Origin of the sequence: Campylobacter concisus (genome assembly GCF_001891085.1) — a bacterium.
In the GTDB taxonomy this organism is placed as follows: Bacteria; Campylobacterota; Campylobacteria; order Campylobacterales; family Campylobacteraceae; genus Campylobacter_A; species Campylobacter_A concisus_O.
The window spans coordinates 1-115,343 of record NZ_JXUP01000006.1 but is presented as its reverse complement, the minus strand read 5'-3'; the positions used below and the strand labels follow the sequence as shown (position 1 = coordinate 115,343).

The window sequence follows — 115,343 nt, the reverse complement described above, 5'->3', positions numbered from 1 at the left end:
TTATTAAGAGTTGAGACTAAGATACCGCTTGGATCAAATTTCATTACCGCACTCTTTTGGCTTTGATTTAGCTTATCGCTTTTTGTATATAAATTTAAAATTTTCTGGTCAGCTCTTAAAAAGCTTTTTAGGTAAGAATCCACGTTCACGTCGATGTCTAGGTCAAAATGCCTAGCGTCAATTAGATGTATAAAAAGTCTAATGTCGCTTCTAAATTTCAAAAACTCATCTAAATTTTTACGCCATTCATCATGCTTTGACTTTGCCACTTTTGCATAGCCAAAGCCTGGCAAATCAACCAAAATGAGCTTAAATTTATCTTTTTCTTCCTGTTCATCTTTTTGCTCACAAAACTCAGCCTCAAAAAAATTTATAAGCTGAGTTTTGCCAGGAGTCGATGAGCTTTTGGCTAGATTTTTTTGATTTACAAGTGTATTTATGAGGCTGCTTTTACCAACATTTGATCTACCCAAAAAGACAACTTCGCTTGTTACGAAGCTTGGAGCCTCTTTTATACTTGGACTTGATGTGATAAATTTAGCACCTAGTGGCCTTATCACTTATCTTTTTCCTCTACCTGAAAGATAAACTTAACAGGCTTTTTTTCATCACTATTTACACTATATGTGCCATCTTTTTGATTAACAACTATCTTTTCGCCATAAACATTCTTATCAGTTTCTACCTCGTGCAAATAGCCATTTCCACTAACAGTATAGATCTGTTTTGCTGGCTCGTATGTAAGAGTATTGCCTTTGCCATCATAGTGCTTATCTTTTATAAAAATTTTTGCTCTAGCATTGCCAGTGGCCACATATTTTATAGGCTGGCGTTTTTTGTCAAAATAGACGACCACTTTATCTGCCTTAAGCTCATCAAATGAACCCTTTTTGATATTTACATTACCTATAAATTCACTAGTTTGTTTATTCTCATCTGCAAAAAAATCATTTGATGTGATTTCAACTTGCTCTGCATTTAAAAATGTAAAACCCAATATCACCGCTAAAATCGCTGATTTTCTTCTACCCATGCCCTTAACCCTTTTACCTGTGTTTGTTTTTTGCCAAGATCATAGCTTCCACTCTCACCCAGCGCCTTATCATTATTTCTTATGAGTGTGAAATTTGCTTCAGATCTTACTATTTTTGTTTTTGTTCCATATATCACTTCGTCACTTATAAATCTCAAACTATCGTTGTTTTCATAGTTCGCATTCTTTTGAAAGATGATTTCGTCATTTTGTGAGATTACTTTGTCTGAGCTTAAAAAATGTTTTAAATTTCCTCTTAAAATTTTTGCCTTAAAACTCAAAAACTCATCTTTATCATTGTATCTATTTAGCTCGTCAGCCTCGTATACTCCGCTTATTTTCGTGGAATTTATCTCATAATCTATCACATCATTTATCTGCATATTTGATATCTTTGTGTCGATCTTTAAAACATTTGCAAGGTATGGATCTTGAGCTGCCAAAAATATCATCACGACACTAAAAATGGCCACGACGAAGTAGAAAATTTTTACAACCAACGCTTCGACCACTCGTCATATAAATTTTCTGATTTTATAATAAGCTCGATCATCTCTCTAACCGCGCCATTGCCACCTTTGTGCTTTAGTTTTGTCTTTACATCAAGCTCTTTTATCGCGTCTTTTGGCTTAAAGCTCCAAGCAACTGCATTTAAAATTTTATAGTCATTGTAGTCATCGCCGATAGCTGCTGCGTTTTTAAAGCTAAGCCCTTCAAATTTTAATATCTCACTCGCCACTTCAAATTTATCACCAACACCTTGATAGACGTGATTTATCTTTAGATCCTCAGCCCTTCGCTCAATGATGGCTGACTTTCTGCCAGTTATGATAGCTACTTTTTTGCCAAGCTTTAGCCAGCTTTCTATCGCGTAGCCGTCTTTTACATCAAAAAATTTAAGCTCTTCGCCGTTTGCATTGTAGATGATCTTGCCATCAGTCAGGCAACCATCAACATCTAAAAATATAATCTCTATCATAAAACACCCTTTGTGCTTGGCGTGCCTATCCTTGCGTTTTTAGCAAGTGCTCTACGAAGTGCTACGGCAAATGATTTAAACGTTGCTTCGATGATGTGGTGAGTGTTTTTACCGCGAATTTGATTTAAATGAAGCGTGATACCAGAATTTATAGCAACTGCCCTAAAAAACTCCTCCACAAGCTCAGTGTCAAACTCCCCTACTTTGGCGTTTTCATTAAAATTTTCATAGACAAGATAGGCTCTATTGCTAAGATCTAGTGCACAAAAAACAGCCGCCTCATCCATAACAACGCTTGCCTCGCCAAATCTCTCAACGCCGCTTAGTGGATACAAGGCCTCTTTTAAAAGCTGACCCAAAACTATGCCGACATCCTCAACGCTATGATGAAAATCAACATGGGTATCGCCCTTGCATGAAATTTCAAGATCAAGCAAAGAATGCTTTGTAAAAGCTTCAAGCATATGGTCAAAAAAACCAATGCCAGTATCTATCTTTGCAACACCAGAGCCATAAATTTTAAGTTTCATTGAGATTTGTGTCTCTTTTGTATTTCTAGTTAGTTCTAAAATTTCTTCTTTCACGCCCTAACCTCTTACTATAAATGCACCTTGGAATTTACCGCTTCTTGCATAATCCCTAGCCTCGTCCTCACTTCTAAAGCCATTTAAAAATACTCTATAAATGGTAGATCCATCTATAGTAAATGTCCTAACTACCGACTTATAGCCATCTATGCTTTGATGCTCTCTTTGATATCTATTTGCGCCCTCAAGGTTTTTAAATGAGCCAATTTGCACCATAAAATCTCCACCCACGACTCGTTGCTCTGACGAAATAATAATGCCTCCAGTTGGAGCTGTCGGAGAGACTGGATTTGGCACTTTTATACCAGTACTTGTTGGTTTTGTTTGAGTGTTAATGCTAGCAACAGCATTAATATCTTCATTAAAGCCTATGACTTCCATACTGACTGGAGCCGTACCTGTACCGATAATATCAAGTTTAGTTGCAGCCGCCTTTGAAAGGTCTAAAACCCTATCAGCCACAAAAGGTCCACGATCATTTACGCGAACAATGACGCTTTTTTGATTTCTTAAATTTGTTACTTTAAGGATCGTATTCATCGGCAAAGTTTTGTGTGCTGCAGTCATGTTGTACATATTATAAATTTCGCCGTTTGAGGTTGTTTTACCATGAAAATTTGGACCATACCAGCTTGCTGTGCCACTTGCCTTATCGCCCACGCTTACAACGGTTGGGTAGTATGTTTTGCCATTTATTGTGTAAGGTCTCATTGTTGCTTTTTGGATAGAAGCTGAATTATTGCCCTTTACATTAGTTGGGCCACTTGGTGTAAATGGTGCCCCGCTCCAAGAGCAACCAGTAACTAAAAGAGTAAAACTTAGCCCTATATAAAATTTTAGGCTCTTACGGTATGACAATATTTGCTCCAACATTTAAATTTGAACTAGCAAAAGAATTTGCATCTTTTAAATCTTTTTCGCTCACATTAAATTTCTTAGATAAAGAAGCTATCGTATCACCAGTTTGGACTATATAGTTTTGAGATTTATTTTGTGCGGAAAATGGAATAATTAGTTTTTGATTATAGCTTACGGCATTTGTGCTAAGCTCGTTGTAGTCTTTGATCGCTCTATGACTAACACCTGTTTTTTTAGAGATAGAAAGTAATGTTTCGCCCTTTTTTACAACGTAGGCATAAAAATTATTTTTACCATTAAATGGCTTGAAATTTTCTGCAAAAAGCTGTTTTTTGTTTTCAGGGATATAAACATAATAATCTTTTAGAGTTGGTGGAGTAAATACAAATTTTAAGTGCGGATTGTTGTTTTTCATTTTTTTTGTACTAAGGCCGATACTATCGCCTATTTGAGCTAAATTTGTACCGCCAGGTACTTTTACTTTTACAAGTTTTAGTCCTCCGTTTATGTTTAACAAAGATGAATCTTTAGACATCAAGAAGTCCGCGTCTTTTGCGGTATATTCTGCTCTTAAAATTTTGATAACAAAATTTCTAGTTTCTGCTGGAAGGTATTTTTTCTCCGCATCAAGAAGTGTTACAAGATCATCTGTGCCAGCTTTTTGTATGGCTCTTTTTAAGGCTCCATCGCCGCAGTTATAGGCCATAGCTGCTAGATACCATTTGCCGAATTGATTTTTAAGCGACTTTAGATAATTTGTTGCTGCAATAGTAGACTCTACTGGATCTTTTCTCTCATCTACATATTGACCCACTTTTAAACCATGAAGTCTAGCCGTTTGCTCCATAAACTGCCACATGCCAGTAGCTTTTGCGTTTGAGACTGTATGATTTGAAAAGCCTGATTCTATCATAGCTAGATAAAAGAATGACTCAGGTACACCGGATTTTTTGATCTGCTCTTTTACCATCGGTATATACATATAACCATTTTTTAGAGCTTCTGTAAATGTTTCAAGTTGTGATTGTTTGATACCTTGCCTCATCTTTGCATAGTGAGAAGTCTTCATAAAGCTAGCGTCAATATCCAGCTCTTTTAAAATTTTTACCTGAGTATCGTATGAGCTCTTTTCAGGTGTATTTGCCAGTAGCAAAGTACTACATGCAAACATTAAAAATATTTTAAGCATTGCTTTCATTTCTATCCTTTTTCGTGTCAAAACTTAAGATGCTAGCATCTTAAACAAGTGCAACGCTCAAAATTTAAGCAAAGCACTTAAACAACCTTTTGGCATTATTTGAAGTTTTTTCACAAACAACTTCAGATTCAAGGTTTAAAATTTCAGCTATCTTTTTAGCAACAAATGTCGTAAACGCCGGCTCATTTCTCTTGCCACGATTTGGTTCTGGCGTGAGATAAGGAGCGTCAGTTTCAATAACTATCCTATCAAATGGGATTTTTGGCAAAATCTCGACTAAATTTTTAGCATTTTTAAATGTTAAAACACCGCCTATGCCAAAGTAAAAATTCCCAAATTTACAAAGCTCTAAAAGAAGTGGTGAAGCATTATAACAGTGCAAAATCGCTCCAGCTTCAAGCTTTGGTGAATACTCTTTTAAGATATTAAAAGAGTCCTCATTAGCCTCCCTAATATGAAGAATAACGGGTTTTTTTAACTCAACAGCTAAATCAAGTTGAGCTAAAAAAATACGTTTTTGATCCTCTTTTTCTTTTATCTTTTCATTTTCATCTTTTGGCAAGCGAAAGTAGTCCAAACCACATTCACCAATCGCCACACACTTTTCATCTTTAGCAAAATTTCTTAAAATTTCAATACTAAAACTCTCTTTATCATATGGATGAACTCCAGCGGCAAAGAAAATGTCAGAATTTTCATGCGCTATTTTAGCCGCTTTTGGTAAATCATTGATATCAGCTCCCGGGATAATAAAGCCCTTTAGCCCTAAATTTCTAGCTTCATCTAAAATTTTATCAAGGTCAGGATCATAAACTTTACTATCCAAATGACAATGCGTATCTATAATCATAAAGCTATTTCTACTCTGTTTCTACCATTTTCTTTTGCGGTGTAAAGCGCTGAATCGCAAGCCTCAAGCATATCGTCTATCTCGCAATGCCCATTGCCAAAAGATACGCCTATTGATATAGTAACTTTTACTTTTTCCTTTTTTATAGTTACTTTATTTTCAGCTACTTTGGCTCGCAAATTTACAAAAAATTTAACAGCTTCTTCTTTATTTATCTTTTTAAGGACAACGCAAAATTCTTCGCCACCAAATCTAGCAACGATATCGCTTCCTTTTGTATTGTCATTTAAAATTTTTGCGATTGATTTTAGTACCTTATCTCCGCCATCATGGCCATATTTATCATTTATTTTCTTAAAATAATCAACATCAATCATTGCAAAAGCGTAAGGCTCATTAGTCTCTTCAGCTACTTGAACATACTCTTCTACGTCAGAATAAAAAAATCTTCTATTATAAACTCCTGTTAAGAAGTCGCGATTTGCAAAATTTGCTATCTTGTTTATATTTTCCATCGCTTCGATCGTATTATTAACACGGCATATTAGCTCTTCTTTTGAAAATGGTTTTGCTATAAAATCGCTCGCACCATTTTTTAAAAATATTGATGCGTCAGTCTTTTCGCTAGGAGATGTCATAACGATTACGCCAAGACTATTTTTATCTTTTTCTTTTCTAACCTCCTTTAAAACTTCAAGGCCATCTTTTACTGGCATTCTATAATCAGTTATTATAAGATTTATATCAGGATTATCTGCAAAATAGTTCATTGCCTCTTCGCCATGAGCCGCAGCCAAAACTTTAAACTGAAGGCTAGTTAATATCTTTTTTATCATATTTCTAAAAGGGAGCGAGTCTTCGACAACCAAAACCTTGTATTGTCTATTTTTGCTCAGTCTATTTATCATTTGAAAGATATAGTTGATATCGTCCATATTCCCTTTATAAACATAATCAACAATATCTTTATTTATAAAATTTTGCCTTGTTTCATCATCAATGCTACCTGTTAAAACAATAGCTGAAAGTCCTTTGGAAAGTGCATAATCAACGATCTCTCCATTTGGAGCATCTGGCAAATTTAAATCCAAAATAGTCATAAAATAATCTTTGTCATGCTCATTAATTAGCATTTGAGCCTCGGCAAAACTATATGCGACATCAATTGCCATCTCATCAATAGTCTTTTCCATTTGCATAACAATCAGCTTTGCTAACGCCTTATTATCATCAACTACAAGGATTCTTTCCATATTATTCCTACAAAAATTTTTATCAAATTAGTGGCGATTTTATCAAATAAATTTATTTATAAAGCTTAAATTAATAATTTAAATTAAGCTACTTTAAAAGCCCTTTCGCAAAATTTATTGCCTCTTCACTTATGTGCTCACCACTTATCATACGTGCTAATTCGCTCACTCGTTCATCTTTATCAAGCTCTCTTACGACCGAGTTTTCTCCATGACGCTCTACCAAAAAGTGAGAATTTGCCTTTGAGCTAAGCTGCGGCTGATGTGAAATGGCAAAAATTTGATAAAAATTTGCAAGCTTAAGCAAAACATTTGCGATACTCATCGCCTCTTTTCCGCTTAAATTTGCATCTATTTCATCAAGTATGATGACATCACCGCCCGTTTTTGTGATCTCACTAGAGGCAGCTATAAAGGCCAGTCTTAGACGGTTTAGCTCACCTGAACTTAAATTTTTAAGCGAAGTCTCATTTAAATTTAGACAAATTTCATCAACTCCCAAGATATCAAGCTTTTTGCCCTCGATCCTTAGCGTGATATCTGGCATATAAAGCTCTTTTAGGTATAAATTTATCATCGCCTCAAGCTCTTTTAAATTTACGCCCCTTGCCTTGCTTAAAGTGCTGGCTAGCGCATTTGCCTTTTTGCTTAAAATTTCAAATTTCTTCTCAAGCTCGCTCTTTTCAAAGCTTAAATTTTCATATCTAGCAAGCTCTTTTTCCTTTTTATCAAGCGCTTCTAATGCCTCTTCTTCGCTGCCATAGCGCCTGATGATGGCATTAAGAGATTCTATCCTATCAAGCACGCTCTCCACGTCGATATCGTCAAGCTCCTCCATATTTAGGCTATCTCTTGCGACCCTTAGCTCGTTCATCGCATCTTCAAAAAAGCCGTTGTCAAGGTCACTGATGCTTAGCGCCTCATTTACGCTGTGCTCTAGCTCAAATATCCGCTCGGCCCTAGCCCACGCCTCATTTATCTTATCTTTTTTACTAAGCCTTTTTTTAGTCTCCATAAGCTCTTCAAACTCGCCTTTTTTAGGCCCGACGCTTCTTATCTTCTCGATCTCAAAGCTAGCAAGCTCCTTTAGCTCCTCGACCTTTTTCTCTTCCTCTTTTATAGTGGCTAGCTCTTTTGAAATTTTAGAAAATTCTAAAAATGCTTCTTCAAATTCCTGCTTTATCTCTTTAAATTTCTCATTTTTTGAAATTTCAAGCCTGTCAAGCAAATTTAGAAATTTCTCATTTTCAAATTCATTTGCCTCTTTTGCCGAGAGATATTTGATGTGCTCGCGCGCCACTTGAGCTAAATTTTTCTTTGAGATAGCTTGTTGATTTATAAAATACCTCGTGCTCTTATCTTTTAAAAGCTTGAAAATATTGACCTCTTCGTTTTCTATGCCAAACTCATCAAGCTCAAATTTATGCTCCACGTCAGCTTCTATCAGCCTTGCTTCGCTATCTTTTAGCCCAAAAACAGCCATTATGGCACTCATCAGCACCGACTTACCAGCACCGCTAACGCCCGTAAATACGCTAAGACCCTCTTTGAAATTTAGCTCGACATTTTTAAAATTTAGATAATCTTTAATCAAAATTCGATCAATCATTATAACCCCAGTGAAGTTTCTCTTTTAAAATTTGAAAATAATCCCTACCAATATGGCGTATCAGCCTCGCTTTTTTGTTGCTAAGGCTCATGCTGACGGCTGAAATTTTGCTCATATCAAACCTATCTTGACCGTCTATTACTAAAATGGCGTCACTATTTGTCCTAAATTTAACCGTGTGATTTTTCGTAAGCACGACCGGACGCTGTGTAAGTGAGTGCGAGCAGATAGGAGTTACTGTAAAAACTTCGCTTAATGGATAGATAATAGGACCATTTGCGCTCATATTATAAGCCGTTGTTCCAACAGGTGTTGCCACTATAACGCCGTCACCAAAATATGAGTTAAAATACTTTTCATTTAAAAGTGCCTCGATATGCGTCATCGAGCCGCCATTTTTACTAACGATGACTGCATCATTAAATGCTATCTTTTGCTCAGTTTTGCCATCATTTTTATGAAGCGTCACATCAAGCATAAAAGGCGTTTCTATCTCAAATTCACCATCAAAAAAGTCTTTAAAAAATTTCTCACTCTCATTAATCATTATGTCGGTTAGAAATCCGAGTCTACCAGCGTGTATACCAAGGACAAGCGGTGAGATGTGAGCTAGTTTTCTACAAGTTGAAATGATCGTACCATCTCCACCAAGAGTGATCAAAAATTCGCACTCTTTAGCTAATTTTATAAGCTCAAAACCATTTTTTTCTATACGCTTAGCACAATTTCTTTCAAGCAAAATTTCTGCGTTATACTTTTTTAAAATTTTTTCTAATTTTTCTAAATCTTGCCTAAATAATGGATAATCTTTAGCAATAAGTCCTACTTTTTTTGTGCAAAAAGTATTAAATTTTTGTTCATTTTTCATGTAAATGATTGTAACATATTTTATTTTAACAAAGCTTTTCAAAAGAAAAAAGCGATTATAATTGCCTAAAAAACATTGCAAAGGAGCATTTTATGCGAAGTCATTATTGCACCGATCTTAGCAAAGCTGATATCGGTAAAGAAGTAATACTTTGTGGCTGGGCAAACACATATAGAGACCACGGCGGCGTTGTTTTCATCGACTTAAGAGACGTTAGTGGGCTTATACAATTAGTTTGTGATCCAGCTGATAGCAAAGAAGCACATGACGTGGCTGCAAAAGTAAGAGATGAATATGTCTTAAAGGCAAAAGGAAAAGTAAGAGCTAGAGGCGAAGGACTAACCAATCCAAAGCTAAAAACTGGCGAGATAGAAGTAATAGTAAGCGAGCTAATCATCGAAAATCCAAGCGAACCGCTACCATTTATGATAGGCGATGAGAGCGTAAATGAAGATATCAGGCTAAAATACCGCTTTTTAGACCTTAGAAGCGAGCGTTTGCAAAATATATTTAAAATGCGTTCTCGCGCGGCGATCGCAGCTAGAAATAGCCTAGATAAAATGGGCTTTATCGAATTTGAAACTCCAGTTTTAACGCGCGCAACTCCAGAAGGTGCGAGAGACTACCTAGTGCCAAGCCGTGTATATCCGGGTCAATTTTATGCGCTCCCACAAAGCCCACAGCTATTTAAGCAGCTTTTGATGTGTTCTGGCTTTGATAAATATTTCCAAATCGCAAAATGCTTCCGCGACGAGGACCTAAGGCTGATCGCCAACCAGAATTTACTCAAATAGATATCGAAATGAGCTTTGTCGAGCAAGAAGATATCATAAATATGGCTGAGACGATGCTAAAAGATATTTTTAAAGCCTGCGGATACGATATCAAAACGCCATTTAGACGCATGAGCTACAAAGAGGCCACTGAGACTTACGGCTCAGACAAGCCTGATCTTAGATACGATCTAAAAATGATCGATGTGATCGATATTTTCGAGCGCTCAAGCAATGAAATTTTTAGCTCTATTGCAAAAGATAAGAAGAAAAACCGCATCAAAGCGCTAAAAGTGCCAAATGGTGACAACATCTTTAGTAAGCGCGAGATGAATAGATTTGAAGAATTTGTACGTAAATTTGGAGCACAAGGGCTTGGCTACTTCCAAATGAAAGAAGAAGGACTAAAAGGCCCACTTTGCAAATTTTTCGAGCAAAGCGATCTTGACGAGATCGTCTCAAGATGTGAACTAAAAGTTGGCGACGTTGTATTCTTTGGTGCTGGCAAGAAAAAAGTCGTGCTTGATTATATGGGAAGATTTAGAATTTTCCTAGCTGAGCAAATGAATATCATCGATCAAGACAAACTTGAGTTTTTATGGGTGCTTGACTTCCCAATGTTTGAGCAAAATGATGATGGCAGCTACTCTGCGATGCACCATCCATTCACAATGCCCAAAAATATAGATGAGCCTGATCTTGAGGACATTCTCTCTATCGCTCACGACGTCGTACTAAACGGCTTTGAGCTTGGTGGCGGAAGTATAAGAATTCACAAAAACGATATCCAACAAAAGGTCTTTAAACTTCTTGGCATAGACGAAGAGGAGCAGCGTGAGAAATTTGGCTTCTTGCTTGATGCCTTGACGTTTGGTGCGCCTCCACATGGTGGTATCGCGATCGGGTTTGACAGACTAAATATGCTTGTAAATAAAGCAGGCTCGATCCGTGATGTTATAGCCTTTCCTAAAACGCAGCGCGCTCAGTGCCCACTCACAAAGGCACCAAGCCACGCTAGCAACGAGCAGCTTAGAGAGCTGGGACTTAGGATAAGAGAAAAAGAGCAAAAGGCTTAAAAATTTTTGCAATAAATTTAGACTTTTTGGATGTCTAAATTTGAGTTATTTTATTTAAAGATTAGATTTTTGAGGTGAATTTGGATGTTGTGCAGAAAATTTCATCCCAAAGCTAGACATATAGTCTGCTACAGGGTGAAATTTTCAAACTCATTCAAAGGTGCTCAAAAAATATAAAAAGGGAAAGAATGAAAAATTTATTTTTAATCATCGGCGCTCCAGGCAGCGGCAAAACAACAGACGCATCGATCATCGCACAGCATGATGAGAAATTTGCGCACTTTTCAACTGGCGATCTTTTAAGAGCTGAAGTCGCAAGTGGTAGCGAGCTTGGCAAACTAATAGACGGCTTTATCTCAAAAGGAAATTTGGTCCCGCTTGACGTCGTCGTAAATGCGATCGTCTCAGCCATCAAAAGCTCGAATAAATCAAACATCATAATCGACGGCTATCCAAGAAGCATTGAGCAAATGACTGAGCTTGACAAAGTCTTAAGCGAGCAAGATGAAATTTCTCTAAAAGGCGTCATCGAAGTGGATGTTAGCGAAGATGTAGCAAGAGCTAGAGTGCTTGGCCGTGCAAGAGGCGCTGATGATAATAACGAAGTCTTTAACAACCGCATGAAAGTATATCTTGATCCGATAGTGCCTATCCGCAAATTTTACAGCGAAAAAGAGCTACTTCACGTAGTAAATGGCGAGCGTGGCATAGACGAGATCGTAGCTGATATCAAAAATTTACTAGCTAAACTTTTATAAATTTACAGACCTTGCATAAAAATGTGCAAGGTCCTAAATAAATATCATTCAAATATGTTTATTTTTAATTTTATTTTAAATGTAACTTCCCTACAATTCTAAATTTATTTTTAACAGACCTAAACAAAGATGAAATTATGCATAAATTTAAATTTATAATACTACTTGCGATCATAGCCATTTTTGCCTTTACAGGATGTGCTAAAAAGTATATAGAAATGGTTGAAAAGGATACCACATATAAGTACAGCAGTGCTAAAGCGGTTTGTGGCGAAACTGAACTTGATAAAAAGCTGGAAGGACACATAAATACATTTTTAAAAAAGAAAAACCAATACGGTGACGACCTAATCATAAAATGCGATATACAAAGAACAAAAAATGGAGTTAGGATCCTTAGACACTTAACCCTAGGCATAGGTGGTGCTGGCAAATCCGAGACATTCGCAGTCATAAATTTAGTCGATCAAAGTGGCAAAGAGGTGGCCAAATTTAACGTTACTGTCGAGATTAGATATGGCTTTCTTGGTGGTAGCGCAGATAGAGCGCTACCGATTACCGCTAAAAACATCTATAAAATTGTTACAAAAGATTTTATGTAAAAACTTACCTTTTATTAATATCATAAATGTACCATCCCTTAAAATTTCACAACCAATTTTAAAGGATAAAAATGAAAAAGATCATAATCGCTGCAATATCTGCTAGCATTGCGATGGCTGGAGGTTTTGCCTCAAAACACCAAAGCGAAAATGTTATAAGCGTAAAAGAGGCATTAAAGCTAAATGACGACGCAAAGGTCGTGATTGAGGGCAAGATAAAGTCACACATAAAATCAGACAAATATGAATTTGTTGATAAAAATGGAGATGTCATCGTTGCTGAGATAGACGATAAAAAATGGGGCAACATAACAGCCAACGAAGATACACCTTTAAGGATAAAAGACGAAGTGGATAAAGACTTCACTAAAACAGAGATCGACGTAGATAGCGTAGAGGTTGTAAAGTAGTTAAATTTACGAGTATTTAATGCAAAAAATACTAAAATCACGAAAATTTCTAACACAAAGGACGAATATATGGACGTTTCAAAAATTAAAGCTGGCTCAAACCCAGATAAAATCAATGCCGTAATCGAAATACCTTATGGCTCAAATATCAAATACGAGATCGACAAAGATAGCGGTGCAGTCGTGGTTGATCGCGTGCTTTACTCAGCGATGTTCTACCCAGCAAACTACGGCTTTGTGCCAAACACACTTGCAGCTGACGGCGATCCAGCTGATATTTTGGTGCTAAATGAGTATCCGCTTCAAGCTGGTAGCGTCATCCCTTGCCGCTTGATAGGCGTTTTGGTGATGGAGGATGAGGCAGGTATGGACGAGAAGCTTTTGGCTGTGCCAGTTACAAAGATCGATCCAAGATATGAAGCGATAAAAAGCTACGAAGACTTACCAGTTGCAACGCTAAATAAAATTAAAAATTTCTTTGAAACTTATAAAATTCTTGAGCCAAATAAATGGGTAAAGGTAAAAGAATTTAAAGACGCAAACGCTGCAAAAGAGATTTTAGACGCTGCTATTAAAAATTATAAATAATTTAAAGCCCTATTTTAGGGCTTTTCTTTTTAAATTTGTTCGTTTTATACTCCACGTAAAAAAGGCTATTTTTTATATTTAGATAAGCTTTTTCTTGTATAATACAATTTTCTTTCAACTGCGGGTTCATAGCTCAGTTGGTTAGAGCATCCGGCTCATAACCGGATGGTCCCAGGTTCGAGTCCTGGTGAACCCACCACCTACTTTATCAACACTAAAAAATTAAAAATTTTTTATCACTTTTCCTTAGGTTTTAAAATATTTTTAAAATACAAAAAATGTTTAATAGTCCAAAATTTAAGCCAAATTTTCTAAACTATTTCTAAAATTTCCTTGCGTTTTTGCCAATCAGGCATATAAAGCGTTAGATAGTCATAAAATTTCTTTGAGTGATTTGGATACAGCAGGTGAGCAAGCTCGTGAAATATGACGTACTCGATGCACGATTTTGGCTTTTTGATAAGCTCTATGTTTAAATTTATATATGATTTATAGGGGTTGCAACTCCCCCATCTCGTCTTCATCTGCCTTATCTTTACGCTTTTGATATCTTGTTTTACCATCTTGTTAAACTCTTGCAAGATATTAAAAAAATATAACATCGCCTTTTCATAGTACCACTCATAGACCAAATTTCTTTTTCGCTCTAGGTCGCTTTTATCTTTCACAAAGAGCCCCAGATAGCCTCTTTGCAACCTTACACGCTCCTCTTTAGACTGTACCACTTTAAGCCTATAGCTTCGTCCAAGATATTTAAAGTCCTCACCGCTTACGTACTCTTTTTGGCTCGTCTTAAACGAGGTAAAAAACGCACGCTTTTGTACTATCCATTTAGCTCTTTTTTTTATGATAAATTTTATATGCTCATTGCTTGCGGTTTTTGGCGCGGTTAGGATCGCTTCGCCATTTGGTCTAACTTTTAAGGTGATATTTTTCACCTCTTTTTTGATGATTTTTACCTCATTTAACATAAAAGCTTATCTCTATTCCACGGATAGTTTGGTAAATTTTCTCTTTCTCATCGATAGAAACGCCGTATTCGTCCTCTACCTCCCAAAGAGCGTCCTCCATAGCGCTTGTTATCTCATTTTCTACGTCTTTATTTTTGTGCCATTCTGGTTTTTTTGAAGCCTCTTCGTAAATTTCATAAAATTTCATGCTCAAATTTTTAGCGACCGTCTCTATATCCGCAAGCTCCACATCGCCCAAAATATCAAACAAATTATCATAAATAGCAAACAAAATTTTCTTACCATTAAATTCTTTTGGATATCTATCTTCATTTGGCTTTAAAGCACCTGTTATAAGGTCTTTTAGTAGTTTTGCTTTGGCAAGCTTTTCCTCTTCGCTTAGCCTTTTTGCTTTATACTCGTCGATGATATCTTGTATCTGCTGCGCTATTGATTTATAAAATGCTGGATTTGAGTCCATTTTCTCTTTTACTACCGCGCTTACGGCGCTGATGATCATATCAGCCTTTGCGTTTTTACCCTCAACCCTTTGCACCTCATCGTCAAATTCTGTCTCAAAGATATTTACGAGCTTCGTAAGCTTATTGACCCCTTGTGCATTTACGTAAGTATCGAGCAGCTTTTGCATCTGTGCTTCGTATTTGCCAAAGTCGCAAGCCTCGTGATACCTTAGTTGTACCGCCTTTCTTAGCTCGTTATAAAATTTAACTCTTTGCTTATAAGTTTTGATCTCCTCTTCACTTAAGATATCAGAAATTTTCTCACTTGAAAGCGCTAGTTTAAATGCCCTAGCAAACTGCGATAGCCACTCTTTAAAGTCATCTCGTTTTTGCGCGTCTTCTAAAACCGCCACGTAGCTTTCCAGATCGTCTTTAAATTTCACGCTGCTAAAAAGATCATCCAGATGAGTATAGTAAGTCTTAGCCTTTATTATCTCGCTTCTTACGTCTATCACGGCTCCAGTTATATCTTCTGGGTCAAAGCCACTTAGCGAAGCATAGCTAGTAAGCGCCTGATCAAGCTCACCTAAAAGCCCTCTATAGTCAATAATGTAGCCGTAGTCTTTCCCGTCATAAAGCCTATTTACTCTAGCTATGGCTTGGAGCAAATTATGCTCTTTTAGCTGTTTATCTATATAAAGCGTGCTTGCTCTTGGCGCGTCAAAGCCAGTTAAAAGCTTATCCACGACGATGAGCAAGTCTATCTCGTCGCCGTAAATAAATTCATCCTTCACATGCTTTAGATACGCTTCTTCGCTGCCGTAGCCCCTTATAGTCTCTTGCCACGCCTTTGCGACATACTCTTTATGACCGCCCTCAAGTTCCTCGTGCTCATTGCTTGATATCACATAAGCACTTTTTATCTCTCCAAATTCTTCAAATATCTGATGATATTTTATGGCGTCATATTTTCTTTGCGTTGCCAGCATCGCCTTAAAGCCACTTTTTTTCAAAGTCTTTTTGATGTGCTCATTTATATCCACAGCTATTAGCTCCAGCCTTTGCTCACTTGATGCCACACGCTCAAACCTCGCCCACTTTTGCTGCAAGTCCCTTTTAGCCTCATCGCCAAGCTCTCTTGATATGAGGTCAAATTTCCTAGTTAGCCCCTCAGGGTCTAGCACCTCTTGACCCACGTATCGCCCCTCGTAAAGTAGCGGCAACACAGCTCCGTCTTTTACCGCATCATCTATCGTATATCTATGAATTTCTCCGCCAAATTTGGCAAAGCTGTTTTTCTCGCGTTTTAAAAGTGGCGTGCCGGTAAATCCTATATAACAAGCAAGAGGCAACGCCTTTTTCATAGCCTTATGCAGGTCTCCACCTTGCGTGCGGTGGCTCTCATCCACTAGCACAAATATATCGCCATCTCTTATCACTACCTTTTGATTTTTCACCTTTTCAAATTTATGCACAAGCGTAGTTATCACGCTAACACCGCTTTGTAGCTTCTCTATCAGATCGCTTCCGCTACTTGCTCGCCCTGCTTTCACGTCCGTATTTTCAAAAGTCTCGTGTATCTGTCCGTCTAGATCTATCCTATCAGTTACGACGATGATCTTTGAGTTTATGTAAATTTGCTTTAAAAGCTTTGTTAGCATCACCATCGTGAGCGATTTGCCGCTTCCTTGCGTGTGCCAGATGAGTCCGCCCGCTCTTGCTCCGTCTTTTTTCGCCGATACCCTCTTTAGCGTCTCTTCGATAGCGAAAAACTGCTGATATCTGCAAACTTTTTTCATCCTTTTATCAAACACTATATAGTGCCTAACTAGCCTTAGCAGCCTATCTTTCGATAGTAGCGCAAAGAGTGTCATATCAAGCGCACTCACCTCTCTACCATTTATCACGCTCTTTAGGCTCTCTTTTGCTTTTACCTCGTCTTGTTCTTTCCACACGCTATAAAATTTAAACGGCGTTCCAGTTGTGCCGTATCTTGCCCCACTTCCATTTGCCGCGATGGTTAGCTGGATGTATTTAAAAAGGTGCGCTATCTCATCTTTGCCCTGCTCTTTTTCAAGCTGCTTTATGCCGTTTTCAAAGCTTACGCTTGATTTTTTAAGCTCGATCACGACTATTGGTATGCCGTTTATAAAAAGCACAAGATCAGGTCTTCTGTGTTTTTGTGCGTCGCTCTGGCTTACTCTGCTTACTTCAAATTCTTCCGTTACGCAAAAGTCGTTATTTTGCAAATTTTCAAAGTCTATAAATTTAAAAGAAAAGCTCCTCCTCGTCCCATCTTCTAAATTTTCTTCTAAACTGGTTCCAAGCAAGAGTAAATTTGTGATCCTTTCGTTTGCGACCATTAGCCCTTCGTTTAAAGATACCCCAGCTAGCTCATCAACCGCTTTCAAAACATTACTTTGGCTAAATTTATACCTCTTGCCCTTATACTCATAGCCATTTATCTCACCAAGCTTTTTGGTTAAAATTTCTCTAAACAAAATCTCGCTTGATTTACCGCCACGAAGCTTTAAATTTTCCTCTCTGCTTATAAATTTATAGCCCAAGCTTTGAAGTAAATTTATGCTGTTTTGCTGGATCTTATTTTCTGAAGTATCTGGGGTCATTTGGTATCCTTATTTGGCTAACTTCTCTTTAAAGATTTTTTTACAATTTCATTATTATCGTATTTATTAGTATTACTAATATCATTCAATAAAAACCTCAATGCCTCTTTAGTATCTTCATCTATCTCATCTTTTTTAAAGCGTATAACAGAGAAAAAATCATCATCTAACTTATCAAAATTCTTCTCCAGTAAATCCGCAGTATGCTCATTTTTATTTTGATTTAGTTTCGCTATTTTAGCCGTTCCAATATAATTTCCATTATTCCATATATAAAACGAGGTTTGATATCCGTGGTCATCCCATGAATATTTTTTTAAATATATTTTATTTGCCTTGTTAGTATCTTCTAATTTAAATCCTTCCGTTTTAAGAACACTTAAATAATATTGTTTATCCCTTGCTTGATTATTGGATTTTTGTATGTTTATTTCTGTAGTATTTTGCTTATTATATATTTGCAATTTTCCATTTGTTAAGTTTAAACTAATTCTATCTATCGTAGATTTTATAATAGCATCTATCTCCGATCCGTCAGTATAGTCAGCTTTAGCAATATAATTAACTCTATTTTGCTCCAAAAGAGTTTTGGCAGTTTCTTTATTTTCATCATAAACAGCAATTGAAGTTCCACCATTAGTTTTTAGTAACTTCATAGCTGGAACATCGGTTTCTCCATCACCTATATATATCATATTCTCAAATAAAATACGTCTTTCATTCTCTGGTATATATTTATTAATTAGTTTATTGTCCCAAGCGTTAAGAATTCCTTTGCTTATCCTGTATAAATATTGAGTTTTTGTCGTATAGTTAATTGCCAAAGCTGGCCAAGTCGGTTTGCCGTATTCATCATACATAAATGATGACGCATAAATATTTTTAAATTTATTCGCTATAGTCGTTCCATCGATCATTTCTTTGGTACCTGATGATACTATATAATGCTCAATCGATATCCCCTTTTGTGCAGCATAATCATTAATCCTTTCAAAAAACTCTTCCACACCGTTAAAGTATTTAACAGTTTTACCGTGTTTACTAAGCTCCTCTCTTGTAATTTTTGCACCAGCACCATCTGCTTTTTTCACAATCAAATACATATATGACAATATCTCATCCATATTGTTTTCTTCAGATAGTTCCTTTACTTTATTCCAAAAATCTTCTTTTTTTATACCTAGTGTTGTTGGTATAAAAGAATTTTCTTGTATATTTCCTCTTGCTAGTGTTCCGTCAAAATCATATGCGATTGCCATTATTACATTGCTTTTTTCACATAACATGTTCTTATTTCTCCTTTTAGTAGTTTTTGCATCAAGCCTTGTTTTTGTTTTTTCAAATTTTCAAGCTTTAAATTTAGTAAATTTATCTCATCATCGCAAGCCGTTAAAGCCTTTGCGACTTTTTGTTGCTCGTCTAAATTTGGAATTTTAATATTTAAATTTAATACCTCAGTTTTTGATATATTAAATCTTGTGCTACCTTGTGCTAATTTAAATATCTGTTTTCTAAAACAATCGCTTCTAAAATAGAATACGGCAAAACACGGGGATAAAATTTCAAAATTGTTTAACCTAAACCCGAAACAAAAACTATTTAAATACAAAATACCACATTTACTTAATAAAACAGAGCTTATCCCGACTTCGTTTGGGGTTTCTGATGAGGTCGTAAAAAATATATCTCCGAATTTAACCAAATTTTGCTCTTCATCTTCCATAATTTTTACTTTTTCAAAAATATTGATATCTATTTTAGGGTTATCAAAGATATTTTTGTACGTTATAAAATTTGAATTTCCATTTTGAAAATCTTCTGCAACTTTACCAATTAAGCCGTTATATGATTTTCCTATATTACCAAGCCTTATTTCTCGCCACTCGCCTTTGAACTCGGGAAAGCGGATCTTGGCTGTGAGTAAATTTTGCATAAGAGCTTTTTTAAACTGCTTTTTGCTTTCTATCAAATTTATAGTTAAATTTATAGCCTCATCCCAAGTAGATAAAATTTCCGCTATCTTTTTTTGCTCGTCTAACGGCGGGGTCAAAATTTTCAAAGAAAAAAAAGCATTATCTGTTATATTTATCCTATCATGCCTAGCGCCGTAGTTTGCTACACTTTTGACTTGATTTTGCCATACAATAGTTTTAAAAAAATATTCTAAAAATTTTGCCAATATCTCATCTTGAACAGTAAAAACCGTATACAACGGAGATACTATGCCCTTAGATAACATATTTCTATTAATTGGTCCAGTAGGGGCACTCTGTGAAATTCTTGGATTATAAACAAAATCGCCCAAATCAACAATGTAATAATCTTGTATATTTTCTTTATTTGCTATATCTTTATCAAAATATTCATTCTGTGCAACCAAACCATCAATGGCTGAATTTGACAAAACCAATTTAATTGAACTATTTCTATTTTTAAGAATAGATTTTTCAGCAACATCCCCAAGCCTCACGACCTTCCATCCGCTTGGTAAATTTTTAAATTCGCTCATAACCCAAGCTCCGCAAGATACTCGCTCATCTTGCTTTGAATGCTTTTTAGCTCGGCTTCTAGGCGTGAAATTTCTTTCTTTGTCGCCTCGATATCTACAATCTCTTCTTCTTCAAAGGTATCGACGTAGCGAGGGATGTTTAGGTTATAGTCGTTTTCTTTTATCTCGCTAAGGCTTGCTAGGTGGGAGTATTTTTCTATCTCGCTTCTGTTTTTATAGGTAGTGACTATCTTTTTTATATTTTGCTCACTTAGCGAGTTTTGGTTTTTGCTTTTTTCAAATTCCTTGCTAGCATCGATAAATAGCACATCTTCGTTTGAGCGGTTTTTCTTAAAAACAAGTATGCAAGCAGGGATGGTCGTGCCATAAAATAAATTTGCCGGTAGTCCGATGACGGCGTCAAGTAAATTTTCTTCGATTAGCTTTTGGCGGATCTTACCCTCATTTGCTCCGCGAAATAGCACTCCATGCGGAAGTACGACGCCCATTTTGCCGTTAGTACCCAAGCTTTTTATCATATGCACGACAAATGCGTAGTCACCCTTGCTCTTTGGCGGTAAAGCATAGCTAGCAAATCTCATAAAAGGATCGTTCACGGCAAAGTCGGCACCCCATTTATCAAGGCTAAAGGGGGGATTTGCCACGACTATGTCAAATGTCTTTATGAGGTTGTCTTGTAGGTGGAGTGGATTTCTGATCGTATCGCCCCACTCGATCACCGCATCGTTTATCTCGTGTAAGAACATATTCATCTTGCAAAGTGCGTGAGTTTGTCCGTTTTTCTCTTGTCCGTAAAGGCGGAAATTTTTGCTGCCGACCTCTTTTGAAGCCTTGATAAGAAGCGAGCCAGAGCCACAAGTAGGATCGTAGATCATATCGCCCTCTTTTGGCTCAACTAGTTTTGCAAGAAGCGTCGAAACCTCGCTTGGTGTGTAAAACTCTCCGCCTTTTTTGCCAGAGTCACTTGCAAAGTAAGCTATAAGATACTCATATGCGTCGCCTATTATGTCGTTGCCCTCAAGCATAGAAGGGCGAAGATCTAGCCTAGCGTCACTAAAATCATCGAGCAAATTTTTCAATATGGCGTTTCTCACTTTCGTGTCGCCGAGCTTGTTTTTGTTATTAAAGTCGATGCTTCTAAAGATGCCTTCAAGCTTGTCTTTATTGTCTTCTTCGATCTTTTCTAGCGTTTTGTTCATTATCTCGCCTAAATTTGCAGCCTCTTTGTGCGCCAAAAGATATTCAAAGGTGCAACTCTCATCAAGTTTAAATTTCTCTTTCTTTAGCTTTGCTTCGACCCTATCGCTCTTATCGCCGTATTCGGCTTTAAGCAATTCAAGCTTTTCTTTATAAAAATCAGATAGATACTTAACAAAAAGCATCGTTAAAACATAGTCTTTATAATCACTTCCGTCCATCGTGCCGCGAAATGTGTCGCAAGCCTTCCAAACGACGTTATTTATGATCTCTTGAGTGGTCTTTTGCATCTTAGTTCTCCTCTTTTATTAAATTTTCAAATATGCTTTTGTGGTATTTTTGCTTTTGAGCTGCTAAATTTTGCAAAATTTCGCTCTCCTCGCGAGCTAAATTTAGGTATTTTACTATCTTGTTTTGGGTTTGCAAATTTATGGCTGGTATTTTTATATTATTTATGCTTGCAATACCTATCATCGCTATTGTAGTGCCTGAAATATCTGGCGCAAGAGCTCTTTTAACGGCGCTACTGTTTAGATAATGCGCCACAAAACGCGGATCAAATATGTCGCTTTTAACCCTTATGCGAACCATCAAAGATGAGTAGATAAGATCGTCATAATCTTTGTCTATATAAACGGCGAAATTCGGCTCTCTAAGGCGCAGCAAGACATCGCCACGGCTTACTTTATACTCATCGCTTATTTTTTCGCTTGATATGAACTCATCGGCAAACGAGCCGTCAAAGAGTGCACTTTCGTTAAAGGACTTTAGCGAGACTACTTTATAGCGAAATTTCTCATCTACGTTTTTGTCTGCCTTTTTGCGGTTTAAAACTAGACCAGTTTTTATCTCAGACATATCGCCTATTTTTATCATTTTAAGATACTCCTTTCTGTATTATTTTAAAAATAATACTAATACTTTTATGAGCGAAGTATAACAAAAAAGATAAAAACTGACAATATATTTTTATATTATTTCTAAAATAATACATTAAATTGTCGGCTAAAATTTTAATCATTTTTTAGACATTAAATTTACAATATAAATTTTTATCTTATTAAAATTATCTCGCTTTTTAAACTTACTTTTGGTTATAATTACACCAAATTTGGTCGCAGTTGCGATTTACATTTGCATAAATTTATCTTCAACTACCATTTTTGCAAATTTCAAAAGTCAAATTTAACAAGTTTCGCGTGCCGAAAATATCAAATTTACATTTCTTAAATCCCAAAAGGAGATTTCATGGAATTAAAACAAACCGGTATATCACGCCGTGGCTTTTTAAAAGGTGCTTTAGCCACAGCTGCTGTTGCTACTCCGCAAACGATGCTAGCTGGCTTTACGCCCTTTAAGTCTGACTCGCTTCAGGTTTGGTCGTGTGGAGGCCTATCTGAAGCTTTTAACGAGCTAAATGCCATTTACGAGGCAAGAACAGGGCACAATATCCAATACACTGGTGCTTTTGCTGGTGCTCTTGGCAAGTCTCTTTTAGCACTTCAAAGTACGACAGAGCTCTTTGGAGCAAGGGTTTTAGAGCTTTCTAAAAAACTTCGCAAAGCTGGCCTTAGCCTCCACTTTAGGCCACTATGCTTTACCGACTACGTCCTAGTCGTGCCAAAAGGCAACCCTGCTGGCATTCGCGACTTAAAAGACCTTGCTGAGCCAGGAGTTAGAGTGATGCTGCCTCTTAGATCATCGCCTCCTGGCAGTGGCCCAGTCAAAGGGATCTTAAAAAACTCAAACCTAACTGATGCGGTGATGAAAAACATGGTCGCAAACGGATCATGCGTCATAAATATGATGTGCGAGCTAGTTGATGGCAAGGGCGACGCTTCGATCATCGAAAAACGCCTAACAACGCACGATAGATTCAAAGACAAGATCGAGTACATGCCCATCGATGAAAAGCTCATCCCGCCTGGACCGCTCACTTTTACACTAAATATAATGAAATATGTAAAAGATGAAAGGCTCGCAAATGACTTTGCAGACTTTGTTTGCGGCACCGAGGGGCAAGAAATTTTTGAAAAACATGGCTTTACCTCAATTTATTCAGCGCGTGGGCTAGAGCTTATAGAAAGGTTTGGTGTAAAAGATGTGTAGTAGCTGTAATAGCGCATGCTCTAATAGCAGTGCATGCGGCAATGTAAATTTAAAAAAGAGAAGCAAAAACTCTCCCACAACAAAGATAAGACGCCTAGTGCAGCTCATCTTTATAGCAGGCATCGGACAATGGGCGTATTATGGCATTTTTAGATGCCCTTTTGTAGTGCCATTTGTAAATTGCCAAAACTGCCCTATCATCACCTGTTGGGGGCGGATCACATCGCTGTTTTTTGGATTTTGGCTATTTATCCCAGCGCTTGTCATCCTCTTTGGTAGAGCATTTTGTGGCTGGGTCTGTCCAGCTGGCTTTGTCAATCAAATGCTTGGCAAATTTGCCTTTTTCAAGCTAAAAATTCGCAGCAAAAAGCTAATAATCGCTCAAATAGGCATGCTAGCTACCATAGCAATCAGCCTTTGGGTCTATTTCATCTGGGACAATCCACGCATGATGATACCTATAAGAACGAGCGATGAGTATTTAACTGCCGTCACTTTGTCACTTCGCTTTGGCGAATGGGAGTGGGTCACTCGCACAGTGATCATCATCTCAGTCATGCTAGCCTCGCTGATCGTAGCTAACCTTTGGTGTCGTTTCGTCTGTCCATCAGGCGGCGTGCTTGAAATTTTGCGTAGATTTTCAATATTTCGCATCTATAAAACAAGTGCCTGTGACGACTGCGACGCATGCTTGCGCAAGTGCGAGATGGGGACAAGACCTGATGAGATAAACTGCACAAACTGTGGAGACTGTCTAAATGTCTGCCATGCAAATGCCATTAAATTTGGAAGGAAAAAGAGCTAATGATTTTTCGCACTAAGGCTGATCTAGACAGCCACCCATGCTTTAACAAAAAGGCCTCCGCTAACTACGGACGCGTGCATCTACCAGTTGCCCCACACTGCAACATCCAGTGCAACTTCTGCAACCGCATATATGACTGCGCTAATGAAAACCGCCCTGGTGTAACAGCAAAGGTGCAAACTCCAGATGAATCAGTGAAATTTTTAGAAAAGCTCTTTAAATTTAGACAAGACATATCCGTCATCGGCATCGCTGGACCTGGCGATCCGATGTGTGACGCTGACAAGACGCTAGCGACCTTTGAAAAGTGTAAGTCCCACTTCCCAAATGTCCTGCTATGCCTCTCAACTAATGGCTTAGCACTGCCTGAGCACGTTGATGAGATCGTGCACCTTGGCGTGAGCCACGTGACAGTGACTGTTAATGCCGTGACGCCAGATGTTGGCTCGAAGGTCTATTCGTGGGTGAGGTATGAAAATAAAAACTACTACGGCGAGGAGGCTGCTAGGATACTGCTAGCGCGCCAAGACGAGGGTATCCGCAAGCTAAAAGAGGCTGGTATGCTAGTAAAGATAAACACCGTCGTCATCCCTGGGGTCAATATGGACCACATCCAAAGCATCTCGGCAAAGGCAAAGCAGTGGGGAGCTGACATAATGAACTGCATGGCGATGATACCGGTGCATGATACGCCTTTTGAAAATTTAAAATCCCCTTCAAGTGATGAGATCCACCGCATCCGCAGATCAATAGGTAGTGACATAAATCAAATGTCACATTGCAGTAGGTGTCGCGCTGATGCATGCGGAAAGCTTGGCGAAAGATAGCGATAAAAGGCACTGAATTTAGTGCCTTTTTTGGTTTTTGCTTGTAGCTCGTGGATTATGCGCCTTCGGCTCGTGGCTTTGTAAATTTTGTTAGATATCAAAGTTATAAAAAGGCATTGAGAAGTGCAGTTAATTCGCAGTTAGAGCAAGCTTTACTCAAAAACAAAATGGCGAAAATTTCTTTACGTTACTTTGCAAAACATCTTTTTACAAGCTCTTTTAAAAGCCATTTAAATGGGCTTTAAATCATACGTCTTAATGCTTTACCTACTATATAGACCTCAACCGCTACTATCTTCATCTATCTCGTAACTTTGATAGTCTTTGTTGATGCTTATGATATGAGTATGCCCTAAGAGCTCTTTTTGAAGCAACCTAACCATGAAATTTCTGTAAAAGTTTATGACTTTAACTTTGTTTTAAAATATAGACGCCGTTTTATGCGGCGTTTAAATTTATACTCGTATTTATTTGCTATTTCATAAATTTTGTCTTAGCAAACTGCCTAAATTTTCACTTGCTTTAAATTTACAAGCTCAAATTCTACCCAAAATTCGCTTCCAGCTCCAGCTTCACTTTTTACTCCAAGCTTTGCGCCGTGAATTTTAGCGATATTTGTAGCTATAGCAAGTCCTAGTCCGCTACCTGTGTTTAGGCTCTTGTTTCTTGAGCTATCAGCTTGATAAAATTTATTCCAGATTAGCTCGATATCTTTTTTAGAGATACCGACACCATCGTCTTTTACAGACAAAAGTGCATGCATTTTTGTGAGGGTTAAATTTAGCTCGATCTTAGCTTCTGCAAATTTTAGTGCGTTGCTTAAAAAGTTATCCACTAGCCTTGATATCATCGGCTCATTGCCAAGGATTTGGACATCTGGCGCTATATCACGGCTAAATTTTAGCCCCTTTGCGCTTGCTAGCTTTTCATAGTCGGTAGCTAAATTTTGCAAGATAGAGCTTAAATTTATATCTTTTAGCTCCAAATTTCTGCCAGCTTCGAGCCTTGAGAGCTCCAAAATTTGATCTATCAGCGAGGTTATCTTTCTTGACTGCCTAGAGATGACCTCCAGCGACTCCTTAGCCTCATCCAAATTTTGTGAGTAGTTTTTAGCGTAGTCGCTCTCAGCCATGATGACAGATAGCGGTGTTCGTAGCTCGTGCGAAACGTCTGAGGTGAGCTGTTTTTCGCTTTGATAGACCTTTTCGAGGGAGTCAAGCATCTGGTTAAAAACGCTTGCAAGTGCGTGCAGCTCGTCTTTGCCAGCAGGCAGATCTATGCGCTTTGAAAAGTCCCGGCTACTACCTATCTCAAGCGCGGTTTTAGACATTGTAGCGACTGGTTTCATCGCGTTTTTTATCGTTTTGTAGCCGCCGTAAAGCACAAAAATAAACAAAACCGGCACAAAAACGCCAAGCGCTAGTAAAAATAGCCCCTCTTTTTTAAAAAATTTCTCCGCATTTATCACGCCTCTGACCCAGACCCCTTTGCCTCTAGCTGCGATATCGTAGTAGTAAAAGCGGTTTTCGCCATTTTCAAAAAGGCGCACTGCACCGCTATTCATTTTAAGTGAAATTTGAAAGTGTTTTGGCGCTAGACCACCGATCACATCGCCTTTTGCATTATATTTTATAAAAAATATCCCATCATCGTATGGCTCAAACTCATCCATATCATTGGCTATTTTGGTGACTGATTTGGCTAGCTTTTTTTGGCTCACGTCCTCAAAAACCTCATCCGCCACGACCGCCGAGATGGCAATGAGAGCCGCCACGATAACGATGATAAAAAACGAGTACCAAAGCGTTACGCGCGCGGTTATCGGGATGTTTGCAAGCGCTTGCTTAACCCTTAACAACATAGCCAAGCCCTCTTTTAGTCTGGATCACCTCACACTCGCCAAGCTTTTTTCTTATGTTTTTTATAAGCACGTCGATGACGTTTGAGCCGCCCGTGTAGTCAAAGTCCCAGACGTGCTCTTTGATCTGGTCGCGAGTTAAAATTCTACCCTTGTTTAGCATCAAAAACTCTAAAATTTCATACTCTTTGCCAGTTAGCTCGACCTGCTCGCCACTAAATTCGACTGACTTTTTAGAAAGGTCGATCTTTAGCTCGCCTGCGCAAATTTCACTAGCCACGTTGCCGCTATTTCGGCGAATGAGCGTGCGCACTCTAGCTAGCAGCTCCTTAAAGTCAAATGGCTTGACCAAGTAGTCATCTGCACCCGCGTCAAGCCCCTTTACAACGTCATCCACATCGTCCTTTGCCGTTAGTATCAACACAGGGGTCACTAGCTTTGCGGCGCGCGATCTTTGCAAAAATGTAAGTCCGTCCATCACCGGCATCATAAGATCAAGCACGATGAGATCATAGTGCGCCACAGCGGTAAAGTCCATCGCCTCCTCGCCGTTAAACGCGCTATCGACGCTATATCCGTTTTTCTTTAGGTGCCTTGTGATGATGCTATTTAGGTCTATTTCGTCCTCTACGACTAAAATTTTCATCCCTGCCTTACCTGCCTCACTTGGTTTTGCCAGCTATTTTATCAAATTTGGCTTTTTATTTTTAGATTTAAAATTTCGCCATTTGCTGCGCCTATCTTGAAATCATATAAAAAGCCCTTATTTTTAGCCCTTGCATCATAAAAATACTCCGCTCCAAGCGTGCCAAAGCTTTGTTTTTAGACGGTCAATGATAAGCTCTTTAACTCTTTCTGGTGTGATGCAAGCCAGCCCTTCAAATTTGGCCTGCTCTTCATTTATCTTTGATAGTTCCGCTCTTTGCACCTCGTCTTTTAGGCAGTTTGTGGCGTTTGATAGCCACACTCCAGCCTTGCTAGCGCAGATGAGCGCATCTGACGTAATTTGAAGCGAAAGTTCAAGCGCTTTTTTAAAGAAATTTTTAGCTTTGTATTTTGAGGTAGCTTGACTTAAAATTTTTGTGCTATTGCTTGCTTCAATAGGATTTTTATCCAAATTTTCAGGGGTTTGCTCGCTTTTTCTTAAATTTTCGTAAATATTTTTATTAGCAGCATTTTTACTTAAATTTTCTCTCTCGTTTTCGCTTAAATTTTTATTCAAATTTCTCTCTAAACTCTGCTTACTAACTTTCTCGTTTAAATTTTGATCTAAATTTTCACTCATCTTTTTTACCTTTATAAAATTTAACGCCCAAAAAGGGCATTAGATCACTTTGTGTAATTATCGATTATTTCGCCAGTTTGAGCGTTTATGATCACTTTTTTCTCGCTCCTGTCGCGCTTAAGCTCTACTTTGTATATCCAAGCACCATTTTTATTATCAAGGTCTGCCTCATCAAGACTCCAGCCAGCTTCAAGCGCTTGAGCTTTGGCCACAGCCTCGTCGATGCTAAGAGCAAATTTCGAAAAATCTACCACTTCGATCGGCAAGATATGTTTTTTATTTTTATTCTCCATTTTAACGATCTGACCGCTATTGGCATCGATCTTGATATCTTGTTTGACACCATCTTTAAAAGACTCTATCTTATAAAATGTCACGCCATTTTTGACGTCTATCTCTATATCTTTGACGCTTGAGCCTGGGAAGTTTTTCTCAGCTATATTTAAAGCGTCTTTTGACGTGATGGCTGCTTGCAAACTTGTTGCTCCTAAAACTACCGCTAAAACTGCTGTACCTAATACATTTTTCATTTTTGATCCTTTTATTTTTAATTTCCAACTCTTGTTTGGATGAGCACATTATAAAAGCCTTAAATGAAGCTAGAATGAATAAAGGAAATTTATTTTGATCACAAATAAAACGATACACTTTGAAATAATAAATAAAACTGAGGGGAAATAAAAGAGAAAATTACAAAAATAAGAAAACTTAAAGTTCTTAAAACATCGTTAAAATCGGGGTTTTAAAGTAATTTTTGAAGATAAATGGCTCCGGATGCTGGGTTCAAAAATATATAATTCTTAAATACTCCAAAATACTCTATAAATCCCTAAAATACGCCATTTAATAGCTTAAGCATATTCTAAGTTACACTAAAATATCATACATTTTTACAAATTTCGGGAATAAATAGGGAACAAATTTAGGGGGTATTGTGGCAGGAAAGCTTAAAAATTACAACTCTGCTTTTGGAGTCAATAAATATCCCGGAATTTTCTTTAATAATCTAGCTAACGGCGACGTAGTTTTTTATATGAGAGTTACGATTGAAGGCAGAAAAGCCAACATAAAAATCGGATCAAAATCCGAAGGCGTAAATATAACCTACGCATATAATAAAAAGAAAGAATTCGACGCCAAACAAAGAAACGGCGAATTGCCGGATAGCATAACCAAGAAAATAATAGCCAAGAACAACAAAAACTCGCTTAAATTTGACGATATCGCAGATGCCTTTTTTAGTTTTAAACTAGAAAAAGAACCGGGTAACGCTACCAATATAAAAGAGCAAAGGCGAGATTATGAAATTTACCATAAGGATAAATTAGGAAGTCTAGCTACGATGCAGATAACTCCAGAGATGATAAACGAACATCATAAAGATATTTCTCAAATAATCTCGCCTAAAACCAAACGAAAGCTGTCGCAATCTAGAATAAACGCCATAATGGGTATAGTTAGGACGATTTTTAACCACGCTATAAAAAATGACCTTATTGATCATATTAACCCATATAAGATAGAGCTAAAAAAGCCGAACAACAAGCGAGAAAGATTTTTAGAGCTTATAGAGATAGAGCTTTTGCGAAATGAAGTAGCAAGTAAAGAAGACTTTGCATTAGAACTATTTGTGGAGCTAGCTTTATCCACGGGAGCTAGACTAGAGGGAATTTTAAATATCAAGAAAAAAGATTTGTCGCTATCTACTAAGTCTGTTACCATAAGCGATTTTAAGACAAAGAGCACGTACACGGGATTTTTAAGTAAAAGAGCACTAGAAAAGATAAATCAAATTTATACCACCCTATCCCCGAACGACTTTTTGGTAAATAAACCAAAAGCTACCGTTCAAAACGTCTTACAGCCGCTACTTAATAAGCTTTTTAATCAAAATTTAGATATAAGCGATGCTACTAATAGAGTAGTTATCCATACGCTTAGACATACATTCGCTTCGCATCTTGCTATAAAGGGCACTCCGATAATAACGATAAAAAAGCTAATGAACCATTCAGACATAAACCATACTCTAAGATACGCTAAACTAATGCCCGACAGCGGAAGAGAGATGGTGGAATCTTTGTATGAGTAGGTTTTTATACAAGTTACTTATTCGGCGACAAATGCGTAAAACAAACTGCATTTTATATCATGTATGGTATAATACGGCTTAGTTACACAGAAGGATTGCGATGTGGAGCGTAGAATTTGCAAGCGAAGCCATAAAAGACGAGTTCTTGGAGCTGCCGACCGGTCTCAGGCAAAGAGGTTATAAAATGTTCGAGCTCTTAGAGGCTAGGGGCAATACCTTAGGGGAGCCATACACCAAAAGCCTAAAGGACGGACTATTTGAGATACGTATAAAGTCGGATGAAGGAATAGCTAGAAGCATATATTGTTATGAAATCGGCAAAAAAATAATAATCCTACTAACTTTTGTTAAAAAAACGCAAAAAACGCCAAAAAGCATACTAAATTTGGCGGAACAAAGATTAAAGGAGTTTAAAGATGGAAACCGTTAATTTTAGAGAAGTTTTAAAAGAAGAGCTAAAAAATCCGGAATTTAAAGCGCAATACGATGCGCTGGAGGACGAATATAAAGCCATAGAAGCTTTAATAGACGCCAGAAGTGAGGCCGGGCTAACTCAAAGCGAGGTAGCTAAAAGGATGGGCATAACCCAATCAGCCGTAGCTAGGATAGAAAGCGGAGCGTATAATATCAAGTATAAAACATTCTTTAACTACATAAAAGCTTGCGGTAAAAGAGTGGCGATAGTTTGAGTGAGATTAATTATCTAATAAATGCCCAAACTAATACAGGATAAAAAATATTAAGCTTTGTCGGTTCTCAAGGCGGGGTTCTTGCGAATATGATAGCTAGGATTTGGAAAAATAAGGCTCTTATAACATGGACATATTTAAAACGCAACTAAATCGAGGTTTTAACACTACTACAAAAACAAATACGGCTATATTATAGCGATGCTTGTTTTATCAAATAATCTTAACCCCCCCCCGCACAAAATACTCTTCTTTTTGATTCTTATTTCTTGCTCAAAAAACAATCTCTACTTTAATCTTTATTTATGCTATAAAAAACTAACAACATCTTAATTTTGAAAATTTGTGCTAAAATATCAAATAAAAAATAAAAGTAAATTTCCATATAAATCAAAATTTACTTTAACTTAATAAAAAACAATCGCTTCTAATTCTATCATACAGTCTTAGAATTTGATATAATTTATCAGAATATCAAGAATAAACAACCCCTACATAGGACAATATGTTAATACTTACTTAGCAAACTCGAATGAGTTTGCTGTAAGGTCTTGGCAGACGGCCTATATTTTTCTTTGGCCGAGCAAAAGAAAAATATAAAAACTTAGACGAAACTTTATCGCTCGAAAATGATTTCTCGCCGATAAAATGTCTAAGTTTTCATATACTGTCGGTACGTTTGAGTTATGCAAGGGCTATATAACAGTAAAATACAACTTGACAAAAATTATTTTTTGATTCGACTCTATAACATAAATTTTCTTTTCTATCCTATATCAGGCTACAAATTATATTTATAATTTTTCAACATTTAACCTATATACAGCAAGTTATGTGCGATCCAATTCTAGCCTTATACTATATTTTACTATTCTTTTATTTCTTATACAAATGATAGATAATGATAAAATCGTAGCCAAAAAATATCTTAAGAAATATGCTAAATTTGCATATATAAATTATCATAAAATACCGATAAAAACGCGCTAAAATACGTTTAAGTTTTTGCTTGATTTAAGCAAGATTTCACTACAATCAAATCTCAAATTTAGATTTTCAAGCTATCATTTCGCAAAAATTAAGGAAAATCATGCAACCGATTTTTACGACGCAAATCACCAAATTTAAAGGCGCGCAAAAAAGCGTCGTTGATGATATTTTGGTGCGCGAGATCAAGCTTGAGATCTACATAAACGGCAATCGTTTCGGCGCACTCATGGCGACTCCGACCGATCAGGAGGCACTAGCTGCGGGCTATCTCATCAGCGAAAATTTGATCGCAAGCCCTGAGGATATCGAGAGTATAAAGCTTTCAGGCGACGCTTTAAGCGTGCGGGTAAAGGCTAAAATCAACGAAAAACGCCTCGAGCAGTTTGACGAGGAAAAAGTGATAATCAGCGGCTGCGGGCGCAGCTCGACGGCAAACATCGACCCTGAGGCTATTGCAGCGCGCTCCATAAAGGCCGACGTAAAATTTCACAAAGACGAAATTTTGCGCCAGATGGGGCAGTTTTACACGCAGTGCGAGCTTTACGAGATGACGGGCTGCGTGCACACGGCTAAGCTTTTCGTGAGCGGAGAGCAGTTTTACATCGGCGAGGATATTGCTCAGCACAACACCATAGACAAAGCCGTCGGCAAAGCTATACTAGCCGGTGCGCAGCTACAAAATTCGTTTTTGATGGTGAGCGGCAGGCTAAGCTCAGAAATGGTAGCAAAAGCGGTCATGCACGGCATCCCCGTGCTCGTCTCGCGCACGGCTCCCACTAGCCTTGGCGTCGTGATAGCGCGTAAATTTAACCTCACGCTGTGCGGCTTCGCGCGCGGCGAAAACATAAACGTATATAGCGGCGCGGAGAGAATCTATGAGTGAGCAAATCCGCGAACTGATCGAAAAACTATTAAATCCAAAGGGCAGGCTAGACTGCGGAGCGGCGTTTAAGATCGCCTCAAAGCTAGGCGTAGAGATCGGCGAGGTTAGCGACGAGGCCGAAAAAATGGGCGTAAAGATAGATAACTGCGAGCTGGGGCAGTTTGGCGGACTGGAAAACGGACGCGGCAAATACACCGTGATGACGCAGCTAAAACAGATGATCGACGAAAAGGGCAGAATACTGTGCAAAGACGCTAGAGACGCGGCTGCTGGCGTGGGGCTAAAGACGATCCGCTCGACGCTAAAAGACTATAAAATCGACGTAAAATACTGCCAGCTGAGGTGTTTTAAGGAGAAGAAAGGAAAAAAGATGAGAGTAAAAACCAAAACATGGATAGAAAACGACGAGGGCGAGCTGATCTTCGGTAAGGGCAAAACCGAAGTCCTAGACGTCATCGCCGAGGTCGGCTCGATCTCAAAGGCCGCCGAAATCCTAGGAATGAACTATAAAAAATGCTGGACTCATCTGCAAATTTTGCAAAAAAATCTAAAAGAGGAGCTTTTTACGACTAGGCAAGGCGGCGGCGAAAATGCCGGTACGACACTAAACGAACGCGCGCATGAGCTGATAAACGCCTATAGGCAGCTACAAAACGATATCGAGGATTTTGCGGATAAGCGCTTTAAGGAGCTATTTTTGAAAAAAGACGGCGAGAAAAAGGACTCGACCAAAGACGACGCAAAAGATAAAAAGAAATAAAACCACATCAAATTTAAGGGAGAAAAAATGTACGTAAAACTAAACGATAGGGTCTATCTAAACAAAGACAAGATCACTAGAGTAAAGGTAGATAGCGTCCAAGACGGTATCAGGATTCGCTTCTACGAGGGGCAAAATCAGGTCGCTAAAAGCGGACGCTTCGAAACAGAGGCAAAAGCCATCGAGTGGCTAGAGAAAAATTTTATAAACAAATAATAAAATGGTCGTGAGCCTCTGTGGCTCGCGCTTCTGTGCTTTATCAAGTTAAATTTGCCGCTTTGCGGTTAAATTTAGCTTGTTCAAATTTAACCTCCAAATTTACTAAATCATTTCCACAGCAAAAGCCCGAAATTTGCGAAAATTTACTATAATTACTGTATCAAATTTAAAGAGTAAAAAATGGCAAATTTAGACGAAATAAGAAAAAATATCATCCTAAAACCGGGCGTGCATTATTTTGATTTCGCGGCTTCCGGGCTTGCTTATGAGCCCGTAGAGCGCGAGATAGCAGATGTTCTCAAAACCTACGCCAACACACACTCCGACAGTAGCTCGAGCGCCATCATCACGCAGCGGCGCTACGAGGGTGCGCGCGAGAGCCTAAAAAAGCTGCTAGGCCTTGACGAGCGGTTTTATCTCATCGCCTGTGGGCAGGGTGCGACGGCAGCGATCAAGAAATTTCAGGAGCTGCTTGGCATCTACCTGCCGCCTGCAACCAGAAGCGCGATCGGCGAGGCAAATTTACGCGCCGCTCAGCCTCCGCTCGTGCTCGTTTCGCCGTACGAACACCACTCAAACGAGCTTAGCTTTCGCGAGGGGCTTTGCGACTACATGCGCGTGCCGCTTAGTGAATCAGGCGAGATCGATCTGCTAGCGCTTGAGCGCATCCTGAAGCTAAATGCCGGACGCCGCATTATTGGCTCGTTTAGCGCCGCCTCGAACGTCACGGGCGTCATTAGCGACTATAAAAAGATCAGCGAGCTAATCAGAGCTGCGGGCGGCATCGTGGCCTTTGACTGCGCGGCGCTGAGTTCGCACACAAATTTAGATTGTGACTATTTCGATGCGATTTTCCTCTCACCGCATAAGCTATTAGGAGGGCCTGCTAGCTGCGGGCTTTTGGCGATTAAAAAAGAGCTGCTCGGTAGCGACGTGCCGACGTTTGCCGCGGGCGGGACGGTCGCCTACGCTAGCCGCGAAGGGCACGTGTTTTTGAAAAATCCCGAGCAGCTAGAGGAAGGCGGTACGCCGCCTATTATCGGGCTTATGCGGGCAAATTTGGCATACGCGCTGCGAAACGAGGTGGGCTTCGAGCAAATAAAAAGCGCCGAGGATGAGCTCGCGCGACTTTTTGAGAGCGAGCTAGCAAGCATAGACGAGATCATAAACTACGCTCCAAAGTGCGCGCCGCGGCTGCCGATAATTTCCTTTAACGTGCGCGGCGTCTCGGCGTATGATTTCGCCGCGAGCCTTAGCAACGACTTCGGTATCCAGACGCGCGCGGGCGTGATGTGCGCGGGGCCGTACGCTCACGACCTGCTGGGTATCAAGGAGGGGCGCATGCCAGAAGCCAAGCCCGGCTTCGTGCGCGTGAGCCTGCACTACACGCACGCCGAGCAAGACGTGCTATATCTAGTTGGCGCGATAAAATCCTGCATCAAAAAGCACCGCGAGCTTTGGGGTGAGGAAAAGGCGATGTATGAGATGTTCGGCGGGAAAATTTTCTAAGCGTAAAAAAAGATAAAATTTAAGATTTATTGTAACTTAATGCAAACATAAAGAGTATTAAGTTACGATGAGAGCGATGAAAAATAAGCATATAGTCCGCTCCAGAATTTTGGAAAAGAAATTTAGAGAGATTTTATGGTATTTCTCGGCCGAGATAGAAGCTGTAAAAATAGAAGATTTTACCAAAATATCAGAAAAAACAATCAATTTTGCACTTGCACTCTCTTGGATAAAATAACCAACAACATCAGAATTTTAATGGCTAGCGAGTGTGAGATCTTAAAAAGTAACGAGCGTAGCGAAGTTAAAAGTATCTAAGTTTCATGCGAGATAGGAATAGACGAAAGCTACTTCGGGTCTAAAAGTGCAAGGGGTAAAAGAGGTAGAGGCACGTGGCAAATAAAACTCCGCTATTCGGAATGCTAAAGCGTAACGGTAAGATCTATATCCAAATAGTTAAAAACTGTTCTGCAAATGAACTGATACTGATATTATCGGAGTTTGACAAATTAGACGAGAGCACGATTTATTCTGATTGCTGGAAAGCTTATGACGGATTGGTAGATTATGGAGACAAAGCTCATTATAGAGTAAAACACTCAAAGAATGAATTTACTAATAGTAAAAACCATATCAATGGTATAGAAAACTTTTTAGTTGCGACTTCATCTTGCTACTACAAGCAGACGGGGATACGCCACAAGCATAGACTAGCTAAATTTAATAGGGATAAGAAAAGAGAATTTCTTGTTTGACTCGAAGAAATGCGAATTTTAGATATAATAATACCAAAAGTACAAAACAAGCAAAGTACTTACACAAGTGACGTTTCTATAAAAGAGTTTTTATCGCATTTTATTAAAATTTATAATAGAGAATCCATTTGACTTGTCTTAAGTCAAAAAATAATAGAGAAAATCTCCTCTCTGGTCGGTAACGTTATGTGGTAGATAAAAGTAAATGATATGGTGAAATTAATAAAAGGAGAATTGTTATGGTAAATATAATTATTGGGTCAACGCAAAAACCATTAGCCAGTGAAGAGTTAAAAAGATACTTTCAAAGAGATAGTGACTTAGAAGGATATCTATATATTGGATATCCAATAATAGGAACCGTAGAAGGGGCATATCCTATAGATGCATTATGGATTTCTAAAGAAAAGGGATTGGTTATTTTTAATTTAGTTGAAAATAAGAATATTGAAGGTTATGAAGAAATCCAGGATGACTGTGCTAATAAAGTTGAATCCAAATTAAAAGGATACAAACAATTGGTGAAAAAAAGGCAATTGTGTGTTGATATAAATGTGATAACTTTTGCTCCATTTATTGAATCGCTAACAGACTATAATAAGTACTATCCTTTATGTAATATTAACACCATGACAAAATGTATTTCAGAGGTAGAATGGAAAGACCAAGAGTATTATAATGATTTAGTTTCAGTTCTACAAGCAATTTCAACCATTAGAAAAGGGAAGAAGAGAAAAGAGGTTTTAAGTGCTAATTCCAAGGGTGCTAAGCTAAAGACACTGGAGGACTCTATTGCTAATTTAGATAACAGACAGAGCCAAGCGGTAATAGAAACTGTTGAGGGGGTGCAAAGGATACGCGGACTAGCTGGATCAGGAAAAACAATAGTACTTGCATTAAAAGCAGCTTATTTGCACGCTCAGCATCCTGACTGGAAAATAGCTATTACATTTAATACAAGATCATTAAAAGGGCAACTTAGACGATTAATTAATACATTTTATATAGAACAAACAAACGAAGAACCCGATTGGGATAATTTGCAAATTATGCATGCATGGGGTTCTTCTGGCGGCGGAGATAATAATGGGATATACTATACTTTTTGTGCTTTAAACAATGTGCAATATAGAGATTATAGAACAGCGAGAAATAGGTTTGGCTCATTAGATCCATTTGGAGAAACATGTGAAAAAGCATTAAATGAAGTAAAATCGAATGTTATGGAGATATTTGATGCTGTGTTGGTTGATGAAGCGCAAGATTTTTCGCCGAGCTTTTTGAGGATGTGTTATGAGATGTCAAAGAATCCTAAAAGATTGGTTTACGCATACGATGAGTTGCAAAATTTAAGAACACAGTCTCTACCGTCACCGGAAGAGATATTTGGTAATTTTGAAAACGGAACACCGAAAGTTAAATTTTATGCCCCTGAGGAAGGAAAACCACAACAGGATATTATTCTTGAAAAGTGCTATAGAAATTCAAGACCTGCATTGGTGACAGCCCATGCACTAGGCTTTGGCATATATAGAGAGAACGAGACAAATTCAAAAACAGGTTTGGTACAAATGTTTGAGCAGCATTCCTTATGGGGGGATGTTGGATACGAGGTAAAAGAAGGAACTTTAGAAGATGGAAAGCATGTTATTTTGGCAAGAACTGCATCAAGTAGTCCCGAATTCTTAGAAAAGCATTCTGATATTGATGATTTAATTATATTTAAGTCCTTTAAAAGTCAAGAAGAACAGAATAAATGGGTTGCCGAGCAAATAAAAATCAATTTAACAGAAGATGAATTAAGGACAGATGATATTATTGTAATTAACCCTGATCCGTTGACTACAAAAGTAAATGTAGCTCCTATTCGAGCTATGCTTTTTGAAAAAAATATCAATTCTCATACAGCTGGAGTAGATACTACACCAGATATATTTTTTGCAGAAAACAATGACTCAGTGGCATTTACTGGTATTTATAGAGCTAAAGGAAATGAGGCAGCTATGGTATATGTTATAAATGCTGAATCTTGTTATGATTCTTATTATGACTTAGCTAAGAAAAGGAATCAGTTATTTACAGCTATAACAAGAAGTAAAGCCTGGGTAAGAGTTTTAGGTGTTGGAGAAGATATGGATAAATTAATTGATGAATATAAAAAAATAAAGTCTCACAATTATACTTTGGATTTTATTTATCCAGATAAATCTCAAAGAGAAAAAATGAACATAGTTAATCGTGATATGAGTGCAGCAGAAAAGAATAAAGTTCAGAAAAGCAAAATAAATATAGAAAATTTAGTTACGGAGCTTGAAAACGGGGAAATTTTCTTGGAAGACTTGGGAGAAGAACAGATTGCTCGCCTAAAAAAATTGTTGAAAAGAGGTGAGCAGTTCTAATGCTGACTGCAAAAAAAATTTATACCCAGATAGAAAGGATAACAGCTGATATAATTAAAACCGGGCTTTGTGATGATCAAAATTTTCCATCTATAAGGAAATATTCAGAGGGAATTGAAGAGGTGAGTGTGAGTACTTATGACAATAATATCTTTTTAAAGAGCATTCCATATACAGATATGTATTTAGAGTTATATAGAAATAGAATGTTCAATATAAAAATGATAGATGGAGCCTTAATACAGATGCAATATCGATTTAGAAAAGATAAAATAGAGAGTCACCGATTGGCTTTTTTCCCTGCACCTGATTTAGAGATATTTCAAAACGAATCAGACCTTTATTTGGAAGATGAAATTTATAGTGATATTTTAGATAGAAGAGTAGTTTCTGTGCCTCTAAGGTTTGATTTTGATGATGGAAAGGATAGTTATGGGGAGAAGATAAGCCAACCCATTATTCATCCAGTTTCTCACCTAACTATAGGTCAATATAGAAATTGCAGAATACCAGTATCATCTGCATTGACTCCATATCAGTTTTTGAAGTTCGTTATTATGAATTTTTATAACACTGCTTATACTTCATATAGTTCTCACTTTACTGAACATAAGGATTGTTTTGATAAAACACTATACCTTGAAGAAACAGAGATAGTAAATATATGTACGCCTGTTTACAAAAAGTAAAGTACCTTTAACTTGACACAAGGTAGTGCAAAGTGGCTACTGATAATTAATCCTCAACGAGATATAGAATCTAGCAAAAAGGGGAAGCAATATATCAAGCGTATACTAAAGATAAAGTTGTTAGTAATGTGTGCTTTGAGGTATTTAAAAATGACGTCGGAGAGTTTAAATTTAAAGAGGAGCCAAAATAAATTCTGATTTATAAAAAGGGCGCAAAGCGCGCCCGAATCACGCAAATTTAAGCCATAAATTCGACTCAAATTTGCGCGTAAATAAAATTAGTTTTTGCGAGTATTCGCGTCAGGCGTGAAAAGCGGCTTATCTAGCAGCTTAAAGTCGCCGATAAATTTCTGACCCTCTTCGCCGGTCGCCCACTCTATAAATTTATTTGCGTTTTCGATGTCGGCCTTAGCGCAGTGCTTCGGATTTACCGCGATTAGCGAGTAGAAGTTCTTTAGGTCGTTGTCGCCCTCGTTGATGATGACCATCTCAGGCGCGCCTTTTTTGGTGTCCTCGTACTTGATGTAGGTGCCGCGGTCGGTGAACGTCACGCCCTTTTGCTCGGCTGCAGCGTTGATGGTAGCTAGCATGCCTTGGCCGGTTTGCATATACCAGCCGTCTTTTTCAGGCACTTCGCCGATGATTTTTTTCCAGATACCTTTTTCTTTGTTGTCAGTGCCTGATTTATCGCCGCGAGAGAAAAATTTGATATTCTCTTTTTTGATCAGCTCAAAGCTCTCTTTTATGTCTTTGCCTTTAAATTTATCGGCGATAGATTTATCGGCGATAACGACGAAATCATTGTACATTACGGCTTTTCTCTCGACGCCAAAGCCTTTTTCTACGAATTCTTTCTCAACTTTTGGCGAATGCACGAAAAGTATGTCCGCATCGCAGTTTTCGCCAAGTTTTAAAGCAGCGCCCGTGCCTACGGCGGTCCATTTGATATCGACGCCGGTTTTTGCCTTATACGTAGGGTAGATCGCGTCTAGTAGCCCCGTGTTATCAGTGCTGGTGGTGGTAGCCATGATGAGTTCGCTATCGCCCGCAAACGCCAAAACGCTCGCTATTAGCGAGCCTAATATTACTTTTTTCATTTTTCTCCTTTTTTAAAAGTATGCTATTATAGCATACTAAATTAACCATATAAACATACGGAGAAATAATATTTGGACTTTCTACTAAACGGATTCTTAGAGGCCTTTAGGCTGCTTTTTAGCGGCGATGAGGAAACGTATTCGGCGATCAGGGCGACGCTTTACACTTCGAGCTTTTCGATATTTTTTACGATTTTAGTCGGTTTTCCGCTAGGCTTTACGCTGGGATTTTACGATTTTAAAGGGCGCAGGATTTTGAGACTGCTCAGCGATACGGCGCTTGCGATGCCCACCGTTGCTATCGGGCTTATTTTGTATGCATTTATCACGCGAAACGGCCCGTTTGGCGAGTTTGGGCTGCTTTTTACGCTAAAGGCCGTGATGCTGGGGCAGTTTGTGCTAGCACTACCTATCATCATCTCGCTAAGCGCTAGCGTCGTGGAAAATATGGACAAAAAACACTATCTAACCATCCTAAATTTACGCCTGAGCGCGCCGCGGCTAGTGGGCTGCGTGCTTTACGAGCTAAGGTATGCTCTGATGGTGGTCGTAGCGACGGCGTACGGGCGTATCGTGGCCGAGGTCGGCGTGGCGATGATGATCGGCGGAAATATCAAATATTTTACCCGCACGATCACGACTGCAGTGTCGCTGGAGACGAACAAAGGCGAGTTTGCCATGGGTATCGCGCTGGCTTTGGTGCTCATCTTTATCGCGTTTGCCGTAAATTTGGCGATACACGCGCTAAAAAGGCTTGACCGATGAAATTTGACAAATTTGAAAAATTTACGCTCGCAAAAAGCGCGCTAGGCGCGTCAAACTTGAGTCTTTTCGTAAATTTAACGAGAAAGGCGCAAAGTGATAAACGTTAGAAATTTACGCCTAAACTACGGCGCGAACGAGATTTTAAACATCCCGCGCCTTGATATCGACGTCACCAAAATCACCGCGCTAACTGGCAGCAACGGTAGCGGCAAAAGCACGCTAATGCGAGTGATGTCGTTTTTACAAAAGCCCACTAGCGGCGAGGTGCGGCTGTGGGGAAGCAGCGCGCCGAGTCTAAATTTACTGCGCGACGTTAGCGTTTTGTTGCCAGAGCCCGCGCTTTTAAAACGCTCCGTGAGGGAAAATTTTAGAGCCGTTTTAAAAAGCCGCGGAGTACTGGGAGAATTTGACGAGCGAGCGAGCGAGGCGTTAAATTTGGTCGGTCTTGACGAGAGCTTTTTAAGCAAGCGCCACTTTGAGCTAAGCTCGGGGCAGACGCAGCGCGTTAGCTTTGCGTTAAATTTGGCGCTTAGATCGCGGCTTTATCTACTCGACGAGCCGACAAATAGCGTGGACGTGGGCACCTCAAAGCTGTTTGGCAAGGCGGTGCTTTATATGCGGCAAAGATACGGTTGCGGCTTTGTGATCGCTAGCCACGACGACAAATGGCTAAGCGCGGTCGCCGAAGAAAACGTCTTTTTGCACAAGGGTCGCGTGTGCGAATTTGAGTACAAAAACATATTTGACGCGCAGGGCGGAGTTTTAAAATTTGACGAAAACGCGAGCGTAAATTTGCCGCAAAATTTACGTAACGCCGTAAAAATTGCCGTAAATCCAAGTAAAATAACGCTAAGCAAAACGCCGATAGAAGGCTACTTAGGCGGCATCTTGCACTCGGTTTCGCTCTATCTTGGCAAAGATCTTTTGGTAAAAATCAAAATCGGCGACTTTCTGATAAAAACCCTGGCGCCTAATTCGCAAAATTTTAACGTCGGCGAAAATATTTATTTTAAATTTGACGAGGAAGCGTTTTTGGGGCTTGAGTGAGCCCTGAAATTTTGCAAATTTCGCTTCAAATTTTAAATTTAGACTCGTTTAACGCCCGTTAAAATAGCCGAGTTAAAAGTAAATATCAAAATGAAGCGTAAATGTAAGATATATGCGTAAATTTCATATTTCTTTTATCCCTTAAAATTCGCTACAAGTAATATGCAATTAAGGCACATTTAAGCGTATATTAATTTTTTTAATTTATTTTTTTTTAAGTATAAGAAATAAGCCAAAAAGTAGTATAGTTTCACAATCGAGAAAAATCTCAAAAAATAGACAAAAATGATAAAGGAAGGCGATGACTAGCAAGGGCGAATTTGCGGCGGGACGTGGGCTTTACTACTCGCTATTTTCGCGTTTTTTCGTTTTTAGCCAAGAAGCCGATAGATTTAGCGGCGTAAACGCGATGCTAGGCCTTGCCTCGGCGCACGCTCTAAACGAGGAATCGGCCGACGCGATAATGCGCATACAGGCAAAATTCGACGAGAAAAATTCGCAAAATTTAGCGGATGAATTCGATGAAATTTTCCACGCTCTGCCAAGTCCGCTTAGAAACTCGCTGTCCTACTACGACGAGGGCTACGAAGTCGGACACGCCTGCGCAAAAGTGCGTAAAATTTTAGCCCGCACAGACATTAGGCGCGACGAGGCTAAATTTAAAGAAAACGAAGACAACGTGGGCTTCGTGTTTGCGCTGATGAGCGAATTTATCGCGCGAGAGAGCGAGCAGGAGCTATACGGCGAGCTTGAGGAGCAGCTTTTTAAGGAGATCATAAACCCAAACATCGACGAGTTTATAAATGATCTTTTTAACCACGAAAGCAGCGAAATTTATAAAGACGTCGCAGTGCTTTTGCAAGGATTTATAGAGTTTGAGCGCGTAGTTTTAAGCGCGCCGCGTCCTATAAATCAAGGCAAAAACAAAAAGACTTTGGACGGAGTTTCAAGATCTGAGGCCATAAGAAGACAAAAAAACCGAGTGAGAAAGATAAAAGCTATGGAGGAAGAAAATGCAAAAAAATAGGCGAGAATTTTTAAAAAAGGCGGGGCTAGTCGGCGCGGCAGCGGCTACAACCGGAGTAGCAACGGCAGCGGCGTCAAACCTAAAATACGGTAAAAGCAAAAAGACCGAAGTGCTTTATAAAAGAAGCAAAAACTGGGATCTATACTACGAACAAGCGAAATAAATAAAATTTAAGAAAGGATGAATATGTCTGAGGCAAATTTACGTCTTATGCCCCACTCAAACGCAGTCGGGCGAAGATCGTTTTTAAAAATGGCCGCGCTAGCAGGCGTAGCGGGCGGCATGAGCGGGCTGGCTGCTAGCGGTGTAACTAGAAGCGCCACAAAAGAAGAAATGGCAAATCCGTTTCCAAACTCTAAAATCGTAAAAACCGTTTGTACGGTTTGCTCCGTTGGATGCGGAGTGCGCGCCGAGGTAGAAAACGGCGTTTGGGTACGCCAAGAAGTAGCCCAAGATCACCCGGTAAGCGCGGGCGGCCACTGCTGTAAGGGCAGCGACGTCATCGATATGGTGCGCTCTCACTGCCGCGTGAAATACCCGATGAAAAAAGTAGGCGGCAAATGGAAACGCATCAGCTACAAAGACGCGCTTGACGAGATCGGCGCCAAATTAAAAGCGTATCGCGAGAAAAACCCTGAACAAGTGATGTTTCTAGGCTCTGCAAAAGATTGCAACGAACAAAGCTACTACATCAGCAAATTTTCCGCGATGTTTGGGACAAACAACCTAGATCACCAAGCTAGAATTTGACATAGCGCAACAGTCGCCGGTGTGGCGAATACGTGGGGTTATGGAGCTATGACTAATCACCTTGGAGATATCCAAAACGCGAAGTCTATCTTTATAATCGGCGCAAATCCGGCTGTAAACCACCCGGTGGGATTTAGGCATTTTCTAAAAGCGAAGGAAAATAACGGCGCAAAGCTGATCGTTGTCGATCCAAGATACACGAGAACTGCTGCAAAGGCTGATTATTTTGCTCAAATTCGCCCGGGCACGGACATACCTTTCATGTATGGCATGATGAATCTCATCTTTGAAAACGGTTGGGAAGATAAGAAATTTATAGATGACCGCACGTACGGCATCGACGAGATCCGCAAAGAGGCTGCAAAGTGGACGCCAGAAGTGGTCGAAGACGTAACCGGAGTACCGGCTGCGACGCTAAAAGAGATAACGGAAGTTTACGCTAAAAACCGCCCTGGATCGGTCGTTTGGGCGATGGGTCTAACTCAGCACACCATAGGCAGCTCAAACACTCGTATCGCTCCGATCCTGCAACTAGTACTGGGAAATATGGGCGTATCAGGCGGCGGCTGCAACATCCTGCGCGGTCACGACAACGTCCAAGGCGCCAGCGATATGGCAAACGCGCCAGATAGCCTGCCTGGATACTACGCTAAAAACGAAGCCACGTGGAAATACTTCGCTAAAATGTGGAAAGTAGACTACGAGTGGTTGCAAGGTAACTTTATAAAACCTGAATGGATGTTTAAGCCGGGATTTACCCTAGCTCGCTGGTGGGCAGGCGTACTTGACGGCAAAAACGGCAATGACCCGGTTGAAAACGCAGGCGATAGCCTAAAAGCCCTAATCGTCATAGGCAACGGCATCACCTCTACCGCACAACAAGCAAAAGTACAAGAGGGCCTTGACGGCCTTGAGCTTTTGGTGTTGCTTGATCCTTTTGTAAACGACGCCGGCGTTATAACAGACAAAAAAGACGGCGTCTATCTACTGCCTGCAGCGACGCAGTTTGAAACCAGCGGCACGGTCGTAGCGACAAACCGTAGCGGTCAGTGGAGAAGCCAGGTCGTAGAGCCTCTGTTTGAGAGTATGCCAGATCACGAAATTTTATTTGAGCTTGCCAAAAGGCTAGGCTACTATGACGAGCTAACTCGCACGATCAGAGACTCCGAGGGCAAGATCGAGTGGCCTGAAGCAGCCACTCGCGAGATCGCTAGTATCGTAAAAAGCATCGGTCTAACCGGCTGGACTCCGGAGCGTCTAAAACGCCATCAGGCTAACTGGGATAAATTTGACGAAAAAACGCTAATGGGCAAAGAGGGCACCGAGGTAGCGGGCGAATACTACGGCTTGCCGTGGCCTTGCTGGACGGAAAAACACCCTGGCAGTCCAAATTTATACGATATAAGTAGACCGGTAATGCAAGGCGGTATGGGCTTTAGAAACCGCTTCGGCCTAGAGCATAACGGCGTAAATCAGCTAGCTGGCGACGGTAGCGCGCCTGTAGGCGGAGCGCAAAGCGGCGGATATCCGGAGATCAAAAAAGATAACATAGAAAAGATACTAGGCATCAAGCTAACGGATGAAGAGCGCGAAAAAATGGGCGCTACTTGGGCCACGGACGGTAGCGGTATAATCGCAGAAAAATGTATGGAAAAGGGTATTGCACCGTACGGCAACGCAAGAGCTAGAGCGGTAGTTTGGACCTTCGTCGATCAGATACCGCAGCACAGAGAGCCGCTACATACGCCTCGCCAAGACCTTGCGCAGAAGTATCCGAGCTTTGAGGATAAGCCGAATCACTACCGCGTATTTACGAAATACAAGAGCTTGCAGCTAAGTAAGGACTTCTCGAAAGAATTCCCGATAAATTTGACTACGGGACGCCTTGTAAACTTTAGCGGCGCGGGTATGGAGACACGCGCTAGTATGTATCTATCGCGTATCACGCCTGAGATGTTTGCGGATATCCATCCTGAGCTTGCGGCTAAACACGGCATTAAAAACTGGGATTTCGTATGGATTCATTCGCCTGAAGGCACGAAAATCAAGGTACGAGCTAGAGTCGTACCGTCGGTCAAACTAGATACTATATTCTTGCCGTTTCACTGGGCTGGATACATGCAAGGCATCGATATGACTGGTAATTTCCCAGAAGGCACCAAGCCTTATGCGGTAGGTGAGAGCGCAAATACCGTCGCTAACTACGGCTACGATATAGTCACTCAAATCCCCGAAACCAAAAGCGGTCTATGCCGCATAGAAAAGGCGTAAAATGAGCGAATTTAACGATAACAATAGACTTAAATTTTACTGCGACGACGATAGATGTATCGACTGTAACGGCTGTGCGGTAGCTTGCGACGAGGCTCACGAGCTGCCTCTTGGCATCCGCCGCCGCCGCGTCATCACGCTAAACGAAGGCGTACCAGGTAAGGAAATTTCAACCTCGATAGCCTGCATGCACTGCGAGGACGCGCCGTGCTCGCTGGTTTGCCCGGTTGATTGTTTTTACATCAGAGCCGACGGCGTCGTGTTACACGACAAAGATATCTGCATCGGCTGCGGATACTGTCTATACGCGTGTCCGTTCGGCGCGCCTCAGTTCCCTCGCGAGGGGGTATTTGGCGCCAAAGGTTCTATGGATAAGTGCACGATGTGCGCAGGCGGTCCGCTACCAACGAATAGCGAAGCCGAGCGCGAAGAGTACGGTCAGGATAGAATTTCCGAAGGAAAGGTGCCGGTTTGTGCGGCGATGTGCTCGACAAAGGCACTGCTAGTAGGAGAATCCGCAATGATAGAAAAAATCTACGGCGACAGAGTCAAGGCTCGCGGCTACGGCTTTAAAGACCTAAAACAAACTCTGACCTGGAAGCTCGCCTACTATGCTGGCGACAGGCTTAAGATAAAATCTTAAAATTTAGCTCGCTCTCGCCGAGATTGCGTGGGCGAGTAATCTCATCAAATTTGACACGGTTTGGCTGCGTCAAATTTGACTCACACTTCTTTGATTTCATTAAATTTTACATGGATAGTTCGTTAAATTTGACTCATACTTCTTTAGCTTCATTAAATTTTACATCGTTAGTTCGTCAAATTTGAATACTAGTAAATTTAAAATAAAAATGGATAAATTTTAGCAGAAAAAAGGGCGGTCTCCCGCCCTAAATTTACGCTCTAACAGGCGATAAATACGGATTTGCCGAGTGCATCGACATCTCGTTTTGCTCTCTAAATTTGATAAATTCCTCTTCGCTTAGACGCCTGATGTTTGCTATCGTCATCTTTAGCGGCGTGATGCCTGAGAGCGGATCGGGATCGCCGGCGTTGGCTAGCTCGTTACCGTCGGCCTCGCTATAGTGGAAGGTCGTAAATATCGTGCCTTCTTTTAGATCCGGATTTACGCGCAGTTTGGCGGCGATCTGGCCGCGTTTGTTTTGTACGAGCGCGTAGCAGCCCTCCTCTAGCTCCCTCTCGCGAGCGATATCGGGACTTACCTCGATGAGCGCGCCCTCGATGCCAGCACCGTATTCAAGAGCCGGACACTCTCTGGTCATCGTGCCCGTGTGGTAGTGATAGACCTTGCGTCCGGTCGTAAATAGGCACGGATATACCTCGTCGGGCACTTCGCTAAGCGCGCCGCTACCGACCGGATAGCCCTCCGGGATATTCATCTTGGCTCTAAATTCGGCCTCGGCTTTAGCGCGCTCCTCTTTATCGTCTACGTAAAGCACCGGCGCGAAGCGGAATTTACCGCCAGGTAGCATGGACTTATGATCTGCGTAAAGCACGGGCGTACCCGGATGCTCCTCGTCGGGGCACGGCCAGCTGATACCGCCTAGTTTGCCTAGTCTATAGTAGCTGATACCGCCGAAAAATTTAGGCATAAGCTCCCTTAGCTCGTTCCAAATTTGCTCAGGGCTCGCAAAATCAAACCCCTCTAGCCCCATGCGGTTTGCGATGTTGCAAACGACCTTCCAATCAGGCTCCACGCCGCTAACGGGCTCGCTAGCCTTTCGCGTGCGTTGGACGCGGCGAGAGGTGTTGATAAAGGTTCCGTCCTTTTCGCCCCAGCCAGCGGCAGGTAATACGACGTCGGCCTTGTGCGCGCTTTCTGTGAAAAACAAATCCTGTACTATAAAGCAGTCTAGATGATGCACGGCGTGGGCGAAGTGCTCGGTCCAAGGGTCGCTCATTACGGGGTTTTCGCCGTAGACGTAGAGGACTTTTAGCTCGCCGCTATCCATTTTATCGGGTGCTTGCGTTAGCTTAAAGCCCGGAACCGGATTTAGCTCAAAGTGCCATACTTTGCGCGCTTGCTCCTGTGCGTAAGGACTGTTTACCGCGCCGGCCGGGATGACGTTAGGCAGCGCGCCCATGTCGCATGCGCCTTGGACGTTGTTTTGACCGCGCAGAGGATTTACGCCCGCACCCTTTTTGCCTAAATTTCCCGTTAAAACGGCTAAATTTGATAGCGAAAAGACGTTTGACGTGCCGTCGCTAAACTGCGTGATGCCCATCGTGTAGCAAATCGCCGCCGCGCCTGCTTTAGCATACATTCTAGCTGCCTCTATGATGAGCTCTTTTTTTATGCCGGTTTCGCGCTCGAAACGCTCAGGCGTAAAGTCCTTAACCGCTTCTTTTAGATATTCAAATCCCTCGGAGTACTTCTCGATAAATTCGCTGTCTTGCAAATTTTCGGCTATGATTACGTGCATCATCGTATTTAGCGTTTTGATATTCGCTCCGATCGGGATTTGCAAGAAAATATCGGCTTTTTTAGCCATATCGGTGCGCTTTGGATCTACTACGATCATCTTGGCGCCTCGCTGAAGACCGCGCTGCATCTGCATAGCGATGATCGGGTGGCACTCGCTCGTGTTGGTACCGATGAGTAAAAATACGTCCGTGTCAGTCGCAAATTCGACCAAATCGTTCGTCATCGTTCCGTTTCCTAGCGTGCTGGCAAGACCTGCCACTGTAGGAGCGTGTCAAAGACGGGCGCAGTGATCGACGTTGTTGCTGCCCTGGGCGCGGAAAAATTTCTGGAAAACGTAGTTGTCTTCGTTATTTGAGCGCGCAGAGCTAAAGCCCATGATCGAGCTTGGGCCGTATTTTGCGACGGTGGATTTAAATTTATCCGCAAGGAAATCATAAACCTCCTCAAAACTCACTTCTTCAAGCTCTCCGTGCTTGTCGTAGACGCCGTTTAGCTTTCTCATCATCGGTCGGCTTAAGCGTTTAGGAGAGTTTACGAACTCCCATCCGAACATTCCTTTTAAGCAAAGCTCGCCGTCGTTTACGTGGTGGTCTTTGCTAGGTTTGGCATCTACGATTCTACCGTTTCGCACGATAAGATCGATGCCGCAGCCCGTACCGCAATATGGACAGGTGGTCTTTACGATCTCTTCCATTTTTGCTCCTTTCTGGTATTACTGAAATTCATGAGATTATTATACGACGGTAAATATAAATTTAGTTTTAAAATTAATATATTTTATTAAGAATCATTTAAGTAATATGCAAATTTAGCATATTACTCTTTTGGCTAAATTTGTCTTTAAAATCGTATTTTGAAAGTAAAATCACATATTAGTCATTTTGGTAAAATTTGTCCTACCGGTACCACTATATAACAATCTATTAAAGATTTCTCACTGCCGATAACTTGCTTATATCCCCATCTCATTCCTATCATACTTGCCTTTTATCTCATTTTTTATCTCCGTCGACTCATCATCCAGCAACCTACTAAAATTCGGTATTAGATTGCTTATTTTTGAGATAAAATTAATAACCTTCGTTTTAAAGCTTTCTAATATAGATAACTTATCCTGTAAATTTTCTATCGTTTCGTCTTTAGCTTTTACTTCTTCTTCCAGCTCGGATATTCTTTGATCTTTGCTATTTATAGAAGTTTGTAGTTTAGCGATCTCGTTTCGTTTGTTGTCATTGTCTTCTTTCAAAGCTTCTTCGTTTCTTTGCGATGCTTCTAGCCCCTCGTTTCTTTCTTTTAAGTATCGGTTTACTCCTTCTTTGTTTTTTAGCTCTTCGTTGGCTCTTTCAAGCTCGCTTTTTAGTATGTCGCTTTGACTTGCTTTTTGTTTTAATTCGTCTATTTTTTCTTTATCTGCTTCAAAGCTTTTTATTTGATTTTGCAGTTTAATGTTTTCGTTATATTTTTGGATTAGCTCGGCCGAGAGGTTGCTTATTTGTAAATTAATTTCGTCTTGGTTGTTTAGATTTGCGTTTAGCTCTTTTAGCTTTTTATTCTCTCGGACTAGCTCTTCATTAGATTGCTCTAGTTTATTATTTTTTGATATTATCTCGCCTTTATTTAAAAGTTGCTTGGTTAATTCCTCGACCGTTTGTTTTAGTTTGCCGTCGGTAATTATACTTATCTTATTTTGCATTTGCTCTAATACCAAATTTGCAAGATCTTCTACAAAAGCTTTGTCGTCCTCGGTTTCTATTCTAAAATATTCTTTACCGAATATAGGTTTTTCTTTTTTTATATACTTCTTTGCTTGCTTAATTACGAGTTGCTTTATTTTCTTTTTTAGCTTTTGCTCGTCGCTATATTCTTTTTCTGTTTTGTGCATTTGCTTTAAATTTTTATGTCTTGCCTTACTGCCGATTTCGCCACGCATTGCTACGCCTTCAAACGCCGCCCCTCCCATTTCCTGCATACTTCTACCAAAGTCTTTCGTTTCGCCCTTGCCGTTAAACCTAAGGTTTTTGTGATTTTCAAATTGATAATTCGTAAAAATAAGCTGATAATGCTTGGTCTTTTCGTCGTTATGCTCAGCGATTAGCAGGCATTTAACGCCATATTTAGCGCAATAATCGTTTGCGAATCTTCTAACTCTATCAAGCGAAACCTGGGCGTTGATAAAATTTGTCTCGATTTGGCTTAAACCTTCTTTGGGTTCTTTTGGTCTTTGAGTACCAAAGCTAATAACTACCTCTGAAAATCCTACCATGTTTTCTCGCCAACGATTCTTTACTACCTTGCCGTTTTTATAGGTTTTTGATTGGGCTTCGTAGTCGGCTTTCATCTTTTCGTAATATTTTCTCAAAAGCGCTTTTATATATTTCTTATCGCTAAATTCTTTATCTCCGGCTGCGATCTCTCGCATGTGGCCGTTGTCATTATACTCGCTAAGCACTATGTATCTATTATTTCGGCTGTTACCTCTAAGATATCCGATCTTAGAGGCGTGCTCGACCTCTCTAACATTGTGCTCGTATCGTACGATAGCCCTTCTTAAAGTTAAAAACTCGCTTCTAACGCAAAGAACCACATTGTGTCCATCGATTTGAAGGGCATTACTCATTTTTAGTCCTTTTCTTTATTATCTACTATAGGAATTAAGAGCATGTTTTAACCCTTTTTTGAAAAATATAAGCCGCAATATCAGTGATCGCAAAAGCTATACGAGAATTTTTCGCATCGCCCATTTTAATGTAGCGAGGAATATCCCTACCCTGCGATATACGAAGATCAAGAGTGGATATACCAATACCAAGAACCGCTGCGGTTTGCTTTCTGTCTAAAACCACCTTTCCTTTATATTGACTAGATATGTGCTCAAGAAGCGTTTTGTACTCTGCATCGTTATATAGTTCGTTAAGCATCCCATTTTATCCTTCTGCTTATTCTTATATAACTAATTATATGTACTTTTCATTTACTTTTATCATTTTAAGCGGTTTTTGGATAGTTTTTGAAAAAAATTAATACCCTATGGTTCCTTAGGGTATTTTAGAGCAGTTGAGAGTAAAAAATTATTTTCATGTTTTTAAAAACAAAAATAAGGTATCTTAGATTGACTTAGAAAACATAGTGAGAAATTGGAATATTAAAAAAATTTAGGAACAAATAGGGAACAAATTTAATAAAACCAGTAAAGCTTAAAGCTCTCAAAACATCGGTAAAATCGGGGTTTAAAAGGGATTTTTATAAGTAAATGGCTCCGGATGCTGGGTTCGAACCAGCGACCAAGTGATTAACAGTCACCTACTCTACCGCTGAGCTAATCCGGAACACTTGAAAAGAGCTCGTATTATAGACGAAAAGATATGTTTTGTCAATAAATTTTAGCTTAATTTATAAAAAATTGTACAGAGCCCAATAAATTTTTATAAAAGGCTACAACTAGCCTTTTATAAATCCACTTGCAATAACCTTATCGCCATCATACATAACACAAAGCTGGCCTTGTGCCACACCAAGTGCATTTTGATTTAGCGTTAGTTTTGCTGTTTTATTCTCTTTATCAACCTCAACAAAAGCATCAAGTTTAGGGCTTCTATATCTTATCTTGGTTTCGCAATCAAATTTATCTTTATCTATAAACAAATTTACGTTTTCAAGCTCGACTACTTTTTGAGCCAGGTCATCTTTTGTTCCCACAACGATCTCATTTTTATCGGCATTTATCTTTATAACAAAATGTGGCTCATGAGCACCAAAAACCTCAAAACCACGGCGTTTACCGATAGTATAGTGCATATAGCCTTGGTGGCGGCCGATTATTTTGCCATCTTTATCAACCACATTTCCTGGTAAATTTGTATTGTAATGCTTATTTAAAACTTCGATATAGGTATCTTCCACAAAGCAAATTTCGCTACTTTCTGCCTGCGTAGCAAATTCTTCAAGCACTTTTACACTTCTTGCAAGCTCTTTTATATCTTTTTTAAATTTATCCCCAAGCGGGAAAATAACATCTTTTAATATCTCTTTTGGCACTTGGGCTAAAAAGTAGCTTTGATCCTTGCTAGGATCTTTTGCACATGTGATAAATCCATCAATAACTTGCACATAATGCCCAGTAGCGAGCTTCTCACAGCCATTTGCCTTTGCAAAATCAAGCAACGCACCAAGCTTTATAAATTTATTGCACAAAGCACAAGGATTTGGCGTCTTGCCCTCTTTATAGAGCTTCACAAAAGGATCATAGACAAACTCGTTAAATTTATCCTGCAGATCCAAAATATGTACCTTTATGCCAAGATACTCGCCTACTTTTTTTACTTTTCTGATATTTTCTTCGTGATATCCTGGCTTTTGATGTAGCATCATATAGCAACCTTGCACTTCATGACCAGCTTCTTGCAGAAATTTAGCCGTCATAGTGCTATCTACACCACCGCTCATTGCGACCATTACTTTCATATTTTTTACCTCTTTGAAATTTAAAAGGGGATATTTTATATCTTATTTTTAAATAGCCAAAATTTCGTTTGCAATAAGCTCTAAATCATCGGTGATTTTGTATAAATTTATATCTTCTTTTTTTATTGTTTTTTGACTAACTAGCGTATTTTTTATAAATTCATCAAGCCCTTGCCAAAACTCACTCCCAAAAAGAAAAATTTTTACTTTTTTGCTACCAACTTGAGCAAGTACTAAAATTTCAAAAAGTTCATCAAGAGTACCAAAGCCGCCCGGAAAGACGACAAATGCGACTGAGCGATCGGTGAGTGCAAATTTTCTTGGGCTTAAATTTGAAAAGAGATATTTTGCCGTGACGTAAGGGTTTGTATTTTGTTCAAACGGAAGTCTCACATTTAGGGCTATGCTTGGCGATTTTGCACTGTCAAATGCGCCCTTGTTCGCAGCTCTCATTATGCCGTCCCCACCACCAGTTAAGATGGCATACCCTAGCGCGTTTAGCTTATAAGCTAGTTCATAAGCCTTTTTGCAGTAGAAATTTTCTTCATCAAATCTAGCCGAGCCAAAGAAGGTAACATTTTTATTTTTATATTTTAAGACGTTTGGAAAATTTAAAAGATCGCTAACTAATTCATTATTCATTATTTTAACTGTTGAAGCCTCTCGCGTTTTGAGCCTATCTGAGTGATCTGGATGCCAAAATTTCCATCGATTATGACAACTTCGCCAAGGGCTATTACCTTATCTCCGATCAAAATTTCAAGCGGATCGTTTGCTAATTGATTTAACTCGATAACTGAGCCAATATCCATGGTAAGCACATCTTTTAAAAGCATTCTTTTTGAGCCGATACGAACACGAATAGGCAGCCTAACGTCCATTATAAGCCCGATATTTCTCATCTCTTCAGCGCTAAAATCGCCCTTAGCTACGTGAGGAGTGCTTGCTGGTGCAGCTGGTGCTTCGGTCTTTGTTGGCTCAAAAAATTTCATTAGCGAATGATCGCAAGCAAAACCGATATGCTCGCTTAGATCTTCGATTTTTACATTAAATAAAAATAGCTTTTCATAAACACTAAAATCAAGCGAAGAATTTTCATCTAAAAAATTTACATTTATTACTTCAAAATTTATCTTTGGCATACCCTTTTGAGCACCCAAAGATGTACTAAAGGCACTAAAAAGATTTGAAAATATCTCTTTTGCAGCGTCAAGCTCATCACTGCCTAAATTTTCATTCTTTGAAATTTCCTCTTCGCCCATCATCCATTCGCTAATGGCACTTATTAAAACTGGAGTGCATACTATCTCTGTTTTAGCATTGATGTCGCCACTCAAAGAGATATTGGCCATCACTACCGGCGGCTTTATGCCATTTTGCGTTGGTGCATCAAATTCATTTCTTTCACCAACCTCTGGAGCTCTGCCCGTAAGTCCTTCGATAGTAGCTTTTAATTCATTAGAAAATATATTAAAAAAATCATTCATCATCTTCGTCGTCCTCTTCTTCTTCCATTTTGCGCTCATTAGCTTCATACGCCATTAGCTTCGCTTTTCGCTCTTCTTCGTATTTTTCTAAGATATTTTTGATCTCATCTTTATCAGAGCGTATTAATTGCTCAATCCTTATAGATTTTCTAAATCTATGAAGCCCAACTTCAGCTAAGAAAACTTCTTTTTTATCGATACAAACGATCGCCTTATCATCAGCTCCTCTATCAAGCCTTAAAATATCGCCTTCTTTTAAATTTAAAAACTCATTTACGCTGATGATCGATTTGCCAAGTATGGCTTCATATAAAATTTCTGCTCGTCCGATAAGTGTTTTTAGCTCTTTGTTTCTACTTTTTTTTGCACTCGTTTCACCAAGCATAATATCTCTGTTTGCAAGGCGTGAGAGTATCGGCTCAAGGTAGATGACTGGATAGCATAAATTTATCATACCGCTTGAGCCACCAACTATGATCTCCATAACGACCATGATGACGATCTCGTTTTGAGAGACGATCTGTACGACATTTGGACTGCTCTCTTTAGCTTCCACATTTGGATACATATCAGTTATCATCGACCAGCTCTCTTTTAGACGCTGCATGATCATTCTAAGCACCGCATCAAGCAAATTTACTTCGATGTCGGTTAGCTCTCTATTTGCTTCAAAATTTTCACCAGTTCCGCCAAGCAAACGATCTATCATCGGAAAAGCAATGCTTGGATTTATCTCCAAAACACAGTTTCCATCAAGTGGCTTTATAGAAAAGACGTTGAAACTAGTTGGACTTGGCAAACTCATCAAAAATTCGCCATAAGTCATCTGATCAACACTGTGAAGTCTGATCTCGACGATACTTCTCATAACACTAGAAATTTGACTAGCTAAATTTCTAGCAAGCTTATCATGGATGCCTTTTATCGCACGGAGTTGCTCTTTACTAACGCGGTTTGGACGCTTAAAATCATAAATAATAATCTGTTTTTGTTCGCCTTGCGATCTCTCTTCGACCTCGATATTACTCGTATCGCCGTCTTCATCAACAACTTCAAGTAGCGCGTCTATCTCTTCTTGACTTAAAATATCAGCCATTAAACCCCCAAGCTACGCCTGATACGATCAAGCAAACGTTTATGAATTTGTGAAATTCTACTCTCGCTGATATTCATGATCTGGCTTATCTCTTTTAAATTTAGCTCTTCATAATAATAAAGCTGAACCAACATCTGATCTCTTTCGTCAAAATCTTTTAAAGCTTCTTCTATTTTTAAAATGAGATCCTCTCTCTCAATGCTTTTCTCGACATCATTTTGACCAATTAGCTCCATTTGCTCATCTATTGGCAAAATAGTGATAATACCGCTAACGCCTCTTGCCTCTCTTATCTTCTCAATATCTTCATTAAGCTTTTCGGCCAAATACTCATCGCTTGGCTCTTCTTCGTACTCATTGAAATAATTATCTATCTCACTATTTATGCTCTTTACTAGCTTTCTATCGCTTCTGCTAACAACATCAAGCGTCCTTAGATAATCAAGCATAGAGCCATAAATTCTCTTTTTGCCATATCCCCAAAAAGAGTCATTTTGCTCCTTGTCATACTTCCTGCTAAGTTTTATCATCTCTTCAACGCCAATGCTTATTAGGTCATTTGTATCTATACTTGATGGTAGCCTCTCTTTAAGCCTAAACGCCATTGCACGCAGTGCTGGCATATATTTTAAGACGATTTCGTCTTGTTCCTTTTTTATAGTGTTTTTATAAGCGTTAAGCTGCTTTTGCTTTAACTCGTGCATTTCGTTTACCAGAATCAAAATTTTCAGCAGTCATTTTTACCATTATATTTTCCATACGCTTTTCTCTAGTATTTAGCTCAGAGATGAGATAGTCTGCGATCTCTTCGTGTTTTTGTTTGTCAAAAATTTTAGTTAAAGCCCTTTTTACATCGATGTAGTTCATGATAACAATGTGAATTATAAGATAAAAAAACAAAGTAATAACTAGTGTATAAACAAGCATTTCGATAGGCTCACTCACCTTTAGCAAGGTAAAAACTATACCTACAAAAAAACCACAAACCGTAAAAAATGCTATAAAATTTTCTGCACGCAAAGCTCAATCTCCATCAAAATTGTTCTATCAAACGCTTAAAGAAGCCCCCAAAGCTCCTGCTTTGCTCATCGTTAAGCACTTTTCGTTCCAACCTATAAAGTAAATTCGAAGCTATCTGTTTTATCTGAGCGCTAGGCTCAGCATAAGCAGCGTCGTCTGTAAAAAGCGTTCGTTGTTTTATACTTCTTGAAACATTCTTATCAGAAGCCACAAATCCTATAAGCTCTAAATTTAAGCTAGGCCCGATATTTGCATTAGCAACACGTTTGATATTTTCATAAATTCTAGTCGCTTCTGCTTCATTTTTTACCATATTTAAAAGCAAAAGCTCACTATTTTTAAACCTTGAAACGATCTTTATAACAGCGTACGCATCAGTTATCGCCGCAGGGTCAGGCACAGTCACCACGACAACCTCATCAGCCGCTTCTAAAAACAGCTGTGTACTACCGCCTATACCAGCTCCGGTGTCAATGATCAAAAAATCAAGCTCATCAAGCTCGCTCGCCTCGTCTAAAAACCTCTCAAATAAAAATTGATTGTTAAATTTCAAAATTTCATCACCGCTTTCGCCAGGAATGAGGATCAAATTTTTATTTATAGGTATCAAGATATCTTTTAGGCTGCACTCGCCTTTTAGCACGTGAAGTAAATTTTTACCCATTTTTACATTTAAGATGACATCAAGGTTTGCAAGGCCGATATCAGCGTCAAATAGCCCTACTTTGTAGCCATTTTTTGATAAAACATTTGCTAAATTTGCACTTATCGTACTCTTACCAACACCGCCTTTACCGCTAGTTATCGCAATAAAATGTGTATTTTTACTCTTGCTTTGAGACTGGACTAAATTTTGTAATTTTTGTGCTTGATTATTCATCGCTAGCCTTTTGCTTTGTAAAGCCGTCAAACACGCACTCTACTAAAAATTCGCTCTTTGCCTCTACAAGATCATCAGGCACCTCTTGGCCCACGCTAAAGTAGCTAACCGGCGTATTTGTCTCATATATCAGCGAAAAGACATTGCCAAAAATTTTTGTCTCATCAAATTTTGTGATTATCAGCGTGTCAATATCCAAAAATGAAAACCCATTATAAATTTCTATTAGATCTTCAACCTTTGAGCCAGCCGAAAGGACCAAATTTACATCGATCTTTGCGCCGCTATGCTTTAAAAATTTATCAAGCCTTTCAAGCTTTTCTTTGTCATACTGCGAATTTCCAGTCGTATCAATAAGTATCACATCACAATAATTAAGCTGTTTGATAGCATTTTGAAAGTCATCTATCTCGATAACATCGAGAATAGGCAACTTCATCATTTTAGCGTATTGAAATAGCTGCTCAACCGCTCCGATACGATATGTATCAAGCGTGATGATGCCTGTTTTATAGCGTTTTTCATTGCCGTAAGCAAAACGAGCAGCTAGCTTTGCAAGAGTCGTAGTCTTACCAACTCCAGTTGGGCCAACTAGCATCATAATACGTTGTTTTTTATCGTTTGGCTCTTTTCTGCATGGCAGCATATTTCGCAAAAGCGAGTAGAAATATCTCTTTACAGCAGTTGGATTGCTCTTCATCGAAACTGGTAAATTTTCAAGCGTCGTTTGCATAATAGCCTCTAAATGCTCATCTTTCATGCCGCTTTGTTTTGCAAGCTTATAGATACTTGCAAACTCAGGTGGGATCGAAAGATTATTGCGATTTGGTGCTTTCTCGTCCCAGATCATGTCAGTTATCAGCCCTATTTTCTCACTTAGCACGCTTACTTGCTTTGCCACATCGTCTATTTTTTTATTCATACCATTTGGTATGCTCGACTCTTTATCTTTGACGTCATCGATATTTACATTTGCGATCGTGCTTATCTCTTTTGCAGCAGCTGAGATATTTAAAAGCACGCTCTCATTTGGGTCATAAGGCTCAGGCGAGGTTGTCTTTGCCTCAAATTTAGCAGGCTCCTCTTTTATCTCAAATTTTGGCTTAGCAGGCTCATAGTTTTTATTAAATTTAGAGTAGGCATTTTCGTAATTTATGGCTTTTGTATTTGGTTTTGGAGGCTGCTTTACGTCGTCTTCTTCGACGCTTACTAAAATTTCATAAATCGGTTTTTTATTTATCGTTTTGGCTTGAATTTGTTTTGTAGTAACTAATATGGCCTTTTCGCCGCACGTTTCTTGAGCCTTTTTCAAAGCCTCAATGGTGCTCTCGCCTGTAAAAGTATGAAATTTTGTAGCCATTTATATCCTTTTAACCTCTCATAAGCCCTAGTGGTACGATCACGCTAAGCCTCTTATCAGCTCCTGGGTGCGGGACGATAAGGCGCGGCGTCTTGTAGACTTTTTTACTAAAATACAAAATATCCAAATCAAGCGTGCGTGGCGCATTTTTAAACGTCCTCACGCGCTTAAATTTACTCTCATAATGCCCTAAAATTTTTAGTAAATTTCTAGGGCTCATAGAGGTTTGTAAATTTATAACAGCGTTACTAAAATCATCCTGCGCTTCATAACCAAACGCCGCATTTATAAGGATCGGCGAGACTTCAACTACGTGAAAACGCCTATCTTCACTAACCGCTCTTATAAATTTATCAAACCTCTTTGCGCTATCGCCGATGTTGCCACCCATGCCAACTAACGCCTCATACTTAAACTCATCTCTTTTATGAAAAAAACTAGGGCAAAAACGGCTTTTTACGATCTTTCTTGCTCCAGCTAGCTTCATAAAATTTCGCATCCGCCTTCTCTTGCAACAACCACGTCCTCGATGCGCACGCCAAATTCATTTTCTAGATAAATTCCAGGCTCCACGCTAAAGACCATACCCTCTTTTATGAGTGTTTCGCTCCTTGCTGAGATGACTGGAAGCTCGTGTATATCGACACCTACGCCGTGCCCTGTCGAGTGAAAAAAGGCTTTTTCATATCCAGCCTTTGCTATCACGTTCCTTGCTGCAAGGTCTATCTCGCACGCCATAACGCCAGCTCTTGCGACCTTTATCGCAGCAGCCTGAGCCTCTTTTACGATCTCATAAATCTCTTGCATCTTTGCGTTTTTAAATTTTTGCTCCTTTGAGAAGTTAAAATTTTCATCAAAGCAAGCAGTTCTGGTGCGATCAGAGCAGTAACGCTTAAATTTAACTCCAGCATCAAGTAGCAATAAATCGCCCTTTTTTAAAATTTTATCACCAGGCAGCGCATGTGCCTTTGCGGCGTTTTCGTTTATCGCCACGATCGGATCAAAGCTAAGACCTAACTCGTTTTTTTGCCTAAAAATGAGCGAGGCGTTAAAATGAAGCTCTTTTTCACTCATTCCTTCGCCATTTTCACGCACAAATTTAGCAAATTCATCAAAACATTTCGCCCCAAATTCACTAGCTTTTTTTAAAATTTTTATCTCATCTTCACTCTTGCAAATTCTCTTTAGCCTAGAGAAATTTGCCTTTGGTTTGAAATTTATCTTAAAGCCTTTGCTAAGTGCGTTAAATTCACTTAAGCTTAGCTCATCAGGGTTAAAAACAAGGCTATTTGGCTTCATCTTTCTTAAAAATGCCCTAACCTCGCTTATTAAATTTCTCTGCGCTAAAAGAACGACTACGCCTGCATTTACGTAGCTTTTTGCCTCGAAATAATACCTCGCATCCGTGAAAAAGTATTTCACGCCATCAAGGCATAGCAAAAACTCATTGTCGCAGCTGTAGCCACACTCGTAAAATACGGCGTTTTCGTCCTTTAAGATGAAATTCATTGTGATTTTTGATTTGCTCTTACTGCTTTGATTTGCTCAAAAATTTGAAGCATGCCTATCATCGCCAAATGATAGCCAACTGGTCCAAAGCCCACGATCTGGCCTGCTGCAACTGGTGCAATTAGGCTTTTGTGGCGGAACTCTTCTCTTCTATAAACATTGCTGATATGCACCTCGATAACTGGCAGTGCAACCGCACTTAGCGCATCACGGATAGCGATAGATGTGTGAGTGTAAGCAGCTGGGTTTATGATGATGCCATCAGCATCGCCCAAGCACTCTTGGATCTTATCGACTAGCTCGCCCTCAAGGTTGCTTTGAAAAAACTCGATCTCAACGTCATTTTGATCGGCAACGATCTTCATTTGAGAGTGGATATCCTCCATCTTCATAACGCCGTAAATTCCTGGCTCTCTAGCGCCAAGCATGTTGATATTTGGGCCTTGGATAACCATTATTTTTAGCTTCTTATCCATGTCACTCCTTTTTGATTAAATAGCCCAAATTATACATTTTCGTTCCTAAATTTTCGCTACAATAACAAAAATTTAAGGCTCAAATGTGGAAATTTTAAAAGCAAAAAAGATCATCACTGGCGGAGAAAATCCAAAAATTTTAAGAAATTCTTGTGTCGTTATTGATGATGATAAAATTTTAGAAATTTTAAGCGAAAAAGCAGCGGTTGAAAAATTTAAAGAGGCTAAAATTTGCGACTTTAGTGATAGCGTGGTTGCCCCAGCCTTTGTAAATACACACGTTCATTTGGAATTTAGTTCAAACGTCAGTACCCTAAAATACGGCGACTTCATAAAATGGCTTGGCTCCATCATCGATAAAGGGAGCGAGCTAGCTAGGATGGATGCTAAAAAGGCGATGAATGAAGCTATAAATTCGATGCTAAAAAGCGGAATTTGCACCATTGGCGAGATCTCTAGCTTTGGCTCTGAGCTTGAAATTTTAGCCGCTAGCCCTCTAAAAGTCGTACTTTTTAGTGAAATTTTAGGCTCAAATGAGCAGATGGCTCAGCAAAATTTGCAAAATTTCTTAGCTAAATTTGAAAAAACAAAGGGCTATAAAAGCCAAAATTTCACCCCAGCCATCTCGCTGCACTCGCCCTACTCCGTGCATCCAAAGCTCGCCAAAGCCGCCCTTGAGATAGCTAAAAAAGATGATCTTCTTGTAAGCACGCACTTTTTAGAGAGCAAGGCTGAAAAGCAGTGGCTAGAGCACGGCAGCGGTGGCTTTAAAAAGCATCTTTTAAGATTTAGCCAAGATCCAAAGCCGATGTATGATGCGCAGGGCTACTTTGCGATGTTTCGTGAGATAAATACTCTATTTACGCACTGCGTTTATGTGAGTGATTTTGCTAAATTTAAGCCTCACCACAGCGTGACACACTGCGCCGTTTCAAATAGGCTACTTGGCAAAAAGGCGCTAAATTTAAAAGAAATTTTCAAAAACAACGTCAGTCTAAACATCGGCACAGACGGCCTTAGCTCAAATATCAGCCTAAATTTTTGGCATGAACTAAGAGCTGCCCTATTTACCCACGCTAGCCTTGATCTAAACGAGCTTGCCACTAGGCTTTTTGTCGCTGCAACGCACGGAGGTGCAAAGGCACTTAGGACAAATAACGGTGAGATAAAGGCAGGACGCGCGGCTGATCTTGCCGTCTATAGCGACCTAGAGTGCGATGACAGCGAGCTAATTTTGCAGCTCATACTTCACACAAATGAAGCCAAAAAACTATATATCGGAGGCAAAATTTGCAAATTTTAAGGCTTATTTTTAAAGGATTCTTGGGAATTTTTAAATTTATCAATAACTACTTTAAGGCGCTCATATTTTTGCTGTTCTTATTTTTTATTTTCGCGCCAGATAGCAAGATGAAAGAGCCAAATTTAGCCCGCATAGACATCACCGACACGATAATGGACACAAGCGAAATTTTAGAAGCGCTCGAAAAAGCAAGGCTTGATAGTAACATCAAAGGCGTGCTACTCTACATCGACAGCCCAGGCGGCGCGCTAAGTCCTAGCGTGGAGCTCGCCATGGCGGTCAAGCGACTAAAAGAGAGCAAAAAAGTACTCGTATACGCAGCTGGCAACATGGCAAGTGGCAGCTACTACGCTGGCGTAAATGCTGATACTATCATAGCAAACCCAGGTGCTTTCATCGGCTCGATAGGCGTCATCATGCAAGGGGCAAACATCGAAAATTTAGCCAAAACTTTAGGCGTGAGTGAGCAAGTAGTGAAGGCTGGCGAGTTTAAAGAGGCTGGTACCTTTATGAGAAGCTGGAGCAAGCAAGAGCGTGAGAGCTTACAAGGGCTCGTAAATGACGCTTATATGCTCTTTGTAAGTGACGTGGCGGAGGCTAGAAATTTAGATATCAAGAAAAAAGACGAGTGGGCAAACGCAAGGGTCTTTTTGGCGCACAATGCCCTAAAAATAGGGTTAATTGATAGCCTTGGTAGTTACATAGACGCTCAAAATGAGCTAGCAAAAATGAGCCTCGTAGATGAGCCAGTTTGGCAAGAAAAACCACAATTTGAAAAGATAATGGAGAAATTTACAAAGCAAGGCATAAACTCGCTTTTTAGTGCATTTTTTGAGACAAAGCTCAAATAATCAAAGCAAAATATTAAGGCGGGGATAAACTGCATATATAGTATAAATTTAGCTCATACTTTGCAAAAATTTTTTGGCTATATTTTTTAGCTTAAACTCGTAAAGTAGATTTTGGATTTTGTCTGCTGATTTTATATCTAAACCAAGATCATTTGCTAAAATTTTATAATAAATTTGCGGGCTATCTTTTAGATTAATTGGTGGTGATTTTGAGCTTTTTGAGAGCTTTTTGCCATCTTTTAAAAGTAGCTTATGATGAATAAAATTAGCATTATAAAAGTTAAAATTTAGCCTTTTTGCAAGGTATCTTTGAGCTAGCGTGCAAGGTATCAGGTCTTCCCCTCTAATAACCAAATTTATGCCCATATCTTCATCATCTATCATACTTGCAAAGTTGTAAGCCGGAGTAAAATCTTTTTTGTAAATCACAAAATCGCCCATTTGCTCTGCCACAAGCTTACCAAGAGGATCACCCTCATCAACGCTTAGTCTAATGGCGGTCTTGTCTTTTATAAATTTTAGATTTTTATTTTTACAAATTTTAGTGTAAATGCCATTTTCATAGGCATTCTTTGTAGTTCTAGAACATTCGCAGATATAAATTTCATCTAGTTTTTCAAGTACGTCTTCGTATCTTTTAGCTCTTACTTTAAAGCTAAAATTACGTTCAAAGTCACTTACATTAATTGGACCTTTGTCGTAATCAATTTCCAAAAAATCTAAAACATCAAAGATATTTTGAACAAATTCTTGCCGGTATCTACTAAGATCATAATCATCGATACGTAAGTGCAAAACGCCACTTGCCGAACGTATCAAAAGATAAGTTAGGATGAAGTTATAAGCATTGCCAGCATGCAAAAACCCACTAGGGGTAGGAGCTATGCGGGACGCTATGCCACCATTTGGTGGCAAATAGTCATTAATCTTTTGGTCTAGCCTCATTTACCCTTAAAGTACGTCCGCCTAGTTCTTTTTCATTTAGCGCGTCTATAGCCTTTTGTCCCTCATTTGCATCGTCCATTTCAACAAAGCCAAAGCCCTTTGAGCGATCAGTTTCTCTATCTTTTACTATTTTTGCTCGCCTTACTTCACCAAATTGTGCAAAGGCTTCCTTTAATTCTGCCTCTGTCGTCCTATACGACAAATTTCCTACATAAATATTCACAGGAGTGTTCCTTAAAAAAATTACCGATTTATTCGGTTAATGTGATAATAGCTAATTTTCGTCAAAAAGATGTAAAAAATCAAAAATTTATTATATTTTTTTGAAAAATATTCTTAAAAGCTACAAGCTCGTATATATAGAACTTTTATAACTATCACTAAACAAAATATAATCTTAAGTTTAAAAAGAATAATTAAATAAAAAATTATTTTATCTTTATAAGCTATTTATAAAGTAAATCATTCTTTACTTTAAGATACGCTTCATCGCCAAGTAAATTTTTAACTATAAAAAGTGCAAATTCCATTGATAAAGCTGGACCCTTTGCTGTGATGATGTTTTGATCTTTTAGCATGTTTTTATCGCTCACGTAGCCCCTTTTATCACTTCTTACATTTTCTTCAAATCCTGGATAACAAACAAAATGATCTTTTAGTACACCAGCGCTCTCAAGCACCATAGGAGCAGCACAAATGGCACAAATAAGCTTATTGCTTTTATCAAAATTTTGCAAAACTGCTTTGAGCCTTGTATCGTTTGCTAGATTGCTAGCTCCTGGAAGTCCCCCAGGAAGGACGATCGCATCGTAGTCTAGCTCCTTCATCTCGCGAAGTGTCACATCAGCCTTTACACTTATATTGTGACATCCTTTGATGTTTACGTCATTTAGCCCAACAATAGAAGCTATCGCTCCAGCTCTACGTAAAACATCAACAGAAGTTAGTGCTTCTATCTCCTCAAATCCATCAGCTAAAATCACAGCAACTTTTTTCATAAATTTATCCTTTACAATAATATGTTTTATTTGTTAAGTAAAATTTTATATAATATTGGCTTATTTCACAAGAAAGGACAGAGCATGCAAGTAAAAATTATTTACTGCAACTCTTGAAACTATCGTCCGGTAGCTTCTCGTGTAGAAGATGAAATAAAAGCGAACTTTAGTGATGCAAGAGTCGAAAAGGTTATAGGTGATGGTGGAAATTTCATCGTCGAGGTTAATGGAGATGTTATATTTTCTAAGAAAGATCGCATCGGAAATGATGAAGCGAGATTTCCTCACGGTGAAGAGATCACAACTCTTATAAACAAATATCTCAAAGAAAAGTCGGCTTAATGCTAGCTACCGAGACGGGAAACCGTCTCGTTTTTCCACTGTTTTTGACTTACGGTTCTACTATCCTAATATAAAAATTTTATAGTTAAAACATTTACTTATCTCGCTAAGAATTTTCATTTTTTTATATATTTTTTGATTTTTAAAGATTTTACGAGCCGATGTTTGACTATATTTGGATTTTTATAAAATATAAAAATTTTGTGTATTCTAAGCTAACACTGTTTGAAATTTTACAATGTAGAAATGAAGTTTTTTGCTAAAGCCAATACTTTTTAAATAGTGACTTTAGCTAAGCATTAGGATTACTAAACGTAAATTTAGTAAGAAAGATTAAGCTGCTTTATTTATTTGCACGCTCGATATACTCGCCGCGAACAGTATCCACACGGATAACCTCGCCCTCAAGTACGTGAAATGGTATCTGAACTACCGCACCACTCTCAAGAGTAGCTGGCTTTTTACCGCCTTGTGTGTCGCCCTTGAAATTTGGTGGAGTCTCAACTATCTTTAGCTCAACTACTTGTGGCACTTCAACGCCGATCGCATTGCCATTGTGAAATAAAATTTCAACCATCATGCCATCGATCATCCATTTTTTAACATCACCCACATCCTCATCGCTAATAGCAACTTGTTCATAAGTAACAGTATCCATAAACTGGCAATACTCACCATCATCATAAAGATACTGCATCTCTTTTTCTTCAAGATGTGGTTGCTCGCATTTATCGCCTGCGTGAAAAGTCTTTTCAAGCACTTTTCCGTCGATAAAAGATTTGATTTTCGCACGAACAAAAGCTGCACCTTTGCCCGGTTTAACGTGTTGATATTCTACGATTTTATAAGGAACGCCATCGATCTCGATCTTTAGTCCCTTTTTTAGATCGCCCATTGAATATGAAGCCATTTTTTATCCTTTCAAAATTTTATATAACTGCGTATTGAGCCCAAACGCAAGCTTCAAGTGCGTTTAGTCTCTCTAACGTTTCTGCTTTTATATGTTCATCAACCAAAATGACAGCAAGTGCCATATTGTGATCATCTCTGCCAAGACGGAAGTCTGCGATATTGATCTTTTCATCAGCTAAAATTTTACTAATCTGAGCAATAACGCCTGGCACATCATGGTTTTTAAAGATGATCATCTTACCTTTTGGCTTAAAGTCGGTCTTAAATCCATTTATCGTTACGATGCGTTGCTGATTTTCACCAAATACCGTTCCACCTACGGTTACAATGCCATTTTCGGTAGTTAAGCGAACGGTAATTTTATTTTTAAAAATACTATCTCCGCCAAGACTAGTTTCGGTCACTATACCTTTTTCATCGCATAAAAATTTAGCATTTACATAATTTATCGTTTCACCAAGACTCTCTTTTAAAGCACCTACGATTGCAAAAGTTAGCATTGAATTTGCATATTCGCTAATCTGACCGTGAGTCTCGATACGAATGGCCTTGATAACGCTTTTATTTATCTGTGCAGCAAGAAATGCCATCTTGCTTGTAAGATCGATATAAGGCTCAACAAATGGCGGTAGATCTTCTGTTTTTATAGGTAAATTTAACGCATTTGGATAGCTTATGCCGCGAGCTGCTAAAATAGCTTGCTCGACTGCCTCTACTGCGATATTTCGCTGTGACTCAAGCGTATTTGCTCCAAGGTGTGGGGTGACACTTACATTATTTAGATCAAGAAGTGGATGATCAGTTGCTGGCTCTTTTGTAAAAACATCAATACCGGCAAATGCTATCTTGCCACTTTTTAGTCCTTCATAAAGCGCTTCTTCGTTATAAAGACCGCCTCTGGCACAGTTTATAAGTCTTACGCCATCCTTCATTTTTGCGATCTCTTTGGCGCCGATCATATCAGTTGTCTCTTTAGTCTTTGGTGTATGTATCGTGATAAAATCACATGCTAAAATATCATCAAAATTTTTAGTATAAGTACCGCCCATGTCGATAACTTTAGATGGGTCAATATATGGATCATAAGCGATGATCTCCATACCAAAAGCTTTTGCACGAACAGCTACTCTCGAGCCAATATTGCCAAAGCCGATCACACCAAGCTTTTTCTTAAAAAGCTCAACCCCATACCATTTCTCACGCTTCCAGATTCTATCTAGCTTTAGATCATTATGAGCGTATTCAAGAGATCTAGCTGAAGCTAGCATATGCGCCATTGTTAGCTCAACTGCAGCAATAGTGTTTGCAGTTGGAACGTTCATAGCTATTATGCCACGCCTTGAGCACCCTTCTATATCAACATTATCTACACCAACACCAGCTCTAACAATAGCTTTTAGTTTTTTACCAGCGTTTAAAAAGGCCTCGTTTACTTCAGTTGAGCTTCTTGTTATAGCAACATCAGCCTCGCCTAAAATTTTTAAAAGTTCATCTTTGGGCGTATTAACTGCGTCTATTACATTTATATCTTGCTCTTTTTTTAAAAGTTCAAAACCTACTGAATGTATCGCATCGCAAACAATGATAGTTTTCATAATTTTACCTCTCTCACACTTGAGTGGATATCATAAACTCTTAGTTCTAAAATGATATTTTGTAGAAGTTTAGAGTCTTGAGTATTTAAAAATATCTGGCTTTTTGCACCATCTTTTACAACAGTAAAATCGACCTCGCTTTTTCTTAAAGTCTGCATCAAACAAAACATTGAATAGATATCATTTTTATCTATCAAAAGCTCATATGCAGTAATCTTTGGTTTTTCTATTTTGGGTCGGTTGTATTCTATAAAAATTTCATTTACAGGCAGCACATAATCTCTTTTTCTAATAGTTGCTAGCTCACTCATCCAGTTGGTATTGCTGGTCGTATTTTTGGTTAAAGTTTGCTCATTTGTGATATTTTCTTCATATATCTGGCTGAAATTTACACTTGCAAATTTAACAAGAGAAATTCCAACCAAACCCAATATTACAAATAGCAGGACAACTACTAATAAAAGTACGCGTCTGCCCATTTAAACTAAAGTAATTGTTCTTTTATAATATCGCCGAGTGTTACTTTATCATCATTATCATTGATCTCATTTAACACTTCACGCTCTTTTTGTTTTGCTAAACGGCGTATGCTTAGGCGAATTCTATTTTTCTTCTCATCGATAAATGCGATAGCTGCTTCGATCTCATCGCCGATCTTAAGTGTACTAACATCTACACTACCTAGATCTTCTTTGCGGATCAACGCATCAACGTTATCACCAAGCTCTACAAACACGCCAAAGTCTTTAATGTCGCGAATTGTTCCTTTTACGATATCGCCTACATTAAATTTATCAGCAAATGCTTGAACTGGACTTTGTTTTAGATCTTTTAGGCTGAGTGAAACTTTTTGTTCAGCGCTATCAATTTTGATGATTTTTACTTCAAGCTCGTCGCCAGCTTTAAACATGTCTTTGCATTTATCGTTTCTATCCCAAGATGCATCTTCATTGTGCAATAAGCCTTCAACGCAACCCACTCTAACAAATGCACCAAAATTTGTGATAGTTGTCACAACGCCTTTTACTACGTCACCCTCTTTAAATTTAGCTTTAAACTCATCAAATGGCTTTGGAAGTAAATTTTTAAGGCTTACTCTTAGGCGGTGTCCTTTTGCATCTATCTCGATAACCTCAACATCAATCTCTTGACCTTCATTGATGTGATCTTTTGGATTTTTGATATTTTTGTCCCATGAAATTTCAGATATATGCAAAAATCCTTCAATATCATTTCCAAGATCAACAAATGCGCCGTAAGGCTCGATATTGCTAACTGTAACTTTGATAGTATCACCAACCTCTAGTCCATCATTTATGATCTCTTCCCAAGGATCTGGAGTAGCTGCCTTGATAGATAAAGACAAGTGGCGTTTTTCGTTGTCATAGCTGATAACTTTAACTAAAACTTTATCGCCTTCTTTATATAGTGAGCTAGGGTTTACTGGGCCTTTATAGCTTATCTCGCTGTAGTGAACGAGTCCGTCTACACCGCCAACATCAACAAACATACCATAAGTTGTGATTTTCTTAACTGTACCCTCTATAACGCTATCATTTTCTACTATGCTTGATAGAGCTTCTTTACGTTTTTTGCGATCATCATCTAAAATTTTCTTTCTTGAGACAACAATGCTATTCTCTTCTTTATCAATTTTTACAACTCTTACTTTATATGTCTTACCAATTACTCCTTCAGCATTTTTAAAGCCACTGTGAGTTTTTGGTAAGAAAAATTCCACCCCATTTACATCTTGAGTTATAAAGCCACCTTTATTTTTTCCAACTACTTTTACTTCGATTTCGCCAGAATTTTCAGGATCGTAAGCTTCGATGAAAGCTTTAACTTTCTCTTTTCTAAGTGCTTTTTTGTGCGACACTATAGGTCTTCCATTTCTTGATCCAGTTATTACAACTTTGATCGTATCGCCAACTTTATGTGTCAGGTTGCCGTTTGCATCAGTGATCTCAGAAACATTTAAAATACCTTCTGATTTCTTGCCAACGTCTATTAAAACCTCATCACCATTGATACTGACGATCTTTGCGTCACTATCTTCTTCAGTCTTTTTAAAAGACTCCTCTAACATCGCAGCAAAATCGATATCTTCGATATCTTCGTCTTTTGCTTTTCCTAATTGAACACTTTTGTTCACAGCCATCTTGATCCTTTAAATTTTATTATGCCAGTAGAGGCAAATTGGCTTATTATAGTTAATTGTGGCTTTAGCTAGGATAAATTTTATACTTTTTTGATTCTATCAACTACTTTTTGTATGATCCAGTCAGGCGTGCTAGCACCCGCACTTATGCCACACAAATTTTTGCCATCAAACCATGATCTTTCAAGCTCTTCTTCGCTTTCAATGAGATAGCTATCTTCGCAGAAATTTTTAGATATTAGGTAGAGTTGTTTTGTGTTTGAGCTGTTTTTACCGCCGATTATTATCATCACGTCAGCTCTTTTTGCTAAATTTTTAGCAGCCTCTTGGTTTTCAAATGTCGCATTGCAGATCGTGTTAAAAACGCGCAGCTCTTTTACATGAAGCATGAGATAGTTTGCGATCTGCATAAATTTCTCAACTTTTCTAGTAGTTTGGCTAACGAGCGCGACCTTTTGCTTAAATTTAATGCCTTCTAGCTCGCTCTCTTCAAGCACGACATAGACGTTGCCCTTGGCATACGACTTCACCCCTTTTACCTCTGGGTGATGCATGTCGCCAAAGATCACCACATCATAGCCTTCTTCACTCATTTTTTCACAAATTTGTTGCGGCTTTGTCACAAATGGACAAGTTGCGTCGATCACTTTTATATCGGTCTTTTTTAGCTCTGCAAGGTCGTTTTTAGTGATGCCATGAGTGCGGATGATCGCCTTTTTCTCATCTTTTAGCTCATCTATGCCCTTAAGCGTCTTTACATTGTAGTTTTTCTCAAGCCTGTTTATCTCTTCGTTATTATGTATGAGCGGACCGATGGTTGCGGCATCTCCAGCGTTTTCAGCTATTTTTATAGCCCTTTTTACGCCGAAGCAAAATCCATAACTACTAGCAAGCTCGATCTTCAACTCTAGCTCCCATTTTCTTTAAAATTTCAGCAAAATTTGGAAACGAAGTAGCGATAAATTCGCTCTTTTCTATATGCATACCACATTTTAGTCCAAGTATGGCAAAGCTCATGGCGATCCTGTGATCTCCATGGCTATCTATCGTAGCAAATTTCGCCTCAGAGCCATTTATGATAAAGCCATCTTCAAGCTCGCTAGCATCGACACCGCACTGCTTTAGCGCATTTATCGTGACAGCTATCCTGTCGCTCTCTTTTACGCGAAGCTCTTTTGCATTTGTTAGCTTGCTTTGACCCTTAGCGCAGGCAAATGCGATGGCTAAGGCTGGGGCTTCGTCGATGAGCCACGAGATATTTTCGCTAACCTCTACACCTTTTAAATTTGGCGAGTATCTAACCTCAATATCGCCGATATCTTCGCATTTGCTTGAGGTTTTGTGAAATTTTATCTCAGCGCCCATTTTTTCTAAAACTTTGTAAGCTTCGATGCGAGTTTTATTTAGCAAGATTTTTTTTAAAATGATATGCGAATTTGGGATGATTAGAGCTGCGACTGCAAAGAAAAATGCCGAGCTTGGGTCATTTGGCACGTCTATATCAAGTGGCGCAAGCGGGCCTTTCATCGGCTCTAGCGTGATCTCTAAGCCGTCACGCTTTATATCAGCTCCCATGCCTGCAAGCATACGCTCAGTGTGGTCTCTGCTTAGCTCTGGCTCGCTAAATTTGCAGCCATTTGAGTAAAGAGCTGCTAGCAAAAGTGCGCTTTTTACCTGAGCTGAGGCGATCTTGCTATCAAAACTAAATCTTTCAAATTTAGTCCCTCTTATGCAAAGAGGGGCGTTGTTTGCGTTGTTTGCGCCATCTATCTTTGCACCCATTTCATTTAGAGGATTTGCTATCCTTGCCATCGGGCGAGAATTTAAATATTTATCGCCACTTAGCACAAAAAAGCCCTCCTGCGCGGCTAGTAGCCCCATAAAAAGCCTCATCGCTGTGCCTGAGTTGCCACACTCCAAAATTTCATTTGGCTCTTTTATCTTTTGTGGCGGAGTGATCGTTATCTCAGCTCCGTTATCTTCGATCTTTGCGCCAAGGAGCTCGACTATTTTTAAGGTATTTAGAGTGTCGCCTGCTCTTAGGTAGTTTCTAACGCGAGATGGCTTGTCACTTAAAAGCGAAAACATCGCGCATCTATGCGAGATGGACTTATCCGCTGCGATATCATCAATAGTTAAATTTAGACTTTTTTCTAATGGATAAATTCTCATCTTATTCCGATATTTAGTTTATCTTTTAGCTCACTTAAAATTTTATCCATAAGTGCGTTTATATCGTCATCTTCAAGCGTTTTTTCCATATCTTGGAATGTAAATTTAAGGCTAAGACTGATAGAGCCATTTAGCTTCGCATCTTTATAAATATCAACTGGTAAAAATTCTTTTAGCTCTTTTAGGTTTAGCCCTCTTATGCACTCATAAATTCGTCCAGCCTCAAAATTTTCAGGCACAATGAGGCTAAGATCCCTTGTTGTGCTTTGAAATTTTGAGTAAGGTACTGCCAAGATCGGTTCAAATTTGAGCTTAGTAAAATCTATCTCACAGACGTAAGCTCTTGGCAGATCTCTCTTTGCCTCTACTCTTGCATCAATCCTACCAATATATCCGATATCTTCGCCATTTTGATAGATGTGTGCTTGTTCGTATGGGCTAAGATATGAGATACCCTGGCAAGGCTTTAGCTCAAATTTACCTATGACATTTTGCACCATCGATGCAAATGCATAGAAATTTGTCTCCTCGCCCTTTGCGCCGTTTATCAGAGTCGGTTCTTTTAAAAGTCCAGACACAACAAAGCCTAGATTTAAGCCCTGGTTTGCATTTTCATCAAAAATTTCTCCAAGCTCAAATAGCCTAACTGAGCGTTTCGAGTTTTTGATATTTTTCTCACTTGAGCTTAAAAGGTGATTAACAAGTGTCGGTCTAAGCGTGTTTAACTCGTTATTTATAGGATTTAGTATCTTTATCTTGCAAGGTTTGAAATTTAGCTCACTTAGCTCATCAAGGCTGTCAAATACGTAGTGCACACTTTCAAAAAAGCCATTGTCAGCTGCTCTACACCTTAGATTTAGGGCGTTTTTATAATCAAAATATGTCTTATTTAGCCTATTTTTCTCAGAGAAATTTAGTGGTTTTGAGGCGATATTATCTATGCCTATTATCCTTACGATCTCCTCGCAAACATCGTGAGAATTTACTATATCATGGCGAAATAACGGCACTTTTACGTTAAAGCTTTCTTGCTCAACATTTACTGCGATCTCAAAGCCAAGTTTCTTTAAAATTTTAACGACGTCATTTCTAGCTATATCTTGACCGATCATATTTTTAAGCTCAAAAAGAGAGATACTTAGTGTTATAGGCTCGGTGTTTAAAAGCGACTGCTGTGAGCCAGCAAAGAGATTTAGAGCATCTTTAAAATTGGCAAGTCTTTTAAATAAATAATCCGCACCATAAGCTAAATTTGGCTCGCTACCACGACTTGAGCGATAAATTTGATCACCCTTTGGTAAATTTTTATTTTCAAAAATAGCTTTTGAAACTACATCTGGCTTTACGTAGCTAGCTTCTACTAGGATCACTTTTGACTTCTCATCTACCCTTGCTACGTCACTTTGGTAAATTCCAGCAATGCCTAAATTTTTATCCCCGCAATAAACGACACATTCGCCATTTTCGCCATTTTTTATATCAAAAACAGCTTTTTCGCCTTCACTTACTAATTTAGCGTGATCATAAGCCCTAAATAAAACACCCGTGCAAAACGTCGCATATTCAAGCAGTCTCTCAACTAAATTTGTCTTTTGGCACTCTATTAATGCTAGACGCATGCGAGTTATTAGATTTTCGTATAGTCCCTCTTTTAGCTCAAAAGCCTTATACAAAAATGACCCATTTACTTTATCCTCTGCTCGCACAGAAGCTATTCTGCCAATACCTAGTAAATTTTCGCTCTCATCGTCTTCGTGGCTATCTTTCATATTTAGATCAAGCGCTGCACAAATTTCTCTTGCGATGCCATGTAAATTTTGGCAATCGCCTCTGTTTGCCGTGATATCAACTTCGATTATCGTATCTTTAAATATCTCAAATTCGCTAAGACTTGTACCAAGTTTTAGCTTGCCGATGCTCTCATCAAGTGGTAAAATTCCATCGTTTACCTTTGGAAGTCCCAGCTCACTTGAAGAGCAGATCATGCCACTTGACTCGATACCTCTTAGCTTTGCTTTTTTTATCTCAAGACCATTTGGCATAGTCGTACCAATAAGTGCAACTGGCACAAACTGGCCAGCTTCAACGTTTTTAGCCCCACACACGATCTGAAGCGTCTCTCCACCAACATCCACTTGACAAACGCTTAGCTTATCGGCATCTGGGTGCTTTTCTCTACTTTTTATGTAGCCAACCACAATGCTCTTAGGTAAATTTATCTCTTTATAGCTATCAACCTCTAGCCCGATAGAATTTAATGTCTTTGAAAGTGTCTCGCCACTAACCTCGCTAAGGTCGATCCACTCGTTTAACCAATGCTTTGAAATTATCATTTAAACTGCTCCAACAATCTTAAATCTCCCTCAAAAAGCGACCTTAGATCAGGTACTCTATGAAGCAACATCGCAAATCTCTCAACGCCAAGACCAAAAGCGTATCCACTTACATTTTTATAGCCAACTGCCTTAAATACATTTGGATCAACGACTCCGCATCCAAGCACCTCAAGCCAAGTAGTATGCTTGCACACTCTGCAGCCCTTGCCGTGGCAGAATATACAACTAATATCAACCTCTGCGCTAGGCTCCGTAAATGGGAAAAAGCTAGGGCGAAAACGCACTTCAACATCGCCAAACATGTGCTTTAAAAAGCCCTCAAGCATTGATTTTAAATTTGCAAAACTAACTTTCTCAGCATCCTCCACCACAAGGCCCTCGACTTGGTGAAACATCGGTGTATGCGTTAAATCCATATCACGTCTAAAGACGGTGCCTGGCGCTATCATGCGAATAGGCGGCTTTTGATTTAACATAGTTCGCACCTGAACTGGGCTCGTATGCGTCCTTAAAAGTCTAAAATCATCTAGATAAAATGTATCTTGCATATCCCTTGCTGGGTGGTATTTTGGTAAATTTAGCGCCTCAAAGTTGTGAAAATCATCTTCTATAAGCGGCCCAGTCTCGAGCGAGAAATTTAGAGCTAAAAAATACTCAATTATCTTATCCATCGTAGCCATTACAGGATGAAGTGCCCCGCTAGCAACAGGCTCATTAAATAGCGTGATATCAGCGGCTTCTTTTTTCATTTTGTTATCTATCTCTTGCTCGCTAAGCTCAGCCTTTTTAGCTTCTATTAGCGCGCCAAGCTCATCTCTTTGCTTATTTAAATTTGCTGCAAATTCCTTTTTCTCATCTTCGCCAAGCTCTTTTAGCTTTGCAAAACCTTGCGCCAAGATGCCCTTTTTGCCAAAAATTTCTACCCTGACCTTCTCAAGATCGTCAAGCGTTGAAATTTCATTTTTGATTTTATTAACGAAATCTTGCAATTTTTTACCTTTATAAATTTTTGAGTCGATTTTATAGAAAAAGAGTTAAAATCAAGATAAAGAGCACGAAATTTAAGCACACTTTGATATAATTTTGCAAAATTTCAAAGGAGCTAAAATGACCATATTTGAAAAGATCGTAGCCGGTGAAATCCCTTGCAACAAAGTGCTTGAAAGCGAGAAATTTCTAGCTTTTAACGACATAAACCCAAAAGCACCAATCCACATCCTAATCATCCCAAAAAAACACTATAAAAATTTCCAAGAGATGGATCCGATTTTAATGGGAGAGATGACTAAATTTATCCAAGAAGTGGCGACCTTAATGGGCGTTGATAAGAGCGGATACCGCCTCATCACAAACTGCGGTGAAAACGGTGGTCAAGAAGTTATGCATCTGCATTTTCACCTGCTTGGCGGAGCTAAGCTTGGCTGGAGCGAAGGCGTAGCTGATCCACAAAGCACATTTTAATAACTTATAAATCTTAGACTCAAAGCATGAGTCTAAGATTTTATTTTCTTGCAGCCTTAATAGCTTCAAGCAACTCTTCAAAACCTACTTTACTTGAGTTTTCGACATCTTTTAATATTTCAACGCCAGGTAGATTTCCTTTGTCTTTATCAGCAAAAATAACCATCGCTTTTTCTAGTCCATGATGAACATTTTCATGATGAGCTGCGATACTTGAGAGAATTTTGGCATCTTTTACAAGAGTATTTTTCACATCTTTTTCATACCATTTGCCAAATCTACACTCATGAACATCTTGAATTTTATTAAATTCATTTAAAAGTATGCCTCTATATCCATTTAGCTTCATATTTATATGATCTATTTTTCCATTGCTTACATAGACTTCATTTGTAACATTTAGAGCCTGATTTAGGATATTTTGCGTATTTGAGTTTACGCTTGAGATGTTTCCTTCAAATCCACCTAAAATTTTCATAGCATTTGCAGAAATTTTTGAGAAATTCTCACTCATTTCGATCATAGTATTCGCACTTTGCTTAAGGCCATTTATATTTACTTCTACTTCAAGAGTTGCTTTTTGAGTGCGTTCAGCTAGCTTTCTAACCTCATCTGCCACGACAGCAAAACCTCGTCCATGCTCACCAGCACGGGCCGCCTCGATAGCAGCATTTAGGGCTAGTAAATTTGTCTGATCTGAGATGTCTTTAATTAGATTTATAATCTCAACAATCGAATTTACGCTTCCATCAAGTGAAGATGCGTCATTTGAAAGGTCATTACTCATCTGGCTTACTTGCTCGATCGAGTTTAAAATTTCAGCCGTTTGCGACTTGAGTTCGCCCGTCTCTTTGAAAGTCTTTTCATTTAGTCCATTTATACTTTCAAGCATTTTTAGGTTTTCTTCCATTGTTAATTGCAAGAAATTTATACCATCTTGATAACTTGAAAGCAATAAATTTACAGCCTCTTGCTTATCCTTAGCTTGCTCTTTTGGCTCGCAAGTTTTAACGTTTTTTAGCTCCTCTTTAAGCGCTAAAATCTCAGCCTTTAAAGCTTCATTTTCTCTCTCTAAAGCTTCATTTTTACTAGAAAGCTCTTTATTTTTGCCATCAAAAAACATTTTTCATCCTTTAAAATTTGTAGATTTTGCGTAATTATAGCTCTTTATTTCTTAAGCCAGTAGTCCAAAATTTCTATCTGCTCATCAACGCTTTTATTTGCCGTGCCGCCCTGCGAACAACGCGCCTCTTTTGAAGCGTGAAGATCTAAAAATTTAATAGCATTTGCATCTAAATTTTCATCCACACTTTTTAGCTGCTCTTCGTTTAATTCACTCAAATCAAGTCCCAAGCTTTCAGCCTTTGCGACAGCTTTGCCTGTGATAAAATGCGCCGTTCTAAATGGGATGTTTTTTTCACGCACTAGATAGTCTGCCAAATCAGTGGCACTTAGATGCCCAATTTTTGTTGCTTTTAGCATGTTTTTTTCGTTAAATTTAGCTGTTTTTATCATCTCGTTTAGGATAGTAGCCGAGCTTAAAATGGTTGAGACGCTGTCAAACACACCCTCTTTATCTTCTTGCATATCTTTATTGTAAGCAAGTGGCAGGCCTTTCATCGTGGTTAGTAACGCTACCAAATTTCCATTTACACGCCCAGTTTTACCGCGTATGAGCTCAGCAACGTCTGGATTTTTCTTTTGAGGCATTATGGAGCTACCCGTGCTATAAGCGTCACTGATGCTTACAAAGCCAAATTCTTGCGAGCTCCAAAGTATGAGCTCCTCGCAAAGCCTAGAAGCGTGCGTCATGAAAACGCTAATGTTAAATAAAATTTCCAGCGCAAAATCACGGTCACTCACGCTATCCATCGCATTTTGCGTGCAACCCGCAAAGCCAAGCTCACTTGCAACGATAGTTCTATCTATCTTATGAGGAGTGCCTGCAAGGGCTGCTGAACCAAGCGGACTTAGGTTGTTTCGCTCATATGAGCTAACAAAACGCTCGAAATCTCTTTTAAACATAAATGCATATGCTAGCAAGTGATAGCTAAGGCTTACTGGCTGAGCGTGTTGAAGATGTGTGTAGCCTGGCATTAGCGTATCTTTGTGATTTTTGGCTAAATTTGTAAGCGTGGCGATGAGCTCTTTAATGAGAGATGAAATTTCTAAATTTTTCTTCAAAACGTAAAATTTAAAATCAAGCGCAACTTGGTCATTTCTACTTCTAGCTGTGTGCAGTCTGCCACCAAGCTCGGCTCCGATGATCTGGCTAAGGCGCTTCTCAACTGCCATATGTATATCTTCATCTTCTAACTTAAACTCAAATTTACCTGCTCTTATCTCAGATAAAACCTCATCAAGCCCCTTTATGATCGCCTCTGACTCATCTTTTTTCAAAATTTCACAAATTCCAAGCATCTTTGCGTGAGCCTTACTTCCAGCAATATCTTCTTCAAAAAGATTTTTATCAAAATTTATAGAGGCATTAAATTCCTCAAGTAGCTTCGAGCTAGCCTCGCTAAATCTGCCTTCCCACATCTTTTTGTGTGCGTTTTCATCTTTTTTCATAGCTTTACCTTTAATTAGTTTTGCGTGATTTTAACAAAATAGCACTTAACTGGGCATTTTAACTATAAAGTTGCAAAAAAAGTTATAAATATAATTTATCTTTAAGGATATGGAAATATAATTCAAAATATAACTTTTTAAAAACTATTTTAATTTTCTATTGAGATAGTTTAAAATAAAAATAATCTATAAGAGGAAGGATGATATGCAAATAGACGCGAATATGAACTCAAATATTTTCTATCATGATGGCTATACATCTATCTCTTCAAATAGCTCAAAAACAAGCATGCTAGTATCTTCCGGCTATGACAAGAAAGATATTGTTAGAAGCAATGAAGTACATGTAGAACAAAGAGAAGATGCTAAAATTTCCTCTATAATTATTAATAAAGCAAGTGCCATACAGTTACAAAAAGACTTAGAAAAATTACAAGATCAAAAGCTAGATATTTCGCATCAAATTTCAAGCATCCAAAGCCTAAAAGATCGTAACTCTATGCAAATGCTTCATTACTTAAATTTAGAGCAGTCAGCCATTCAAAATAATATTTTAAGCATTAAAACTCAAATGATAGAAATGGCACAGGCTTAAAACTAAGCCTTGCCAATAATAGTTTCTAAAACTAGGCAAAAATCCTCTAAAAAATATCCCATTGATTTATAAAAATTGCTAGTTGCGTCTTTTTGGATATCTTTTGAAAGCTGTTTAGCATAAGGCAAGAAAAATGAGACACTAAAAGCTGCAAGAAGCTTCATAGACTCCTTAGATGCTTCACTTTTTAAGATATTTGCTAATAAAATTAGCTGATTTGAGATGCTATCAACCTCGCCCATTTTTGGCTGAAAATTTATAGCCTTATAAAATTGAGCTAGATCATCTTTTGCAGACGAAAAATAGTAACTTGCCTCAAATTTTGACTTTAAAATGACAAAATCGTCACATAAAGCAGCACTACTTTCATCTTTGATAAATTTGGTATAAAGCTCATTGCCTTTTTTATTTGCTTCGCTATTAGTCTGCGTTATCCACGCATTTGTCTTTTTGATACGCATAAAAGATGAAACATCCAAAATGCCACTAAAATTTGCAGCAATCGCAGCCGCTACAACGCTATAAAGTTCTCCAAGTTTCAAATTTTAATCCTTAAGTCGTAGATATCTAAGTCTAAGTGCGTTTAAAACGACAGTAACAGAGCTAAGACACATCGCCATTGAGCCATAAACTGGGCTTAAAAGTAGCCCAAAGACAGGGTAGAGCACGCCTGCAGCCACTGGAATACAAATCGCGTTATACATAAATGCCCAAAATAAATTTTCTTTTATGTTTGCCATAGTAGCATTTGCTAATCTAACTAGTCCAGTCACTCCACGCAAATCATTTTTAATAAGCACGATATCTCCAGCACCTTTTGCTATATCTGAGCCCGAGTTCATAGCGATACCAACACTTGCTTCTTTAAGTGATGGTGAGTCGTTTACGCCATCTCCAACAAAGATAACGCCACCATGATTTGTAAGCTCTTTTATCTCATTAAATTTATCTTCAGGCAGCATATTTGCGTGATATTTACTCACATTTAGCTTCTTAGCGATGCTTGCAACTACTTTCTCATCATCGCCTGAAAGGATCACACTTTGTAAATTTAGACTTGTAAGCTCGTTTATAACATCGCTTGCCTCGTCTTTTAGCTCATCACTAAGCGTTAAAAAACCAACAAATTTTTTATTTATAGTACAAAGTATGACGCCGCTTCCATCGTTTGTAGCCTCTTTTATAGCGTTACTTTCATCCGGATTTAAACTTACTTCATTTGCCAAAAGCAGCTTTTCGTTTCCGATTATTATCTGATTATTCTCATCCTCATAGATGATGCCTTGCCCGACAACATTTTGAAATTTTCCATTTAGCTTTTGTAAATCTATACATTTTTGCTTTGCATATCTAACGATAGCTTTTGAGATGAGATGCTCACTTAAATTTTCAGCAGAAGCGATAAGAGCTAAATCTTGCTCGCTTAAATTTAAGCTTTTGACGCTGATTTGTCCTTTACTAAGTGTGCCTGTTTTGTCAAATGCTACGAATTTAGCATCTTTTATTAGCTCTAAAACTTCTGGATTTTTTACTAAAATTCCAGCTTTTGCACCACGTGCAAGCGCGCTTACTATTGCTATTGGCGTGGCAAGTCCTAGTGCGCATGGGCATGAGATGATAAGCACGCAGATCGCGCTAGAGATCGCATAGGCGAAATTTCCACTAAAAATTATCCATATTAAAAATGTAAGAACTGAGATCGCCACGACACTTGGCACAAAGATGTTTGCTATCTTGTCAGCCAGCCGTCCGATAGGCATCTTTTTAGAGCTAGCGTCGCTTAGTAGGTTTAAAATTTGAGATAGCAAGCTCTCGTAAGAGCTCTTTGTCACCTTGACGCTTATGTAGCCATTTGTGTTTAGAGTGCCGGCAAATACGCCATCTCCCACCTCTTTATAAACTGGCAAGCTCTCGCCTGTTAGCATCGAAGCATCTATCTCAGCGCCACCTTGAACTATCACGCCATCACTTGGAATGTTGTAGCCATTTTTTACGATGACGATGTCGCCTACTTTTAGCTCATTTACATTTACCTCTTTACTATGTCCATCTGGCATGACCAAAAAGGCGGTCTTTGGCGAAATTTTAAGTAGCGTCTTTAGGTAGTCGCCTGCCTTTGCCTTTGAGCGCTCTTCAAGATACTTACCTAGCAAAACAAAGGCTATTATCATCGCTGCGCCCGAGACATAGACATTTTTTAGATCATCTGGGATGAAATCTGAAAAGATCACAACAAAAAGCGAGTATAAAAATGCACTGCCGCTTCCAAGAGCTACAAGCACGTTCATATCGTAGTTTTTGTTTTTAACAGCCTCTATGGCGTGAGCAAAGAAGTCTTTGCCACTAAAAGCTAGCACCAAAAATCCAAGCGCTAAAATGGCTAAATTTACAACCACGCTAGGCCTTACAAACATCTCAAGCGCCATGATGACCATGCTCGCTAGAAATGCAAATATAAATTTATTTCTGATCGCAGTTATATGCTCGTCTCTTTTGGCTTCAAATTCATCAATATTTGTCGCCACAAAATAGCCAAGCTTCTTTATCTTTTGCTCTAAAACTTCACGCACGCTAGCGTCTTTTAGGACAAATTCGCCGCTTGCATTTGCAAAATTTACATTTGCTTCAAGCACCCCATCTATCTTTTTAGAAACCTTCTCGATAGCGTTTGAGCAATTTACGCAGCTCATTCCAGCTATATTTAGTTTGACTTTTAAAGGCATATCAAAGCTCCTTTATAACGTCAAATCCAAGATCAGCCATTTCTGATTTAAATTTCTCTACATCGCCATCTTTTATATCGACGCTTACTTGTCTTGGCTCTTTGCTAAGATCGACTTTTATCTCGCCAAAGTCATCTTCAAGTGCGTTTTTTATAGTGTTTGCGCAGTTTTGGCAGTGGATATTGTTTACTTCAAATGTTTTCATATTATCTCCTTTATCATGTGGTCGTATTCGTGTAAATTTACAATTTTCTTGACATTAAATTTAAAGCCAAGGCTCTCGTAAAATTTACGAACTTTTGGCTTATTTGTATCTACTATTAATGAAACCTTTTTATGCCCTAATTCTTTTGCTACGACAAATGAATGCCTTATGAGCTCTTTTGCAAGCCCTTGGCCTCTAAAATTTTCATCAACAGCGATACTATCTATATAAAACTCATCGTCAAAACACTCTTTTTCTACCTTGTCATCTTTGCCAAGAGCCTTTAAATGTTGTGAAATTTCTCTATCAAGCTGCTCCGCGTCGCCACCAAAATATACACACATAGCAGCGATGATTTCCTCGTTATTTTTATAAACAAAGACATTTTTATAGCTTAGTCTATTTGTCTCACTTTTGAAAAAAATTTCTAAAATTTCATCACTTTTAATAGGATCATCGTAGCCACTTAGCTTGTAGGCGATATCCTCCATTGCTAGATTTAGTAGCTTTATGCAGCTTTTTGCATCTTGTTTTTGAGCATTTTGTATCATGTGTGTCATTATAAAACTCTAGCTTAAATTTTTACCAAATATCAACCTGCGATTTACAAATCAATAATCCCCAATAGGCAAAGTAAAAATGTTTTAAAAAAGTATAAAATTTTTTTAGTTATAATCCGTAAAAAATTTATTTAAGGATATTTATGGGACGAGCATTTGAGTACCGAAGAGCGGCAAAAGAAGCTAGATGGGATAAGATGAGCAAGGTATTTCCAAAACTTGCAAAAGCTATAACAGTAGCCGCAAAAGATGGTGGTTGTGATCCAGATATGAACCCTAAACTTCGTGCAGCTATCGCAGCAGCAAAAGCTGAAAATATGCCAAAAGACAACATCGATGCAGCTATAAAAAGAGCAAATGGCAAAGATAGCGCCGATATTAAGACTATTTTTTATGACGGCAAAGCAGCTCACGGCGTGCAAATCATCGTTGAGTGTGCGACTGACAATCCAACAAGAACAGTTGCAAATGTAAAAGCGATATTTAGCAAAAATGGCGGAGAAATTTTGCCAAGTGGCAGCCTTAGCTTTATGTTTACAAGAAAGAGCGTTTTTGAGCTTGAAAAACCAAGTGCAGATATCGAAGAGATCGAGCTTGAGCTGATTGATTATGGTCTAAGTGACATCGAAGAAGACGAAAACGCACTATTTGTTTATGGCGATTACGCAAATTTTGGCACACTTCATGAAGGCATAGAGAAGCTAAATTTAGTAGTTAAAAAAGCTTCACTTCAGTACTTACCAAATCAAACCGTGAGCCTAAATGAAGAGCAAATGCTTGAGGTCGAGAGGCTTCTTGACAAGCTAGAAGACGACGATGACGTCCAAGCAGTTTATACAAATATCGAATAAAAAGGAAATACATGCGTTTTGATGAATTAAAAGTTTATGACATAAATTTAGATGAGCTTAAAAAAGATAAATTTGCAGTTTTAGAGACAGACAAAGGCGAGATCAGACTTGAACTTTTTGCCGAGGAAGCTCCACAAGCTGTTACAAATTTTGTACATTTGATAAAATCGGGCTTTTATAATGGTCTAAATTTTCACAGAGTTATACCAAATTTTGTCATCCAAGGTGGCTGCCCAAATGGAACAGGCACAGGCGGTCTTGGCTGGAGAATAAAATGTGAATGCGATAAGCAAAAGGTAAAACACGAGCGCGGTAGCCTTAGCATGGCTCATGCGGGACGTGATACTGGCGGATCACAGTTTTTCATCTGTCATAGCAAGCAACCTCATCTTGATGGCGTGCATACAGTCTTTGGAAAATGTGTTGATGAAGAGAGCCTAAAGGTGCTTGACGCCATAAGACAAGGCGATAAGATCATCTCTGCTAAGATCAGAGAAAGCCTATAAAGGGGAAAATTTATGAATAATGCTAAAAAGCAAGGAAATCTTGCTGTAAGATTATTTACCAATCTTGCCTTTTGGGTTGTGATCGGTATTGTTGGTGGCGTTATCGTTGGCATGGTCGCGCCTGAGCTTGGTATAGCAAGCAAACCAGGCATTGATTATTTTATAAAAGCACTTAAAATTTTAATCGGTCCTATTATCTTTTTAACGATCGTTTCAGGTATCGTTGGACTTGAGAGCCTAAAAGATCTTGGATCTATTGGATTAAAGGCATTTATCTATTTTGAGATAGTTAGCACACTTGCGCTTGCTGTTGGTATCATCTTTGGCGAGACACTTCGTCCAGGACATGGTATGAATCTTGACTACACTCAGCTTGATGCCTCAAGCGTAGCTAAATTTACATCTCAGGCTGCAAATATGGACGCAAATAGCGGATTTGTAGCACATACGCTTCATCTTTTAAGAGGTGCTGTGCCAGTAGATGACATCTTCCCTTACGTGCATATACTTGATCCATTTATAAAATCAAACACACTTCAAGTACTTTTCATGGCCATTATTGTTGCCATCGTGCTTTCGCTACTAGCACATGATAAAAAACAAGCTTGCCTAAAGCCACTTGAATTTATTCAGCACTATGTCTTAAAACTTCTTAGCTGGCTTATGCTCTTTAGCCCAGTGGCTGCATTTTCAGCTATGGCTTATCTGATCGGCAAATTTGGTATCGGAACGCTTCTTGGCATGATGGAGCTTTTGGTTGTTATGGCACTTGCAAGCTGCTTTTTCATATTTGTCGTGCTTGGTGTTATCTGCTATTTTGCAAAAATCAATGTCTTTAAATTTATGCGTTTTATCTCAAAAGAGGTATTGGTAGTCTTTGCGACAAGCTCGAGCGAAACAGCTCTTGCACCACTTATGCAAAAGCTAGAATCAGCTGGTATAAATAGAGGCGCTGTTGGACTTATCATTCCAACTGGCTACTCATTTAACCTTGACTGCACCAACATCTATCTAAGTTTAAGCGTTATCTTCTTAGCTCAAGCTTTCAACATCCCGCTAAGCTTTGAGCATCTAATAAGCATTTTAATCGTACTAATGATCACAAGCAAAGGCGCTGTTGGCGTGACAGGATCAGGCTTTGTCGTCCTTGCTGGAACACTAAGCGCACTTCCAAGCACTGGCATACCAGTCGTCACCGTAGCCGTGCTACTTGGCGTTGATAAATTTATGTCAGAAATGCGTGCTGTTGGCAATCTCTGCGGTAATGCCGTTGGCTGCATGATAGTTTCTATCTGGGATAAAAAAGTCGATATGGATAAATTTAGATACGCACTAGATCATCCTGAGGAATTTCACTTTCACTCATAATATAACTTTATAACTATAAGGGCAGCTTTGCCCTTATTTTTTCTTTTTACCCTAAATTTATGCGATCTATCTCCTCCTCTCAAACCTATAAAAATTTTTAGAAAACAACACAATAAATGATATTTGATAACTGGTTCAAGCGCAAAAAGAAAAACTAGGGACTAAGTGTAATAGGAAAATTTTGTTAGTAACTCATATATTTGGCAATATCTAATATTTTGTTACTTACTAGAATAAATTTACAAATGTAATAACTTGAGCTTATAATTTAGAAGAGAAATACTTTAAATTTAGTCATATAAAAAATATTAACTAAAAATTCTTGTAAGATATTAGGAACAGCCTTGCAAACTCTTTGCAAGGCTATATATAAATTAAGCTCTTGGACCAGCTTTAGCGTATTCAACACCCTCTTTTACATCTTCATAGCGTTTGAAATTTTCAACAAACATTTTAGCTAGCTTATCGCGTGAAGCGTTATACTGAGCTGGATTTGCCCATGTGTTTATAGGATTTAGCAGTTTTGTCTCGACGCCATCAAGCTCTTTTGGGATAGCAAAGTTAAATTTATCAAAATTTTCAAACTCACATTTTGTGATGCTGCCATCAAGGATCGCATTTATGCAAGCACGAGTTGCTTTTATGCTCATACGCTTGCCAACGCCGTAAGCACCGCCGCTCCAGCCTGTATTTACAAGATAGACATTAACGCCGTGTTTATCGATCTTCTCACCTAGTAGTTTTGCATAAACAGTTGGGTGAAGTGGCATAAATGGCTCGCCAAAGCAAGCACTAAAAGTAGCGACAGGTTCAGTTATACCGCGCTCTGTGCCAGCAACTTTTGCTGTGTAGCCACTTAGGAAATAATACATCGCCTGCTCTTTTGTCAGCTTTGCAACTGGAGGGAGCACGCCAAAAGCATCAGCACTTAAAAAGATGATATTTTTTGGATGGCCAGCGCTTGAGCTTGGCTCATAGTTATCGATGTGATAGATTGGATAGCTCACGCGTGTATTTTCAGTTTTTGAGCCGTCTTTGTAATCAACCACGCCCTTTTCGTCAGCTACAACGTTTTCAAGTAACGCATCACGTCTGATCGCTGCATAAATTTCTGGCTCGCTACTTGGATCAAGGTTGATACATTTTGCGTAGCAGCCACCCTCAAAGTTAAACACCCCATCATCGTCCCAGCCGTGCTCGTCATCGCCTATTAGTTTGCGTTTTGGATCGGTTGAAAGTGTAGTTTTACCAGTGCCAGATAGGCCAAAAAATAGCGCTGTATCGCCCTTCTCGCCTACGTTTGCAGAGCAGTGCATACTTAGTTTGCCTTCAAGTGGCAACCAGTAGTTCATCATAGAAAAAATGCCCTTTTTCATCTCGCCGCCATACCATGTGCCGCCGATCACTGCGACATTTTCCTCGACATTAAAGATAACAAAAACCTCTGAATGTAGCCCATCAGCCTTGTAGTCCTCATTTTTTGTCTTGCAAGCGTTATATACTACAAAATCAGGCTCAAATTTAGCCAGCTCTGCTTCACTTGGACGGATAAACATATTTTTTACAAAGTGTGCTTGCCACGCTACTTCAGTGACAAAGCGTACTGATTTTTGACTCTTTTTGCTAGCTCCACAAAATGCGTCTTGGATGAAAATTTCCTTGCCACTAAGCTGATCTTTTGCTTTTTTAAGAAGCTTGTCAAAAAGCTCTTTTGTGATAGGCTGATTTATCTTGCCCCAAGCGATGTATTTTTGGCTTGGATCTTGCTTGACGAAATATTTATCTTTTGGGCTTCTTCCAGTAAAAATTCCCGTATCAACCATAAATGTGCCGTTGCTTGAAACCCTGCCCTCGTTGTTTGCCTTTTCAAGCTCAAAAAGCTCGTCGTAGCTTAGATTATGATTTATCTTTTTGATCTCCTTTAGACCTAGCTCGTCTAGTTTATTTATCATGTTGTTTCCTTTTAAAATTTTCATTTTTTATAAATTCTGACCTAAAAGTCATCAAAATGTTAATCAAATTTCGCTTAACACTATCTTTTTAAAAGTGGCAAATTTATTTAAATTTAGCTACCACTTGATTGTTCGCGACGCTTTGACCTTTGCTAACCTCAATAGAGCCTATCACACCATCTTTTGGGGCTTTGACCTCTATCTCCATCTTCATTGCTTCAAGCACGACTACAGCTTGCCCCTTTTTGACATGGTCTCCTGCGCTTACTAAAATTTTATGCACAGCGCCCGGCAAGCTTGCAACGATATCATTTTCAGTTGCACCTGCTGCTGCACTTTTGGCATTTTTTACGCTCTTGCCTTCAACTTCAGTGATTGATTTTACTTGGATGCTGTCGTTAAAGCCCTCGCTTACTTCGACATTGTAGCGGCTACCATTTACAACGACACTATATCTGCCGCTTTGAGTTTGTCTGCTCTCGTTTGCTTTAGCATTTGGATCGATTTTTCTTACATTTACTTTGGCTTCGCCTTTTAAAAATGCAATACCCTTTTCTTTACAAGCTGCTGCTATAAATATATTTTCTTCGGTAGTTTTTATATTGTTTTGCTTTAGAATTTCTTTTACATGAGCAAGCGACTTACTCTCATCTTTATCAGCTATATCAACTGCGTGTTTTGTAGTTGGTTTTAAGCCTAGTTGCTCGCTTGCAAGCTTGATGATCTCTTTATCAGGCGTAACTGGGGTCTTGCCAAAGTAGCCAAGCACCATTTTGCCGTATCCCTCGGCAATCTTCTTCCACTTGCCAAACATCACATTGTTAAATGCTTGTTGGAAGTAAAACTGGCTAACAGGGGTCACTGAAGTGCCGTATCCACCCTTTTGCACGACCTCGCGCATCGCAAGGATGACCTCTGGAAATTTATCTAAGATGTTGTTATCTCTCATCATCTGGGTATTTGCTGTAAGCGCGCCACCAGGCATCGGTGAAAATGGTATGAGTGGGCTTACTTGTACGGCCTCAGGTGGCAAGAAATACTCTTTTAAACAATCATTCAAAACGCTTTCGTATTTTAAAATTTTCTCCACGTCAAGTCCACCAAGATCGTAGTTTTTGCCTTTAACTGCGTGAAGCATGGTTAAGATATCTGGCTGACTTGTACCGCCACTTACTGGGCTTGCGGCTAGATCTATGCCGTCAACGCCAGCTTCAAGCGCTGCAAGATAGCAAGCCACACTTACGCCTGCGGTTTCATGAGTGTGAAGTCTGATGTGAGTTTTTTCTGGCAATAATTTTCTAGCCATTTTTATGGTTTCATAGACCTTTTGTGGGCTACTTGTACCACTTGCATCTTTAAAGCAAACGCTGTGATAAGGAATGTTTGCATCTAAAATTTCTCTTAAAATTTTCTCATAAAATTTAACATCATGTGCTCCCACACAGCCACTAGGCAGATCCATCATCGTAACTACGACTTCGTGTTTTAGTCCATGATGAGCGATCCTTTCGCCTGAATATTTTAAATTTTCAACGTCATTTAGTGCGTCAAAATTTCTGATGGTGGTAGTTCCATGTTTTTTAAAAAGTTTTGCGTGAAGGTCGATTAGCTCGCGACTACCAGTATCAAGTGTAACGGTATTTACGCCCCTGCTTAGGGTTTGAAGATTTGCTTTTGGTCCTACGATGCTTCTAAATTTATCCATCATCGTAAAAGCATCTTCATTAAGGTAAAAATAAAGGCTTTGAAATCTCGCTCCGCCACCAAATTCAAAATGCTCTATGCCAGCCTCTTTGGCCGCTTCAAGCGCAGGCAAAAAATCGTTCATAAGCACTCTGGCGCCATAAACTGACTGAAAGCCATCTCTAAAGGTTGTATCCATAACATCGATAAATTTCTTCGCCATCACCCACCTCATTAATTTTATAAATTTATTTAAAGAATTCATAGAAAATGGCTAAATTGGTTAGAAACTCAAATTAGCCATTTTGCTTGTTTTTTGGTATTTTACAACCAAAAACTTTTATATCATTTAAAAAGTGAGAGTAAGAAGTTTAATAATCCGCCGTGGCTCGCATCAAGCATTGGCTTTAATTCCATTAGAAAGACGCAGAAAAATACAAGTACAGCAAGCTGAATAAAAATATAAGGCACAACGCCTTTATAAATAGCAGTCGTTTTTATCTCAGCTGGTGCGACTGATCTTAGGAAAAATAAGCTAAATCCAAATGGCGGCGTTAGGAATGAAGTTTGCAAATTCATCGCAACTAAGATTGCTAGATAAATTGGATTTATACCAAGCTTTGCGGCTATTGGCACCAAGATAGGAAGCACAATGTATGAAATTTCAACAAAGTCGATAAAAAAGCCAAGCACAAAGATAACAACCATGCTAAAAATGATAAAGCCCCACTTCTCACCTGGCAAATTTGTCATAAATTTTTCAACAATCTCATCGCCACCAGTATAACTAAATACCATAGAAAAGGCTGTCGCACCAACAAGTATGGCAAAGACAAGTGCTGTGGTTTTTACGCTTTCAGCCAATGCCTCTTTTATCATAGAAAATGAAAATGTCCTATAAAAAATAGCTAAAATAATGGCTCCGACGCAGCCAAAAGCTGAACTTTCAGTTGGTGTAGCGATACCTGCAAATATAGAACCCAATACGCAAATAACCAGTAAAAGCGGCGGAAAGATAGCGATTAGTGCTCTAATGATCTGCTTAAATTTACTAACACCGCTCTCATCTTTTACTACCGGTGCTGTATCTGGTTTCAAATAAGCAACAATCAAAATATAAATTATATAAACTGCTACTAGTGTGAGTCCTGGGATGATGGCTTGATGAAAAAGCTCACCAACTGGCACTGAAAATATATCACCCAAAATAATCAGCACGATAGAAGGTGGAATGATCTGTCCAAGCGTACCAGCAGCACATATAGTGCCACAACCTAGCGCTTGGTCGTATTTATACTTTAACATAACAGGCAAGCTTATAACGCCCATTGCAACGACACTTGCACCAACAACACCAGTTGAAGCTGCAAGAAGTGCTCCAACCAAGATAGTGCTAATAGCAATGCCTCCGCGAATTTCTCCAAAAAGCATACCCATACTCTCAAGCAGCCTCTCAGCTAGTTTTGACTTTTGAAGCACGACGCCCATAAATACAAAAAGTGGAACTGCTATAAAAATTCTACTCTCCATGATAGAGAAAATTCTATAAGGCATGAAGTTAAACATATCTTTGAAAACTTCGATACTTCCAAGCAGCCCATCTCCGTCTCCAATGCTCTCAACAATACTACCAATCATGCCAAATATCATCGAAACCGCACCAAAGGTAAAGGCTACCGGAAAGCCAATGCCTAGCATCAAAAGTGCAGCTATAAACATTATCAAACCAGCCATTATTCCCCCTTTTTAGCTTTTTTGTAAAGATTAAAATTTCTTATAAAAAAGCCAATCGCAAAAAATACAAGTAGATAAAAAGAAAAAGGAATAAGTGCTTTTATGATCCATCTGTGAGTAAGGCCGCCTGGATCCGCACTAGCTTCAGCTGAAGTATAAGCGTCACTCACAAATTCAAACGATAAATTTGAAACCAGAAGTGCAAATGGAATTACAAAAATAACAGTTCCTATCATATTTACAAGAGCTTTATTTTTTGGTGAAAATTTAGCATAAAAGATATCAACTCTAACGTGCGCATCTTCTTTTAATGCATAGCTCATACCAAGCAAAAATATCACAGCAAAAAAATACCACTCAAGCTCCTGAAATGCAACGTTTCCATAGGAAAAAAAGTATCTTGCCACAACGTTAAAAAAGACGTCTATTATCATCAAAGCCATAATAAACATGCAAATATAGCCGACTATATCGCCTACCTTATCAAAAAATTTCTCAACTTTTTGCATAAACAACCCTTAAAAAAACAATTTATTTATCATGATGATAAAGACGCAAACTGGCGCTACATATCTTAATAAAAAATACCACGCACTAAATACAAAGTCGCTCATATATGGACTAAATAGCACATAAAGTGCCTCTCTTTTCATAAAATATCCAACAAATATCGCTCCACCAATACCACTAATTGGAAGCAGAACATTTGAAGCGGTAAAGTCAAGAAAATCAAAGAAATTTTTACCAAAGAGCATAAATTTGTCGCCAACATTTTCTATATTTGATAAAAGACATAAAAATCCTAAAACAAAAACACCGACTCCAACTATGCTAAGAGCTTTTATCCTGCTAATGCCATACTCTCTGATCAAGAAAAATACAAACGGCTCTACGATAGAGATAGCTGAAGTAATGCCAGCAAAAATAAGTGCTGCAAAAAATGCTATAGCTAAAATTTGACCTATCACACCAAGCTTAGCAAAGAGCGTTGGAAGCGAGATAAAGACAAGTCCTGGTCCTTGAGACGGCTCTGCGCCAAATTCAAATATAAATGTAAAGATAACAAGACCCATCATGATGGCTAAGACGATGTTTATAAAGACGATACTTAACGTAGAAGTGGCTAAATTTGTATCATCGCTTAGGCTAGCTGAATATGTAATGATCGCTGCCATACCAAGAGATAGTGTCCAAAAAGCAAGCCCAAGAGCAAGCAAGAGCGAGTTAAATGAAATTTTACTAAAGTCAGGAACAAGTAAAAACTCAGCAGATTTTGTAAAGCCATTCATCGTCATAGAAAAGATAAGCATGATTAAAACCATAATAAATAGGCTTGGCATCATCCAAACATTTAGCTTTTCAATGCCACTTTTCACTCCTTTTGAAAGGATAAAAAAGCAAGCTACAAATGCAATAACAAAATAAAGCGTCTGCTCGCCAAGACCATGCGTAAGAAGCTCGTTAAATATTACTTTTGAACTTTCTATATCGTTTGGAAGACCAGTAAAAGATAGTGTGAAATACTTAAAGACCCAACCGATGATCACGATGTAGTAAGATGAGATTATAGCTGCGGTTACCATAGCTAAAATTCCAACCAACTGCCATAAATTTTTATTTTTATTTGCCAACTTTCTAAAGGCATTTACACTATCGCTCTCACTAAGCTTGCCAATACTAAGCTCTGCCATAAAGATAGGTATACCAACTAAAAACGTTATCAAAAGATATAAAATAACAAATGCCGATCCACCATTTTCACCGACCATATATGGAAATTTCCACGCATTGCCAAGTCCAACAGCTGACCCTGCAACTGCTAAAACATAACCTATTTTAGAAAACTGTTCTTTTGCCATTATGCAATCTCCCTTACTAACACCACAAAAACTAGAACTGGTGCCACAAACCTTATTAAAAAATACCAAATTTTAAAAACAATCTCACCCATATAAGGCAAAAATAGCTCTTTTAAAAGCTCAAATTTCATAAAGTACCCAACAAAAATGGCAAATATAATGCCACCAAGTGGGAGCATAATGTTTGAGCTAAGATAATCAAGCAAATCAAAAAAACTCTTACCAAAAAATGTAAGTGCTTCTTTAAAATTGCCAATACCGCTTAATGCACATAAAATCCCTAAAACATAAACTACGGCACCGACAATGATAATTGATCTATTTCTACTAAATCCCAAACTTTTATTTAAGAAAAATATAAATGGCTCGACTAGCGAAATAACCGATGTTATACCAGCAAAAAATAAAGATGTAAAAAATGCAAAAGCTAAGAAATTCCCAAGCAAACCAAGCTTTGCAAAAAGCGTTGGAAGCGAGATAAATGCTAACCCTGCACCCTTTGATGGCTCTGAGCCAAATTCATAGGTGAATGTAAAAACTATAAGTCCTATAATTACGCTAATAATTATATTTGCAAAGACTACATAAAGTGATGAAGTGAATAAATTTGTATCATTGCCTAGGCTTGATGAGTAAGTTAAAATGCAGCCAATGCCAATACACATCGTAAAAAAAGCTAACCCAAGAGCATTTAAGATAGCGCTTTGATCTATCTTTGAAAAATCAGGTACAAGTAAAAATTTAGCCGCCTCATCAAATCCATTCATGCCAAAAGAGTAGCCAAGCATAAGCAAAAGCAAAATAAAAAGTGCTGGAATAAGATATACATTTATACGTTCTATTCCACTTTTTATACCTTTTGTAAGTATAAAAAAGTAGGCAAAAAAAGCGATGCTAAAATATAAAATTTGCTCCTCTATGCCCTTTGAAGTAAAATTTACAAAAAGCGCTTCTGAGCTTGCCATATCTTTTGGAAGCTCACCAAGACTTAAGATAACGTATTTTAAAACCCAACCAATGATGAGTGTGTAAAAAGATGCGATGAATAACCCTGTCACCATCACAACACCAGCAAATTTCCAAGAATTTGCCCCCTTTGTAGCTAGACTCTTAAATGCTCCAACCGTATCAAGGCATGAAATTTTGCCCATTGCCATCTCAGCAAAAAATATACTAAGTCCAACAACAAAAGCAAAAAATAAATATATAAGAATAAATGCTGAACCGCCATTACTACCGACCATATATGGAAATTTCCATGCATTACCAAGGCCAATAGCCGCTCCAATGATAGAAAGAACAAAACCAACTTTACTAAATCTATCCATCATTTACCTGCTATTTGATAGATCATGATGGCACAAATTGCAATTGGCACGATATATCTTAGAGTGAAGTACCAAATTTCAAAGAATACTTTTCCCATAAATTCGCCAAAGAGTAGATATAGGCTCTCTTTTTTAAGTTTATAGCCAACAAAAAAACTAAAAATTATGGCACCTATTGGCATCATGATATTTGAAGTAAGAAAATCAAGTGCATCAAAGACTGGCTTGCCAAAAATACTAAAAATATTAGCCGTCTGCGCATAATATGAAAAAATACAAAAAAGGCCTAAAATATAGACAAAAATTCCAATATAAACAAGAGCTATTTTGCGTGAAATTTCAAATTTTCTAACCAAATAATAAGCAAATGGTTCAATCATCGAAACAGCACTTGTAACACCAGCAAATAAAAGTGAAACAAAAAATGCGATGGCCATGACATTGCCAACTATCCCAAGCTTTGCAAAAAGTGTAACAAGTGAGATAAAAATAAGCCCTGGGCCACTTGCCGTGCTATCAGCTCCATAAGCAAATATAAACGTAAAGACCACAAGTCCCATCATAATGCCTATTAATATGTTTATAAAGATGATAGAAAGCGTTGATTTTATAAGATTTGTCTGCTCTGGTAAATTTGCAGCGTATGTCGGTATGACGCCAACACCCATAGATAGCGAGAAGAACGCGAGTCCAAGAGCTTGTAAAACAACATCTGGCGTGATAGCGCTAAAATTTGGTACAAATAAAAATTTAGCCGCCTTAACAAAGCCATCACCCATACTAATTGCATAAAAAAGTATACAAACAAGAAGTATAAAAAGGCCCGGCATCATCCAGATATTTAGCTTTTCAATGCCACTTTTCACACCTTTTGAAACAGCAAAAAATACCATTAAAAAGACTAGACTAAAGCAAAGCATGGCACTGGTTAGATCATTTGCCAAAAGTGTATTAAACTGCTGGGCTGCCTCTTCTTGATTGCTTAAAAGTGGCGAAAAGCCAAGATAAATATACTTTAATATCCAGCCAATGACAACCATATAAAACGAAGCAATAAGTATCGCTCCTATCATAAAAAAGCCTGAAAAAGACCATATTTTTTTGTGTTTTGGAGCAAGTTTATAAATGGAGCTTACAACGTCACTCTCACCAAGCTTACCAATGCTAAGCTCTGCTAAAAACGCCACAAAAGCGATAGCAAACGTGAGAAGTAAATATAAAATTATAAACGCTGAACCGCCATTGTTTCCTACCATTGTTGGAAATTTCCATGCATTACCAAGTCCAACAGCCGATCCTGCCATAGCAAGAACGAAGCCTATTTTTGAAAATTTTTCATTTATCATTGATTACCTGAGATTAAGAATAAATTAATTTTTTCAAAGATAACATAAAAAAACTTTTATTTTTCTAAGCCAAGAATTTTTTATGGGCGATTTAAATTTTTAGTGTTTTTATTTGAAACAAAGTTTTGTTTTTGTAATATTACGGCTCATAAAGTTTAAGTAGGGGACAGATCCGAAAGAGCTTTAAAATTTTAAAGGAGCAACGATGAAAAAGATCGTGTTTTTAATTCTTGGTCTTGCTGCATTCGCATTTGGCGCTGATGGCGAGATGATTAGATCATATTCAGTTATCGCTGGTGGTATTGGCCTTGGCCTTGCAGCTCTTGGTGGCGCTATTGGTATGGGCAATACAGCTGCTGCAACAATTAGTGGAACAGCTAGAAACCCAGGTGTTGGCAGCAAACTTATGACTACAATGTTTATCGCTCTTGCGATGATCGAAGCACAAGTTATCTACGCACTTGTTATTACACTTATCGTTCTTTACGCAAACCCAATGCTTGGCTAAGCGTAAAGCTTAAATTTAGCCCCTCTTTGGGGCTTTTACTCTTTTTGCGATCATGGTGGAATTGGTAGACACGCTATCTTGAGGGGGTAGTGCCGCTAGGTGTGCGAGTTCGAGTCTCGCTGATCGCACCATCTAATCTTATACTTCAAAATCCAAAATCTTACAAAATTTAAAAAGGGGAATTTATGCTAGATAAAAAGCGTGCTTTAAAACAGCTACAAAACGAAGCAGATGATACCGCCATCTATACGTTACTCGAAGCTAGTGAAAAAAATGAAGAAAATAAAAAAATACTTCGTAAATTAATCACTGAGGAAAAACGACACTATGCTTTTTGCCAAAAGATAACAGGTGAGAGTAGAACTGCAAATTTATTCAAAGTTATCTTCTATACGATACTCGTTAAAATTTTTGGAACATCTTTTACTTTAAAATTTATGGAGTCACGTGAAGAAGACGCAGAGCAATTTTATCTTGGTATCGTTGATGAGTATCCTGAGGCTAGAGATATTTATGATGAAGAAGTAAATCATGAAAACAATTTAATCTCTATGCTAAAAGATACAAAGCTCGTAAATGCCGGCGGCATTGTTCTTGGTATGAATGACGCATTAGTTGAGTTAACTGGCACACTAAGTGGCATCGCTCTAGCTTTTTCAAATACAAAATCAGTTGGTGCAACGGGCCTTATCATGGGCATTGCAGCTGCACTTTCTATGGCAGGATCGGCCTATCTTGAGTCAAAAGAAAATCCAAGTGACGAGATCAAACCACTTATCTATTCGCTCTACACAGGTGGTTCTTACATCATAACAACGGCGTTTTTGATACTTCCATTTTTCATCTTTTCAAGTGGTGTTTACGCTGTCTTGTCGATGTTTTTCTTTGCGCTAGTTGCCATTATCACTTACAACTTTTACATAAGCGTGGCAAAAGAGCTTAAATTTTTACCAAGAGTGGTTGAAATGTGTGTGATAACTTTTGGTGTTGCGATCATTTCATTTGGCATTGGCTTTTTAGTCAAGCACTATTTTGGCTTAGATATTTAATCCAAAATTTCATACCAGGTGTAGCTATCGTCTCCAAAATTTCCACTAAATAGTGGTTTTAAATTTAGATCAAGGCTCAGGTTTTTACCATCCTTAAAATTTGAGCTTTGATAGATAAGCAGCCATTTCACGTTTGCTAACTTGCCATCTTTTGCAAGTTTTAAAAACTCACCAGCGCCTTCAAACATACTAAGTCCTTTTAAACTAAGCTCTTTTTGAATGCTAACTTTGCGATCTGGTACGCTAAAAAGTGGTATTGTCTTATCAAATTTATCACTTCTTGAGTAGATTATGACATCTGGATTTTTGCCACCACTTACTAGCCTACTATCAAGCTTTGGCCGGTCTATTCGCACTGTGTTGCCGCCGATCACTAGCGTATCTATGACGCTTCTTAGTTTATGGACATGCGTGCGGCTAAGCTCGTTTGTGATGATGCCACCACTTGCCACGCCGTTTTTACTAAGAGCGATTTTTAAAAAACTAAAACCACCATTTTGATAGGCCAAAAATGGCTCAAGTAGCTTATCGCAACGCTCTTTTAAAACGCCAAATTTAACTTTCAGCCCAGCACTTTGAAGTAAATTTCCACCACCACTTGCGATTTTATTTTCATCGTGGCTACCTATTATCACCTCTCTAAAACCAAGCTCTTTTAGCAAAATTGCACAAGGTGGCGTTTTACCATGATGTAAGCAAGGCTCAAGAGTGACGTAAGCTTTTGCATTTTTTAGTAAATTTGAGTGATTTTTTAGTATAAATTCATAGGTAAATTTTGGCTCCAAAAGGCCAATTTCGCCCTCTTTTATATTAGAGCTAAATTTATCGTTATAAGCTTTTATAAAATCATCTTTAAATTTTTCACTTTTTTTGCAAAGCGCAAAGAGTATCGCTGTCGGTTCAGCGTGTAAAAATCCAGCTTTTTCATGAGCCTTACAAGATAAAATTTGACCATTTTCATCAAGGATAAGGCATCCAACGGCTGGATTTGGATAGGTTAATATTTGAAATTTCCAAGCCTCGCTTAAAGCAAGATCCATGTAAAATTCGTCGTTCATCTTAGCAGACTATATTTATTTTCCTATATTTTTTATCTCATCAACAAGAGTTTTTGAGATCAAGTCGATATCGGTCGGCTCATCCTCTGCGTCCCACCTAAAAGCAGCAATCTCTGCCAAAACCGCGATCTCTTTAAAATAGCTATATTTCGTTGTAGAAACTGGTATAGCGTAAGAAACCAAAAGCCTATCAGTGTTATCATAAATTTTCACGCTATAGCGAAAGTGTGGCTTGTTTAACGCCTTGCCACCCCAGTTAAACCATCTTTCATAGTCCATTTGTATTTTTATCTTGAAGCTATTTTCGTCCCCTAAAATGCCCTGCTCTTTTAGATGTTTGTTTATAAATTCCACAAACTCATCACGAAGCTCGCTTTCATTTTTATAGTTAGTGTTGTGCTCGTATCTAGTTGGTTGATTCGTCAATGTTAGGTTAAAATCACTAACAATGTATTTAGCCACGCCTTTTTGTATCGGTGTTGGCTCAACATTATATTTATATCTTCCCGAGCATCCAACGAAGAAAACACTTAAAACTATTAAAAAGAGTATTTTTACAAATTTCATATTTTCTAAATTTACGATAAGCCGTCGATCTTGCCGTTGGCATCTATCTTCATATTGACAGCAGCTGGCACTTTTGGAAGTCCTGGCATTAGCATGATCTTACCGCAAACTGCGACGATAAAGCCAGCCCCGGTTCTAATGTCAAGGTCTTTTACACTAAATGTAAAGCCCTTTGCTCTGCCCAAAAGCTTCGCATCGTCGCTAAATGAATACTGAGTTTTTGCGATACAAACTGGCAAATGGCTCAAATTTAGCTCTTTTATCATCTCAAGCTTTTTAAGCGCAGCATCCTCAAAGACCACCTCGCCAGCTCCATAAATTTCCTTAGCGACCTTTTCTATTTTGGTTTTTGTATCGTCGCTCATCTCGTATGTAAAATTTATCTTGCTTGGCTTGTCACACGCCTTTAAAACTAGCTCAGCAAGCTCAAGCGCACCTTTACCACCTTTTAAGAAATTCTCACAAACTGCCACTTCTACACCAAGCTCACGGCAATACCCTTTTACAAAATTTATCTCTTCATCTGTGTCAAAGCCAAATTTATTAAGCGCCACAACTACGTTTTGACCAAATTTACCTTTTAAATTTTCGATGTGTCCGCCAAGGTTTTCGATACCTTTTTTAAGGGCATTCATATCTGGTTTTGTGATCTCATCTTTATTTGCTTCGCCGTTATATTTTAGTGATCTGATCGTACTTACAAGCACCACAGCGCTTGGCCTGATATCAGCAACCCTGCATTTTATATCTAAAAATTTCTCCGCGCCAAGTTCAGAGCCAAAGCCAGCTTCAGTGATGACGTAGTCAGCTAAATTTAGAGCTGTTTTTGTTGCGATAACGGAGTTGCAGCCATGCGCGATATTTGCAAATGGGCCACCATGCACGAGCGTAGGTGTGTGTTCAAGCGTTTGAAATAAATTTGGCTTGATCGCATCTTTTAAAAGTATACAAACAGCGTCCTGGCAGCCAAGATCGCGTACATAGATAGGCTTTTTGTCGCTATCATAGGCGACTATAATATTTGCCACGCGTTCTTTTAGATCTGATAAGCTTGTGGCTAGACAAAGCACAGCCATGATCTCGCTTGCGGCGGTTATATTAAAGCCATCTTCTCTTGGTACGCCATCTGTCCTGCCGCCTTGTCCCACAGTGATAAATCTAAGCGCGCGATCGTTCATATCCATACAGCGCTTCCATAAAATTTTCTCTATTTTTAGTGGGTTTTCTTGATAGAGGCTATTATCTATCATCGCTGAAATAAGGTTATTTGCTGATGTTATAGCATGAAAATCGCCAGTGAAGTGTAAATTTAGATCCTCCATCGGCGCAAGCTGCGAGTAGCCACCACCTGCTGCTCCACCCTTTATGCCAAAAACTGGCCCCAAAGATGGCTCGCGAAGTGCTAGGCAAACCTTTTTATTAAGTGAATTTAGTGCGTCAGCTAGACCGATCGACATAGTCGTTTTGCCCTCGCCGTATGGGGTTGGGTTAGTCGCGGTGACTAAGATGAGCTTTGAGTTTGATGGCTCAAGTCTAGGGGAGATTTTAGCCTTAAATTTGCCGTAAAGCTCAAGCTCGTCTTCGTTTAAGCCTAGTTTTGCGGCAACTTTACTGATGTGTTCAAGTTTTGTTTGGTGAGTTATCTCGATATCGCTTAGCATTTTACCACTCCAAATATGTTTTTGCTTTTTTTATCTCACTGATGTTAATTTCAAAAATTCCCTCTTCGTTTTCAACTGCGATGCTCTCTTCGTCCGCTTTTACGAGCCTTCCTGCAAATTTCTCAGCCTCGGTTTGAACTTTAACTAGCTCACCAACGCTCGCTTTAAAGTGAGATGGCTTGCTAAGCTTTCTCTCAAGACCAGGTGAGCTAACTTCGAGATTATAATCCCCGCTAACTGGCGGTGTCACATCAAAAATAGGCGAGAGTAGACGGCTTACTTTTTCACAGTCATCTAGGCTAACTCCACCATTTTTTGTGATATAAACTCTAAAAATAGCCCTGCCATTTTCATTTGCGATCTCGCTGTCGTAAAGCTCGACACCGCATTCGCCTACTAGTTTGTCTAAATTATCCATTTTTGTTTAAATCCTTTGAAATTTTATCAAACAACTTATCCATATGGTTTTGATACTCTAATCTATCATCAAATTTAAAGTGAAAATTTGGGCATCTGTACCAGCCCTCAGCTGCCATGCAGTGGTTTTGCAAATGCCTGCAAACTCGCTTTAAATGTCCCAAAATATACTCTTGTTCACGCTCATCAAAAGCCATCTTATCAAGATAAACAAAGGCGTCGTATCTGCCCTTTTTACACTCGACATCAGTGACACAAAGCCCCTTTAAAATGCTATCTTCAAGAGTAGCTAAAGCCTCTGGGATGAGCTCTTTTAGCACACTCTCTGTTCTCATACGCTTTATCTCGTTAGCGTTCATAGAGTAGCTTTCTCCTTGACTTCTTTGAAGCTTTCGATATAGTCATTTTCTCTAATATCGTTGAAATTTTCGATACCAACGCCACACTCATAACCTTTAGCAACCTCTTTGACGTCATCTTTGAAGCGTTTTAATGAGCTTACCGAGCCCTCGTAAACGACCACACCTTCTCTAATAAGGCGAATTTTTGCACCTCTGTTTATCGTGCCTTCAGTAACGATACATCCAGCGATAGCACCAACTTTTGGCACATGGATCACTTGACGAACCTGAGCTTGACCAAGCTGCTCTTCTCTAATTATCGGTGACATTAATCCACCTAAAATTGCCTTCACGTCGTCAATTAAATTATAAATAACGTTATAAGTTTTAATTTCAACGCCATTCTCTTTTGCCTTTTCTTTTATCTCGCCAGTTGGTCTTATGTTAAAACCAAGGATTATACAGTCTTCGCTCGCACTAGCAAGTGCTACATCGCTTTGTGTGATGCCGCCAACGCCTGAGTGGATGACATTTACCCTGATCTCATCATTTGCTAGTTTTTCTAGACTTGCTTTTAGCGCCTCAAGTGAGCCACCAACGTCAGCTTTAATAATAACTGGAAGCGTCTTTAACTCACCCTCAGCGATCTTAGCACTAAGCTCGTCAATACTAACTTTTGTGCTCTTGCTAAGCTCTTTTTGGCGGATATATTCAGCCTTTTTCTGCGCATATTCACGAGCCTCTTTGTCAGTTTTTACGCCTATTAATGTCTCGCCTGCCTCTGCTATCTCGCTAAGACCTACTATAACACCGCATTCGCCTGGTTTTATATCTTGCAAAGGCTTACCTTGGTCATCAAGCAAGCTTCTTATCTTTCCATATGCAACACCAGCTACGACAGTATCTCCAACATGAAGCGTGCCATTTTCAACGATGATAGTAGCGACTGGGCCACGACCTTTTTGAAGTGAGCTCTCGATGACAGTTGCTTTTGCATTTGCCTTTGGATTTGCTTTTAGCTCTAAAAGGTCAGCTTGTAAAAGTACGATCTCAAGCAGATCATCTATACCCATGCCTGTTTTTGCAGAGATTGGCACAAATTCATATTTTCCACCCCACTCTGTTGGCATGATATCAAGCTCGGCAAGACCAGTCTTTACTAGGTCAGGATTTGCTGACTCTTTATCCATTTTGTTTATAGCGATGATTATTGGTACACCAGCAGCTTTTGCGTGGCTGACCGCCTCTTTTGTTTGTGGTTTTACGCCATCATCTGCTGCAACAACAATGATAACTATATCAGTTACACCAGCACCTCTTGCACGCATAGCAGTAAATGCTTCGTGACCTGGGGTGTCAATAAATGTGATGTTTTTGCCGTTTTTATTTACCATATAAGCACCAACATGCTGAGTGATACCACCGGCCTCTCCTGCTGCTACACGTGATTTTCTTATGTAATCAAGCAATGAAGTTTTACCATGATCAACGTGACCCATGATGGTTATGACTGGTGCTCTTGGCTGGAGATTTTCATCGTCTTTTATCTCTTCTTCATAGGCTGCTACGTAGTCAAATTCTTTTTGATCATCGATGATATTAACCTCTACATTAAACTCATCAGCCAAAATTTCTATCGCATCTTCATCCAAAAAGTCATTTTTTGTTGTCATCATGCCAAGCATGAAAAGCTTACCAATGATCTCGCTTGGCTGTTTGTTTAGCTTTTCAGCAAATTCATAAACACGAATTTCTTTTGGAATATTTATAGACGTCACAGCTTCATTATTTTGTTTATTTTCAGGCTTTTTGTGTTTTTTTCTAGCTCTTCTTTGAATGCCGCCCTCGCCAAAAGAATTTATTGTATTATTGACCGTAGTTCTCATAACATTTGGCTGTTTTGTCTTTTGAGCTGGTGCTGGTGCCGGAGTTTTAAAACTAAAATCAGGAAGAACAACTACATCTTCATCTTCTAGCACTATGTCACCAAAATCACTTCCGTCAAGCAGATCCATCTTCTGGGCGCTATCCTTTTTACTTGCAACAACTACTTTTTTATCTTTTTTCTTTTTCTTAGCTAAATTTTCATCATTTGCTGAAAACATACTTTTAAAATCGCTTATATTAGCTATGCTTGGTTCAGGCTTTTTCTCTTCTTTTGTAGCAATTGGCGTTTCATAATCTTTTTTCTTTTTTACTATCACAAGGCCACGTCTTTTTTGAGTCACATCAGCCAAGCTCTCTTTTGGCCTTGGAGCTTCGACTTGTTTTTGCTCTACTTTGATTTCTTCTTTTTTAGGCTCAATTTTTTGTTTTTCTTCTAAAATTTGTGCCTCTTTCTTAGGCTCAGCTTTTACCGACTTTGACTCAGTTTTAGTAGTAGCTTTTTTAGATTCACTTTTTTGTTTTTCTTCTTTTTTTACTGGCTCTTTTTCTACTTCTTTTTTAGGCTCTTTTTTTGGTTTAGGTTCACTCTTTTTCTTTTTAAATTTATCTGGTATCACGCCAGTTTGAACATATTCATATATAGCTTCGGCCTCTTCAAGGCTAACTGCATTTGAGTGAGTTTTGACTTTTAATCCTAACTCTTGAGCTTTTTCTACTATCTCTTTACTTGGATAGCCAAGCTCGTTTGCGATCTCTGAAATCCTAACATTGCTCATTTAAGAGTATCTCCTTTAACTTCGGTGCATCACAAATAAAAGCACCTTTAGTTTGTTTATCAATTATTTTTTTTAAAATTTTTATATCTTTTTGCATACATTTGTCGCACAGATAAAAGCTACGACCATTTCCTTTGCCATGCTCTAAATTCTTACCTACCAAGCGGTATCTTTTTAGCAAGCTCTGAGAAATTTTAATTTTACAAGCGACACATGTCCTTACAGGATTATTTTTGTTCATTATATCTTTTTAAACTTGTTTTTAGCTTTGCGTAATTTCGTATCCATCGTTATCAAATGAAAAAACCTCAACCCTAAAATCACTAAATTTACTCTTTAAAATATCTTGTAAATTTTTAGCATCATCTTTGTAAGCGATATTTAAAAAGCTTGAGCCTGAGCCTGAAAGCGTGCTCATTAAAGCACCATTTTCATAAGCTACTTTTCTAACTTCAAAAAGCTCTTCTAAAGCATGCATTCTACGCTCTTCATGCATCAAATCTTTGCTTGCTATTTTTAAGAGATCATACTTTTTTTCATAAAAACAAGACGTTAAAAAAGCGGCATGAGATAAGTTATTTACGCATTCTTTCATCGTATAGTTCTTTGGTAAAATTTGTCTTGACGAGGATGTACTCATTGGTTTATTTGGGATAACAACTACTGCCTTTATCTCGTCACTTAAATTTATTTTATTTGCGTAAACATTACCATTTTTTACGATCGCACTGATAAATCCGCCGTGAACTGCTGGCGAGATATTATCAGGATGGTTTTCATAGATGATAGCTTTATTTAAAACTGTCTCTTTGCTTGCCTTAAAGCCAGCCATTTCGTAGGCTGAAGCAATGGCTCCAACGATAACAGCGGAGCTACTGCCAAGCCCCCTTGAAAATGGGATATTATTTTCAAAAACGACTCTAAAATTTTCATTTTTACCAGTTAGCTCAAAAAAAATTTCATTAAAAATACTTAAGAATATATTATTTCTCTTTAAATTTACACTTCCACTGCCTTCGCCGTTTATCGATACTGAGCTAAATTTTGCTGGCTCGATTTTCACGCTATTAAAAAGCTTCAGACTAAGCCCCAAAGCATCGAAACCAGGACCCAAATTCGCACTTGTTGCAGGGACTAAGATATTCAAAATTTCTCCTAAACTGCTTGGATGATATAATCTGGAAGTGTATCTGAATTTAGTTTTAATTCATCTAAATTTAAAGGCAACCTAAATCCTACTGGCTCTACTTTTTCAAGTAAAATTTTGCCATCTTTTAAAACAAAGCTTAAATTTTTATTTGCTCTGATCGCTTGGCTGCCATTTAAGCTAAAGCCGCTAACCGCATAAAATTCACAACCCTTTGCTAAAGAGAAAGTCTTTAAAATAACATAGGCCACCTTTAGCCCCATGAAGCTTCCAGGCGTATTTGCATAGATAATTTTTGTGATATTAAATTTAGAGGATAAATTTTCTAAGATTTTTATCAAAGCTTCACTGACATGTTCATCAGTCGTAATTTCATCAAATTTTACGCCGTCTTTATATACTCCAACTAAAAGCGGAGTAGATAAAGAGACAACTAAAATTTCAATATTTTCTATGCAAATACCTTTTGATACTCTTTTAGAAGTTCACCATTTAGAGTTGCGATCTCGTAGTTTTTCTCATCGGACATCAAAGCAAGAGTTAATTTGTGATTTAGGTCATGGCTTCCAGCAAATGCTGTATAATCGCCCAACAAAGGCGCTCCAAGCAAGCTCAAATCACCAATCGCATCTAAAATTTTGTGCCTTACAAACTCATTTTCAAATCTCAAGCCTTCTGGATTTAGGATATGCGTATCATCGATTGCCACGGCATTATCAAGTGATGCACCAAGGGCTAAATTTTGAGCTTGCAAACGCTGTAAATCTTTCAAAAATCCAAAAGTTCTAGCACGAGCTATATTTTTTATAAACGAGCTTTTACTAAAATCAAAAACATATCTTTGTTTACCAATAACTGGATGATCAAATTTTATCGTATAGTCAAATTTTGGACTTCTTGAAGGTGAAGTTCGCACAAATTTAGAACCCTCAACAACCTCAACTTCACGGCGGACAAGAATTACTTTTTTGCCAGCATCAAGATATCTTATACCAGCTTCATCAAGTAGCATACAAAAGCTTATTGCACTACCATCCATCACTGGAATTTCATTTGCATCAACAGAGATTCTAATATTATCAATGCCATAACCATTTATGGCTGACATTAGATGCTCAATCGTACTAATAAAGCCCTTTTCATTGCCAACAACGGTTGCCATCTGCGTATTTATAACATTTTTAGGTTCAGCTTTAAAACTAATTCCAAGATCTTCGCGGTGCAAAATAATACCAGAATTTGCATCAAGAGGTTCTAGTATAAGTCTTATCGGCTCACCTTTATGAAGCCCTATACCAACGGTCTCAACGCGTCTTGCGATAGTAGTTTGTTTCAAGAATTTTCCTTATATTTTTAATCCGCTTATGATAGCACTAAAAAATCAATTTTGCAAATTTTTTAGTTCTTGTCTATCATCGCTTTTGCAGCATCTAAAACACTTGTTATATTGTCTTTTATCCACTTTTTATCCATCCATTGTTGTGGTCTCACCTCTTCGCCTTGGACCAAAATTCCAAAGTGAAGATGATCACCAAGTGCAAGACCACTAGTTCCAGTAGTACCTATCTGATCGCCAGCTGCCACCATATCGCCCTCTTTTACTCTAGTGCTTGAGCAGTGTCCATAAAGCGAATAAAGCCCAAATCCATGATCGATCACAATATTTAATCCATAAATTCCATTTTCAGATGCAAGTACGACACGGCCGGCATTACTAGCTATTATAGGAGCTGCAGCCACACTTGCAAAGTCTATTCCCATATGCCATGATTCGCTTACTTGCTCGTTATTATATGTATAGTATCGGTGATCGGCGAAGTCAGCCACTTTTTTACCATTTCTTAGTGGATAAAATGGTGTCACACTAAAGCCAGTTAACATCTCATCACCAGGATTTGTAGTAAGTGCTGTTATTTTTTCTTCGTTTGAATTTCTAAGCGTTTCATTGACAAATCTCATTTTTTCAAGCCTTGAAAGCGCGCTTGGATCTTTTGCATATTGATCTGTTAAATCAACTATCTTACCATCTAAAAATCTATCATTTAATGCAATAGTTGAAGTTTTATACTTTACATTTTCGTAAAAATACCTAACATGTGACTTACTTTCGTTGCCTGCAAAGTCTCTTGCAATGACCTCAGCACTAAAATTTTCAACCTGAACTGGCCAAGCAACAAGTGCTGCATAAAAGCCCTCTTTATAAAATGGCACTGCCTTAAATTTCTTACCAAAATTTGTCTGGACATAGACCTCTTTTAGCTGATTATCAGTTGCTCTAAAGACCACAACCGCGCTACCACCTTTTGAGATAGAATAAGACTGCGAAAGCACGTAAAGATCAGGTTTTGAAGTATCAAGGACCACTTCAACCTTTTTACTAGCTTTATTGCCAGTAAAAAAGCTCCATTTGCTAGTATCTACAGCTTCGATATTCATCTCATAGGTATCTTTTTGAGCAAAAAAGCCAGTCTTTGGAAAGGTTAAATTTACATCAAGCTCTGTACTTGGATTTTGTATGATTTGATTTAATAAATTTAGATCATTTTTCCCATCATTCATACTAATTCGTACAAATTTTATACCACTATCATCTTTAAATTTGATATTCATTGGGGTTCTAAGATTCCAATAAACCTTATCAGCAACACCAATTATCGGCTCATTTCGCTCAAAATCTTTTGACATCAAAGCATAGCCAAAACCACCGGCTAAGATTAAAATTAGCAAAAGCACAACAATACCAAAACCACCAATTCCACGTCTATACATATATTTTTACCTTGAATTTAATTTGCAAAATTTTACACGTAAATCAATAAATTTTTAGTTAACTATAAAATTTCTCTTACAGCCCTAGCGTCGCTCATCCAGGCAAAAAGTTTGTCCCAGCGTTCATCTTTGATGAGATCTTTGCACAAATTTAGCTCTTTTTCAAACATATTTATAGCTTCAACAACATTATTTTTATTTTGCTTAAAGATATCGCTCCACATAAAAGGCGAACTCTTTGCGACACGTATCATGCCCTTAAATGTAGGTCCGCCAAGTGCTACGATGTGCCTTTTATCCTCTTCTTTTAAAATTCCACTCGCAAGAGAAAATGCAATCGCATGAGGCAAATGCGAAATAAGACCCACGTGATGATCATGTTCTTTCGCACTCATAAAAATGATCTTCATACCAAGGCAAGAAAATAGCTCAACGCTTCTTTTTACGTGTTTTTCTGCGCTTTCTGCAAAGTCACAAACGATAACAGTTGCCCCTGTGTAAAGTGATTTAAAAGCAGCCTCTGGACCAGAATACTCAGTACCTGCCATTGGATGAGCTGGGATGAAATTTTTACGAATTTTTTCTGGCACAGCTTCTATTATCTTTTGTTTGGTTGAGCCAAAATCAATAATAGTTGTATCTTCGCTAATATCGGTTAAATTTTGCACGATGCTCACAATGGCTTCAACTGGCACAGCCAAAAAGATGATGTCACACTTCTTTTTCATCTCGTCAATGCTTAAAATTTCATGCACCAAGCCAAGTTCTAAGGCCTTTTTGCTATGATTTTCATCTTTGTCATATCCACTAACACAAGAGATTAATTTTTCATCTTTTAATGCTAGCCCAAGCGAGCCACCCATAAGACCAAGTCCGATGATACCTATTTTCATAAAAAACCTTCAAAATTATAAAATTTAAATTTATTAAAAATAAAATATGATATTATACGCACTTATACTAAAACTCTAGGTTAAATTTAATGAAAAAGAAATTATTTTTATTAGCATTAGCTTTCAGTGGCCTAAGCGCACAAACAATCCAGTCAATAAATTTTAAAGGCCTAATTCACCTTTCGCCTGAAGTAGCAAATCAAATAATGGGCTTAAAAGTCGGTCAGGATCTGACCCCAAAGCTTAGCGATAAGGCGATCACAAATTTATACAAACAAAATTATTTCGACGATATCTACATAGAAGATACAGGCAATGGTAATCTTTTAGTAGCTGTAAAAGAGAAGCCAAGTGTTGCTAGGGTCGATCTAAAAGGCGTCGTAACAAATGACAAAACTGCCATAGAGTCGTTAATCAATATCAAACCAGGCAATATGTATGATGAGCTTACAATAGAAAAAACTAAAGAGAGAATTCGTCAGTATTATGAGTCAAAGGGTTATTTTGATACCGTTGTAGACGTAGAAAAACAACCAGTTGCAGATAATGACAGCTCACTTTTTATAACACTCAACATAAACCGCGGCGAAAATATGATAATCAAAAATGTAAATTTAGTCGGTGCAAAAGAGTTTGATTATGACGACATTGAGCCAGTAGTTGCAAATAAAAGTAGAGAATTTATGGGTTGGCTTTGGGGCAGAAATGACGGTAAAGTTAAACTTTTTGAGCTTGAAAATGATCCAGCAAGAATACAAGACAAATATTTCCAAAAAGGCTATTTAGACGCGACTATTTCGTCACCTTATTTAAATTCATCGTTTGATAACTACACAGCTGATCTTACTTATTATGTTCATGAGGGTGAGCCTTATAAGGTTTCAAATGTAAGTATTACAGCACCTGAAGAGCTAGAGCTTGATACCAAAAAGATTATAGATGACTTTAGGCTTGAGGCTGGCGATACGATGAACTCAGCAAGACTTCGCCAAGATATGAAAAAGCTCGATGATATGGTTGCTGACAAAGGTTATGCATTTGTAAAAGTCTATCCAAAGACTGATAAATTTGATGAGAATAAAACTGTCGATATTGACTATGAAGTCGATCCTGGCGAAAAAGTATATATAAGAAATGTTCAAATTTCAGGAAACGATAGGACTGTTGACCGCGTTGTAAGACGCGAACTTTATCTAACTGAAGGAAATTTATATAGTAGAACCGACCTTCAAGACTCAAAAGATGCACTAAAAAGAACAAGCTACTTTGATGACGTTGAGATAGAAGAAGATCCGGTTGATAAAAATACAGTTGATCTAAAAGTAAAAGTAAAAGAGGCTTCAACTGGCTCAATAAGCGGCGGTATCGGATACGGCAGCAGCGACGGACTACTACTAAACGCTGCACTTTCTGACACGAATATCTTTGGCTCTGGTCTTCAAGGACAAATAAGCGTAGATAAAAGCGACAGAGAGCTTTCAGGTCAGATAAGTCTTACAAACCCAAGAATTTTCGACTCAGAGTATAGCCTTGGCGGAACACTTTATGCAAATGACTATGACTGGAGAACATATAAAGAGAGAAGCTATGGCTTTAGCACAACACTAGGTAGAAAACTAACTAGAAATTTAAGTGCATCACTTACTTACAACATTGAGCAAAGCAGAATTACCTTAAAAGATGATGAGTTAAGAGATATCAACACAAAAACCAAAAAAGAAATTTATAGAGAAGGTAAAGCCATAAAAAGCGCCATAACTCCAGCTTTAACATATAATAGCACTGATGATTATTACTTGCCAAGACGTGGCATCATAGCTAGTACATCATTTGAGATAGCTGGGCTTGGTGGCGATATAGACTTTATCAAAAATCGCACAAATTTTAACTATTACCTAGGTCTTAGAGAGTACATCGACTACGATCTTATCTTAAGATACAAAGCAAGCTTTGGCAAAATTTGGGAAAGAGGATATACTCCGATCAACGAAAGACTTTACCTTGGTGGTATAAGAAGCTTACGTGGTTACGAAAGCAGAACTGTATCTCCAAAGGTAAAATATAATGGCGACTACTACGAATACGGCGGCGAAACTTCATTTAATAATTCAGCTGAAATAAGCTTCCCTATAATAGATCGTGTCAAAATGCGTGGCGTTGTATTTTATGACTACGGTATGATCGGTGAGAATAGCCTAAATGAGATAAAAAGATCTTCAGTTGGAACCGGCATAGAATGGATAACTCCTATTGGGCCACTTCAACTAATCTTTGCAAAAGCTCTTAAACCTAAAGAGGGCGATGATACAAATACATTTGAGTTTACTATCGGAAGACGATTCTAACAAGATACTTTAAAGGGGCTAACTTGCCCCTTTAAACCTCCACAAATAAACAAACTTTAAGTCATATAAGAAAAAGCAAGGCTAACATTAGATATAATCCCACAATTTTTAATATAAGTGGGTAAAAAGATGAATTTCTCAGACATTTTTTCAAAGATAAGAAAAGCTCAACCTCGTCCAGAAGAAGCACCTACACACTGGGTGAAATGCGATAATTGTCACTCACTGATGTACTACAAAGAAGTTGAAGCTTGTTTTAATATATGCCCAAAATGCGGCTATCACATGAGATTAAAAGCTACCGATCGCATAAATTTGATCTGCGATGAAGATAGCTTTGTAGAATTTGACGCAAATTTAAAACCGGTAGACCCATTAAATTTTGTTGATAAAAAATCATATAAAAAAAGAATCACAGAGAATAAAGAAAAAACAGGACGCACAAGCTCAGTGATATGTGGCGAAGGCAAATGCGACGGGCAAGAGATCCAGCTAGTTGTCTTTGACTTTGGCTTCATGGGCGGTTCACTAGCTTCGGTTGAGGGCGAAAAGATCGTAAGAGCGATAAAACGAGCGATAGAAAAACGCCAAGCTTTAGTCATAGTGAGTGCTTCAGGTGGAGCTAGAATGCAAGAGAGTACATTCTCTTTGATGCAAATGTCAAAGACATCAGCTGCTTTAAAACTACTTGATGAAGCAAAATTACCTTATATCTCAATACTTACTGATCCGACGATGGGTGGTGTTAGTGCCTCTTTTGCTTGGCTTGGAGATCTAATAATCGCTGAACCTGGCGCATTGATAGGCTTTGCTGGTCAAAGGGTCATCAAACAAACCATTGGTGCTGACCTTCCAGAGGGATTTCAAAGAGCTGAGTTTTTATTAGAGCATGGCTTAATCGATGCCATTGTGCCAAGAAGCGAACATAAAAAATATATAAGTGATATGGTTAAATTTCTCACAAATAATAAGACGATACATCAAAAAGATAAACAAGACGAGAGTGAAAACAACTTTGAACTAAAGCTAAAAACCAAAGGCTAAATTTGGAAATTTCAGTTTTTAGCATTCAAAAATCATCACGTGACAACTTTGAAAACGAGATACAAGAATATATAAAAATGAGTGCAAAATTTGCCAAGATAAACGATAAAGTCTTTTTCAATGAAAAAATAGCAAAAGCTCAAAGTGCCGGAAAAAGCGAAGCATTAAGAGCTTATGATGAAATTTATGAGCCAAATTTAAAAGGCTTTTGCGTAATGCTTGATGAAAATGGACTGCAACTTGACAGCCAAGAATTCGCACAAATTTTAAACTCAAATTCACAAATTAACTTTTTCATAGGTGGAGCTTATGGCCTTAGCCAAAATTTAAAGAATAAAGCACAAAAAATTATAAGCTTAAGCAAGATGACGATGGCTCATAAGGTTGCCAAGCTTGTACTTTTTGAGCAAATTTTTAGAGCACTTTGCATAAATGCAAACCACCCATACCACAAATAAAGGAATATAAATGACACAAACTGAGCTAAATTTTTTTAAAAAATTACTTGAAGAAAGAAAATTACAGATCAAAAAAAATATCTATGATTCATCTGTTGAAGTAAATGGCTTAAGAGATAGCGGCGTAAGCGACGAGTTTGATATAGCCTCAGTAAATACAGACCAGCTAATAGAGCATTCCATCTCGACGCAACAAAGAGCGGAGCTATCAGAGATAGATGAAGCACTAGAGAAGATAGCAAATAAAACTTATGGAATTTGTGATATGTGTGAGGAGGAGATCAGCATACCGCGATTAAAAGTAAAACCACATGCAAAATACTGCATAACTTGCCGTGAAATAATTGAAAAAACAGCAAAAAACTAAGGAGAAAATATGAAAACTAGAAAATTTCTCGTCTATTGCATAATCTACATAGTAGTTGTTGCAGGACTTACTTATTCTCTTAATAGTTCTGATTACACATTTGAGCTTTTAGGCCAAACTATAACTTTGCCAATTGCTATTTGGGTCGCTCTTCCGGTAGTTGTTTTAGCACTTCTTGCTCTACTTCATATCGCTTATCATGGATATGCTTTTTATAGATATAAAAAATGGATCAAAAAGGATAGCCAGCTTTATAAAGATTTAGCCAAAGAGACGCTTCTTGGCTTTGAGAGCAATAAAGACTTCAAAACCGACACTTACAAGATCGCCTCACAGCTTACTCGTTCTATCTCACCAGTAGGCGAGCTTAAAGATGTCGGTGTAGATGATGCCGAGATAAACAATATCTTACAAACTATAAAAAGTATAAAAAATAAAGAGATCGTCGATCTAAAGAAATTTAGATTAGCAAAAGATAGCAAGTTAAATATCCTAAATGAGCTAAATAAGATCGAGCAACTACCTACTTACTATCTTGACATACTTAAAAATCAAGATCAAAATGAGAGCCTTAAAAAAGCTGCATTTGATAAACTCATAAAAGTAGCTTCTTTTAGCGAGATCAAAAGATTAAATTTTGAACTAGCGAGTGAAGATATAATGCTTATTATTACTCGCTTTGTAAATGACGAGATCGATCTAAGCAGTGATGAAATTTTTGATCTTTTAAACAACGCAAAAGTAACAAAAGCACAATACGACAAAGCAGCCATAATGCTTAAAAATAAGCTAAAACCAGATGCATTTATCGGCATCTTTGAGAAGCTAAAAAGCATCCATGCTGATGCTGATGAGGCTTACGTTTATGCACTATTTGAGCTTCAAATGCTTGATAAAGTAAGAGAGGCTATCGAAGGCAGTGACCCAGATGAGTTTAAAGAGATAAAAGTCTTGCTGTTTTTACGAGATAACGGCAAAATGGTGCCTAGCTCGCTATTTTTTAAATGATAGACTTTAGCAAAAAGCCACTTTTCTTAGCGCCTCTTGCTGGCTTTTCTGACTTGCCACTAAGAAGCGTAGTTAAGAAATTTGGCTGTGATGTCACTGTTAGCGAAATGATCAGCGCAAATGCCTTGGTCTATGAGAGCAGTGACAAAACTCTTGAAATGCTTAAAAAATCCTCAAACGAAGAGCCATATGTTGTCCAGATAGCTGGCAGTGACATAGAAAATATAAAAAAAGCCGTGAAGATAATCAATAAATTTGATGGGATTTATGGGCTCGATCTAAACTGCGGCTGCCCCGTACCAAAGGTCGTTAGACAAGGAGCGGGTTCTGCTTTACTAAACGATCTTAACAAACTTCAAAATATAATCTCAGCCATAAAAAGTACTTCAAACAAGCAAAGCCTGAGTGTTAAATTTAGACTTGGCTTTAACGATAAAAATGAAGAAAAAATCGCGAAAGCTTGCGAAGAAGCAGGTGCAAACTACATCGCAGTGCATGGACGCACCAGAGCTGGCGGATACAGTGCAAAGGTTGATTACGAAGCGATCGCTAGAGTAAAGGCGAGTGTAAAAATTCCAGTCGTTGCAAATGGCGATATAAATGCACAAAATGCAGATGAAATTTTAAACCTTACAAAGTGTGACGCCCTAATGATCGGCAGAGCAAGCATCGGCAACCCTTGGATATTTCACGAGATAAAGACCAAAACTAGCGTAGATAAGGCGCTAAAACAAAAGATCGTCCTAGCTCACTTTGATGCGATGATCGAGCACTACGGAGAGCATGGACTTTGCATATTTAGAAAGCACTTGCATCAATACAGCAAGGGCATCGACGGCGCAACAACCTTTAGAAACGATATAAATTTCATCAAAGACGTGACAGCGATGAGAGAGCGTATAAGGGAGTTTTTTGCCTAGATGCAAGGCTATATCCTGCGCGTGCAAAATGTCAGAGATGAGGACCTTTTAGTCTTTGTGCTAACGCCAAATTTGCTTGTAAAGTCGTATAGATTTTTTGGCGCTCGCCACTCAAACATCATGACTGGCTACAAGATCGACTTTGAGCTAGAGCAAGAGGCAAAATTTCTACCAAAGCTTAGAAGCATACTTCATCTTGGATTTAAATGGCTGTTAGAGCGTGATAAACTTATCATTTGGCAGCAGTTCATGCGCCTACTTTATGATCATCTAAAAGAGGTCGAGCAGCTTGATGAAATTTATTTTAACGAGCTTGATCGCTGCGCCAAACAGATGCAGCTGCAAAATCCAAAACGCCTTATCATCGAAAGCTACGTCAAAATTTTAGAGTATGAAGGCAGGCTTCACAGCGAGCTTGAGTGCTTTATCTGCGATGAGGAGATAGAAAGTGAGCTTTGCCTAACTCGTGGCTTTTTGCCCTCTCATAAGCACTGCCTTGATAGGAGCGAATTTGACACTAGCAAGATCAAAAATTTGTTTGATACAAAAAGCACGATCGAGCTAAATGACGATGAGATAAACCGCCTTTATAAAATTTTACTTGACGGGCTTTAAACTCTATTATGACTATTTTTTAAGCTTAAATTTTCTAAGTTATAAAATTCTAACCAGTAGTTTTTGTACTAAATGCATTTGTATTTATTGTATATTACACTTTTGATTTATGCACAAGTACAAAAATTTTATCAATTCATACATTTTTTATTTATTTTGATAAAAGCCAATTAAGATAGAAATATTTATAACTTGCTTCTTGGGATTAGTCCCAAAAAGCAAGTAAAATTTTACTCTTCACTACTGCTATTGAGAGCAAAAAAAGTATCAGTATGGATATTTTCAAATGCTGCTTTTAGCGAAGTAAAAAGCTTTGGATTTTCTTTTTCTAATGTTGCTAAAAGCTGTTTGGTTTCATATCTAGCATGCGGCATCTTCAGTCAAATCTCATTGCAGGGCATGCTTCATC

General features: G+C 38.5%; 111 protein-coding genes, 3 tRNA genes and 4 pseudogenes (1 of these 118 running past the window's edge). 43 read left to right on the top strand and 75 right to left on the bottom strand.

The window, feature by feature from the left end:
- The 11 genes from yihA to TH67_RS05865 form a co-directional block, all read right to left on the bottom strand.
- Positions 1 to 560, bottom strand: the 5' portion of a protein-coding gene (yihA, locus tag TH67_RS05915) for a ribosome biogenesis GTP-binding protein YihA/YsxC (RefSeq protein WP_072594781.1). 55 nt of this gene lie to the left of the window's left edge; 560 of the gene's 615 nt are visible here — the first part of the coding sequence; it begins with the start codon at positions 558 to 560; its stop codon lies beyond the left edge, outside the window.
- Positions 557 to 1,033, bottom strand: a complete 477-nt coding sequence (gene lptA, locus TH67_RS05910; RefSeq protein ID WP_072594780.1) for a lipopolysaccharide transport periplasmic protein LptA — start codon at positions 1,031 to 1,033, stop codon at positions 557 to 559. Before lptA ends, yihA begins: the two co-directional genes overlap by 4 nt.
- Positions 1,006 to 1,533 (bottom strand): LPS export ABC transporter periplasmic protein LptC, encoded by a 528-nt coding sequence (locus tag TH67_RS05905; protein ID WP_072594779.1) that lies wholly within the window; start codon positions 1,531 to 1,533, stop codon positions 1,006 to 1,008. Before TH67_RS05905 ends, lptA begins: the two co-directional genes overlap by 28 nt.
- Positions 1,524 to 2,012, bottom strand: coding sequence for a KdsC family phosphatase (locus tag TH67_RS05900; RefSeq protein ID WP_072594778.1), 489 nt, complete (start codon positions 2,010 to 2,012; stop codon positions 1,524 to 1,526). Before TH67_RS05900 ends, TH67_RS05905 begins: the two co-directional genes overlap by 10 nt.
- Positions 2,009 to 2,584 carry an imidazoleglycerol-phosphate dehydratase HisB gene (gene hisB / locus TH67_RS05895; protein WP_072594985.1) on the bottom strand — a complete coding sequence of 192 codons (576 nt, stop codon included), beginning with the start codon at positions 2,582 to 2,584 and terminating at the stop codon, positions 2,009 to 2,011. Before hisB ends, TH67_RS05900 begins: the two co-directional genes overlap by 4 nt.
- Positions 2,585 to 2,599: 15 nt before the next feature.
- Complete coding sequence (locus TH67_RS05890) at positions 2,600 to 3,457, bottom strand: septal ring lytic transglycosylase RlpA family protein (protein WP_081370918.1); 858 nt, start codon at positions 3,455 to 3,457, stop codon at positions 2,600 to 2,602.
- A complete protein-coding gene (locus TH67_RS05885) occupies positions 3,444 to 4,655 on the bottom strand; it encodes a lytic transglycosylase domain-containing protein (protein WP_072594777.1) in 1,212 nt (403 codons plus the stop codon). The genes TH67_RS05890 and TH67_RS05885 overlap by 14 nt, the downstream gene beginning before the upstream one ends.
- A 64-nt stretch (positions 4,656 to 4,719) precedes the next feature.
- On the bottom strand, positions 4,720 to 5,505 hold the full coding sequence (locus TH67_RS05880; protein WP_072594776.1) for a TatD family hydrolase: 786 nt from the start codon (positions 5,503 to 5,505) through the stop codon (positions 4,720 to 4,722).
- Positions 5,502 to 6,758 (bottom strand): GGDEF domain-containing response regulator, encoded by a 1,257-nt coding sequence (locus tag TH67_RS05875; protein ID WP_072594775.1) that lies wholly within the window; start codon positions 6,756 to 6,758, stop codon positions 5,502 to 5,504. Before TH67_RS05875 ends, TH67_RS05880 begins: the two co-directional genes overlap by 4 nt.
- An 88-nt stretch (positions 6,759 to 6,846) precedes the next feature.
- Complete coding sequence (locus tag TH67_RS05870) at positions 6,847 to 8,367, bottom strand: AAA family ATPase (protein WP_072594774.1); 1,521 nt, start codon at positions 8,365 to 8,367, stop codon at positions 6,847 to 6,849.
- On the bottom strand, positions 8,360 to 9,235 hold the full coding sequence (locus tag TH67_RS05865; protein WP_072594773.1) for an NAD(+) kinase: 876 nt from the start codon (positions 9,233 to 9,235) through the stop codon (positions 8,360 to 8,362). Before TH67_RS05865 ends, TH67_RS05870 begins: the two co-directional genes overlap by 8 nt.
- Before the next feature lie 92 nt (positions 9,236 to 9,327).
- Between TH67_RS05865 and aspS the strand changes: the two are divergent.
- The 6 genes and pseudogenes from aspS to TH67_RS05835 all read left to right on the top strand — a co-directional run bounded on the left by aspS (position 9,328) and on the right by TH67_RS05835 (position 13,641).
- Positions 9,328 to 11,084 (top strand): annotated as a pseudogene (aspS, locus tag TH67_RS05860) (aspartate--tRNA ligase).
- A 188-nt stretch (positions 11,085 to 11,272) separates the two neighbouring features.
- The gene (locus tag TH67_RS05855; RefSeq protein ID WP_072594772.1) at positions 11,273 to 11,842 is read left to right on the top strand and encodes an adenylate kinase; all 570 of its coding nucleotides are present in this window, start codon (positions 11,273 to 11,275) and stop codon (positions 11,840 to 11,842) included.
- 137 nt (positions 11,843 to 11,979) lie between these two features.
- Positions 11,980 to 12,444 carry a hypothetical protein gene (locus TH67_RS05850; protein ID WP_072594771.1) on the top strand — a complete coding sequence of 155 codons (465 nt, stop codon included), beginning with the start codon at positions 11,980 to 11,982 and terminating at the stop codon, positions 12,442 to 12,444.
- 71 nt (positions 12,445 to 12,515) lie between these two features.
- On the top strand, positions 12,516 to 12,854 hold the full coding sequence (locus TH67_RS05845; RefSeq protein ID WP_072594770.1) for a NirD/YgiW/YdeI family stress tolerance protein: 339 nt from the start codon (positions 12,516 to 12,518) through the stop codon (positions 12,852 to 12,854).
- 69 nt (positions 12,855 to 12,923) lie between these two features.
- Positions 12,924 to 13,442: an inorganic diphosphatase gene (ppa, locus tag TH67_RS05840; protein ID WP_072594769.1), complete on the top strand. Its 519-nt coding sequence runs from the start codon at positions 12,924 to 12,926 to the stop codon at positions 13,440 to 13,442.
- A gap of 122 nt (positions 13,443 to 13,564) precedes the next feature.
- Positions 13,565 to 13,641 (top strand) — tRNA-Ile (locus TH67_RS05835).
- A gap of 112 nt (positions 13,642 to 13,753) precedes the next feature.
- Here the strand turns inward: TH67_RS05835 and TH67_RS05830 are convergent.
- From TH67_RS05830 to TH67_RS05805, 6 genes are read right to left on the bottom strand one after another with little or no spacing between them, the layout of a single operon-like run.
- The gene (locus TH67_RS05830) at positions 13,754 to 14,413 is read right to left on the bottom strand and encodes a M48 family metallopeptidase (protein WP_072594768.1); all 660 of its coding nucleotides are present in this window, start codon (positions 14,411 to 14,413) and stop codon (positions 13,754 to 13,756) included.
- On the bottom strand, positions 14,403 to 17,480 hold the full coding sequence (locus tag TH67_RS05825; protein WP_072594767.1) for a type I restriction endonuclease subunit R: 3,078 nt from the start codon (positions 17,478 to 17,480) through the stop codon (positions 14,403 to 14,405). The genes TH67_RS05830 and TH67_RS05825 overlap by 11 nt, the downstream gene beginning before the upstream one ends.
- Positions 17,481 to 17,497: 17 nt before the next feature.
- Positions 17,498 to 18,739 carry a haloacid dehalogenase-like hydrolase gene (locus TH67_RS05820; protein ID WP_219334525.1) on the bottom strand — a complete coding sequence of 414 codons (1,242 nt, stop codon included), beginning with the start codon at positions 18,737 to 18,739 and terminating at the stop codon, positions 17,498 to 17,500.
- Between the two features lie 2 nt (positions 18,740 to 18,741).
- Positions 18,742 to 19,989, bottom strand: coding sequence for a restriction endonuclease subunit S (locus tag TH67_RS05815; RefSeq protein ID WP_072594765.1), 1,248 nt, complete (start codon positions 19,987 to 19,989; stop codon positions 18,742 to 18,744).
- Positions 19,986 to 21,476 (bottom strand): type I restriction-modification system subunit M, encoded by a 1,491-nt coding sequence (locus TH67_RS05810; protein ID WP_072594764.1) that lies wholly within the window; start codon positions 21,474 to 21,476, stop codon positions 19,986 to 19,988. The genes TH67_RS05815 and TH67_RS05810 overlap by 4 nt, the downstream gene beginning before the upstream one ends.
- 1 nt (position 21,477) lies before the next feature.
- Complete coding sequence (locus tag TH67_RS05805) at positions 21,478 to 22,062, bottom strand: restriction endonuclease subunit S (protein ID WP_072594763.1); 585 nt, start codon at positions 22,060 to 22,062, stop codon at positions 21,478 to 21,480.
- Positions 22,063 to 22,434: 372 nt separating this feature from the next.
- Here TH67_RS05805 and TH67_RS05800 point away from each other — a divergent pair, with 372 nt between their 5' ends.
- From TH67_RS05800 to nifB, 3 genes are read left to right on the top strand one after another with little or no spacing between them, the layout of a single operon-like run.
- Entirely contained in the window at positions 22,435 to 23,295 is an 861-nt protein-coding gene (locus TH67_RS05800) for a substrate-binding domain-containing protein (protein ID WP_021090879.1), read from the top strand.
- Positions 23,288 to 24,100: a 4Fe-4S binding protein gene (locus TH67_RS05795; protein ID WP_072594762.1), complete on the top strand. Its 813-nt coding sequence runs from the start codon at positions 23,288 to 23,290 to the stop codon at positions 24,098 to 24,100. Before TH67_RS05800 ends, TH67_RS05795 begins: the two co-directional genes overlap by 8 nt.
- Complete coding sequence (gene nifB, locus TH67_RS05790; protein WP_072594761.1) at positions 24,100 to 24,927, top strand: nitrogenase cofactor biosynthesis protein NifB; 828 nt, start codon at positions 24,100 to 24,102, stop codon at positions 24,925 to 24,927. Before TH67_RS05795 ends, nifB begins: the two co-directional genes overlap by 1 nt.
- Positions 24,928 to 25,432: 505 nt before the next feature.
- Here the strand turns inward: nifB and TH67_RS05785 are convergent.
- The 4 genes from TH67_RS05785 to TH67_RS05770 form a co-directional block, all read right to left on the bottom strand.
- On the bottom strand, positions 25,433 to 26,788 hold the full coding sequence (locus tag TH67_RS05785; RefSeq protein ID WP_072594760.1) for a sensor histidine kinase: 1,356 nt from the start codon (positions 26,786 to 26,788) through the stop codon (positions 25,433 to 25,435).
- A complete protein-coding gene (locus TH67_RS05780; protein ID WP_072594759.1) occupies positions 26,772 to 27,431 on the bottom strand; it encodes a response regulator transcription factor in 660 nt (219 codons plus the stop codon). The genes TH67_RS05785 and TH67_RS05780 overlap by 17 nt, the downstream gene beginning before the upstream one ends.
- A gap of 135 nt (positions 27,432 to 27,566) precedes the next feature.
- Positions 27,567 to 28,070 (bottom strand): hypothetical protein, encoded by a 504-nt coding sequence (locus TH67_RS05775; RefSeq protein WP_257638047.1) that lies wholly within the window; start codon positions 28,068 to 28,070, stop codon positions 27,567 to 27,569.
- A 44-nt stretch (positions 28,071 to 28,114) separates the two neighbouring features.
- Positions 28,115 to 28,600 (bottom strand): PepSY domain-containing protein, encoded by a 486-nt coding sequence (locus TH67_RS05770; RefSeq protein WP_072594758.1) that lies wholly within the window; start codon positions 28,598 to 28,600, stop codon positions 28,115 to 28,117.
- Between the two features lie 404 nt (positions 28,601 to 29,004).
- On the opposite strand from TH67_RS05770, the gene TH67_RS05765 reads away from it, so the two are divergent.
- The 10 genes and pseudogenes from TH67_RS05765 (at position 29,005) to TH67_RS05715 (ending at position 39,055) form a co-directional block, all read left to right on the top strand.
- Positions 29,005 to 30,162 carry a tyrosine-type recombinase/integrase gene (locus tag TH67_RS05765; RefSeq protein ID WP_072594757.1) on the top strand — a complete coding sequence of 386 codons (1,158 nt, stop codon included), beginning with the start codon at positions 29,005 to 29,007 and terminating at the stop codon, positions 30,160 to 30,162.
- Positions 30,163 to 30,262: 100 nt separating this feature from the next.
- Complete coding sequence (locus TH67_RS05760; RefSeq protein WP_072594756.1) at positions 30,263 to 30,592, top strand: type II toxin-antitoxin system RelE/ParE family toxin; 330 nt, start codon at positions 30,263 to 30,265, stop codon at positions 30,590 to 30,592.
- Positions 30,579 to 30,851, top strand: a complete 273-nt coding sequence (locus TH67_RS05755; RefSeq protein WP_072594755.1) for a helix-turn-helix domain-containing protein — start codon at positions 30,579 to 30,581, stop codon at positions 30,849 to 30,851. The genes TH67_RS05760 and TH67_RS05755 overlap by 14 nt, the downstream gene beginning before the upstream one ends.
- Before the next feature lie 1,090 nt (positions 30,852 to 31,941).
- Positions 31,942 to 32,724: a formate dehydrogenase accessory sulfurtransferase FdhD gene (fdhD, locus tag TH67_RS05745; protein WP_072594754.1), complete on the top strand. Its 783-nt coding sequence runs from the start codon at positions 31,942 to 31,944 to the stop codon at positions 32,722 to 32,724.
- Positions 32,717 to 33,484, top strand: coding sequence for a winged helix-turn-helix domain-containing protein (locus TH67_RS05740; protein ID WP_072594753.1), 768 nt, complete (start codon positions 32,717 to 32,719; stop codon positions 33,482 to 33,484). Before fdhD ends, TH67_RS05740 begins: the two co-directional genes overlap by 8 nt.
- Positions 33,485 to 33,511: 27 nt before the next feature.
- Positions 33,512 to 33,700: a hypothetical protein gene (locus TH67_RS05735; protein WP_004321084.1), complete on the top strand. Its 189-nt coding sequence runs from the start codon at positions 33,512 to 33,514 to the stop codon at positions 33,698 to 33,700.
- A 183-nt stretch (positions 33,701 to 33,883) separates the two neighbouring features.
- Positions 33,884 to 35,212 carry an aminotransferase class V-fold PLP-dependent enzyme gene (locus tag TH67_RS05730; RefSeq protein WP_072594752.1) on the top strand — a complete coding sequence of 443 codons (1,329 nt, stop codon included), beginning with the start codon at positions 33,884 to 33,886 and terminating at the stop codon, positions 35,210 to 35,212.
- A 67-nt stretch (positions 35,213 to 35,279) separates the two neighbouring features.
- Positions 35,280 to 36,038, top strand: a pseudogene (locus TH67_RS05725) (IS1595 family transposase).
- Positions 36,039 to 36,206: 168 nt separating this feature from the next.
- Positions 36,207 to 38,366 carry a DEAD/DEAH box helicase gene (locus TH67_RS05720; RefSeq protein WP_072594751.1) on the top strand — a complete coding sequence of 720 codons (2,160 nt, stop codon included), beginning with the start codon at positions 36,207 to 36,209 and terminating at the stop codon, positions 38,364 to 38,366.
- Positions 38,366 to 39,055, top strand: coding sequence for a DUF2290 domain-containing protein (locus tag TH67_RS05715; RefSeq protein ID WP_072594750.1), 690 nt, complete (start codon positions 38,366 to 38,368; stop codon positions 39,053 to 39,055). The genes TH67_RS05720 and TH67_RS05715 overlap by 1 nt, the downstream gene beginning before the upstream one ends.
- Positions 39,056 to 39,333: 278 nt before the next feature.
- Here TH67_RS05715 and tupA read toward each other — a convergent pair whose 3' ends face one another.
- The gene (gene tupA / locus TH67_RS05710) at positions 39,334 to 40,152 is read right to left on the bottom strand and encodes a tungstate ABC transporter substrate-binding protein TupA (protein WP_072594749.1); all 819 of its coding nucleotides are present in this window, start codon (positions 40,150 to 40,152) and stop codon (positions 39,334 to 39,336) included.
- A gap of 72 nt (positions 40,153 to 40,224) precedes the next feature.
- Between tupA and tupB the strand changes: the two genes are divergently transcribed.
- The 6 genes from tupB (at position 40,225) to fdh3B (ending at position 46,655) form a co-directional block, all read left to right on the top strand.
- Positions 40,225 to 40,917, top strand: coding sequence for a tungstate ABC transporter permease TupB (gene tupB / locus TH67_RS05705; protein ID WP_072594748.1), 693 nt, complete (start codon positions 40,225 to 40,227; stop codon positions 40,915 to 40,917).
- 93 nt (positions 40,918 to 41,010) lie between these two features.
- Positions 41,011 to 41,964 (top strand): tungstate ABC transporter ATP-binding protein TupC, encoded by a 954-nt coding sequence (tupC, locus tag TH67_RS05700; protein WP_072594747.1) that lies wholly within the window; start codon positions 41,011 to 41,013, stop codon positions 41,962 to 41,964.
- A 301-nt stretch (positions 41,965 to 42,265) separates the two neighbouring features.
- Entirely contained in the window at positions 42,266 to 42,991 is a 726-nt protein-coding gene (locus tag TH67_RS05695; RefSeq protein WP_072594746.1) for a TorD/DmsD family molecular chaperone, read from the top strand.
- The gene (locus TH67_RS05690) at positions 42,978 to 43,154 is read left to right on the top strand and encodes a twin-arginine translocation signal domain-containing protein (protein ID WP_072594745.1); all 177 of its coding nucleotides are present in this window, start codon (positions 42,978 to 42,980) and stop codon (positions 43,152 to 43,154) included. Before TH67_RS05695 ends, TH67_RS05690 begins: the two co-directional genes overlap by 14 nt.
- 47 nt (positions 43,155 to 43,201) lie before the next feature.
- On the top strand, positions 43,202 to 46,012 hold the full coding sequence (locus tag TH67_RS05680) for a molybdopterin-dependent oxidoreductase (protein ID WP_141081775.1): 2,811 nt from the start codon (positions 43,202 to 43,204) through the stop codon (positions 46,010 to 46,012).
- Between the two features lies 1 nt (position 46,013).
- Positions 46,014 to 46,655 carry a formate dehydrogenase FDH3 subunit beta gene (gene fdh3B / locus TH67_RS05675; protein ID WP_072594742.1) on the top strand — a complete coding sequence of 214 codons (642 nt, stop codon included), beginning with the start codon at positions 46,014 to 46,016 and terminating at the stop codon, positions 46,653 to 46,655.
- Between the two features lie 253 nt (positions 46,656 to 46,908).
- Here fdh3B and TH67_RS10810 read toward each other — a convergent pair whose 3' ends face one another.
- The 15 genes from TH67_RS10810 to aroQ form a co-directional block, all read right to left on the bottom strand.
- Positions 46,909 to 49,152, bottom strand: a complete 2,244-nt coding sequence (locus TH67_RS10810; protein ID WP_374057349.1) for a molybdopterin oxidoreductase family protein — start codon at positions 49,150 to 49,152, stop codon at positions 46,909 to 46,911.
- A gap of 258 nt (positions 49,153 to 49,410) precedes the next feature.
- Positions 49,411 to 51,075, bottom strand: a complete 1,665-nt coding sequence (locus tag TH67_RS05660; protein ID WP_072594740.1) for a hypothetical protein — start codon at positions 51,073 to 51,075, stop codon at positions 49,411 to 49,413.
- A gap of 34 nt (positions 51,076 to 51,109) precedes the next feature.
- Positions 51,110 to 51,376, bottom strand: coding sequence for a helix-turn-helix transcriptional regulator (locus TH67_RS05655; protein ID WP_072594739.1), 267 nt, complete (start codon positions 51,374 to 51,376; stop codon positions 51,110 to 51,112).
- A 333-nt stretch (positions 51,377 to 51,709) separates the two neighbouring features.
- Positions 51,710 to 51,784: transfer RNA gene (locus TH67_RS05650), tRNA-Asn, on the bottom strand.
- A 112-nt stretch (positions 51,785 to 51,896) separates the two neighbouring features.
- Positions 51,897 to 52,919, bottom strand: coding sequence for a tRNA 2-thiouridine(34) synthase MnmA (mnmA, locus tag TH67_RS05645; protein ID WP_021090839.1), 1,023 nt, complete (start codon positions 52,917 to 52,919; stop codon positions 51,897 to 51,899).
- 48 nt (positions 52,920 to 52,967) lie between these two features.
- The gene (locus tag TH67_RS05640) at positions 52,968 to 53,561 is read right to left on the bottom strand and encodes an LOG family protein (protein ID WP_072594738.1); all 594 of its coding nucleotides are present in this window, start codon (positions 53,559 to 53,561) and stop codon (positions 52,968 to 52,970) included.
- A complete protein-coding gene (gene fliY, locus TH67_RS05635) occupies positions 53,561 to 54,409 on the bottom strand; it encodes a flagellar motor switch protein FliY (protein WP_072594737.1) in 849 nt (282 codons plus the stop codon). The genes TH67_RS05640 and fliY overlap by 1 nt, the downstream gene beginning before the upstream one ends.
- Positions 54,399 to 55,502: a flagellar motor switch protein FliM gene (fliM, locus tag TH67_RS05630; protein WP_054196277.1), complete on the bottom strand. Its 1,104-nt coding sequence runs from the start codon at positions 55,500 to 55,502 to the stop codon at positions 54,399 to 54,401. Before fliM ends, fliY begins: the two co-directional genes overlap by 11 nt.
- Positions 55,502 to 56,206: an RNA polymerase sigma factor FliA gene (locus TH67_RS05625; RefSeq protein WP_072594736.1), complete on the bottom strand. Its 705-nt coding sequence runs from the start codon at positions 56,204 to 56,206 to the stop codon at positions 55,502 to 55,504. The genes fliM and TH67_RS05625 overlap by 1 nt, the downstream gene beginning before the upstream one ends.
- Complete coding sequence (locus tag TH67_RS05620) at positions 56,178 to 56,522, bottom strand: hypothetical protein (protein ID WP_021090750.1); 345 nt, start codon at positions 56,520 to 56,522, stop codon at positions 56,178 to 56,180. The genes TH67_RS05625 and TH67_RS05620 overlap by 29 nt, the downstream gene beginning before the upstream one ends.
- A 13-nt stretch (positions 56,523 to 56,535) precedes the next feature.
- Positions 56,536 to 57,402 (bottom strand): P-loop NTPase, encoded by an 867-nt coding sequence (locus TH67_RS05615; RefSeq protein WP_021090665.1) that lies wholly within the window; start codon positions 57,400 to 57,402, stop codon positions 56,536 to 56,538.
- Positions 57,395 to 58,762: a flagellar biosynthesis protein FlhF gene (gene flhF / locus TH67_RS05610; RefSeq protein WP_072594735.1), complete on the bottom strand. Its 1,368-nt coding sequence runs from the start codon at positions 58,760 to 58,762 to the stop codon at positions 57,395 to 57,397. Before flhF ends, TH67_RS05615 begins: the two co-directional genes overlap by 8 nt.
- Positions 58,763 to 58,772: 10 nt before the next feature.
- Positions 58,773 to 59,249, bottom strand: coding sequence for a 2-amino-4-hydroxy-6-hydroxymethyldihydropteridine diphosphokinase (folK, locus tag TH67_RS05605; RefSeq protein WP_072594734.1), 477 nt, complete (start codon positions 59,247 to 59,249; stop codon positions 58,773 to 58,775).
- Complete coding sequence (locus TH67_RS05600) at positions 59,246 to 60,271, bottom strand: M24 family metallopeptidase (RefSeq protein WP_072594733.1); 1,026 nt, start codon at positions 60,269 to 60,271, stop codon at positions 59,246 to 59,248. The genes folK and TH67_RS05600 overlap by 4 nt, the downstream gene beginning before the upstream one ends.
- The gene (aroQ, locus tag TH67_RS05595; RefSeq protein ID WP_072594732.1) at positions 60,268 to 60,747 is read right to left on the bottom strand and encodes a type II 3-dehydroquinate dehydratase; all 480 of its coding nucleotides are present in this window, start codon (positions 60,745 to 60,747) and stop codon (positions 60,268 to 60,270) included. Before aroQ ends, TH67_RS05600 begins: the two co-directional genes overlap by 4 nt.
- A gap of 85 nt (positions 60,748 to 60,832) precedes the next feature.
- On the opposite strand from aroQ, the gene mqnF reads away from it, so the two are divergent.
- Together mqnF and sppA are read left to right on the top strand one after the other, a co-directional pair.
- On the top strand, positions 60,833 to 62,050 hold the full coding sequence (gene mqnF, locus TH67_RS05590) for an aminofutalosine deaminase family hydrolase (protein WP_072594731.1): 1,218 nt from the start codon (positions 60,833 to 60,835) through the stop codon (positions 62,048 to 62,050).
- Positions 62,038 to 62,901 (top strand): signal peptide peptidase SppA, encoded by an 864-nt coding sequence (sppA, locus tag TH67_RS05585; RefSeq protein WP_072594730.1) that lies wholly within the window; start codon positions 62,038 to 62,040, stop codon positions 62,899 to 62,901. The genes mqnF and sppA overlap by 13 nt, the downstream gene beginning before the upstream one ends.
- 48 nt (positions 62,902 to 62,949) lie before the next feature.
- Here sppA and TH67_RS05580 read toward each other — a convergent pair whose 3' ends face one another.
- The 3 genes from TH67_RS05580 to TH67_RS05570 all read right to left on the bottom strand — a co-directional run bounded on the left by TH67_RS05580 (position 62,950) and on the right by TH67_RS05570 (position 64,844).
- Complete coding sequence (locus TH67_RS05580) at positions 62,950 to 63,846, bottom strand: glutamate--tRNA ligase family protein (protein ID WP_072594729.1); 897 nt, start codon at positions 63,844 to 63,846, stop codon at positions 62,950 to 62,952.
- The gene (locus TH67_RS05575; RefSeq protein WP_072594728.1) at positions 63,824 to 64,069 is read right to left on the bottom strand and encodes an RNA recognition motif domain-containing protein; all 246 of its coding nucleotides are present in this window, start codon (positions 64,067 to 64,069) and stop codon (positions 63,824 to 63,826) included. The genes TH67_RS05580 and TH67_RS05575 overlap by 23 nt, the downstream gene beginning before the upstream one ends.
- 223 nt (positions 64,070 to 64,292) lie before the next feature.
- The gene (locus tag TH67_RS05570; protein WP_072594727.1) at positions 64,293 to 64,844 is read right to left on the bottom strand and encodes a DJ-1 family glyoxalase III; all 552 of its coding nucleotides are present in this window, start codon (positions 64,842 to 64,844) and stop codon (positions 64,293 to 64,295) included.
- An 84-nt stretch (positions 64,845 to 64,928) separates the two neighbouring features.
- Here TH67_RS05570 and TH67_RS05565 point away from each other — a divergent pair, with 84 nt between their 5' ends.
- Positions 64,929 to 65,186, top strand: coding sequence for a SelT/SelW/SelH family (seleno)protein (locus TH67_RS05565; protein ID WP_257638046.1), 258 nt, complete (start codon positions 64,929 to 64,931; stop codon positions 65,184 to 65,186).
- A 343-nt stretch (positions 65,187 to 65,529) separates the two neighbouring features.
- Here TH67_RS05565 and efp read toward each other — a convergent pair whose 3' ends face one another.
- From efp to pheS, 8 genes are all read right to left on the bottom strand, one after another.
- Positions 65,530 to 66,096, bottom strand: coding sequence for an elongation factor P (gene efp, locus TH67_RS05560; RefSeq protein WP_021090997.1), 567 nt, complete (start codon positions 66,094 to 66,096; stop codon positions 65,530 to 65,532).
- Positions 66,097 to 66,115: 19 nt separating this feature from the next.
- Complete coding sequence (serA, locus tag TH67_RS05555) at positions 66,116 to 67,696, bottom strand: phosphoglycerate dehydrogenase (protein WP_257638060.1); 1,581 nt, start codon at positions 67,694 to 67,696, stop codon at positions 66,116 to 66,118.
- A complete protein-coding gene (locus TH67_RS05550) occupies positions 67,690 to 68,118 on the bottom strand; it encodes a hypothetical protein (protein ID WP_257638045.1) in 429 nt (142 codons plus the stop codon). Before TH67_RS05550 ends, serA begins: the two co-directional genes overlap by 7 nt.
- A 59-nt stretch (positions 68,119 to 68,177) precedes the next feature.
- Entirely contained in the window at positions 68,178 to 69,854 is a 1,677-nt protein-coding gene (locus TH67_RS05545; RefSeq protein ID WP_072594724.1) for a 30S ribosomal protein S1, read from the bottom strand.
- A gap of 80 nt (positions 69,855 to 69,934) precedes the next feature.
- A complete protein-coding gene (locus TH67_RS05540) occupies positions 69,935 to 70,759 on the bottom strand; it encodes a 4-hydroxy-3-methylbut-2-enyl diphosphate reductase (RefSeq protein WP_072594723.1) in 825 nt (274 codons plus the stop codon).
- Positions 70,740 to 72,026 (bottom strand): 3-phosphoshikimate 1-carboxyvinyltransferase, encoded by a 1,287-nt coding sequence (gene aroA / locus TH67_RS05535; RefSeq protein WP_072594722.1) that lies wholly within the window; start codon positions 72,024 to 72,026, stop codon positions 70,740 to 70,742. The genes TH67_RS05540 and aroA overlap by 20 nt, the downstream gene beginning before the upstream one ends.
- Entirely contained in the window at positions 72,023 to 74,359 is a 2,337-nt protein-coding gene (pheT, locus tag TH67_RS05530; protein ID WP_072594721.1) for a phenylalanine--tRNA ligase subunit beta, read from the bottom strand. The genes aroA and pheT overlap by 4 nt, the downstream gene beginning before the upstream one ends.
- On the bottom strand, positions 74,356 to 75,351 hold the full coding sequence (gene pheS, locus TH67_RS05525; protein WP_072594720.1) for a phenylalanine--tRNA ligase subunit alpha: 996 nt from the start codon (positions 75,349 to 75,351) through the stop codon (positions 74,356 to 74,358). Before pheS ends, pheT begins: the two co-directional genes overlap by 4 nt.
- Positions 75,352 to 75,469: 118 nt before the next feature.
- On the opposite strand from pheS, the gene TH67_RS05520 reads away from it, so the two are divergent.
- Positions 75,470 to 75,823 carry a histidine triad nucleotide-binding protein gene (locus TH67_RS05520; RefSeq protein WP_072594719.1) on the top strand — a complete coding sequence of 118 codons (354 nt, stop codon included), beginning with the start codon at positions 75,470 to 75,472 and terminating at the stop codon, positions 75,821 to 75,823.
- Between the two features lie 40 nt (positions 75,824 to 75,863).
- Here TH67_RS05520 and TH67_RS10805 read toward each other — a convergent pair whose 3' ends face one another.
- The 3 genes and pseudogenes from TH67_RS10805 to argH form a co-directional block, all read right to left on the bottom strand.
- On the bottom strand, positions 75,864 to 76,172 hold the full coding sequence (locus TH67_RS10805) for a CZB domain-containing protein (protein ID WP_374057351.1): 309 nt from the start codon (positions 76,170 to 76,172) through the stop codon (positions 75,864 to 75,866).
- A gap of 93 nt (positions 76,173 to 76,265) precedes the next feature.
- Positions 76,266 to 76,535: pseudogene (locus tag TH67_RS10800) on the bottom strand (methyl-accepting chemotaxis protein); the annotation flags it as partial.
- A gap of 455 nt (positions 76,536 to 76,990) precedes the next feature.
- On the bottom strand, positions 76,991 to 78,394 hold the full coding sequence (gene argH, locus TH67_RS05510; protein WP_072594717.1) for an argininosuccinate lyase: 1,404 nt from the start codon (positions 78,392 to 78,394) through the stop codon (positions 76,991 to 76,993).
- Between the two features lie 205 nt (positions 78,395 to 78,599).
- On the opposite strand from argH, the gene TH67_RS05505 reads away from it, so the two are divergent.
- Positions 78,600 to 78,989 (top strand): hypothetical protein, encoded by a 390-nt coding sequence (locus TH67_RS05505; RefSeq protein WP_072594716.1) that lies wholly within the window; start codon positions 78,600 to 78,602, stop codon positions 78,987 to 78,989.
- 2 nt (positions 78,990 to 78,991) lie between these two features.
- On the opposite strand, the gene TH67_RS05500 is transcribed toward TH67_RS05505, so the two are convergent.
- Genes TH67_RS05500 through TH67_RS05485 form a run of 4 tightly spaced genes read right to left on the bottom strand, consistent with a single transcriptional unit; the run spans position 78,992 to position 82,468 of the window.
- Positions 78,992 to 79,531: an oxidoreductase gene (locus TH67_RS05500; RefSeq protein ID WP_072594715.1), complete on the bottom strand. Its 540-nt coding sequence runs from the start codon at positions 79,529 to 79,531 to the stop codon at positions 78,992 to 78,994.
- Between the two features lie 3 nt (positions 79,532 to 79,534).
- On the bottom strand, positions 79,535 to 81,712 hold the full coding sequence (locus TH67_RS05495; protein WP_072594714.1) for a heavy metal translocating P-type ATPase: 2,178 nt from the start codon (positions 81,710 to 81,712) through the stop codon (positions 79,535 to 79,537).
- A gap of 1 nt (position 81,713) precedes the next feature.
- Complete coding sequence (locus TH67_RS05490; protein WP_072594713.1) at positions 81,714 to 81,917, bottom strand: heavy-metal-associated domain-containing protein; 204 nt, start codon at positions 81,915 to 81,917, stop codon at positions 81,714 to 81,716.
- On the bottom strand, positions 81,914 to 82,468 hold the full coding sequence (locus TH67_RS05485) for a GNAT family N-acetyltransferase (protein ID WP_072594712.1): 555 nt from the start codon (positions 82,466 to 82,468) through the stop codon (positions 81,914 to 81,916). Before TH67_RS05485 ends, TH67_RS05490 begins: the two co-directional genes overlap by 4 nt.
- A gap of 152 nt (positions 82,469 to 82,620) precedes the next feature.
- Between TH67_RS05485 and TH67_RS05480 the strand changes: the two genes are divergently transcribed.
- From TH67_RS05480 to TH67_RS05470, 3 genes are read left to right on the top strand one after another with little or no spacing between them, the layout of a single operon-like run.
- A complete protein-coding gene (locus tag TH67_RS05480; protein WP_009294306.1) occupies positions 82,621 to 83,328 on the top strand; it encodes a YebC/PmpR family DNA-binding transcriptional regulator in 708 nt (235 codons plus the stop codon).
- A gap of 11 nt (positions 83,329 to 83,339) precedes the next feature.
- Complete coding sequence (locus tag TH67_RS05475) at positions 83,340 to 83,834, top strand: peptidylprolyl isomerase (protein ID WP_072594711.1); 495 nt, start codon at positions 83,340 to 83,342, stop codon at positions 83,832 to 83,834.
- A 12-nt stretch (positions 83,835 to 83,846) separates the two neighbouring features.
- Positions 83,847 to 85,202 (top strand): cation:dicarboxylate symporter family transporter, encoded by a 1,356-nt coding sequence (locus TH67_RS05470; RefSeq protein WP_072594710.1) that lies wholly within the window; start codon positions 83,847 to 83,849, stop codon positions 85,200 to 85,202.
- 374 nt (positions 85,203 to 85,576) lie between these two features.
- Here TH67_RS05470 and pckA read toward each other — a convergent pair whose 3' ends face one another.
- The 7 genes from pckA to TH67_RS05435 all read right to left on the bottom strand — a co-directional run bounded on the left by pckA (position 85,577) and on the right by TH67_RS05435 (position 95,104).
- The gene (gene pckA / locus TH67_RS05465; RefSeq protein ID WP_180371739.1) at positions 85,577 to 87,151 is read right to left on the bottom strand and encodes a phosphoenolpyruvate carboxykinase (ATP); all 1,575 of its coding nucleotides are present in this window, start codon (positions 87,149 to 87,151) and stop codon (positions 85,577 to 85,579) included.
- 106 nt (positions 87,152 to 87,257) lie between these two features.
- The gene (locus tag TH67_RS05460) at positions 87,258 to 89,060 is read right to left on the bottom strand and encodes a biotin/lipoyl-containing protein (protein WP_072594982.1); all 1,803 of its coding nucleotides are present in this window, start codon (positions 89,058 to 89,060) and stop codon (positions 87,258 to 87,260) included.
- A gap of 122 nt (positions 89,061 to 89,182) precedes the next feature.
- A complete protein-coding gene (locus TH67_RS05455) occupies positions 89,183 to 90,571 on the bottom strand; it encodes a TRAP transporter large permease (protein ID WP_072594708.1) in 1,389 nt (462 codons plus the stop codon).
- On the bottom strand, positions 90,571 to 91,080 hold the full coding sequence (locus TH67_RS05450) for a TRAP transporter small permease subunit (protein ID WP_072594707.1): 510 nt from the start codon (positions 91,078 to 91,080) through the stop codon (positions 90,571 to 90,573). The genes TH67_RS05455 and TH67_RS05450 overlap by 1 nt, the downstream gene beginning before the upstream one ends.
- A gap of 9 nt (positions 91,081 to 91,089) precedes the next feature.
- The gene (locus TH67_RS05445) at positions 91,090 to 92,430 is read right to left on the bottom strand and encodes a sodium-dependent transporter (protein WP_072594706.1); all 1,341 of its coding nucleotides are present in this window, start codon (positions 92,428 to 92,430) and stop codon (positions 91,090 to 91,092) included.
- Entirely contained in the window at positions 92,430 to 93,761 is a 1,332-nt protein-coding gene (locus TH67_RS05440; protein ID WP_072594705.1) for a sodium-dependent transporter, read from the bottom strand. Before TH67_RS05440 ends, TH67_RS05445 begins: the two co-directional genes overlap by 1 nt.
- Positions 93,758 to 95,104 carry a sodium-dependent transporter gene (locus TH67_RS05435; protein ID WP_081370916.1) on the bottom strand — a complete coding sequence of 449 codons (1,347 nt, stop codon included), beginning with the start codon at positions 95,102 to 95,104 and terminating at the stop codon, positions 93,758 to 93,760. Before TH67_RS05435 ends, TH67_RS05440 begins: the two co-directional genes overlap by 4 nt.
- A 205-nt stretch (positions 95,105 to 95,309) precedes the next feature.
- Here TH67_RS05435 and TH67_RS05430 point away from each other — a divergent pair, with 205 nt between their 5' ends.
- The 3 genes from TH67_RS05430 (at position 95,310) to TH67_RS05420 (ending at position 96,661) form a co-directional block, all read left to right on the top strand.
- A complete protein-coding gene (locus TH67_RS05430; RefSeq protein ID WP_004317263.1) occupies positions 95,310 to 95,612 on the top strand; it encodes a F0F1 ATP synthase subunit C in 303 nt (100 codons plus the stop codon).
- A gap of 46 nt (positions 95,613 to 95,658) precedes the next feature.
- Positions 95,659 to 95,743, top strand: a tRNA-Leu gene (locus TH67_RS05425).
- 54 nt (positions 95,744 to 95,797) lie between these two features.
- Complete coding sequence (locus TH67_RS05420; RefSeq protein WP_072594704.1) at positions 95,798 to 96,661, top strand: VIT1/CCC1 transporter family protein; 864 nt, start codon at positions 95,798 to 95,800, stop codon at positions 96,659 to 96,661.
- Here TH67_RS05420 and ribD read toward each other — a convergent pair.
- The 12 genes from ribD to TH67_RS05360 all read right to left on the bottom strand — a co-directional run bounded on the left by ribD (position 96,658) and on the right by TH67_RS05360 (position 108,177).
- Positions 96,658 to 97,719, bottom strand: a complete 1,062-nt coding sequence (gene ribD / locus TH67_RS05415) for a bifunctional diaminohydroxyphosphoribosylaminopyrimidine deaminase/5-amino-6-(5-phosphoribosylamino)uracil reductase RibD (RefSeq protein WP_072594703.1) — start codon at positions 97,717 to 97,719, stop codon at positions 96,658 to 96,660. The genes TH67_RS05420 and ribD overlap by 4 nt on opposite strands.
- A 15-nt stretch (positions 97,720 to 97,734) precedes the next feature.
- Positions 97,735 to 98,286: a hypothetical protein gene (locus TH67_RS05410; protein WP_072594702.1), complete on the bottom strand. Its 552-nt coding sequence runs from the start codon at positions 98,284 to 98,286 to the stop codon at positions 97,735 to 97,737.
- Between the two features lie 11 nt (positions 98,287 to 98,297).
- Positions 98,298 to 99,947 (bottom strand): formate--tetrahydrofolate ligase, encoded by a 1,650-nt coding sequence (locus TH67_RS05405; RefSeq protein ID WP_072594701.1) that lies wholly within the window; start codon positions 99,945 to 99,947, stop codon positions 98,298 to 98,300.
- Position 99,948: 1 nt separating this feature from the next.
- Complete coding sequence (rimP, locus tag TH67_RS05400; protein ID WP_072594700.1) at positions 99,949 to 100,365, bottom strand: ribosome maturation factor RimP; 417 nt, start codon at positions 100,363 to 100,365, stop codon at positions 99,949 to 99,951.
- Positions 100,358 to 100,723 (bottom strand): 30S ribosome-binding factor RbfA, encoded by a 366-nt coding sequence (rbfA, locus tag TH67_RS05395; protein ID WP_021090755.1) that lies wholly within the window; start codon positions 100,721 to 100,723, stop codon positions 100,358 to 100,360. Before rbfA ends, rimP begins: the two co-directional genes overlap by 8 nt.
- The gene (infB, locus tag TH67_RS05390) at positions 100,720 to 103,368 is read right to left on the bottom strand and encodes a translation initiation factor IF-2 (RefSeq protein WP_072594699.1); all 2,649 of its coding nucleotides are present in this window, start codon (positions 103,366 to 103,368) and stop codon (positions 100,720 to 100,722) included. The genes rbfA and infB overlap by 4 nt, the downstream gene beginning before the upstream one ends.
- A complete protein-coding gene (locus TH67_RS05385; protein ID WP_223154486.1) occupies positions 103,355 to 103,531 on the bottom strand; it encodes a hypothetical protein in 177 nt (58 codons plus the stop codon). Before TH67_RS05385 ends, infB begins: the two co-directional genes overlap by 14 nt.
- Positions 103,532 to 103,630: 99 nt before the next feature.
- Positions 103,631 to 104,515: a homoserine kinase gene (thrB, locus tag TH67_RS05380; RefSeq protein WP_072594697.1), complete on the bottom strand. Its 885-nt coding sequence runs from the start codon at positions 104,513 to 104,515 to the stop codon at positions 103,631 to 103,633.
- Between the two features lie 8 nt (positions 104,516 to 104,523).
- Positions 104,524 to 104,886: a glycoprotease gene (locus TH67_RS05375; protein ID WP_107690822.1), complete on the bottom strand. Its 363-nt coding sequence runs from the start codon at positions 104,884 to 104,886 to the stop codon at positions 104,524 to 104,526.
- 80 nt (positions 104,887 to 104,966) lie between these two features.
- Complete coding sequence (gene lpxC / locus TH67_RS05370) at positions 104,967 to 105,851, bottom strand: UDP-3-O-acyl-N-acetylglucosamine deacetylase (protein WP_072594695.1); 885 nt, start codon at positions 105,849 to 105,851, stop codon at positions 104,967 to 104,969.
- A 62-nt stretch (positions 105,852 to 105,913) separates the two neighbouring features.
- Positions 105,914 to 107,284 (bottom strand): M23 family metallopeptidase, encoded by a 1,371-nt coding sequence (locus TH67_RS05365; protein WP_072594694.1) that lies wholly within the window; start codon positions 107,282 to 107,284, stop codon positions 105,914 to 105,916.
- 62 nt (positions 107,285 to 107,346) lie between these two features.
- A complete protein-coding gene (locus TH67_RS05360; protein WP_072594693.1) occupies positions 107,347 to 108,177 on the bottom strand; it encodes a prephenate dehydrogenase in 831 nt (276 codons plus the stop codon).
- A gap of 89 nt (positions 108,178 to 108,266) precedes the next feature.
- On the opposite strand from TH67_RS05360, the gene bamA reads away from it, so the two are divergent.
- From bamA to recO, 7 genes are all read left to right on the top strand, one after another.
- Complete coding sequence (gene bamA, locus TH67_RS05355) at positions 108,267 to 110,522, top strand: outer membrane protein assembly factor BamA (RefSeq protein WP_072594692.1); 2,256 nt, start codon at positions 108,267 to 108,269, stop codon at positions 110,520 to 110,522.
- 129 nt (positions 110,523 to 110,651) lie between these two features.
- The gene (gene accD / locus TH67_RS05350) at positions 110,652 to 111,566 is read left to right on the top strand and encodes an acetyl-CoA carboxylase, carboxyltransferase subunit beta (protein WP_072594980.1); all 915 of its coding nucleotides are present in this window, start codon (positions 110,652 to 110,654) and stop codon (positions 111,564 to 111,566) included.
- A gap of 2 nt (positions 111,567 to 111,568) precedes the next feature.
- A complete protein-coding gene (locus TH67_RS05345) occupies positions 111,569 to 112,024 on the top strand; it encodes a 23S rRNA (pseudouridine(1915)-N(3))-methyltransferase RlmH (RefSeq protein ID WP_072594691.1) in 456 nt (151 codons plus the stop codon).
- Between the two features lie 10 nt (positions 112,025 to 112,034).
- The gene (gene dksA / locus TH67_RS05340; RefSeq protein WP_035167251.1) at positions 112,035 to 112,391 is read left to right on the top strand and encodes an RNA polymerase-binding protein DksA; all 357 of its coding nucleotides are present in this window, start codon (positions 112,035 to 112,037) and stop codon (positions 112,389 to 112,391) included.
- A gap of 9 nt (positions 112,392 to 112,400) precedes the next feature.
- Entirely contained in the window at positions 112,401 to 113,399 is a 999-nt protein-coding gene (locus tag TH67_RS05335) for a uroporphyrinogen III synthase HEM4 (RefSeq protein WP_072594690.1), read from the top strand.
- Complete coding sequence (locus tag TH67_RS05330; protein ID WP_072594689.1) at positions 113,396 to 114,319, top strand: tRNA dihydrouridine synthase; 924 nt, start codon at positions 113,396 to 113,398, stop codon at positions 114,317 to 114,319. The genes TH67_RS05335 and TH67_RS05330 overlap by 4 nt, the downstream gene beginning before the upstream one ends.
- On the top strand, positions 114,320 to 114,934 hold the full coding sequence (gene recO / locus TH67_RS05325) for a recombination protein RecO (RefSeq protein WP_072594688.1): 615 nt from the start codon (positions 114,320 to 114,322) through the stop codon (positions 114,932 to 114,934).
- 230 nt (positions 114,935 to 115,164) lie between these two features.
- Here the strand turns inward: recO and TH67_RS05320 are convergent.
- A pseudogene (locus TH67_RS05320) lies at positions 115,165 to 115,343 on the bottom strand (tRNA 2-thiocytidine biosynthesis protein TtcA); the annotation flags it as partial.

What these genes read in the sequence shown, in the direction of transcription:
- TH67_RS05755 (WP_072594755.1), top strand. Translation starts at nt 30,579, where the DNA reads ATGGAAACCGTTAATTTTAGAGAAGTTTTAAAAGAAGAGCTAAAAAAT.
- TH67_RS05625 (WP_072594736.1), bottom strand. Translation starts at nt 56,206, where the DNA reads ATGCACGAGTTAAAGCAAAAGCAGCTTAACGCTTATAAAAACACTATA.
- TH67_RS05695 (WP_072594746.1), top strand. Translation starts at nt 42,266, where the DNA reads ATGACTAGCAAGGGCGAATTTGCGGCGGGACGTGGGCTTTACTACTCG.
- TH67_RS05775 (WP_257638047.1), bottom strand. Translation starts at nt 28,070, where the DNA reads ATGAGTGAAAATTTAGATCAAAATTTAAACGAGAAAGTTAGTAAGCAG.
- TH67_RS05545 (WP_072594724.1), bottom strand. Translation starts at nt 69,854, where the DNA reads ATGGCTGTGAACAAAAGTGTTCAATTAGGAAAAGCAAAAGACGAAGAT.
- nifB (WP_072594761.1), top strand. Translation starts at nt 24,100, where the DNA reads ATGATTTTTCGCACTAAGGCTGATCTAGACAGCCACCCATGCTTTAAC.
- bamA (WP_072594692.1), top strand. Translation starts at nt 108,267, where the DNA reads ATGAAAAAGAAATTATTTTTATTAGCATTAGCTTTCAGTGGCCTAAGC.
- TH67_RS05360 (WP_072594693.1), bottom strand. Translation starts at nt 108,177, where the DNA reads ATGAAAATAGGTATCATCGGACTTGGTCTTATGGGTGGCTCGCTTGGG.
- TH67_RS05475 (WP_072594711.1), top strand. Translation starts at nt 83,340, where the DNA reads ATGCGTTTTGATGAATTAAAAGTTTATGACATAAATTTAGATGAGCTT.
- TH67_RS05660 (WP_072594740.1), bottom strand. Translation starts at nt 51,075, where the DNA reads ATGAGTAATGCCCTTCAAATCGATGGACACAATGTGGTTCTTTGCGTT.
- TH67_RS05820 (WP_219334525.1), bottom strand. Translation starts at nt 18,739, where the DNA reads ATGGCAATCGCATATGATTTTGACGGAACACTAGCAAGAGGAAATATA.
- TH67_RS05865 (WP_072594773.1), bottom strand. Translation starts at nt 9,235, where the DNA reads ATGAAAAATGAACAAAAATTTAATACTTTTTGCACAAAAAAAGTAGGA.
- TH67_RS05505 (WP_072594716.1), top strand. Translation starts at nt 78,600, where the DNA reads ATGCAAATAGACGCGAATATGAACTCAAATATTTTCTATCATGATGGC.
- folK (WP_072594734.1), bottom strand. Translation starts at nt 59,249, where the DNA reads ATGAAGCTAGCTGGAGCAAGAAAGATCGTAAAAAGCCGTTTTTGCCCT.
- TH67_RS05690 (WP_072594745.1), top strand. Translation starts at nt 42,978, where the DNA reads ATGCAAAAAAATAGGCGAGAATTTTTAAAAAAGGCGGGGCTAGTCGGC.
- TH67_RS05810 (WP_072594764.1), bottom strand. Translation starts at nt 21,476, where the DNA reads ATGCAAAAGACCACTCAAGAGATCATAAATAACGTCGTTTGGAAGGCT.
- TH67_RS05780 (WP_072594759.1), bottom strand. Translation starts at nt 27,431, where the DNA reads ATGAAAATTTTAGTCGTAGAGGACGAAATAGACCTAAATAGCATCATC.
- TH67_RS05640 (WP_072594738.1), bottom strand. Translation starts at nt 53,561, where the DNA reads ATGAATAATGAATTAGTTAGCGATCTTTTAAATTTTCCAAACGTCTTA.
- TH67_RS05740 (WP_072594753.1), top strand. Translation starts at nt 32,717, where the DNA reads ATGAGTGAGCAAATCCGCGAACTGATCGAAAAACTATTAAATCCAAAG.
- rimP (WP_072594700.1), bottom strand. Translation starts at nt 100,365, where the DNA reads ATGGATAATTTAGACAAACTAGTAGGCGAATGCGGTGTCGAGCTTTAC.
- tupA (WP_072594749.1), bottom strand. Translation starts at nt 40,152, where the DNA reads ATGAAAAAAGTAATATTAGGCTCGCTAATAGCGAGCGTTTTGGCGTTT.
- TH67_RS05795 (WP_072594762.1), top strand. Translation starts at nt 23,288, where the DNA reads ATGTGTAGTAGCTGTAATAGCGCATGCTCTAATAGCAGTGCATGCGGC.
- TH67_RS05855 (WP_072594772.1), top strand. Translation starts at nt 11,273, where the DNA reads ATGAAAAATTTATTTTTAATCATCGGCGCTCCAGGCAGCGGCAAAACA.
- TH67_RS05875 (WP_072594775.1), bottom strand. Translation starts at nt 6,758, where the DNA reads ATGGAAAGAATCCTTGTAGTTGATGATAATAAGGCGTTAGCAAAGCTG.
- recO (WP_072594688.1), top strand. Translation starts at nt 114,320, where the DNA reads ATGCAAGGCTATATCCTGCGCGTGCAAAATGTCAGAGATGAGGACCTT.
- ribD (WP_072594703.1), bottom strand. Translation starts at nt 97,719, where the DNA reads ATGAACGACGAATTTTACATGGATCTTGCTTTAAGCGAGGCTTGGAAA.
- TH67_RS05815 (WP_072594765.1), bottom strand. Translation starts at nt 19,989, where the DNA reads ATGAGCGAATTTAAAAATTTACCAAGCGGATGGAAGGTCGTGAGGCTT.
- TH67_RS05760 (WP_072594756.1), top strand. Translation starts at nt 30,263, where the DNA reads ATGTGGAGCGTAGAATTTGCAAGCGAAGCCATAAAAGACGAGTTCTTG.
- fliM (WP_054196277.1), bottom strand. Translation starts at nt 55,502, where the DNA reads ATGGCTGATATTTTAAGTCAAGAAGAGATAGACGCGCTACTTGAAGTT.
- TH67_RS05600 (WP_072594733.1), bottom strand. Translation starts at nt 60,271, where the DNA reads ATGAATTTCATCTTAAAGGACGAAAACGCCGTATTTTACGAGTGTGGC.
- TH67_RS05770 (WP_072594758.1), bottom strand. Translation starts at nt 28,600, where the DNA reads ATGAAAAATGTATTAGGTACAGCAGTTTTAGCGGTAGTTTTAGGAGCA.
- TH67_RS05825 (WP_072594767.1), bottom strand. Translation starts at nt 17,480, where the DNA reads ATGACCCCAGATACTTCAGAAAATAAGATCCAGCAAAACAGCATAAAT.
- aroA (WP_072594722.1), bottom strand. Translation starts at nt 72,026, where the DNA reads ATGAGAATTTATCCATTAGAAAAAAGTCTAAATTTAACTATTGATGAT.
- efp (WP_021090997.1), bottom strand. Translation starts at nt 66,096, where the DNA reads ATGGCTTCATATTCAATGGGCGATCTAAAAAAGGGACTAAAGATCGAG.
- TH67_RS05495 (WP_072594714.1), bottom strand. Translation starts at nt 81,712, where the DNA reads ATGCCTTTAAAAGTCAAACTAAATATAGCTGGAATGAGCTGCGTAAAT.
- TH67_RS05435 (WP_081370916.1), bottom strand. Translation starts at nt 95,104, where the DNA reads ATGATAAATGAAAAATTTTCAAAAATAGGCTTCGTTCTTGCTATGGCA.
- TH67_RS05580 (WP_072594729.1), bottom strand. Translation starts at nt 63,846, where the DNA reads ATGAGGCTAGACCAAAAGATTAATGACTATTTGCCACCAAATGGTGGC.
- TH67_RS05365 (WP_072594694.1), bottom strand. Translation starts at nt 107,284, where the DNA reads ATGTATAGACGTGGAATTGGTGGTTTTGGTATTGTTGTGCTTTTGCTA.
- TH67_RS05335 (WP_072594690.1), top strand. Translation starts at nt 112,401, where the DNA reads ATGAAAACTAGAAAATTTCTCGTCTATTGCATAATCTACATAGTAGTT.
- TH67_RS05520 (WP_072594719.1), top strand. Translation starts at nt 75,470, where the DNA reads ATGACCATATTTGAAAAGATCGTAGCCGGTGAAATCCCTTGCAACAAA.
- TH67_RS05490 (WP_072594713.1), bottom strand. Translation starts at nt 81,917, where the DNA reads ATGAAAACATTTGAAGTAAACAATATCCACTGCCAAAACTGCGCAAAC.
- infB (WP_072594699.1), bottom strand. Translation starts at nt 103,368, where the DNA reads ATGAGCAATGTTAGGATTTCAGAGATCGCAAACGAGCTTGGCTATCCA.
- pheT (WP_072594721.1), bottom strand. Translation starts at nt 74,359, where the DNA reads ATGATAATTTCAAAGCATTGGTTAAACGAGTGGATCGACCTTAGCGAG.
- TH67_RS05730 (WP_072594752.1), top strand. Translation starts at nt 33,884, where the DNA reads ATGGCAAATTTAGACGAAATAAGAAAAAATATCATCCTAAAACCGGGC.
- TH67_RS05805 (WP_072594763.1), bottom strand. Translation starts at nt 22,062, where the DNA reads ATGATAAAAATAGGCGATATGTCTGAGATAAAAACTGGTCTAGTTTTA.
- fdh3B (WP_072594742.1), top strand. Translation starts at nt 46,014, where the DNA reads ATGAGCGAATTTAACGATAACAATAGACTTAAATTTTACTGCGACGAC.
- TH67_RS05455 (WP_072594708.1), bottom strand. Translation starts at nt 90,571, where the DNA reads ATGGCTGGTTTGATAATGTTTATAGCTGCACTTTTGATGCTAGGCATT.
- TH67_RS05735 (WP_004321084.1), top strand. Translation starts at nt 33,512, where the DNA reads ATGTACGTAAAACTAAACGATAGGGTCTATCTAAACAAAGACAAGATC.
- TH67_RS05615 (WP_021090665.1), bottom strand. Translation starts at nt 57,402, where the DNA reads ATGAATAATCAAGCACAAAAATTACAAAATTTAGTCCAGTCTCAAAGC.
- TH67_RS05440 (WP_072594705.1), bottom strand. Translation starts at nt 93,761, where the DNA reads ATGATGGATAGATTTAGTAAAGTTGGTTTTGTTCTTTCTATCATTGGA.
- TH67_RS10805 (WP_374057351.1), bottom strand. Translation starts at nt 76,172, where the DNA reads ATGAAGCTAAATGGATATAGAGGCATACTTTTAAATGAATTTAATAAA.
- TH67_RS05800 (WP_021090879.1), top strand. Translation starts at nt 22,435, where the DNA reads ATGGAATTAAAACAAACCGGTATATCACGCCGTGGCTTTTTAAAAGGT.
- TH67_RS05485 (WP_072594712.1), bottom strand. Translation starts at nt 82,468, where the DNA reads ATGATACAAAATGCTCAAAAACAAGATGCAAAAAGCTGCATAAAGCTA.
- TH67_RS05785 (WP_072594760.1), bottom strand. Translation starts at nt 26,788, where the DNA reads ATGTTGTTAAGGGTTAAGCAAGCGCTTGCAAACATCCCGATAACCGCG.
- TH67_RS05870 (WP_072594774.1), bottom strand. Translation starts at nt 8,367, where the DNA reads ATGATTGATCGAATTTTGATTAAAGATTATCTAAATTTTAAAAATGTC.
- TH67_RS05460 (WP_072594982.1), bottom strand. Translation starts at nt 89,060, where the DNA reads ATGGCGAAGAAATTTATCGATGTTATGGATACAACCTTTAGAGATGGC.
- TH67_RS05430 (WP_004317263.1), top strand. Translation starts at nt 95,310, where the DNA reads ATGAAAAAGATCGTGTTTTTAATTCTTGGTCTTGCTGCATTCGCATTT.
- TH67_RS05830 (WP_072594768.1), bottom strand. Translation starts at nt 14,413, where the DNA reads ATGTTAAATGAGGTAAAAATCATCAAAAAAGAGGTGAAAAATATCACC.
- TH67_RS05480 (WP_009294306.1), top strand. Translation starts at nt 82,621, where the DNA reads ATGGGACGAGCATTTGAGTACCGAAGAGCGGCAAAAGAAGCTAGATGG.
- TH67_RS05570 (WP_072594727.1), bottom strand. Translation starts at nt 64,844, where the DNA reads ATGAAAAAAGTTGCTGTGATTTTAGCTGATGGATTTGAGGAGATAGAA.
- TH67_RS05420 (WP_072594704.1), top strand. Translation starts at nt 95,798, where the DNA reads ATGCTAGATAAAAAGCGTGCTTTAAAACAGCTACAAAACGAAGCAGAT.
- TH67_RS05445 (WP_072594706.1), bottom strand. Translation starts at nt 92,430, where the DNA reads ATGGCAAAAGAACAGTTTTCTAAAATAGGTTATGTTTTAGCAGTTGCA.
- TH67_RS05850 (WP_072594771.1), top strand. Translation starts at nt 11,980, where the DNA reads ATGCATAAATTTAAATTTATAATACTACTTGCGATCATAGCCATTTTT.
- TH67_RS05715 (WP_072594750.1), top strand. Translation starts at nt 38,366, where the DNA reads ATGCTGACTGCAAAAAAAATTTATACCCAGATAGAAAGGATAACAGCT.
- accD (WP_072594980.1), top strand. Translation starts at nt 110,652, where the DNA reads ATGAATTTCTCAGACATTTTTTCAAAGATAAGAAAAGCTCAACCTCGT.
- TH67_RS05720 (WP_072594751.1), top strand. Translation starts at nt 36,207, where the DNA reads ATGGTAAATATAATTATTGGGTCAACGCAAAAACCATTAGCCAGTGAA.
- TH67_RS05330 (WP_072594689.1), top strand. Translation starts at nt 113,396, where the DNA reads ATGATAGACTTTAGCAAAAAGCCACTTTTCTTAGCGCCTCTTGCTGGC.
- TH67_RS05880 (WP_072594776.1), bottom strand. Translation starts at nt 5,505, where the DNA reads ATGATTATAGATACGCATTGTCATTTGGATAGTAAAGTTTATGATCCT.
- TH67_RS05900 (WP_072594778.1), bottom strand. Translation starts at nt 2,012, where the DNA reads ATGATAGAGATTATATTTTTAGATGTTGATGGTTGCCTGACTGATGGC.
- TH67_RS05470 (WP_072594710.1), top strand. Translation starts at nt 83,847, where the DNA reads ATGAATAATGCTAAAAAGCAAGGAAATCTTGCTGTAAGATTATTTACC.
- TH67_RS05885 (WP_072594777.1), bottom strand. Translation starts at nt 4,655, where the DNA reads ATGAAAGCAATGCTTAAAATATTTTTAATGTTTGCATGTAGTACTTTG.
- ppa (WP_072594769.1), top strand. Translation starts at nt 12,924, where the DNA reads ATGGACGTTTCAAAAATTAAAGCTGGCTCAAACCCAGATAAAATCAAT.
- TH67_RS05405 (WP_072594701.1), bottom strand. Translation starts at nt 99,947, where the DNA reads ATGCTAAGCGATATCGAGATAACTCACCAAACAAAACTTGAACACATC.
- mnmA (WP_021090839.1), bottom strand. Translation starts at nt 52,919, where the DNA reads ATGAAAGTAATGGTCGCAATGAGCGGTGGTGTAGATAGCACTATGACG.
- TH67_RS05450 (WP_072594707.1), bottom strand. Translation starts at nt 91,080, where the DNA reads ATGCAAAAAGTTGAGAAATTTTTTGATAAGGTAGGCGATATAGTCGGC.
- TH67_RS05845 (WP_072594770.1), top strand. Translation starts at nt 12,516, where the DNA reads ATGAAAAAGATCATAATCGCTGCAATATCTGCTAGCATTGCGATGGCT.
- fliY (WP_072594737.1), bottom strand. Translation starts at nt 54,409, where the DNA reads ATGATGAATGATTTTTTTAATATATTTTCTAATGAATTAAAAGCTACT.
- fdhD (WP_072594754.1), top strand. Translation starts at nt 31,942, where the DNA reads ATGCAACCGATTTTTACGACGCAAATCACCAAATTTAAAGGCGCGCAA.
- flhF (WP_072594735.1), bottom strand. Translation starts at nt 58,762, where the DNA reads ATGGCTACAAAATTTCATACTTTTACAGGCGAGAGCACCATTGAGGCT.
- TH67_RS05410 (WP_072594702.1), bottom strand. Translation starts at nt 98,286, where the DNA reads ATGAAATTTGTAAAAATACTCTTTTTAATAGTTTTAAGTGTTTTCTTC.
- dksA (WP_035167251.1), top strand. Translation starts at nt 112,035, where the DNA reads ATGACACAAACTGAGCTAAATTTTTTTAAAAAATTACTTGAAGAAAGA.
- TH67_RS05655 (WP_072594739.1), bottom strand. Translation starts at nt 51,376, where the DNA reads ATGCTTAACGAACTATATAACGATGCAGAGTACAAAACGCTTCTTGAG.
- lptA (WP_072594780.1), bottom strand. Translation starts at nt 1,033, where the DNA reads ATGGGTAGAAGAAAATCAGCGATTTTAGCGGTGATATTGGGTTTTACA.
- aroQ (WP_072594732.1), bottom strand. Translation starts at nt 60,747, where the DNA reads ATGGATAAGAAGCTAAAAATAATGGTTATCCAAGGCCCAAATATCAAC.
- argH (WP_072594717.1), bottom strand. Translation starts at nt 78,394, where the DNA reads ATGAAAAAAGATGAAAACGCACACAAAAAGATGTGGGAAGGCAGATTT.
- rbfA (WP_021090755.1), bottom strand. Translation starts at nt 100,723, where the DNA reads ATGAACGCTAACGAGATAAAGCGTATGAGAACAGAGAGTGTGCTAAAA.